Origin of the sequence: Buttiauxella izardii (assembly GCF_003601925.1) — a bacterium.
Taxonomy (GTDB): domain Bacteria; phylum Pseudomonadota; class Gammaproteobacteria; order Enterobacterales; family Enterobacteriaceae; genus Buttiauxella; species Buttiauxella izardii.
The window spans coordinates 1-86,521 of the sequence record NZ_QZWH01000034.1 but is presented as its reverse complement, the minus strand read 5'-3'; the positions used below and the strand labels follow the sequence as shown (position 1 = coordinate 86,521).

105 protein-coding genes are annotated in these 86,521 nt (G+C 50.8%); 27 read left to right on the top strand and 78 right to left on the bottom strand.

Annotation, left to right across the window (positions count from 1 at the left end):
- The first annotated feature begins 302 nt into the window (after positions 1-302).
- Positions 303-848, top strand: coding sequence for a gamma carbonic anhydrase family protein (locus D6029_RS15470; protein ID WP_147365240.1), 546 nt, complete (start codon positions 303-305; stop codon positions 846-848).
- Positions 849-854: 6 nt separating this feature from the next.
- Here D6029_RS15470 and aroE read toward each other — a convergent pair whose 3' ends face one another.
- Genes aroE through dprA form a run of 5 tightly spaced genes read right to left on the bottom strand, consistent with a single transcriptional unit; the run spans position 855 to position 4,392 of the window.
- Positions 855-1,673 (bottom strand): shikimate dehydrogenase, encoded by an 819-nt coding sequence (aroE, locus tag D6029_RS15465; protein WP_120065574.1) that lies wholly within the window; start codon positions 1,671-1,673, stop codon positions 855-857.
- Between the two features lie 3 nt (positions 1,674-1,676).
- Positions 1,677-2,249, bottom strand: a complete 573-nt coding sequence (tsaC, locus tag D6029_RS15460; RefSeq protein ID WP_120065573.1) for an L-threonylcarbamoyladenylate synthase type 1 TsaC — start codon at positions 2,247-2,249, stop codon at positions 1,677-1,679.
- Between the two features lie 6 nt (positions 2,250-2,255).
- Positions 2,256-2,798, bottom strand: a complete 543-nt coding sequence (locus D6029_RS15455; protein WP_120065572.1) for a DNA topoisomerase family protein — start codon at positions 2,796-2,798, stop codon at positions 2,256-2,258.
- A gap of 24 nt (positions 2,799-2,822) precedes the next feature.
- A complete protein-coding gene (gene smg / locus D6029_RS15450) occupies positions 2,823-3,296 on the bottom strand; it encodes a DUF494 family protein Smg (protein WP_034461751.1) in 474 nt (157 codons plus the stop codon).
- Positions 3,268-4,392: a DNA-protecting protein DprA gene (gene dprA, locus D6029_RS15445; RefSeq protein WP_120065571.1), complete on the bottom strand. Its 1,125-nt coding sequence runs from the start codon at positions 4,390-4,392 to the stop codon at positions 3,268-3,270. Before dprA ends, smg begins: the two co-directional genes overlap by 29 nt.
- 128 nt (positions 4,393-4,520) lie before the next feature.
- Here dprA and def point away from each other — a divergent pair, with 128 nt between their 5' ends.
- The 5 genes from def (at position 4,521) to mscL (ending at position 9,363) form a co-directional block, all read left to right on the top strand.
- A complete protein-coding gene (gene def / locus D6029_RS15440; RefSeq protein ID WP_120065570.1) occupies positions 4,521-5,030 on the top strand; it encodes a peptide deformylase in 510 nt (169 codons plus the stop codon).
- A 21-nt stretch (positions 5,031-5,051) separates the two neighbouring features.
- Positions 5,052-5,999, top strand: a complete 948-nt coding sequence (fmt, locus tag D6029_RS15435; protein ID WP_120065569.1) for a methionyl-tRNA formyltransferase — start codon at positions 5,052-5,054, stop codon at positions 5,997-5,999.
- A gap of 76 nt (positions 6,000-6,075) precedes the next feature.
- A complete protein-coding gene (gene rsmB / locus D6029_RS15430) occupies positions 6,076-7,365 on the top strand; it encodes a 16S rRNA (cytosine(967)-C(5))-methyltransferase RsmB (protein WP_120065568.1) in 1,290 nt (429 codons plus the stop codon).
- Between the two features lie 47 nt (positions 7,366-7,412).
- Complete coding sequence (trkA, locus tag D6029_RS15425) at positions 7,413-8,789, top strand: Trk system potassium transporter TrkA (RefSeq protein ID WP_034499005.1); 1,377 nt, start codon at positions 7,413-7,415, stop codon at positions 8,787-8,789.
- Between the two features lie 160 nt (positions 8,790-8,949).
- Positions 8,950-9,363 (top strand): large-conductance mechanosensitive channel protein MscL, encoded by a 414-nt coding sequence (gene mscL, locus D6029_RS15420; RefSeq protein ID WP_120065567.1) that lies wholly within the window; start codon positions 8,950-8,952, stop codon positions 9,361-9,363.
- Here mscL and D6029_RS15415 read toward each other — a convergent pair.
- From D6029_RS15415 to rpsJ, 30 genes are all read right to left on the bottom strand, one after another.
- A complete protein-coding gene (locus tag D6029_RS15415) occupies positions 9,338-9,580 on the bottom strand; it encodes an alternative ribosome-rescue factor A (protein WP_120065566.1) in 243 nt (80 codons plus the stop codon). The genes mscL and D6029_RS15415 overlap by 26 nt on opposite strands.
- Before the next feature lie 62 nt (positions 9,581-9,642).
- The gene (gene zntR / locus D6029_RS15410) at positions 9,643-10,062 is read right to left on the bottom strand and encodes a Zn(2+)-responsive transcriptional regulator (RefSeq protein WP_120065565.1); all 420 of its coding nucleotides are present in this window, start codon (positions 10,060-10,062) and stop codon (positions 9,643-9,645) included.
- Between the two features lie 144 nt (positions 10,063-10,206).
- Entirely contained in the window at positions 10,207-10,593 is a 387-nt protein-coding gene (gene rplQ, locus D6029_RS15405) for a 50S ribosomal protein L17 (protein WP_034461760.1), read from the bottom strand.
- A 40-nt stretch (positions 10,594-10,633) separates the two neighbouring features.
- Positions 10,634-11,623, bottom strand: coding sequence for a DNA-directed RNA polymerase subunit alpha (locus D6029_RS15400; RefSeq protein ID WP_034461761.1), 990 nt, complete (start codon positions 11,621-11,623; stop codon positions 10,634-10,636).
- A 25-nt stretch (positions 11,624-11,648) separates the two neighbouring features.
- Entirely contained in the window at positions 11,649-12,269 is a 621-nt protein-coding gene (gene rpsD / locus D6029_RS15395) for a 30S ribosomal protein S4 (protein ID WP_064514247.1), read from the bottom strand.
- A gap of 31 nt (positions 12,270-12,300) precedes the next feature.
- The gene (rpsK, locus tag D6029_RS15390) at positions 12,301-12,690 is read right to left on the bottom strand and encodes a 30S ribosomal protein S11 (RefSeq protein WP_004138423.1); all 390 of its coding nucleotides are present in this window, start codon (positions 12,688-12,690) and stop codon (positions 12,301-12,303) included.
- A 16-nt stretch (positions 12,691-12,706) separates the two neighbouring features.
- Positions 12,707-13,063 carry a 30S ribosomal protein S13 gene (gene rpsM, locus D6029_RS15385; RefSeq protein WP_034461763.1) on the bottom strand — a complete coding sequence of 119 codons (357 nt, stop codon included), beginning with the start codon at positions 13,061-13,063 and terminating at the stop codon, positions 12,707-12,709.
- Between the two features lie 146 nt (positions 13,064-13,209).
- Positions 13,210-13,326 carry a 50S ribosomal protein L36 gene (gene rpmJ / locus D6029_RS15380; RefSeq protein ID WP_000868187.1) on the bottom strand — a complete coding sequence of 39 codons (117 nt, stop codon included), beginning with the start codon at positions 13,324-13,326 and terminating at the stop codon, positions 13,210-13,212.
- 30 nt (positions 13,327-13,356) lie between these two features.
- Complete coding sequence (gene secY, locus D6029_RS15375; RefSeq protein ID WP_034499015.1) at positions 13,357-14,688, bottom strand: preprotein translocase subunit SecY; 1,332 nt, start codon at positions 14,686-14,688, stop codon at positions 13,357-13,359.
- 7 nt (positions 14,689-14,695) lie between these two features.
- A complete protein-coding gene (gene rplO / locus D6029_RS15370) occupies positions 14,696-15,130 on the bottom strand; it encodes a 50S ribosomal protein L15 (protein WP_034461765.1) in 435 nt (144 codons plus the stop codon).
- A gap of 3 nt (positions 15,131-15,133) precedes the next feature.
- The gene (rpmD, locus tag D6029_RS15365) at positions 15,134-15,313 is read right to left on the bottom strand and encodes a 50S ribosomal protein L30 (protein WP_004846568.1); all 180 of its coding nucleotides are present in this window, start codon (positions 15,311-15,313) and stop codon (positions 15,134-15,136) included.
- A gap of 6 nt (positions 15,314-15,319) precedes the next feature.
- Positions 15,320-15,820 (bottom strand): 30S ribosomal protein S5, encoded by a 501-nt coding sequence (rpsE, locus tag D6029_RS15360; protein WP_034461766.1) that lies wholly within the window; start codon positions 15,818-15,820, stop codon positions 15,320-15,322.
- Between the two features lie 14 nt (positions 15,821-15,834).
- Positions 15,835-16,188 carry a 50S ribosomal protein L18 gene (gene rplR, locus D6029_RS15355; protein WP_034461768.1) on the bottom strand — a complete coding sequence of 118 codons (354 nt, stop codon included), beginning with the start codon at positions 16,186-16,188 and terminating at the stop codon, positions 15,835-15,837.
- 9 nt (positions 16,189-16,197) lie between these two features.
- Positions 16,198-16,731 (bottom strand): 50S ribosomal protein L6, encoded by a 534-nt coding sequence (rplF, locus tag D6029_RS15350; RefSeq protein ID WP_034461769.1) that lies wholly within the window; start codon positions 16,729-16,731, stop codon positions 16,198-16,200.
- 13 nt (positions 16,732-16,744) lie between these two features.
- Entirely contained in the window at positions 16,745-17,137 is a 393-nt protein-coding gene (gene rpsH, locus D6029_RS15345; protein ID WP_034461770.1) for a 30S ribosomal protein S8, read from the bottom strand.
- Between the two features lie 30 nt (positions 17,138-17,167).
- Positions 17,168-17,473, bottom strand: coding sequence for a 30S ribosomal protein S14 (gene rpsN, locus D6029_RS15340; RefSeq protein ID WP_034499021.1), 306 nt, complete (start codon positions 17,471-17,473; stop codon positions 17,168-17,170).
- Between the two features lie 13 nt (positions 17,474-17,486).
- Positions 17,487-18,026, bottom strand: coding sequence for a 50S ribosomal protein L5 (gene rplE, locus D6029_RS15335; protein WP_034461772.1), 540 nt, complete (start codon positions 18,024-18,026; stop codon positions 17,487-17,489).
- 14 nt (positions 18,027-18,040) lie between these two features.
- Positions 18,041-18,355: a 50S ribosomal protein L24 gene (rplX, locus tag D6029_RS15330; RefSeq protein ID WP_034461774.1), complete on the bottom strand. Its 315-nt coding sequence runs from the start codon at positions 18,353-18,355 to the stop codon at positions 18,041-18,043.
- A 10-nt stretch (positions 18,356-18,365) separates the two neighbouring features.
- On the bottom strand, positions 18,366-18,737 hold the full coding sequence (gene rplN / locus D6029_RS15325; protein ID WP_002438705.1) for a 50S ribosomal protein L14: 372 nt from the start codon (positions 18,735-18,737) through the stop codon (positions 18,366-18,368).
- 166 nt (positions 18,738-18,903) lie between these two features.
- Entirely contained in the window at positions 18,904-19,158 is a 255-nt protein-coding gene (gene rpsQ, locus D6029_RS15320; RefSeq protein WP_120065564.1) for a 30S ribosomal protein S17, read from the bottom strand.
- Positions 19,158-19,349, bottom strand: coding sequence for a 50S ribosomal protein L29 (rpmC, locus tag D6029_RS15315; protein WP_120065563.1), 192 nt, complete (start codon positions 19,347-19,349; stop codon positions 19,158-19,160). Before rpmC ends, rpsQ begins: the two co-directional genes overlap by 1 nt.
- Positions 19,349-19,759 carry a 50S ribosomal protein L16 gene (rplP, locus tag D6029_RS15310; RefSeq protein WP_008927134.1) on the bottom strand — a complete coding sequence of 137 codons (411 nt, stop codon included), beginning with the start codon at positions 19,757-19,759 and terminating at the stop codon, positions 19,349-19,351. The genes rpmC and rplP overlap by 1 nt, the downstream gene beginning before the upstream one ends.
- Positions 19,760-19,771: 12 nt before the next feature.
- Complete coding sequence (gene rpsC / locus D6029_RS15305) at positions 19,772-20,473, bottom strand: 30S ribosomal protein S3 (RefSeq protein WP_000529945.1); 702 nt, start codon at positions 20,471-20,473, stop codon at positions 19,772-19,774.
- 17 nt (positions 20,474-20,490) lie between these two features.
- On the bottom strand, positions 20,491-20,823 hold the full coding sequence (gene rplV, locus D6029_RS15300) for a 50S ribosomal protein L22 (RefSeq protein ID WP_034461779.1): 333 nt from the start codon (positions 20,821-20,823) through the stop codon (positions 20,491-20,493).
- Positions 20,824-20,836: 13 nt separating this feature from the next.
- Positions 20,837-21,115, bottom strand: coding sequence for a 30S ribosomal protein S19 (rpsS, locus tag D6029_RS15295; RefSeq protein ID WP_001138115.1), 279 nt, complete (start codon positions 21,113-21,115; stop codon positions 20,837-20,839).
- Between the two features lie 16 nt (positions 21,116-21,131).
- Positions 21,132-21,953, bottom strand: coding sequence for a 50S ribosomal protein L2 (rplB, locus tag D6029_RS15290; protein WP_034461780.1), 822 nt, complete (start codon positions 21,951-21,953; stop codon positions 21,132-21,134).
- 17 nt (positions 21,954-21,970) lie between these two features.
- Complete coding sequence (gene rplW, locus D6029_RS15285) at positions 21,971-22,273, bottom strand: 50S ribosomal protein L23 (RefSeq protein WP_034461781.1); 303 nt, start codon at positions 22,271-22,273, stop codon at positions 21,971-21,973.
- Positions 22,270-22,875 (bottom strand): 50S ribosomal protein L4, encoded by a 606-nt coding sequence (gene rplD, locus D6029_RS15280; protein ID WP_034461782.1) that lies wholly within the window; start codon positions 22,873-22,875, stop codon positions 22,270-22,272. Before rplD ends, rplW begins: the two co-directional genes overlap by 4 nt.
- A 10-nt stretch (positions 22,876-22,885) precedes the next feature.
- A complete protein-coding gene (rplC, locus tag D6029_RS15275; RefSeq protein WP_034461783.1) occupies positions 22,886-23,515 on the bottom strand; it encodes a 50S ribosomal protein L3 in 630 nt (209 codons plus the stop codon).
- A 31-nt stretch (positions 23,516-23,546) separates the two neighbouring features.
- Entirely contained in the window at positions 23,547-23,858 is a 312-nt protein-coding gene (gene rpsJ / locus D6029_RS15270) for a 30S ribosomal protein S10 (protein ID WP_034461784.1), read from the bottom strand.
- Positions 23,859-24,244: 386 nt separating this feature from the next.
- On the opposite strand from rpsJ, the gene D6029_RS15265 reads away from it, so the two are divergent.
- Positions 24,245-24,757 carry a prepilin peptidase gene (locus D6029_RS15265; RefSeq protein ID WP_120065562.1) on the top strand — a complete coding sequence of 171 codons (513 nt, stop codon included), beginning with the start codon at positions 24,245-24,247 and terminating at the stop codon, positions 24,755-24,757.
- Here D6029_RS15265 and bfr read toward each other — a convergent pair.
- From bfr to fkpA, 11 genes are all read right to left on the bottom strand, one after another.
- Entirely contained in the window at positions 24,741-25,217 is a 477-nt protein-coding gene (bfr, locus tag D6029_RS15260; RefSeq protein ID WP_120065561.1) for a bacterioferritin, read from the bottom strand. The genes D6029_RS15265 and bfr overlap by 17 nt on opposite strands.
- Positions 25,218-25,289: 72 nt before the next feature.
- Positions 25,290-25,484, bottom strand: a complete 195-nt coding sequence (gene bfd / locus D6029_RS15255) for a bacterioferritin-associated ferredoxin (RefSeq protein WP_120065579.1) — start codon at positions 25,482-25,484, stop codon at positions 25,290-25,292.
- 149 nt (positions 25,485-25,633) lie between these two features.
- A complete protein-coding gene (gene tuf, locus D6029_RS15245) occupies positions 25,634-26,818 on the bottom strand; it encodes an elongation factor Tu (RefSeq protein ID WP_115627101.1) in 1,185 nt (394 codons plus the stop codon).
- 73 nt (positions 26,819-26,891) lie between these two features.
- Positions 26,892-29,006: an elongation factor G gene (fusA, locus tag D6029_RS15240; RefSeq protein ID WP_120065560.1), complete on the bottom strand. Its 2,115-nt coding sequence runs from the start codon at positions 29,004-29,006 to the stop codon at positions 26,892-26,894.
- Between the two features lie 93 nt (positions 29,007-29,099).
- Entirely contained in the window at positions 29,100-29,570 is a 471-nt protein-coding gene (gene rpsG, locus D6029_RS15235; RefSeq protein WP_034499040.1) for a 30S ribosomal protein S7, read from the bottom strand.
- A gap of 90 nt (positions 29,571-29,660) precedes the next feature.
- Complete coding sequence (rpsL, locus tag D6029_RS15230; protein ID WP_003023654.1) at positions 29,661-30,035, bottom strand: 30S ribosomal protein S12; 375 nt, start codon at positions 30,033-30,035, stop codon at positions 29,661-29,663.
- 126 nt (positions 30,036-30,161) lie between these two features.
- Positions 30,162-30,449: a sulfurtransferase complex subunit TusB gene (gene tusB / locus D6029_RS15225; protein WP_120065559.1), complete on the bottom strand. Its 288-nt coding sequence runs from the start codon at positions 30,447-30,449 to the stop codon at positions 30,162-30,164.
- Between the two features lie 6 nt (positions 30,450-30,455).
- A complete protein-coding gene (gene tusC, locus D6029_RS15220) occupies positions 30,456-30,815 on the bottom strand; it encodes a sulfurtransferase complex subunit TusC (protein WP_120065558.1) in 360 nt (119 codons plus the stop codon).
- Complete coding sequence (gene tusD / locus D6029_RS15215; protein WP_120065557.1) at positions 30,815-31,201, bottom strand: sulfurtransferase complex subunit TusD; 387 nt, start codon at positions 31,199-31,201, stop codon at positions 30,815-30,817. Before tusD ends, tusC begins: the two co-directional genes overlap by 1 nt.
- Complete coding sequence (locus tag D6029_RS15210; protein WP_034460202.1) at positions 31,201-31,923, bottom strand: helix-turn-helix transcriptional regulator; 723 nt, start codon at positions 31,921-31,923, stop codon at positions 31,201-31,203. The genes tusD and D6029_RS15210 overlap by 1 nt, the downstream gene beginning before the upstream one ends.
- Before the next feature lie 177 nt (positions 31,924-32,100).
- On the bottom strand, positions 32,101-32,940 hold the full coding sequence (gene fkpA, locus D6029_RS15205; protein ID WP_120065556.1) for an FKBP-type peptidyl-prolyl cis-trans isomerase: 840 nt from the start codon (positions 32,938-32,940) through the stop codon (positions 32,101-32,103).
- 227 nt (positions 32,941-33,167) lie between these two features.
- Here fkpA and D6029_RS15200 point away from each other — a divergent pair, with 227 nt between their 5' ends.
- On the top strand, positions 33,168-33,386 hold the full coding sequence (locus D6029_RS15200) for a protein SlyX (protein ID WP_120065555.1): 219 nt from the start codon (positions 33,168-33,170) through the stop codon (positions 33,384-33,386).
- A 65-nt stretch (positions 33,387-33,451) separates the two neighbouring features.
- Here D6029_RS15200 and slyD read toward each other — a convergent pair whose 3' ends face one another.
- The 4 genes from slyD to kefG all read right to left on the bottom strand — a co-directional run bounded on the left by slyD (position 33,452) and on the right by kefG (position 36,709).
- Positions 33,452-34,036, bottom strand: coding sequence for a peptidylprolyl isomerase (gene slyD, locus D6029_RS15195; protein WP_120065554.1), 585 nt, complete (start codon positions 34,034-34,036; stop codon positions 33,452-33,454).
- A gap of 98 nt (positions 34,037-34,134) precedes the next feature.
- The gene (locus D6029_RS15190; RefSeq protein ID WP_120065553.1) at positions 34,135-34,335 is read right to left on the bottom strand and encodes a YheV family putative zinc ribbon protein; all 201 of its coding nucleotides are present in this window, start codon (positions 34,333-34,335) and stop codon (positions 34,135-34,137) included.
- Positions 34,336-34,349: 14 nt separating this feature from the next.
- Positions 34,350-36,158, bottom strand: coding sequence for a glutathione-regulated potassium-efflux system protein KefB (kefB, locus tag D6029_RS15185; RefSeq protein ID WP_120065552.1), 1,809 nt, complete (start codon positions 36,156-36,158; stop codon positions 34,350-34,352).
- Positions 36,158-36,709: a glutathione-regulated potassium-efflux system ancillary protein KefG gene (kefG, locus tag D6029_RS15180; protein ID WP_167456012.1), complete on the bottom strand. Its 552-nt coding sequence runs from the start codon at positions 36,707-36,709 to the stop codon at positions 36,158-36,160. Before kefG ends, kefB begins: the two co-directional genes overlap by 1 nt.
- Positions 36,710-36,834: 125 nt before the next feature.
- On the opposite strand from kefG, the gene D6029_RS15175 reads away from it, so the two are divergent.
- Positions 36,835-38,739 (top strand): ABC transporter ATP-binding protein, encoded by a 1,905-nt coding sequence (locus tag D6029_RS15175; protein WP_120065550.1) that lies wholly within the window; start codon positions 36,835-36,837, stop codon positions 38,737-38,739.
- Between the two features lie 47 nt (positions 38,740-38,786).
- On the opposite strand, the gene D6029_RS15170 is transcribed toward D6029_RS15175, so the two are convergent.
- Positions 38,787-39,386: a LysE family translocator gene (locus D6029_RS15170; protein ID WP_064561125.1), complete on the bottom strand. Its 600-nt coding sequence runs from the start codon at positions 39,384-39,386 to the stop codon at positions 38,787-38,789.
- A 61-nt stretch (positions 39,387-39,447) separates the two neighbouring features.
- On the opposite strand from D6029_RS15170, the gene D6029_RS15165 reads away from it, so the two are divergent.
- From D6029_RS15165 to D6029_RS15155, 3 genes are all read left to right on the top strand, one after another.
- Positions 39,448-40,464: a hydrolase gene (locus D6029_RS15165; protein ID WP_120065549.1), complete on the top strand. Its 1,017-nt coding sequence runs from the start codon at positions 39,448-39,450 to the stop codon at positions 40,462-40,464.
- A gap of 1 nt (position 40,465) precedes the next feature.
- On the top strand, positions 40,466-40,684 hold the full coding sequence (locus D6029_RS15160) for a YheU family protein (protein WP_034460225.1): 219 nt from the start codon (positions 40,466-40,468) through the stop codon (positions 40,682-40,684).
- 72 nt (positions 40,685-40,756) lie between these two features.
- Positions 40,757-41,638 carry a phosphoribulokinase gene (locus tag D6029_RS15155; protein WP_120065548.1) on the top strand — a complete coding sequence of 294 codons (882 nt, stop codon included), beginning with the start codon at positions 40,757-40,759 and terminating at the stop codon, positions 41,636-41,638.
- Between the two features lie 20 nt (positions 41,639-41,658).
- Here D6029_RS15155 and D6029_RS15150 read toward each other — a convergent pair whose 3' ends face one another.
- On the bottom strand, positions 41,659-42,063 hold the full coding sequence (locus D6029_RS15150; protein ID WP_120065578.1) for an OsmC family protein: 405 nt from the start codon (positions 42,061-42,063) through the stop codon (positions 41,659-41,661).
- 314 nt (positions 42,064-42,377) lie between these two features.
- On the opposite strand from D6029_RS15150, the gene crp reads away from it, so the two are divergent.
- Both crp and D6029_RS15140 read left to right on the top strand, forming a co-directional pair.
- Complete coding sequence (gene crp, locus D6029_RS15145; protein WP_003852956.1) at positions 42,378-43,010, top strand: cAMP-activated global transcriptional regulator CRP; 633 nt, start codon at positions 42,378-42,380, stop codon at positions 43,008-43,010.
- Positions 43,011-43,104: 94 nt separating this feature from the next.
- Positions 43,105-45,189, top strand: a complete 2,085-nt coding sequence (locus D6029_RS15140; RefSeq protein WP_120065547.1) for a YccS/YhfK family putative transporter — start codon at positions 43,105-43,107, stop codon at positions 45,187-45,189.
- Positions 45,190-45,192: 3 nt separating this feature from the next.
- On the opposite strand, the gene argD is transcribed toward D6029_RS15140, so the two are convergent.
- From argD to ppiA, 4 genes are all read right to left on the bottom strand, one after another.
- A complete protein-coding gene (gene argD, locus D6029_RS15135; protein ID WP_120065546.1) occupies positions 45,193-46,413 on the bottom strand; it encodes a bifunctional acetylornithine/succinyldiaminopimelate transaminase in 1,221 nt (406 codons plus the stop codon).
- Between the two features lie 87 nt (positions 46,414-46,500).
- Entirely contained in the window at positions 46,501-47,064 is a 564-nt protein-coding gene (gene pabA, locus D6029_RS15130; RefSeq protein WP_120065545.1) for an aminodeoxychorismate synthase component 2, read from the bottom strand.
- A gap of 33 nt (positions 47,065-47,097) precedes the next feature.
- Entirely contained in the window at positions 47,098-47,700 is a 603-nt protein-coding gene (locus tag D6029_RS15125; RefSeq protein WP_120065544.1) for a putative adenosine monophosphate-protein transferase Fic, read from the bottom strand.
- 109 nt (positions 47,701-47,809) lie between these two features.
- Complete coding sequence (gene ppiA, locus D6029_RS15120) at positions 47,810-48,382, bottom strand: peptidylprolyl isomerase A (protein ID WP_120065543.1); 573 nt, start codon at positions 48,380-48,382, stop codon at positions 47,810-47,812.
- Positions 48,383-48,662: 280 nt separating this feature from the next.
- Between ppiA and tsgA the strand changes: the two genes are divergently transcribed.
- Positions 48,663-49,847 carry an MFS transporter TsgA gene (tsgA, locus tag D6029_RS15115; protein ID WP_120065542.1) on the top strand — a complete coding sequence of 395 codons (1,185 nt, stop codon included), beginning with the start codon at positions 48,663-48,665 and terminating at the stop codon, positions 49,845-49,847.
- A gap of 51 nt (positions 49,848-49,898) precedes the next feature.
- Here tsgA and D6029_RS15110 read toward each other — a convergent pair whose 3' ends face one another.
- Entirely contained in the window at positions 49,899-51,182 is a 1,284-nt protein-coding gene (locus tag D6029_RS15110) for a cytosine deaminase (RefSeq protein WP_120065541.1), read from the bottom strand.
- 227 nt (positions 51,183-51,409) lie between these two features.
- Between D6029_RS15110 and nirB the strand changes: the two genes are divergently transcribed.
- From nirB to D6029_RS15085, 5 genes are all read left to right on the top strand, one after another.
- Positions 51,410-53,962 carry a nitrite reductase large subunit NirB gene (nirB, locus tag D6029_RS15105; RefSeq protein ID WP_120065540.1) on the top strand — a complete coding sequence of 851 codons (2,553 nt, stop codon included), beginning with the start codon at positions 51,410-51,412 and terminating at the stop codon, positions 53,960-53,962.
- A complete protein-coding gene (nirD, locus tag D6029_RS15100) occupies positions 53,959-54,285 on the top strand; it encodes a nitrite reductase small subunit NirD (protein WP_120065539.1) in 327 nt (108 codons plus the stop codon). The genes nirB and nirD overlap by 4 nt, the downstream gene beginning before the upstream one ends.
- Positions 54,286-54,443: 158 nt before the next feature.
- Positions 54,444-55,250 carry a nitrite transporter NirC gene (nirC, locus tag D6029_RS15095; RefSeq protein WP_120065538.1) on the top strand — a complete coding sequence of 269 codons (807 nt, stop codon included), beginning with the start codon at positions 54,444-54,446 and terminating at the stop codon, positions 55,248-55,250.
- A 16-nt stretch (positions 55,251-55,266) separates the two neighbouring features.
- On the top strand, positions 55,267-56,640 hold the full coding sequence (gene cysG / locus D6029_RS15090) for a siroheme synthase CysG (protein WP_120065537.1): 1,374 nt from the start codon (positions 55,267-55,269) through the stop codon (positions 56,638-56,640).
- 127 nt (positions 56,641-56,767) lie between these two features.
- Positions 56,768-56,941 (top strand): YhfL family protein, encoded by a 174-nt coding sequence (locus tag D6029_RS15085; RefSeq protein WP_120065536.1) that lies wholly within the window; start codon positions 56,768-56,770, stop codon positions 56,939-56,941.
- A 46-nt stretch (positions 56,942-56,987) separates the two neighbouring features.
- Here D6029_RS15085 and D6029_RS15080 read toward each other — a convergent pair whose 3' ends face one another.
- The 20 genes from D6029_RS15080 to D6029_RS14985 all read right to left on the bottom strand — a co-directional run bounded on the left by D6029_RS15080 (position 56,988) and on the right by D6029_RS14985 (position 74,838).
- The gene (locus tag D6029_RS15080; RefSeq protein ID WP_120065535.1) at positions 56,988-58,073 is read right to left on the bottom strand and encodes an aminotransferase class V-fold PLP-dependent enzyme; all 1,086 of its coding nucleotides are present in this window, start codon (positions 58,071-58,073) and stop codon (positions 56,988-56,990) included.
- A 47-nt stretch (positions 58,074-58,120) separates the two neighbouring features.
- Entirely contained in the window at positions 58,121-59,425 is a 1,305-nt protein-coding gene (locus D6029_RS15075; RefSeq protein ID WP_120065534.1) for a YhfT family protein, read from the bottom strand.
- Between the two features lie 10 nt (positions 59,426-59,435).
- Positions 59,436-59,789: a DUF2620 domain-containing protein gene (locus D6029_RS15070; RefSeq protein ID WP_034499110.1), complete on the bottom strand. Its 354-nt coding sequence runs from the start codon at positions 59,787-59,789 to the stop codon at positions 59,436-59,438.
- A 9-nt stretch (positions 59,790-59,798) separates the two neighbouring features.
- Positions 59,799-60,689 carry a phosphotriesterase-related protein gene (locus tag D6029_RS15065; RefSeq protein ID WP_418230267.1) on the bottom strand — a complete coding sequence of 297 codons (891 nt, stop codon included), beginning with the start codon at positions 60,687-60,689 and terminating at the stop codon, positions 59,799-59,801.
- Entirely contained in the window at positions 60,682-61,917 is a 1,236-nt protein-coding gene (locus D6029_RS15060) for a phosphopentomutase (protein ID WP_120065533.1), read from the bottom strand. Before D6029_RS15060 ends, D6029_RS15065 begins: the two co-directional genes overlap by 8 nt.
- Positions 61,910-63,085 carry a YhfX family PLP-dependent enzyme gene (locus D6029_RS15055; protein WP_120065532.1) on the bottom strand — a complete coding sequence of 392 codons (1,176 nt, stop codon included), beginning with the start codon at positions 63,083-63,085 and terminating at the stop codon, positions 61,910-61,912. The genes D6029_RS15060 and D6029_RS15055 overlap by 8 nt, the downstream gene beginning before the upstream one ends.
- A gap of 90 nt (positions 63,086-63,175) precedes the next feature.
- Positions 63,176-63,532 carry a PRD domain-containing protein gene (locus D6029_RS15050; RefSeq protein WP_120065531.1) on the bottom strand — a complete coding sequence of 119 codons (357 nt, stop codon included), beginning with the start codon at positions 63,530-63,532 and terminating at the stop codon, positions 63,176-63,178.
- 25 nt (positions 63,533-63,557) lie between these two features.
- Entirely contained in the window at positions 63,558-64,460 is a 903-nt protein-coding gene (gene yhfZ, locus D6029_RS15045) for a GntR family transcriptional regulator YhfZ (protein ID WP_120065530.1), read from the bottom strand.
- A 255-nt stretch (positions 64,461-64,715) separates the two neighbouring features.
- The gene (gene trpS, locus D6029_RS15040; protein ID WP_120065529.1) at positions 64,716-65,720 is read right to left on the bottom strand and encodes a tryptophan--tRNA ligase; all 1,005 of its coding nucleotides are present in this window, start codon (positions 65,718-65,720) and stop codon (positions 64,716-64,718) included.
- Positions 65,713-66,426: a phosphoglycolate phosphatase gene (locus D6029_RS15035; protein ID WP_120065528.1), complete on the bottom strand. Its 714-nt coding sequence runs from the start codon at positions 66,424-66,426 to the stop codon at positions 65,713-65,715. Before D6029_RS15035 ends, trpS begins: the two co-directional genes overlap by 8 nt.
- The gene (rpe, locus tag D6029_RS15030) at positions 66,419-67,096 is read right to left on the bottom strand and encodes a ribulose-phosphate 3-epimerase (protein ID WP_034499126.1); all 678 of its coding nucleotides are present in this window, start codon (positions 67,094-67,096) and stop codon (positions 66,419-66,421) included. The genes D6029_RS15035 and rpe overlap by 8 nt, the downstream gene beginning before the upstream one ends.
- A gap of 45 nt (positions 67,097-67,141) precedes the next feature.
- Positions 67,142-67,960 carry an adenine-specific DNA-methyltransferase gene (dam, locus tag D6029_RS15025; RefSeq protein WP_120065527.1) on the bottom strand — a complete coding sequence of 273 codons (819 nt, stop codon included), beginning with the start codon at positions 67,958-67,960 and terminating at the stop codon, positions 67,142-67,144.
- A gap of 65 nt (positions 67,961-68,025) precedes the next feature.
- A complete protein-coding gene (damX, locus tag D6029_RS15020) occupies positions 68,026-69,363 on the bottom strand; it encodes a cell division protein DamX (protein WP_120065526.1) in 1,338 nt (445 codons plus the stop codon).
- A gap of 97 nt (positions 69,364-69,460) precedes the next feature.
- Entirely contained in the window at positions 69,461-70,549 is a 1,089-nt protein-coding gene (aroB, locus tag D6029_RS15015; protein ID WP_120065525.1) for a 3-dehydroquinate synthase, read from the bottom strand.
- Between the two features lie 60 nt (positions 70,550-70,609).
- Complete coding sequence (gene aroK / locus D6029_RS15010) at positions 70,610-71,131, bottom strand: shikimate kinase AroK (protein WP_034460280.1); 522 nt, start codon at positions 71,129-71,131, stop codon at positions 70,610-70,612.
- A 318-nt stretch (positions 71,132-71,449) separates the two neighbouring features.
- On the bottom strand, positions 71,450-72,697 hold the full coding sequence (gene pilQ / locus D6029_RS15000) for a type IV pilus secretin PilQ (RefSeq protein ID WP_167456011.1): 1,248 nt from the start codon (positions 72,695-72,697) through the stop codon (positions 71,450-71,452).
- The gene (locus tag D6029_RS14995; RefSeq protein ID WP_167456010.1) at positions 72,636-73,022 is read right to left on the bottom strand and encodes a HofP DNA utilization family protein; all 387 of its coding nucleotides are present in this window, start codon (positions 73,020-73,022) and stop codon (positions 72,636-72,638) included. The genes pilQ and D6029_RS14995 overlap by 62 nt, the downstream gene beginning before the upstream one ends.
- Entirely contained in the window at positions 73,012-73,479 is a 468-nt protein-coding gene (locus D6029_RS22530; protein WP_167456009.1) for a HofO family protein, read from the bottom strand. The genes D6029_RS14995 and D6029_RS22530 overlap by 11 nt, the downstream gene beginning before the upstream one ends.
- Positions 73,463-74,017 carry a PilN domain-containing protein gene (locus tag D6029_RS14990; protein WP_167456008.1) on the bottom strand — a complete coding sequence of 185 codons (555 nt, stop codon included), beginning with the start codon at positions 74,015-74,017 and terminating at the stop codon, positions 73,463-73,465. The genes D6029_RS22530 and D6029_RS14990 overlap by 17 nt, the downstream gene beginning before the upstream one ends.
- Positions 74,014-74,838 (bottom strand): type IV pilus biogenesis protein PilM, encoded by an 825-nt coding sequence (locus D6029_RS14985; protein ID WP_120065522.1) that lies wholly within the window; start codon positions 74,836-74,838, stop codon positions 74,014-74,016. Before D6029_RS14985 ends, D6029_RS14990 begins: the two co-directional genes overlap by 4 nt.
- Positions 74,839-74,957: 119 nt before the next feature.
- On the opposite strand from D6029_RS14985, the gene mrcA reads away from it, so the two are divergent.
- Positions 74,958-77,510, top strand: a complete 2,553-nt coding sequence (gene mrcA / locus D6029_RS14980) for a peptidoglycan glycosyltransferase/peptidoglycan DD-transpeptidase MrcA (RefSeq protein WP_120065521.1) — start codon at positions 74,958-74,960, stop codon at positions 77,508-77,510.
- A 47-nt stretch (positions 77,511-77,557) separates the two neighbouring features.
- On the opposite strand, the gene nudE is transcribed toward mrcA, so the two are convergent.
- Positions 77,558-78,118, bottom strand: a complete 561-nt coding sequence (nudE, locus tag D6029_RS14975) for an ADP compounds hydrolase NudE (protein ID WP_120065520.1) — start codon at positions 78,116-78,118, stop codon at positions 77,558-77,560.
- Positions 78,119-78,447: 329 nt separating this feature from the next.
- On the opposite strand from nudE, the gene D6029_RS14970 reads away from it, so the two are divergent.
- The 6 genes from D6029_RS14970 to D6029_RS14945 all read left to right on the top strand — a co-directional run.
- On the top strand, positions 78,448-80,586 hold the full coding sequence (locus D6029_RS14970; RefSeq protein WP_120065519.1) for an intracellular growth attenuator family protein: 2,139 nt from the start codon (positions 78,448-78,450) through the stop codon (positions 80,584-80,586).
- Positions 80,587-80,646: 60 nt separating this feature from the next.
- Positions 80,647-81,327, top strand: coding sequence for a GMP/IMP nucleotidase (yrfG, locus tag D6029_RS14965; protein ID WP_120065518.1), 681 nt, complete (start codon positions 80,647-80,649; stop codon positions 81,325-81,327).
- The gene (hslR, locus tag D6029_RS14960; protein ID WP_120065517.1) at positions 81,327-81,728 is read left to right on the top strand and encodes a ribosome-associated heat shock protein Hsp15; all 402 of its coding nucleotides are present in this window, start codon (positions 81,327-81,329) and stop codon (positions 81,726-81,728) included. Before yrfG ends, hslR begins: the two co-directional genes overlap by 1 nt.
- 28 nt (positions 81,729-81,756) lie before the next feature.
- Positions 81,757-82,635, top strand: a complete 879-nt coding sequence (gene hslO, locus D6029_RS14955; RefSeq protein ID WP_120065516.1) for an Hsp33 family molecular chaperone HslO — start codon at positions 81,757-81,759, stop codon at positions 82,633-82,635.
- Positions 82,636-82,966: 331 nt separating this feature from the next.
- Positions 82,967-84,586, top strand: coding sequence for a phosphoenolpyruvate carboxykinase (ATP) (gene pckA / locus D6029_RS14950; RefSeq protein WP_120065515.1), 1,620 nt, complete (start codon positions 82,967-82,969; stop codon positions 84,584-84,586).
- 370 nt (positions 84,587-84,956) lie between these two features.
- Positions 84,957-86,521 (top strand): DUF6531 domain-containing protein (locus D6029_RS14945; RefSeq protein WP_147365238.1); only part of this gene is annotated, 1,565 nt, incomplete at its 3' end.

Below are 86,521 nucleotides of genomic sequence, written 5' to 3'. Positions count from 1 at the left end.
CTCGAGGTGGCGTATATTACGCTTTCCTCTTTCAGAGTCAACCCTTAATTTCAGGATATTTGACTCTCATCGCCGCCGTTACTCTGTGATGTTGTTCACATGTTCCGTGTCGATGGAGGCGCATTATAGGGATCTCTTTTTATTGCACAACCCTTTTTTCGATCTTTTCCGCTGACTGATTAGTTTTCGCCCTTTTCGCTGCGATCATGTTCGATCTGCCCTGTTTTTGCCGCTTTACCTCCTTGCCATCGTTTAAGAAAGCAGCCAAAGTCTATCTACAAAGAGAACTCCCAGAGGTGTTTATGTCCGCAGTATTACGATCTTTTCAAAATACTTATCCTGAAATCGGTCAACGCGTGATGCTTGATAGTTCAAGTGTGGTGATTGGCGATGTGCGTCTTGCTGATGATGTGAGTATTTGGCCATTAGTTGCCATTCGCGGCGACGTTAACTATGTCGCTATTGGCGCTCGTAGCAATATTCAGGATGGCAGTGTGCTGCATGTCACGCATAAATCTTCTTATAACCCAGAAGGCAATCCGCTCATTATTGGTGAAGATGTGACGGTGGGTCACAAAGTCATGCTGCACGGCTGCACTGTTGGTAATCGTGTTCTGGTTGGTATGGGATCAATTTTGCTGGATGGTGTAGTAATAGAAGATGACGTAATGATCGGTGCGGGAAGTCTGGTGCCGCAGAACAAGCGACTTGAAAGTGGCTACCTTTATCTGGGTAGCCCGGTCAAACAGATTCGCCCTATCACGCCAGAAGAACGGGAAGGCTTAAAATATTCAGCCAATAATTATGTAAGATGGAAAGATGAGTATCTCGCTCAGGAAAGCAAATAGCCTGATTCACTCCGACAGCTCCTGTTTTAGCTTCTCTATTACCGGTGCAATTTCTGGTAAAACGCCGTGCCATAGGAAAAACGCATGGGCGGCTTGCCCCACCAGCATCCCCAAACCATCAGCATAATGTTGAACGCCGTGCTGTTTGCACCAGAGCAGGAAGGGGGTTTCACCCTTTTGGTAGAACATGTCGTAGCAATGAACGGTATGTGAAAGCAATGACGAAGGGATCGCAGGAATATCCCCGGCGATTCCACTCGAAGTCGCATTAATGATGAGGTCAAATTCATGACCATCAAGATCACACTGTTCCAGCGCCTTGATGCTCCCGGTATGGCTAAAGAGTTGCGCGAGTTCTTGGGCTCGAGAAAATGTTCGGTTGGTTATCGTCACCGCGCAATCAAGCGAAAGCAGTGGCAATAATACTCCTCTTGCTGCTCCACCAGCGCCTACCAATAAAATACGTTGCCTCGGTTTGATCAGAGACAAACGTTCCAGGTCGGTTAACAACCCGATACCGTCAGTGTTATCCCCCAACAGACGACCATCTTCCAGACGTTTGAGAGTATTCACCGCTCCCGCTAATGCGGCACGTTCAGTCAGTTCGTCTGCCCGAACGAATGCCTGCTCCTTAAAAGGAACGGTAATGTTGATACCTTTGCCACCAGCCTGGAAAAATTGCTCCAGTGTTTCAATAAAAGCATCAACAGGCGCTAACACTCGACCATATGGATGCTCGATGTTTAATTGTTCAGCAAACATCTTATGTATTTGCGGTGATTTGCTGTGCTGAATTGGGTTACCAAAAACGGCGAAGGTTTCCATAAATTACCCCTGGCGGAAAAGTTCGCCGGTCAAAGCGTCACGAATTTCAGAAGGATTCTGGCGGCCTCCGGTATCACCACGCAATACAGGGAAGTTATCGCCAAATTGCAGCAGGACTTCATCAGCAGTACGGCACGGAGGCAGGCCGGACAAGTTGGCACTGGTCGAAACCAAAGGTTTGCCAAACGCCTCACATAAATCGCGAACTAAAGGATGATCCGTGACTCTCACAGCCAAGGAATCAAATCGCCCCGTCAGCCAGCGTGGCGTTGAAGGAAGTGCAGGAAAGACAAAGGTCACAGGTCCGGGCCAGCAAGCAAACACATCTTCACGCTGCTTTTGCGAAAGTGTGGAGCTATCTATATAAGGAACAAGTTGCTCGAAATTCGCAGCAATCAGAATCAGACCTTTGTCGACAGGACGATGTTTTAATTCAAGTAAACGCGTGACGGCCAGTTCACTATCAGGATCACAGCCGACACCAAATACAGCTTCGGTTGGATAAGCGATGACTTGTTGTTCTTTTAAGGCGGCAACGATCTCGAAGAGTTGCTCTTTTTGCAGGTTTGTCTTCACAAGCTTTTATTCCGCCGTTACCGGCTTTCCACATTGTTTACTGGCACAGAAATGTTTTAAACCCTGTGCGGTTTTCTTTTCGATAAGTAAAGGATAGTGACATGCAGGGCATTCGCCCGCTACTGGTTTGCTATTAGTGACAAACTGACATGTCGGGTAGCTATCACAAGACCAAAACGTTTTACCAAACCGGGAACGGCGCTGGACTAATTTCCCTTGCTGGCATTGCGGGCAGCTAATTGCGGTTTCATCAGGTTTGTCGATAACTTCTGTATGTTCGCAGGCGGGATAATTGCTACAACCAATGAACATCCCAAAACGGCCCTGGCGCAAGACAAGGTTTTCCTGACATATCGGGCACAGCTGACCTTCCAGAACTTTCACCACATGGCCATCAGCCTGGCTTTTTAGCGGACGCACATAGTCACATTCCGGATAATGGGAACAGCCAAGAAACGGGCCGTGTTTACCAGAACGAATCACTAACCCTGCCCCACATTGGGGGCAGGGTTCATTTTTGGGCACAGTGAACAGTGCTGATTTGGTCATAACATCTCATGCTGCGACTTTAATTTAGTGCAGCATACCTTCATTTACCTCGAAGAGTAATTCTTCCATTTGTTGGTAAGCGTTTTCGCAGCCCGGGATGTTGAATAGCACCATCAGCACCACCCACTTTAAATCTTCAAGTTCGAACTCGGCGGTGTCTAACGCTAATACTCGTTCAATGACCATTTCACGGGTTTCGAGGTTCAGCACCTGAATCTGTTCCAGGAACAGTAAAAACCCCCGGCAAGTCGCATCAAGTCGCTGACATTCTTCTGCGGTATACATACGCATAGAAAGCGGGTCAGCGGCCAGTTGCATGGGTTCAGTCAGACCATCTTGATAGTCCGCCAGTTTTTCAAGCCATACAAGAGCGTTATAAATGTCTTCGTGATCAAAACCAGCGTCGGCGAGATCACGCGTCAATTTATCTTGATCTACTCGCATTTCCACTTCGTTGTGGATGTAGGTTTCAAATAAGTACATTAGTACGTCGAACATGGCATGCCCTCCTTAATCGGACATAGCCGCCGGGTACAGCTGCGATCCATCCTGCTAACTCCAGTTCGAGTAGCTGGGCTACCGTAACTGGCACAGGTTGGCCGGCACGTTCAGCGACGACGTCAACAGGTGTAACCTCATCTCCTACGTTAGCCAACAGCTCAGGAAATGGCAATGTACGATCCCCTTCGTTGTGTGAAAATATTAATGCTTTGTGAGCTGAAGGAAGCCATTGCAGTTCGTTTTCCAGATGCTCGAGAATATCTGCAGGATGGCTCACAAGAGTCGCGCCTTGCTTAATCAACCAGTGCGGCCCTTCGCTGCCCGGACTCCCGACAGCACCTGGTAACGCAAAAAGTTCGCGGCCTTGTTCTAGAGCATAACGTGCGGTGACCAACGAGCCGCTGCGCTCACTCGCCTCTACAACAAATACCGCCCGGCTCAATCCGCTGATAATTCGATTTCTGCGAGGGAAGTTTCCCGGATATGGTGAAGTGTTCAGAGGGAATTCAGAGATAATTGCGCCACCTTCAGCAATAATTTGCTCGCCCAGTTGTTTATGCCGTTTGGGATAGATTTGTGCCAGTCCGTTTCCCAAAACTGCCACTGTTTTTCCGTGAACGTTTAGCGCAGCTCGATGCGCGACAGCATCAATACCCAACGCCAGGCCACTGGTTATGGTTAATCCTGCGGTCGCCAGTGGTTCACAAAACATCTGGCACCAGCGCTCACCATAAAGTGAAAGGTTGCGATTCCCCACTACGGCCAGTTGATTACTGGAAAGAAGCGCCAAATCTCCCGCGACAAATAGCGCTGCCGGATAACAGTCTATCGCCCGAAGTTGCTCGGGATACTCCGGGTCATCTGCGGTCACGAGATGATGATAAGGTTGTTCAAGCCAACATAATGATGTTTCCAGATCTTTATCACTGACTGTCAGAAACTGAGATATCTGCGGGGCAGACAACCCCGCTTTCGCCAACGAAAGTGTCGAATACTCTAGTTCACTCAATAATAACTGGGCAATTTTTAATAGCTTATCGCCACTCAGGCTTTGAACAGCCATCAGACGCAACCAAACCTCTTTTGTCGGCATAACTTTCCCCTGCCATAAGCTATAAAAGCAATCCTTGCGATTGGTCACTGATGCTGTCAATCAGGCGGGGAAATGTCTAGAATAGAGGTAATAATCTTTCTATCAATTGAACACAGCTCTGGATATTTATGTCAGTTTTGCAGGTATTACATTTTCCGGACGAGCGCCTTCGCACAGTTGCGTCGCCGGTCAAAGAGGTTAATGCGGAGATTCAGCGGATTGTCGATGACATGTTCGAGACAATGTACGCAGAGGAAGGTATTGGCCTGGCAGCAACACAGGTGGATATCCATCAACGTATCATCGTGATTGATGTTTCTGAAAACCGCGATGAACGCCTGGTGTTGATTAACCCTGAACTGCTGGAAAAAAGCGGTGAAACGGGCATCGAAGAAGGCTGTCTGTCTATTCCTGAACAACGTGCGCTGGTTCCACGTGCGGAAAAAGTCAAAATTCGCGCGCTGGATCGTGAAGGTAAGCCCTACGAATTAGAAGCTGATGGCCTGCTGGCTATCTGCATTCAGCACGAGATGGACCATCTGGTTGGCAAACTTTTCGTCGATTACCTTTCGCCTTTGAAACGTCAGCGTATTCGTCAGAAACTGGAAAAAATGGCGCGCCTGAATAAGAGCGCCTAATCCATCACAAAAGGGAATAATGTGTCTGATTCACTGCGTATTATTTTCGCTGGCACTCCTGACTTTGCAGCGCGTCATCTCGACGCGCTGTTGTCTTCTCAGCACCAGGTAGTTGGCGTCTTTACTCAACCCGACAGGCCCGCTGGTCGTGGCAAAAAACTCATGCCAAGCCCGGTCAAAGTGCTAGCGACGGAAAAAAACATCCCTGTTTTTCAACCAGCGTCTTTGCGTCCTACTGAAAATCAGGCACTCGTTTCTAGCCTGAATGCAGATGTTATGGTGGTGGTGGCTTACGGTTTAATTCTACCGAAAGCAGTTCTCGATATGCCGCGCCTGGGTTGCATCAACGTTCATGGATCATTGCTGCCACGCTGGCGTGGTGCAGCGCCTATTCAGCGCTCTTTATGGGCTGGTGATGCTGAAACTGGCGTAACCATAATGCAGATGGATGTTGGCCTGGATACCGGTGATATGCTTGTTAAGCTCGCCTGCCCAATTGAAGCGACCGATACCAGCGCCACGTTGTACGACAAACTGGCAGACCTTGGCCCTCAGGGGTTACTGGAAACATTAGGTCTGTTGGCTACAGGTACTGCAAAACCTGAAGTTCAGAATGAAGAGCTGGTGACTTATGCTGAAAAGCTTAGCAAGGAAGAGGCACGGATTGACTGGTCACTTTCTGCAACACAGCTGGAACGCAACATCCGCGCATTTAACCCATGGCCGATGAGCTGGATGGAAATTGACGGGCAGCCCGTCAAAGTCTGGCAAGCATCTGTGATTAACCAGGCAGCTAAAGCCCCGCCAGGAACAATCATCGAAGCCAATAAGTCTGGTATTCAGGTAGCTACAGCTGAAGGGATTTTAAATCTGGAATCACTTCAGCCCGCAGGTAAAAAAGCGATGAGTGCTCAGGACCTGCTGAATTCTCGCAGCGAATGGTTTAAGCCAGGTACACTCCTCGCCTGAGAAAAGAAATTCTTTACGCCCAGGCCAAACACCTGGGCATTTTTGTTTTTAAGCGCCGGAAAACCAAAGCGTTGTTATGAAAAAAACACTAAATCTCCGTAGTATGGCTGCACAAACGATTGAACAAGTTGTGGAACAAGGTCAATCGCTCAGCAATGTACTGCCAGCAATGCAACAAAAAGTCTCTGATAAAGATAGAGCCTTGCTTCAGGAACTTTGCTTTGGCGTGATACGCACTTTGCCGCAGCTCGAATGGCTGATTGGCAAATTGATGTCCCGCCCAATGACTGGCAAGCAACGCACCATCCACTATCTGATTATGGTGGGTTTTTATCAGCTGCTTTATACCCGAATTCCAGCACATGCCGCTCTGGCAGAAACAGTTGAAGGGGCAGTTGCGATTAAGCGTCAATCGCTGAAAGGCCTGATAAATGGCGTACTGCGCCAGTTCCAGCGTCAGCAAGAAGAATTGATGGCGGAAGCGGCTAAACACGAAAGTCGTTTTTTGCATCCTTCCTGGCTGCTGCAACGTTTGAAAAAAGCTTACCCTAATCAATGGCAGTCCATCATTGAGGCTAACAACCAGCGTCCACCAATGTGGCTACGCGTGAATCGCCAGCATCAGACGCGTGAAGAGTGGATGGCATTACTGGCTGAAAAGGGTCTTGAAGGACATGTTCACCCGCAATATCGCGATGCTGTGCGTCTGGAATCTCCCGCTCCAGTACAAGCGCTGCCTGGCTTTGAAGAAGGTTGGGTCACCGTTCAGGATGCTTCAGCCCAGGGATGTGTTGATCTGCTTGATCCGCAAAACGGCGAGATGATCCTCGATTTATGTGCAGCACCGGGCGGGAAAACTACACATATTCTGGAAGCTGCTCCCAAAGCGCATGTAATGGCTGTCGACATTGATGAACTTCGCCTGAAACGAGTCCATGAAAACCTGCAACGTTTGGGCATGACCGCTGATGTTAAAGTTGGTGATGGTCGTTACCCGGAACAGTGGTGTGGCAATCAACAATTTGATCGCATTCTTCTTGATGCACCATGTTCAGCTACAGGGGTTATTCGACGCCACCCGGATATCAAATGGCTGCGTCGTGACCGTGACATTGCTGAATTAGCCGCGCTGCAAAAAGAGATTCTTGAAGCGATCTGGCCGAAGCTTAAATCAGGTGGAACAATGGTCTACGCGACCTGCTCTATTCTGCCGGAAGAGAATTTCCTGCAAGTCGCCGCATTCCTGGCTCAGCATCCTGAGGCAAAACTGGTTGAAACGGGTACAGCGGAAAAACCAGGAACCCAGAATCTACCTTCTCAAGAAGACGGTGATGGCTTCTTTTACGCTAAGCTAATAAAAAGCTGATTCAGTTTGCTGAGTCTTAGGTTTCATCACCCATGAAGCTATAAACAATGAAAATAATAATTCTCGGTGCGGGCCAGGTTGGCGGCACCCTTGCTGAAAACCTGGTCGGTGAAAACAACGATATTACCGTTGTTGATACTAATCAGGATCGCCTGCGTAGCTTGCAGGATAAGTTCGACTTACGCGTTGTGCAGGGCCACGGCTCACATCCTCGCGTTTTGCGTGAAGCCGGTGCAGATGATGCCGATATGCTAGTTGCAGTCACCAGCTCCGATGAAACGAATATGATTGCCTGCCAGGTGGCATACTCACTTTTTAATACGCCAAACCGAATCGCGCGAATTCGTGCACCTGATTACGTGCGCGATGCCGAGCGTTTGTTTAATGCTGAAGCGGTGCCAATTGACCATCTAATTGCTCCCGAACAATTAGTTATCGACAATATTTATCGCCTCATTGAGTACCCTGGTGCACTCCAGGTAGTGAATTTTGCTGAAGGAAAAGTGAGCCTTGCGGTGGTGAAAGCCTATTACGGCGGCCCACTAGTCGGTAATGCCCTTTCGACTATGCGTGAACATATGCCGCATATCGAAACGCGCGTCGCAGCAATTTTCCGCCATGATCGGCCTATTCGCCCACAAGGTTCAACCATCGTTGAAGCTGGGGATGAAGTCTTCTTTATTGCCGCCTCCCAACACATACGAGCGGTAATGAGTGAACTGCAACGCCTAGAAAAACCGTACAAGCGCATTATGCTCGTCGGGGGCGGTAACATCGGTGCGGGTCTGGCACAACGACTTGAAAAAGATTACAGCGTTAAGCTGATTGAACGCGATCCACAACGCGCTGCCGAACTTGCCGAAATGCTGCAAAACACCATTGTTTTCTATGGCGATGCTTCCGATCAGGAACTGTTGGCTGAAGAGCATATCGAACAGGTAGATTTGTTTATCGCCGTCACCAACGATGATGAAGCAAACATTATGTCCGCAATGCTGGCTAAACGGATGGGTGCCAAGAAGGTTATGGTACTGATTCAGCGCAAAGCTTACGTAGACCTGGTTCAGGGCAGTGTGATTGATATTGCCATTTCACCTCAACAAGCCACTATTTCAGCCTTGCTGGGACACGTGCGTAAAGCGGATATCGTTAGCGTTTCATCTTTGCGCCGTGGTGTAGCCGAAGCAATTGAAGCAGTTGCTCACGGTGACGAGAGTACTTCCCGTGTGGTGGGGCGTTCAATTGATGAGATAAAGCTGCCACCGGGAACAATCATCGGTGCAGTCGTTCGCGGCAATGACGTCATGATCGCTAATGACAACTTGCGCATCGAGCAGGGCGACCATGTCATTATGTTCCTGACAGATAAAAAGTTTGTCAGCGACGTAGAGCGTTTATTCCAGCCAAGTCCATTCTTCTTATAATCACTTTTGGGCAGAATGCTTTTCTGCCCATTTCTCTTCTAAACTCGATAAACCTTACTAATATTATTGAATTAGCGACAAATTCTTATTTCCTCATGTAATGGCAATCGAGTCATCATTTGTTAGACTTATTAACGTCAGCCGGAACAAGGAGAGAAAAATGAGCATGTTAAAAGAATTCCGCGAATTCGCGATGCGTGGAAATGTAGTCGATTTGGCAGTGGGTGTGATTATTGGTGCAGCATTCGGGAAAATTGTTTCATCCCTGGTTGCGGATATTATTATGCCGCCGTTAGGGTTATTAATTGGGGGCGTTGATTTTAAACAGTTTGCCATAACGCTAAGACCTGCAGCAGGAGATATTCCAGCAGTGGTCATGCATTACGGTATTTTTATTCAAAATATCTTTGATTTCGTGATTGTTGCCTTTGCTATCTTCATGGCAATTAAAGCGCTTAATCAACTAAACCGTAAGAAAAAAGAAGAACCTGCAGCACCGCCGGCACCAACCAAAGAAGAAGTTTTGCTCAGCGAAATCCGTGACCTGCTTAAACAGCAGAATGAGAAAATCTGATTGCGCTAGATAAAACAGGAAGGCCAGTGGTAAAAAAGCAATTTGCTTGTTTGCCACTGGCCTCCCAGTTACCTCGTTTACCATGCTTCGCAGTTCGTTGATAACTCCCTTTACCTTTCTTATTCTGCTCAACTCTTTGACGAAACAGCGGATCATGTAGCAAAGCCTCAATGGCATTATCTCTAATGACCCCTTTCTTATGCTGATATTTACTCATATAAACTCCAGATAGATTAAAATAACGGCGTAATTCTATGCCTGCCTATATCGGACTGCAATTTATTCTTTTCTCTGACTAGCCCCTTGCTCAAGCGCTTCAAGAATTGAACAATAAGCACTACTATGAGCGCTTCCACAACATGCATCGTTGAGCCTTTGTAACGACCTTCGCATATGCTGTAATTCTTTAATCTTTGACTCTACCTCCACCAATCTCGACTGCACAATGCTCTTTGATTCCTGGCATGTATGATGTTCGGGATCAACTCGGATAGACAAAAGCTCACGGATGCTTTCAAGTGTGAAGCCTAATTGTTTGGCGTAACGAATGAATTTCAGTCGCTGTAAATCACTTTCGCTATAAAGTCTGAACCCGCCTTCCGTCCTGACCTCGTGATCCATCATTTGCTGCTTTTCGTAATAACGAATGGTGTCCGGGGTAACGTCCGCGAGTTTGGCCAACTCTCCAATACGAAGCATGATTATTCCTCATCAATTTTATGAAGCAAATTGTGTCGTTATTGCTGATAAGAGATAAAACAAAGATACGATGAAATAATGCAGGAAGGGAAATTTCAGATATAAAAAAACCGGGCAAGCCCGGTTTTTTCACGTTACTACAGATTACTCTGCAGCAGCTTCTGTTTGAGATTCGGCGCGGTCAACCAGCTCGATGTAAGCCATCGGAGCGTTATCACCAGCACGGAAGCCACACTTAAGAATACGAGTGTAACCACCAGTACGCGCTGCAAAACGCGGACCCAATTCATTAAACAGTTTTGCCACGATCTCGTTATCACGAGTGCGGGCGAATGCCAGACGACGATTAGCAACGCTATCAGTCTTGGCAAGAGTAATCAGCGGCTCAACTACGCGACGCAGCTCTTTCGCTTTAGGCAGAGTCGTCTTGATGATCTCATGACGAACCAGTGAACCTGCCATGTTGCGGAACATAGCCTGGCGATGGCTGCTGTTGCGGTTCAGTTGACGACCACTCTTACGATGGCGCATGACCTTATCCTTCTCAGTAAAACCTTAACCTGTGATCCGGTTACTCGTCAGCGATGCTTGCCGGTGGCCAGTTTTCCAGGCGCATGCCCAGAGACAAACCACGGGAAGCCAGCACGTCTTTAATCTCAGTAAGAGATTTTTTACCCAAGTTAGGCGTTTTGAGCAGCTCAACTTCGGTACGCTGTACCAGATCACCGATATAGTGGATAGCTTCTGCCTTGAGGCAGTTAGCAGAGCGGACAGTCAATTCCAGATCGTCAACAGGGCGCAGCAGGATCGGATCGAACTCTGGTTTCTCTTCTTTAACTTCAGGCTGACGAACATCACGTAAGTCAACGAAAGCTTCAAGTTGTTCAGCCAGAATGGTTGCCGCACGACGAATCGCCTCTTCAGGATCGATTGTGCCATTGGTTTCCATTTCGATGACCAGCTTATCCAGGTCGGTACGCTGTTCTACACGCGCAGCTTCAACATTGTAGGCAATTCGCTCTACAGGGCTGTAGCAGGCGTCGACCAGCAAACGACCGATTGGGCGCTCATCTTCTTCCGAATGAATTCGGGCAGAGGCCGGCACATAACCGCGACCGCGCTGAACTTTGATACGCATACTAATAGATGCGTTTTCATCGGTCAGGTGGCAGATCACATGCTGCGGCTTGACGATTTCGACATCACCATCATGGGTGATGTCGGCTGCAGTCACAGGGCCAATGCCAGACTTATTCAGAGTAAGAATAACATCATCTTTACCTTGAACTCTTACCGCCAGCCCTTTCAGGTTGAGCAGGATCTCCAGGATATCTTCCTGAACGCCTTCTTTGGTGCTGTACTCATGTAGTACACCATCAATCTCAACCTCTGTCACCGCGCAACCCGGCATCGATGAGAGCAGAATACGGCGCAGTGCATTACCAAGAGTATGGCCAAAGCCACGCTCTAAAGGCTCAAGGGTCACCTTGGCGTGCGTCGAACTCACTTGCTCGATATCTACCAGGCGCGGTTTTAGAAACTCTGTCACAGAACCCTGCATTGTGTCCTCTCTTTGGTACTAAGCTTTACTTGGAGTAAAGCTCGACGATCAGGTGTTCGTTAATGTCCGCAGACAGATCAGTACGCTCAGGCTTACGCTTGAACACACCTTCCATCTTAGCAGCATCAACTTCCAGCCAGGTTGGCTTTTCACGCTGTTCAGCCAGCTCCAGAGCGGCCTTCACGCGAGATTGCTTTTTGGCTTTCTCACGGATGCTAACTACGTCATTCGGAGTTACCTGATAAGAAGCGATGTTAACAACGCGACCATTTACCATAACTGCTTTGTGGCTAACGAGCTGACGTGATTCTGCACGTGTAGCGCCGAAGCCCATACGGTAAACAACGTTGTCAAGACGACCTTCCAGCAGAACCAACAGGTTTTCACCGGTGTTGCCTTTCAGACGAGCTGCTTCTTTATAGTAGTTACGGAACTGACGCTCCAGAACACCGAACATACGGCGAACTTTTTGCTTTTCACGCAACTGCACACCATAGTCAGACAGACGCGGTTTACGCGCACCGTGCTGGCCAGGAGCTTGTTCAATTTTACACTTGGTATCGATCGCGCGAACACCAGACTTCAGGAACAGGTCTGTGCCCTCGCGACGGCTCAGCTTGAGCTTAGGACCCAAATATCTTGCCATTTTCTTTCTCCAACATTCCTAAAAACGTGCGTTATACGCGGCGTTTTTTCGGCGGACGACAACCGTTGTGAGGGATCGGAGTCACATCAGTAATATTAGTGATGCGGAAACCAGCGGCGTTCAGAGCACGAATGGTAGATTCGCGGCCTGGACCCGGTCCCTTAACCATAACTTCCAGGTTCTTGATACCGTATTCTTTCACGGCTTCTGCGCAACGCTCTGCTGCAACCTGAGCTGCAAACGGAGTGGATTTGCGAGAACCACGGAAACCGGAACCACCGGCAGTTGCCCAACCCAAAGCGTTACCCTGACGATCAGTAATAGTAACGATTGTGTTGTTGAAAGAAGCATGGACATGAGCCACGCCGTCAGAGACTTGTTTTCTTACACGCTTACGTGCACGAACTGGTGCCTTTGCCATTATTCAATCACCCCGATTATTTCTTGATCGGTTTGCGCGGACCCTTACGGGTACGTGCGTTGGTCTTCGTACGCTGACCGCGTACTGGCAGACCACGACGATGACGCAAACCGCGATAGCAACCAAGGTCCATCAGACGCTTGATGCTCATACTCACTTCACGGCGCAGATCACCTTCAACGACAAATTTGGCAACTTCGTCACGCAGCGTGTCGATTTGTTCTTCAGACAGCTCTCTGATCTTAACATCTTCAGCGATACCCGCCGCAGCACAAATGGCCTTTGAACGAGTCTTGCCTACACCGTAGATCGAAGTTAAAGCGATCACGGTATGTTTTTGATCAGGAATGTTAATGCCTGCTATACGGGCCACTATGCACTCCTACTATTTAGATTATGCGTCCCATACCGAAAAGCCCGTTTTCAGGATACTCAAATGGAAACGCATAGACATACAAAAGATTGGCTGGCTAATCTAGCCAGCTCAACCCAACTTTGCAAGAAAAATATGCGAGATAATCAGCCTTGACGCTGTTTATGCTTCGGCTCGGCGCTGCAAATCACGCGAATAACACCGTCACGCTTAACGATTTTGCAGTTACGACATAATTTCTTGACGGAAGCACGAACTTTCATTTTTACTCTCCGTAACTTCTCAAGCGACTATTAACGGCCGTAGCCTTTCAGATTCGCTTTCTTCAATGCAGACTCGTACTGACTAGACATCATCAGAGTTTGCACTTGAGCCATAAAGTCCATGATAACCACGACAACAATGAGCAGTGAGGTTCCACCGAAGTAGAAAGGCACTTTCATTGCGTCACGCATGAACTCCGGGATTAGGCAGATAAAGGTAATGTACAACGCACCAACCAAGGTCAGGCGGGTCATTACTTTATCAATATACTTCGCCGTTTGTTCTCCCGGACGAATTCCTGGTACAAATGCACCGGACTTCTTCAGGTTATCTGCTGTTTCACGTGGGTTGAAAACCAACGCTGTGTAGAAGAAACAGAAGAAGATGATTGCAGACGCATAGAGTAACACATAAAGCGGTTGCCCAGGCTGCAAATACAGCGAAATTGTAGTCAGCCAGTTCCAACCGGTACCGCCCCCGAACCACGATGCAATCGTCGCTGGGAACAGAATAATACTGGAAGCAAAGATTGCTGGAATAACACCAGCCATATTTACTTTCAGTGGTAAATGCGTGCTCTGAGCAGCATAGACACGACGACCTTGTTGACGTTTTGCGTAGTTTACCACAATGCGGCGTTGACCACGTTCAACAAAAACAACGAAGAAGGTCACTGCGAATACTAATACTGCAACCAACAGCAACAGAAGGAAGTGCAGGTCGCCTTGCCGTGCTTGTTCGATAGTATGGCCAACGGCCGGCGGCAAACCCGCAACAATACCAGCGAAGATTATGATTGAGATACCGTTGCCGATACCACGCTCAGTAATCTGTTCGCCCAGCCACATAAGGAACATTGTCCCTGTGACAAGACTCACAACAGCGGTGAAATAGAATGCAAAGCCTGGGTTTAACACCAGGCCCTGCATACCAGGCATATTCGGTAAACCGGTAGCAATACCGATTGACTGGAATATTGCCAGCACCAGAGTTCCGTAGCGGGTGTACTGGCTGATCTTACGACGACCAGACTCCCCTTCTTTCTTCAGCTCTGCTAACGCTGGATGAACCACCGTCAGCAGCTGGATAATAATCGATGCCGAAATATACGGCATGATACCCAATGCAAAGATTGAAGCACGGCTTAGAGCACCACCAGAGAACATGTTAAACATTTCAATGATAGTGCCCCGCTGTTGCTCAAGCAGTTTGGCAAGTACAGCGGCATCAATACCAGGGATCGGAATAAAAGAGCCAATGCGGAACACAATCAGCGCACCGATAACAAACATCAGTCTGCGTTTCAGCTCGCCAAGCCCACCTTTAGCACTTTGAAAATCTAATCCCGGTTGCTTTGCCATCTGCTACTTATTCCTCGATTTTACCGCCAGCAGCTTCGATAGCAGCACGAGCGCCTTTAGTAACACGCAGGCCGCGAACAGTTACCGGACGAGAAACCTCGCCAGACAGAATCACTTTCGCGAATTCAATCTGAATACCGATAATGTTTGCTGCTTTCAGCGTGTTCAGGTCAACTACGTCGCCTTCAACTTTCGCCAGATCAGAGAGACGAATCTCACCAGTGATCATTGCTTTGCGAGAGGTGAAACCAAACTTCGGCAGACGACGGTACAACGGCATCTGACCACCTTCAAAACCGCGACGTACGCCACCGCCAGAACGAGAGTTCTGACCTTTGTGACCACGACCACCGGTTTTGCCGAGACCAGAACCGATACCACGACCCAGACGCTTGGAAGCGTGCTTAGACCCTTCGGCCGGAGACAGAGTATTTAAACGCATCTCTTACTCCTCAACTTTAACCATGTAGGAAACCGCGTTGACCATACCACGTACAGCAGGAGTATCCTCGCGCTCTACGGTGTGGCCAATACGACGCAGACCCAGGCCAAGCAGCGTTGCCTTGTGTTTCGGCAGACGACCGATTGCACTGCGGGTTTGTGTAATTTTAATAGTCTTTGCCATGGTCAATTACCCCAGAATTTCTTCAACGGATTTACCACGCTTGGCAGCGACCATTTCCGGAGACTTCATATTCGCCAGGCCATCAATAGTTGCACGAACCACGTTAATCGGGTTGGTGGAACCATATGCTTTAGCCAAAACGTTATGAACTCCAGCGACTTCCAGAACGGCGCGCATTGCACCACCGGCAATAATACCGGTACCCTGGGAAGCCGGCTGCATGAACACACGAGATCCTGTGTGCACACCTTTAACAGGGTGCTGCAGGGTGCCGTGGTTCAGCGCGACGTTAATCATGTTGCGACGGGCTTTTTCCATCGCTTTCTGGATAGCTGCTGGAACTTCACGCGCTTTTCCGTAACCAAAACCAATGCGACCGTTACCATCGCCAACCACTGTCAGAGCAGTGAAGGAGAAAATACGACCACCTTTAACGGTTTTAGATACGCGATTTACCGCGATCAGCTTTTCCTGCAGTTCGCCAGCTTGTTTTTCGATGTGAGCCATCTTACACCTCTACCTTAGAACTGAAGGCCAGCATCACGGGCAGCATCTGCCAGTGCCTGGACACGACCATGATATTGGAAACCAGCACGGTCAAAGGATACTTTCGTAATACCTTTTTCCAGTGCGCGCTCTGCAACAGCTTTACCCACAGCTGTAGCGGCGTCTTTATTTCCAGTGTACTTCAGTTGCTCAGCGATAGCTTTCTCTACAGTAGATGCAGCTACCAGGACTTCTGAACCGTTCGGTGCGATTACCTGTGCATAAATATGACGAGGCGTGCGGTGAATCACCAGACGAGTCGCACCCAGTTCTTTGAGCTTGTGACGTGCGCGGGTCGCACGACGGATACGAGCAGATTTCTTATCCATAGTGTTACCTTACTTCTTCTTAGCCTCTTTGGTACGCACGACTTCGTCGGCGTAACGAACACCCTTGCCTTTATAAGGCTCAGGACGACGGTAGGCGCGCAGATCAGCAGCCACTTGTCCAATCATCTGCTTATCAGCGCCTTTCAGCACGATTTCAGTTTGAGTTGGACATTCAGCAGTGATTCCCGCTGGCAGAGCATGTTCAACAGGATGAGAGAAGCCCAGGGCCAAACTCACCGCATTGCCTTTAACTGCTGCACGATAACCTACACCAACCAGCTGCAGCTTCTTAGTGAAGCCTTCGGTAACACCGATAACCATTGCATTTAACAGCGCACGAGTGGTACCCGCTTGGGCCCACGCGTTAGCAAAACCTTCGCGTGGAGCGAAAGTCAGTGCATTATCAGCGTGTTTAACTTCAACAGCATCGTTGATTGTACGAGTCAGCTCGCCGTTCTTACCTTTGATCGAAATAACCTGACCGTTGAGTTTTACCTCTACGCCAGCAGGAATAACGACCGGTGCTTTAGCAACACGAGACATTTTATTCCTCCAATTAGGCTACGTAGCAGATAATTTCGCCACCAAGACCAGCTTGGCGCGCTGCACGATCAGTCATAACACCTTTAGAGGTAGAAACGACAGCAATACCCATACCGGCCATAACTTTAGGCAGCTCATCTTTTTTCTTATAGATGCGCAGACCTGGGCGGCTGACTCGCTGAATGCTCTCTACCACAGCCTTGCCCTGGAAATACTTAAGAGTCAGTTCCAGTTCAGGCTTGATGTCGCCTTCAATTTTAAAATCTTCAATATAGCCTTCTTCTTTCAGCACGTTGGCAATTGCCAATTTCAGCTTGGAGGAAGGCATGGTGACCGCAACTTTATTCGCGGCTTGACCGTTACGGATACGGGTCAGCATATCCGCGATCGGATCTTGCATGCTCATCTGTCTTTACTCCCGTGATTCAATTGGATATTACCAGCTAGCCTTCTTCAAGCCAGGTACTTCACCGCGCATAGCGGCTTCACGAAGCTTGATACGGCTCAACCCGAATTTGCCCACATAACCATGCGGACGACCAGTTTGGCGGCAGCGGTTACGCTGACGGGACGGGCTGGAATCACGCGGCAGAGACTGCAGCTTAAGAACAGCATCCCAACGATCTTCGTCGGATGAGTTCACACCAGAGATGATAGCTTTCAATTCCTCGCGTTTAGCGCGGTATTTGTCGGCCAGTTTCACGCGAACGACTTCGCGTGCTTTCATCGATTGCTTAGCCATTAGTAACCCTACCTTACTTACGGAATGGGAAGTTAAAGGCTGCCAGCAGAGCACGGCCTTCATCATCAGATTTCGCAGTAGTGGTAATGGTAATATCCAAACCACGAACGCGATCGACTTTGTCATAGTCGATTTCTGGGAAGATGATCTGCTCACGGACACCCATGCTGTAGTTACCACGACCATCGAATGACTTAGCGGACAAGCCACGGAAGTCACGGATACGTGGTACAGCAATGGTGATCAGGCGCTCAAGAAACTCCCACATGCGTTCGCCACGCAGAGTTACTTTACAGCCGATCGGATAGCCCTGACGGATTTTGAAGCCTGCAACTGATTTGCGTGCTTTGGTGATCAACGGCTTTTGACCGGAGATTGCTGTCAAGTCAGCTGCTGCATTATCCAGCAGTTTCTTGTCAGCGATCGCTTCACCCACACCCATGTTCAGGGTGATCTTCTCGACCCGAGGGACTTGCATGACAGAATTGTAGTTAAACTCAGTCATGAGTTTTGTAACTACTTCGTCTTTGTAGTAATCATGCAGTTTCGCCATCGTACTACTCCAAATTACTTGATAGTTTCGCTGTTAGACTTGAAGAAACGGACTTTTTTGCCCTCTTCGAATCTAAAGCCTACACGGTCAGCCTTGCCGGTTGCCGCATTGAAGAGTGCAACGTTAGAAACTTGAATAGCAGCTTCTTTTTCAACGATGCCACCTGGTTGGTTCAGGGCCGGAACCGGCTTCTGATGTTTCTTAACCAGGTTAATACCTTCAACAATGAGCTTGCCGGAAGACAAGACATTCTTAACTTTACCGCGCTTACCTTTATCTTTACCGGTTAACACGATAACTTCGTCATCACGACGGATTTTAGCTGCCATGATTCGCTCCTTAGAGTACTTCTGGTGCCAGAGAGATAATTTTCATGAACTTTTCATTACGTAGTTCACGAGTTACCGGCCCAAAAATACGCGTGCCGATTGGTTGCTCGCTGTTATTGTTTAAAATAACGCATGCATTACCATCGAAGCGAATGACAGAACCGTCCGGGCGACGAACACCCTTCCTGGTGCGCACCACTACCGCTTTCAGGACATCGCCTTTCTTCACCTTACCACGAGGAATTGCTTCCTTGATGGTAATTTTGATGATGTCGCCGACGCCTGCGTAGCGACGGTGCGAGCCACCCAGAACCTTGATACACATTACGCGACGCGCGCCGGAGTTGTCGGCTACGGTCAGCATAGTCTGTTCTTGGATCATTTCAGTGCTCCGCTAATGTCAACTACTACTTCGGGACCCATAATTAGGTCGTTAAAAAGCCCCATAAACGAGGGCGCGGCATTATAACACCGGTTCCTGAATATGGGTAGAAAAAATAAACGGCTCATTTACTGAGCCGTTTATTCGTTAGACAAAGCTCACTGTATTACAGAACAGCTTTATCTACAACGCGAACAAGCGTCCAGGACTTAGTCTTGGACAGTGGACGGCATTCGCGGATTTCAACCACGTCACCGATACCACATTCATTGTTCTCGTCATGTACGTGCAGTTTGGTCGTACGCTTGATGAATTTACCGTAAATCGGGTGTTTCACCACACGTTCGATAGCAACAACCATGGATTTCTCCATTTTGTTACTAATAACGCGACCTTGCAGAGTACGGATTTTATCGGTCATTACGCACCCGCCTTCTGAGTCAATAAAGTCTTAACACGAGCAACATCACGACGCACTTGCTTCAGCGAGTGAGTCTGTTGCAGCTGGCCACTTGCCGCTTGCATACGCAGGTTGAACTGCTCACGCAGCAGGTTCAGCAGCTCAGTGTTCAGCTCTTCAACACTCTTTTCACGCAGCTCTTTTGCTTTCATTACATCACCGTCTTAGTTACAAAGGTGGTTTTGATCGGCAGTTTCGCTGCTGCCAGCTTGAATGCTTCACGGGCCAGCTCTTCTGGTACGCCGTCCATTTCATACAGGACTTTGCCAGGCTGAATGAGGGCAACCCAATACTCTACGTTGCCTTTACCTTTACCCATACGCACTTCAAGTGGCTTTTCGGTGATCGGTTTGTCCGGGAATACACGGATCCAGATCTTACCCTGACGCTTAACTGCACGGGTCATTGCACGACGTGCTGCTTCGATCTGACGTGCAGTCAGACGACCACGGCCAACAGCTTTCAGACCGAAAGTGCCGAAGCTAACATCCGTACCAGCAGCCAGACCACGGTTGCGGCCTTTGTGCACTTTACGGAATTTTGTACGCTTTGGTTGTAACATCAGCGACTCTCCTTACTTACGGCCTTTACGCTGCTGCTTTTTAGGTTGAGCAGCCGGTTTTTCCGGTTGTTCAACAGCAGCCATCCCACCCAGGATCTCACCTTTAAAGATCCACACTTTAACGCCAATTACACCATAAGTGGTGTGCGCTTCAGAGGTGTTGTAGTCAATGTCAGCACGCAGTGTGTGCAATGGCACGCGACCTTCACGATACCATTCGGTACGTGCGATCTCAGCGCCACCCAGACGGCCGCTAACTTCAACTTTGATACCTTTAGCGCCCAGACGCATTGCGTTCTGTACAGCACGCTTCATAGCACGACGGAACATAACACGACGTTCCAGCTGTGAAGTGATGCTATCAGCAACCAATTTTGCGTCCAGTTCAGGCTTACGAACTTCGGCGATATTGATCTGTGCAGGAACGCCAGCGATATCCGCTACGACCTTGCGCAGTTTTTCTACGTCTTCGCCTTTCTTACCGATTACGATGCCAGGGCGAGCAGTGTGAATAGTCACACGGATGCTCTTAGCTGGACGCTCGATAACGATACGAGATACAGACGCCTTCGCCAGTTCCTTAGTCAGGTACTGACGAACTTTAAAATCGCTGTCCAGGTTGTCAGCGAATTCTTTGGTGTTCGCAAACCAAGTAGAGTTCCAAGGTTTTACAATACCCAGGCGAATACCATTAGGATGTACTTTCTGACCCATTGCTAGTCTCCAGAGTCTCAGCGATCGGACACAACCACAGTAATGTGGCTGGTGCGCTTCAGGATGCGATCTGCACGACCTTTCGCACGCGGCATAATGCGCTTCATGCTTGGGCCTGCGTCGACGAAGATTTTCGCGACTTTCAGATCGTCAATGTCAGCGCCATCGTTGTGTTCAGCGTTAGCAATGGCAGATTCCAGAACTTTCTTGACCAATACAGCCGCTTTCTTGTTGGTGAAGGTCAAAATTTCCAGTGCCTGCGACACTTTCTTACCGCGAATAAGGTCTGCAACAAGGCGTACCTTTTGAGCAGAAGAACGAGCGTGGCGATGTTGAGCTAAAGTTTCCATCTCTTCCTCCTACTTATTTCTTCTTGGCTTTTTTATCAGCAGCGTGGCCGCGATAAGTACGTGTCGGTGCAAATTCACCCAGTTTGTGACCGACCATTTCGTCGGAAACAAATACCGGAACATGCTGACGACCATTATGGACAGCGATGGTCAAACCGATCATGTTAGGAAAGATCGTTGAACGACGGGACCAAGTGCGCAGGGGCTTCTTGTCACCGCTTTCCACCGCTTTCTCTACCTTCTTCAGCAAGTGCAGGTCAATAAAAGGACCTTTCTTGAGAGAACGTGGCATGGCTTATCCTCTAAAATTATTTGCTACGGCGACGTACGATGAATTTATCAGTACGCTTGTTGCTGCGGGTCTTCTTACCTTTGGTCTGAACGCCCCACGGAGTTACCGGGTGCTTACCAAAGTTACGACCTTCACCACCACCGTGTGGGTGGTCGACTGGGTTCATCGCAGTACCGCGAACGGTAGGACGAACACCACGCCAGCGAGCAGCACCTGCTTTACCCAGAACGCGGAGCATATGCTCAGAGTTACCGACTTCGCCCATGGTTGCACGGCAGTCAGCTTCGACTTTACGCATTTCACCAGAACGCAGACGCAGGGTAACGTAAGCACCATCACGTGCAACGATCTGCACATAGGTACCAGCAGAACGTGCAAGCTGACCGCCTTTACCTGGTTTCATTTCTACGTTATGAACAGTAGAACCAACCGGGATATTGCGCATCGGCAGGGTGTTACCTGCTTTGATTGCAGCATCAACGCCAGATTGAATCTGGTCGCCAGCTTTCAGGCCTTTAGGGGCCAGGATGTAACGGCGTTCGCCATCTTTGTACAGAACCAATGCGATATTCGCAGAACGGTTCGGATCGTACTCAAGACGTTCAACAACTGCTGGGATACCGTCTTTGTTGCGTTTAAAGTCAACAATACGATAAGCCTGCTTGTGACCACCACCGATGTGACGAGTAGTGATACGACCATTGTTGTTACGGCCACCGGATTTGCTGTTTTTTTCAACCAGCGGAGCAAATGGTTTGCCCTTATGCAGCTCAGGGTTGACCACTTTAACTACGTGGCGACGACCCGGAGATGTCGGTTTACATTTAACAACTGCCATTGTTTTTCTCCTCCGACTTACTCAGCGCCGCCGACGAAGTCCAGATTCTGGCCTTCCTTCAGGGTGACGTAAGCTTTTTTCCAGTCGCTACGACGACCGATACGCTGTCCATGACGCTTAGTTTTACCTTTAACCAACAAGGTATTAACGCCTTTAACTTCAACTTCGAACAGTTTCTCAACAGCAGCAACGATCTCTGCTTTGGTCGCGTCTTTTGCAACTTTGAGAACGATGGTATTAGTTTTTTCCATCGCCATAGATGCTTTTTCAGATACGTGCGGCGCGCGCAGTACTTTCAGCAGACGTTCTTCACGGATCATGCCAGCATCTCCTCAACTTGCTTAACTGCATCAGCAGTCATAACGACTTTGTCGAAGGCGATCAGGCTAACTGGATCGATTGTTGCTGCATCGCGCACGTCAACCTTATGCAGGTTACGCGCAGCCAGGAACAGATTCTCATCCAGTTCGCCAGTTACGATCAGCACATCTTCCAGGGCCATGTCTTTCAGTTTCTGAGCAAGCAGCTTAGTTTTAGGCGCTTCAACAGAGAACTGTTCGACAACGATCAGACGATCCTGACGTACCAGTTCGGACAGAATGCTTTTCAGCGCTCCGCGGTACATCTTTTTGTTAACTTTTTGACTGTGGTCCTGCGGGCGAGCAGCGAAGGTTACGCCACCGGAACGCCAGATCGGGCTCTTGATAGAACCTGAACGCGCACGGCCGGTACCTTTCTGGCGCCACGGCTTTTTGCCGGAACCAGTTACTTCAGCACGGGTCTTCTGAGCACGAGTACCTTGACGGGCACCAGCTGCATAAGCAACTACAACCTGGTGTACCAGCGCTTCGTTGAAATCACGACCGAAGGTAGTTTCGGAAACAGTCAGCGCGCTTTGCGCGTCTTTCAATACTAATTCCATTGCTATCTCCTCACGCCTTCACAGCTGGTTTAACAATAAGGTCGCTACCGGTTGCACCCGGAACTGCACCCTTAACCAGCAGCAGGTTGCGCTCAGCGTCAACGCGTACTACATCCAGACTCTGAACAGTTACACGTTCGTTGCCCAGTTGGCCTGCCATTTTCTTGCCTTTGAACACTTTGCCCGGAGTCTGGTTCTGACCGATAGAACCCGGAACGCGGTGAGACAAGGAGTTACCGTGTGTAGCATCCTGGGTACGGAAGTTCCAGCGCTTAACGGTACCTGCGAAACCTTTACCTTTAGAGGTGCCAGTTACGTCAACTTTTTTAACTTCAGCAAACAGCTCAACGCTAATGTCTTGACCTACAGTGAACTCTTCGCCTTCTGCAAGACGGAATTCCCAAAGGCCACGGCCAGCTTCTACGCCAGCTTTAGCGAAGTGACCAGCTTCCGGCTTAGTTACACGGCTAGCTTTTTTAGCGCCAGTGGTAACTTGAACAGCACGGTAGCCGTCGTTAGCCAGGTCTTTAACCTGAGTAACACGGTTTGCTTCTACTTCGATCACGGTTACTGGGATAGAAACGCCGTCTTCTGTGAAGATACGGGTCATACCCACTTTTTTACCGACTAAACCAATCATTGTTTCAACCTCTCAATCGTCAATGACCTGATTAACCCAGGCTGATCTGCACGTCAACACCAGCAGCCAGATCCAGACGCATCAGAGCATCAACGGTTTTCTCAGTTGGCTCAACGATGTCAACCAGACGCTTGTGAGTGCGAATTTCGTACTGATCACGCGCGTCTTTGTTGACGTGCGGGGAGATCAGAACGGTAAAGCGCTCTTTGCGGGTCGGCAGCGGGATCGGACCACGTACTTGCGCACCAGTGCGCTTAGCAGTCTCGACGATTTCCGCAGTTGATTGATCGATCAGACGATGATCAAACGCTTTAAGGCGGATACGGATTCTTTGGCTCTGCATGAGACCATAGCTCCAATTATTTTATAGACGAAAAAAATCACTACTCACACCCATTACGATTGATGGGGGAGTGTAATCGTTCATACATAGTTCCCCAATTGGGAACATTGTCGACAGTAGATTCACTGCCGGGCTCTTATCGAACCCGCCGTCAATTAAGACAGGCCCGCGCATTATACGTAAATCGGCCTGTTAAGCAAGCTATGGATACGAATTAAACAATCTTTTGTGTGGGAATACGATAAGCCTGCCAGAGCTAATGTCTTCGCTGAAAATTGAGTTAACTTTTCAGGAAGGTCCTTCGTAAGCTAGCAATTACCATTTTGAGTTTAGTAAGGCCTTCAATTAGCGTAGAAAACCACCTAATTTATGAGTCGGTACAGACAATGCATCCCTCCCCTTCTCTGGCTTTTATACTGTTTATTGGCCTGCACATTCTGCTTTTGATACGCCTGGCCTGGATTGATTACCGACTCATGTTGCTCCCGGACAGACTGAACTACCCCCTGTTATGGTCTGGTTTGCTATTTCAAATCTGTTTTGCTCCTGAACAGCTATCCGACTGTGTCCTCGGAGCTATTATCGGATATACGAGCTTATGGTTACTTTATTGGATTTACTATTATTGGCGTGGCTGTGAAGGAATCGGCTACGGAGATATGAAATTGCTGGCAGCTTTGGGGGCGTGGCATGGGTGGCGGAGTTTAGGATGGATAACATTAGCGGCGGCAACATCTGGATTGATATGTGCCTTGGTAGCGAAAATATTACTTAAGAGTCGTCTTTCACTGACTACCACTCCGCTACCTTTCGGACCGAACCTCGCGATAGCGGGTGGTTCTGTAGGTTGGATATATTCCTCCTTCCCACAGCTTCAAGAACTCAATTTCCTTCTTTGATTTGCGACTGAATATAATTCTGCAAACCAATTTTGGATATGAGGTCCAACTCCGTTTCTAACCAATCGATATGGTGTTCCTCTTCGGTAAGGATTTGGATCAGCATATCTCTACTGACGTAGTCGTGAATGGTATCTGCATAGGCAATCGCTTCACGCAAATCCTTCGCGCCATCCAATTCTAGTTTGAGGTCGGACTGAAGCATTTCTTCGACATCCTCGCCAATATGGAGTTTGCCTAAGTCTTGCAGGTTAGGAATGCCTTCGAGGAACAAAATACGTTCGATATATTTATCGGCGTGTTTCATCTCATCAATGGATTCGTGATATTCAACTTCGTTGAGGCGCATTAAGCCCCAGTTTTTGAACATTCTCGCATGGAGAAAATACTGATTGATCGCGACAAGCTCGTTTCCCAATAATTTATTGAGATAATTTATTATCTTAGTATCACCTTTCATTTTTTACTCCCTCCGCTTCCACTACATGAAGCGTAGATGTAGCACGGAGTAAGTCAAAAAAAAGTGACTGACTTAGGCAATCTCTTTAAATTCTGGGATCTGCATGAGCTCTTCTTGCATGATTTCGCGAGCCGCACGAACACACTTACCGCATTGGTTGCCGACTGGAACAAACTTGCGAAGCTGCTGAAAAGATTGTGGGTGGTATTGGCGAACTGCCTGCCGAATTTTTTTATCACTTACACCATTACACAGACAAACGTACATAAGCACTCCCGTTCAAATTACGCGCAAAGTGTAAATGAGAATAATTATGATTACAATAGCACAAGGATCTGCGTTCATGTTCAAGCGGTAAAAAATGCACAAAAAAAAGAGCGCCTAAGCGCTCTTTTTTCATACAAAGGTATCAGCGATTAAGCGATAACTTTAGCAACAACACCAGCGCCTACAGTACGGCCGCCTTCACGGATTGCGAAACGCAGACCGTCGTCCATTGCGATTGGGTGGATCAGGGTAACAACCATCTGAATGTTGTCGCCCGGCATTACCATCTCAACGCCTTCTGGCAGTTCGATGGTACCAGTCACGTCAGTTGTACGGAAGTAGAACTGTGGACGGTAGCCTTTGAAGAACGGAGTATGACGGCCGCCTTCATCTTTGGACAGGATATAAACTTCTGATTCGAACTGAGTGTGCGGCTTGATAGAGCCTGGCTTAGCCAGAACCTGACCACGTTCGATATCTTCACGTTTGATACCACGCAGCAGAACACCAACGTTCTCACCAGCACGGCCTTCGTCCAGCAGTTTGCGGAACATTTCAACGCCAGTACAGGTAGATTTCACGGTATCTTTGATACCAACGATTTCTACTTCCTCACCAACTTTAACGATACCACGCTCTACACGACCGGTAACAACAGTACCACGGCCAGAGATAGAGAATACGTCTTCGATTGGCAGCAGGAATGGCTTGTCGATAGCACGCTCTGGTTCTGGGATGTAGTTATCCAGGTGACCAGCCAGCTCGATGATTTTAGCTTCCCACTCTGCTTCGCCTTCCAGCGCTTTCAGAGCTGAACCACGAACAACTGGGATGTCGTCGCCTGGGAAATCATAAGCAGACAGAAGTTCACGAACTTCCATTTCTACCAGTTCCAGCAGCTCTTCGTCATCAACCATGTCGCATTTGTTCATGAACACGATCATGAATGGAACGCCAACCTGGCGACCCAGCAGGATGTGCTCACGAGTCTGTGGCATTGGGCCATCAGTCGCAGCAACAACCAGGATAGCGCCGTCCATCTGAGCAGCACCGGTGATCATGTTTTTAACGTAGTCGGCGTGCCCTGGGCAGTCAACGTGCGCGTAGTGGCGAGTCGGGGTGTCATATTCAACGTGAGAAGTGTTGATGGTGATACCACGAGCTTTTTCTTCTGGTGCGTTATCGATCTGGTCGAAAGCACGAGCAGAACCACCGTAGGTTTTAGCCAGAACGGTAGTGATTGCTGCAGTCAGAGTGGTTTTACCATGGTCAACGTGGCCGATAGTACCGACGTTGACGTGCGGTTTTGTACGTTCAAATTTTTCTTTAGACACGGCTATATTCCTTACTGTTGCGCTCCCCCCTCAAGGAGAGAGCGCGGGATCAATGTTTTTTAAAACCCGGGGCTTATTTACCGCGAGCTTCGATTACGGCCTGAGCAACGTTGTTTGGTGCGTCATCATACTTCAGGAATTCCATGGAGTAAGATGCACGACCTTTAGTCAGTGAACGCAGTTGAGTTGCGTAACCGAACATTTCTGACAACGGAACTTCAGCGTGAATCTGAACGCCAGTAGCGTTAGATTCTTGACCTTTCAGCTGACCACGACGACGGCTAAGGTCACCGATAACGTCACCGGTGTTCTCTTCCGGAGTTTCAACTTCAACCTTCATGATAGGCTCAAGCAGAACTGGTTTTGCTTTCTTAAAGCCATCTTTGAAGGCGATAGAAGCGGCCAGTTTAAACGCCAGTTCGGAGGAGTCAACGTCGTGGTAAGAACCGAAGTGCAGACGCACGCCGAGATCTACTACTGGGTAACCCGCCAGAGGACCAGACTTCAGCTGCTCCTGGATGCCTTTATCAACAGCTGGGATGTATTCCGTTGGGATCACACCACCTTTGATGTCGTTGATGAACTCGTAACCTTTCGGATTCGAGCCCGGCTCCAGTGGGTACATGTCGATAACAACATGACCGTACTGACCACGACCACCAGACTGCTTAGCGTGTTTACCTTCAACATCGGTAACTTTCGCGCGAATCGCTTCACGGTAAGCAACCTGAGGTTTACCAACGTTAGCTTCAACGTTGAATTCACGCTTCATACGGTCAACGATGATGTCGAGGTGAAGTTCACCCATACCAGCGATGATAGTCTGGTTGGTTTCTTCATCAGTCCATACGCGGAATGATGGATCTTCTTTAGCCAGACGACCCAGAGCCAGACCCATTTTTTCCTGGTCAGCTTTGGTTTTTGGTTCAACAGCGATAGAAATTACCGGTTCAGGGAATTCCATGCGCTCCAGAATGATCACGTTGTCTTGATCACACAGGGTATCACCAGTGGTCACTTCTTTCAGACCGATAGCTGCAGCGATGTCGCCCGCGCGAACTTCTTTGATCTCTTCACGTTTGTTAGCGTGCATCTGTACGATACGGCCCAGACGCTCACGTGCTGATTTCACCGGGTTGAACACGGTGTCGCCAGAGTTAACAACGCCAGAGTAAACGCGGAAGAAGGTCAGGTTACCAACAAACGGGTCAGTTGCGATTTTGAACGCCAGAGCAGCAAACGGCTCGTTGTCGTCAGAGTGACGAACAGCCGGAGTGTCTTTACCGTCGTCCAGCATACCGTTAATCGCAGTAACGTCAGTTGGAGCTGGCAGGTATTCAACAACCGCATCCAGCATCGCCTGAACACCTTTGTTCTTAAATGCAGAACCACAGGTAACCAAGATAATTTCGTTGTTCAGTACGCGCTTACGCAGAGAAGTTTTGATCTCTTCTTCAGTCAGCTCTTCGCCACCAAAGAATTTCTCCATCAGTTCGTCAGAACCTTCAGCAGCGGCTTCAACCAGTTTCTGGCGCCATTCTTCGGCCAGTTCCTGCATATCAGCTGGGATCTCTTCGTATTCGAAGGTCACGCCCTGATCGGCTTCGTTCCAGTTGATGGCTTTCATTTTCACCAGGTCAACAACACCGGTGAATTTCTCTTCCGCGCCGATTGCCAATTGTAGTGGCACCGGAGTTGCGCCCAGACGTTTTTCAATCTGATCAACAACTTTCAGGAAGTTAGCACCCATACGGTCCATTTTGTTAACGAACGCGATACGTGGAACTTTATATTTGTTTGCCTGACGCCATACGGTTTCAGACTGTGGCTGAACACCACCAACAGCACAGTAAACCATTACCGCACCATCAAGAACACGCATTGAACGTTCAACTTCGATGGTGAAGTCAACGTGCCCTGGGGTGTCGATGATGTTGATGTGGTGTGGTTCGAACTGTTTAGCCATACCTGACCAGAAACAGGTGGTCGCAGCGGACGTGATGGTAATACCACGTTCCTGCTCCTGCTCCATCCAGTCCATGGTGGCTGCGCCATCATGAACTTCACCGATTTTGTGGTTTACACCGGTGTAGAACAGAACACGTTCGGTAGTAGTAGTCTTACCGGCGTCGATGTGAGCACTGATACCAATGTTACGGTAACGCTCAATGGGTGTTTTACGAGCCATTTGATTCCTCTATATCCTGGGACGTTCATTTAAGTAACCCAAAGCGGGCAGCTCACATGAAGCGCCCGCTTGGTGACTAACACTCCGAAGGGATTACCAACGGTAGTGAGCGAACGCCTTGTTGGCTTCAGCCATACGGTGAACGTCTTCACGTTTCTTAACTGCAGTACCTTTGTTCTCTGCAGCATCAGAAAGTTCGTTCGCCAGGCGAAGAGCCATGGATTTATCACCGCGTTTACGAGCAGCTTCTACGATCCAACGCATTGCCAGAGCATTACGACGAACCGGACGTACTTCTACTGGAACCTGATAAGTAGAACCACCAACACGGCGGGACTTAACTTCGACAGTCGGACGAACGTTGTCCAGAGCGACTTCGAAAGCTTCCAGAGCTTGTTTACCAGAACGCTGAGCCAGGGTCTCCAGCGCGGTATACACGATAGATTCAGCAGTAGATTTCTTACCATCTACCATCAGAATGTTTACAAATTTGGCCAGCAACTCTGATCCGAACTTAGGATCTGGAAGAATTTTACGTTGACCAATGACGCGACGACGTGGCATGGGAATACTCCGTTGTTAATTCAGGGTTGTCCAAAACTCTATTGAGTTTGACATTTATTTAAAACGTTTGGCCTTACTTAACGGAAACCATTAAGCCTTAGGACGTTTCACGCCATACTTGGAACGAGATTGCTTACGGTCTTTAACGCCGGAGCAGTCAAGTGCACCACGAACGGTGTGGTAACGAACACCTGGCAAGTCTTTTACACGACCACCACGGATCAGGATCACTGAGTGTTCCTGCAGGTTGTGACCTTCACCACCGATGTAGGAGGTAACTTCAAAACCGTTAGTCAAACGCACACGGCATACTTTACGCAGTGCGGAGTTTGGTTTCTTAGGAGTGGTAGTATATACACGAGTACATACGCCACGTTTCTGCGGGCAGGCTTCCAGCGCAGGCACGTTGCTTTTTGCAACTTTGCGAGCGCGTGGTTTGCGTACCAGCTGGTTAACTGTTGCCATTAAATAGCTCCTGGTTTTAGCTTTTGCTTCGTAAACACGTAATAAAACGGCCTCATATAATATGAGGACGCAGAATTTTAGGGCTGAGCCGAAAAGGTGTCAAGAAATATACAACAATCCTGGATTTTACCAGGTAATCTGCTGTTCGTGTTTAACTGTCAATCCGACGAAATCAGTATAGCTGACCTTAACTATGCCGGTCGAAATTTGAGCAACTAAGCCGCGAGCCTCGATATCTTCGTGCAGAGCGTAAATAGAAATGGGGGCGGCGAGCAGTAAATCAAGGGCTTTGGTCCCTGATAACGCAGCGATGACCGCATCTTGTAGCAATAAAAGATCGTCGCCTGGCTTCACACAGCGCAGCAACGATTCAAGATCTGTTTGAAAAGGTGAGTGTTGTAAAATATGCAGCATATCGCCTCAGAAAGTCAGAACCACATCAAAGTGATGCAGCATTTCGCTCAGCGCCTCTGATTCCAGAGGTTTTACATCAAGCACCCAGGCACTTTCTGGCGACAATCCCCTTTCGCGGATGGAGTCTGCGCAAATATAACATTGTTCAATGTCATACAGTGGCAGCACGCGAAATGTTGCGATGTAATCTCTTGCGAGGATAAGTCCTGGCTGTTGGCCAGGAATTAATTGTAAAACACCGTCACCAATGAAAAATACACCAATGTCTTCGCTTAACGCCGACGTCGCCAGCAATGCATCTAGCCCTTCGCGCCCAGCAGCACTTCCGTGAGGCGATGATTTAAATATAAAAGCCACACGCTTCATCAGAATTGCACCGTTCGATCACAGGTCAGCGATGCTTGCGCCAACGCACCCAGCCCACTTAGCGTGAAACCCGGTTGCAAGTTATGGCAAGGTAAACCCAGTTGAGTCGCTTGTTCTTCGTCCGTAACGCCACGACGCAATGCAGCGGCAACACAAATATGTAGCTCAACGTTGTGTTGTTGATGCAGTTGTTGCCAGGCGCGGACCAAATCAAATTCATCGTTCGCAGGAGATGTCAGTTGGTTAGCGTTATAAACGCCTTCACGGTAGAAGAACACGCTTTCAAGCGTGTGCCCTTGTGCAATAACAGCCTGAGAAAACTGCAATGCGCTACTCGCCTGCTGCGTACCATAAGCCGGGCCTGTCACCAGGATGGCAAAACGCATTACTTATCCTGCCCCTGGAAATCACCGTTTTTGAATTGACGGATATACAGGTACACCGTGTGCTTAGAAATATTCAAACGGTCGGCAACCTGGTTGATAGCATCTTTAATATCAAAAATGCCTTTCTCATAGAGGTTCAGGACAATCTGTCGATTCTTGGCATTGTTAGACACATTACGATCGGCATTCACTTCTTCAATCGTGAATTCCAGCGCTTGCATGACCAAATCTTCTACCGAGGAAGCAAAGTTCACAGAAGAAGCGACTTCTGGCGTTTCTGGCGGAATAAAGGTCGACATAATTTGCGAGAACGGCACATCGAGGTTGATGTTGATGCACAGTAGACCAATAACACGTTCATCACGATTGCGAATGGCGATAGTCTCTGATTTCATAAGCACGCCACTTTTTGCTCGGGTGAAATAGCATTTGGAAACGCTACTGTCCGCACCAGTCATATCATGCAGCATACGTAACGCGAGGTCGGTAATTGGCGAGCCAATTTTGCGGCCGGTATGTTCGCCATTTGCGATACGGATGGCGGAACATTTCAAATCTTGCAGCGAGTGCAACACAATTTCACAATGAGAACCAATCAGCATCGCTAACCCGTCCACTACCGCTTCGTAGGATTTTAATATTTCAAAGTCGGTTTGTTCAAAAGGACGCTGGTCCAGTAAGTCAAGCTCACTGGTTTCATTGGTTAAAAGCGAATTGGACATTTAAAGATACCACCCTCTACAGAGAGCCTGTCGCGCTTAAATGGTGTCAGGGCAGACTCATACTCGTTGTTGCGCAGTCTGCTAAGGTAATACAGCGTAAGATGCGCTTTCCAGCTTTTATTATACCCTGCCTCAAATAAAAAACCGCCGCCCTTGTGGGCGGCGGCTAATCATACCTTACTTGCTCTTAGCTGCTTCAGCTTCAGTAGCAGGTGCGGCATCTGGTTTTGCGTCAGCTTTCGGTGCTGGCTTGATATCCAGCAGTTCAACGTCAAATACCAGCGTGGAGTTAGCAGGGATCCCTGGAACGCCAGTTTTGCCGTATGCTAATTCCGGTGGAATAACCAGTTTGATTTTCCCGCCTTTCTTCAGGTTTTTCAGGCCTTCAGTCCAACCTGGGATAACACCGTCAAGACGGAAAGAAAGCGGCTCGCCACGAGTATAAGAGTTATCGAACTCTTTACCGTCAATCAGCGTACCTTTGTAGTTAACAACAACAGTATCGCTGTCGGTTGGTGCTTCACCCGTACCGGCTTTGTCGATTTTGTACATCAGGCCAGTTGGAGAAGTTTTAACACCTTTCTCTTTTGCGAAAGTATCACGGAAGGCTTTGCCTTTATCCGCGTTTTCTTTAGCGTCTTTTTCCATTTTTGCCTGAGCGGAAGACTTCACGCGCGCTTCGAAAGCTTGCAGAGTCTGCTCAATTTCCTGGTCGGATAATTTGCTCTTATCAGCAAATGCATCCTGAACACCGGCAATCAGCTGGTTCTTATCCAGAGTGATTCCCAGCTTCTCTTGTTCTTTCAGAGAGTTTTCCATGTAACGGCCCAGCGAAGCACCTAATGCGTACGCAGATTTCTGGTCGTCATTCTTAAATGCCGCATTGCTAGCTGCTGGGGTCGCAGGAGCCGCAGCATCTTTAGCAGCAGCCGGTGTAGCCGGGGCAGCGAACGCCGGAGCGCTCAGGGCAACGGCCATCGTGGTCGCCAGTAGCGTTACTTTAAACAGTGATTTCATCCATTTCTCCAGGGCCGGGGCCTCTAACCCCAAGGTTATTATCAACTAAGAGACGTACTATAACGTCGTGGAAGAAATCTACACAATCTCTCCGCGTCTTATCGAGACAAATTCAGACTCTTTTTGTTTAAAGAAGTTTCGTCCTACGCAAAACAGCACTGTAACGAGTGGGATTTTTCAGTAGAATCGCCGGAAATTGTCCATCCGCAGGCCAGGAGTCATTAGCCATGCATCAAAAATCGACCGAACAACGACTGGAAGAACTTGAGAGTCGTCTCGCTTTCCAGGAGATTACAATAGAAGAGTTAAATCAGACGGTAACGGCACACGAATTGGAGATGGTCAAACTGCGCGAGCATTTCCGTTTGTTGGTTGAAAAACTCAAAGCCAGCCAACCTTCGATGGTAGCTTCAGAAGCCGAAGAAACTCCGCCCCCGCATTACTAATTTTACAAAAAGAAAAGGCGTGTCATCGACACGCCTTTTTTATTCTTAACGGTATCCTTTACGGATTAGTGGCAACCGCAACCGCCATTACCGCCGCAACCACCTTTACCATGTTCATGGTCGCCGTGGTCATGGCCGTGACCGCCGCAGCAGCCGCCTTCACCATGGTCGTGGTGATGGTCGTGCTCGCCGTGAACGTGGCCATGAGCCAGTTCTTCAGCAGTGGCTTCACGAATAGCGATAACTTCTACGTTGAAGCTCAGGTTCTGGCCTGCCAGCATGTGGTTGCCATCGACAACAACGTGCTCATCTTCAACTGCGGTAATTTCAACCGGCACTGGGCCCTGGTCGGTATCAGCCATAAAGCGCATACCCACTTCCAGCTCGTCAACGCCCATGAAGACGTCTTTCGGTACGCGCTGAACCAGGTTTTCGTCGTATTGGCCGTAAGCGTCATTTGCGCCAACGTTAACGTCGAAACGATCACCAACAACGTGACCTTCCAGAGCGGTTTCCAGACCAGAAATCAGGGAGCCGTGACCATGCAGATAGTCCAGCGGCGCACTCACCGGAGACTCATCAACCAACACACCGTCTTCTGTACGTACCTGGTAAGCCAGGCTGACCACCAGGTCTTTTGCTACTTTCATGATATCTCCTGAGCGAGCGTGAGAAAAAAACTGGCGCCGATTGTAGCGGAATTTAGCGCCGGTGTACTCCTAAGCTTAAAAAAAGCTGGCGCATCTCGCTAGTCCGGATGAAAAATCCCAATCACTTGCTCTTCTTTGCGAACATGCTCGCGCGCTTGCTTATCGGCCTCACGCATCTGGTGGCCGCACTTAACACACTCAACAATATCGACATTATTCTCACGCCACATCGCGAGGGAATCTCGCGTCTGGCATTCAGGGCAAACTGCCCCGGCAATAAAACGTTTACGCACCGGCATTGGCTTCACCTTATTTATTCAAAATCGTCCCAACCATCGAACTGCCGACGCTCTTGCTGCATCTCACGTTCGAAGATTTCTTCTAACTCACGACGCGCTTCCCGCACCCTGGAGATTTGCGCGTTATCGGTATGAATCGGCATTAACTCACGCAGCATGCTCATATCCAAACGTCGGAAATGAAGCTGCGCGCGATGCGCCTGATGCGGATGCATTCCCAACGTCATCAGCGCTTTACGCCCTAACTCCAGGGCACTGGAAAACGTCTCGCGTGAGAACTGCGTAACGCCAGCTTGCAACAATTCGTGAGCTTCTACACGGCCCCTGGCGCGCGCAAGAATCGCCAGATGTGGAAAGTGTTGTTGACACAAATGAACCACTTTCATTGTGTCTTCGGGTTCGTTACAGGTAATTACAATCGACTTCGCGGTTTCAGCGCCCGCCGAACGTAACAACTCCAGTTCGGTCGCGTCACCGTAATAAACCTTGTAACCGTACTTACGCATCAGGCTGACGGAGCTGATATCTCTCTCCAGCACCGTGATACGCATTTTATTCGCCATCAGTAAGCGCCCAATCACCTGCCCGAAACGCCCAAATCCAACAATAATGACCTGCGGCTGATCGTCTTCCACAAATGGCTTTTCATCGTTTTCATCATCGGCAACGTTAAAGCGTCGAGCAAGAATCGCATCAACACCTTTCATCAGCAGCGGCGTTGTCATCATAGACAGCGTAACGGTCACCAGCAGCAGCGGCATTTGGTCACCGCTGAACAGCTTTTGCGATGAAGCAGTTGAGAACAACACGAATGCAAATTCTCCGCCCTGGCTAAGCACGCCAGAAAACTGCAAACGCTCGGAGCTACGCAAGCCGAAGAACCACGACAATCCATACAGCACACCCGCTTTGACGGCCACCAGCACCACAACGGCCAGGATAACCAGGAAAATATGGGTATAAAGCACGCCCAAATTTAGTGCCATGCCCACCGAGATAAAGAACAGGCCGAGCAATAATCCTTTAAACGGATCGATAGCGATTTCCAGTTCATGCCGGTATTCGCTTTCGGCCAACAACACGCCTGCGATAAACGTCCCGAGCGCCATTGAGAAACCCAGCGCATCCATAAATAGCGCCGAACCTAATACCAATAACAAAGCCGCCGCAGTAAAGACTTCACGCACGCCGGAACCTGCAATAAAGCGGAACAGGGGTTTCAGCAAATAACGCCCGCCAATCAACATGCCTGCGAATGCCAGAACTTTGAAACCGATTTTTATCCAGTCTGTATGGCCATCGTCATTGCCTGCCAGCAGCGGCACCAGAGCAATTGCCGGGATAACCGCTAAATCCTGGAACAGCAGCACTGAGAAACCAAGCTGGCCAGACTCATTGCGGTTCATGCCTTTATCGCGCATCAGCTGCAACGCCATCGCGGTGGATGACATTGCAAGTCCTATGCCGCCAATCACTGCCGCCTGCCAGGAAAACTTCGTCAACATCAGCAGCCCGGCCAACACCACGGCGCTGAGTAATACCTGCGCGGCACCGACACCAAAAATAGAACGCCGGAGCTGCCAGAGTTTGGATGGGTTCAGCTCAAGCCCGATGATAAACATCAGGAAGACAACGCCCATTTCAGAGAAGTGGAGAATTTCATCTACGTCACTGATAAAACCCAGCCCCCACGGCCCGATGGCGATTCCCGCCAGCAAATAGCCGAGTACCGCGCCAATCCCTAAACGGGCAGCAATCGGCACGGCAACCACTGCCGCAAACAAAAACAGCACTCCCGCCAGCAATACATCAGAACCTTCCATCAGCGTCCTCCTGGCAGGGTTGGGGAAGCCAACCATTCACCGTACGCTTTCGCGTGGCTGGCAAGCTCTTGCGGCGACTGGCGGCGAGCCCAGTAAACAATCATCGGGTTCATCCAGTGCATGCGGCACATTGCGGCAGTAAGTTCGAAGGGACGTAAAATATCGGTCAGCGGAAAACGATTAAAACCATCGTGGCGATAAGCACCTTCCGGCTCGCCAGTGGTAATCACACTACGCCAGTACTTTCCCGCCAGAGCGTTTCCTCCCACACCGCTTGCAAAGCCACGGCTCAGCACACGATCCAGCCACTCTTTGAGTAACGCCGGGCAGCTATAGGTATAAAGAGGGTGTTGAAAGACGATGACATCGTGCTCTTGCAGCAGTGCCTGTTCGCGATAAATATCAATAAAAAAGTCAGGATAGTGCGCATAAAGATCATGCACAGTGACATTAGCAAGCTTCTGCGCAGGCTGGAGTAAGACGCGGTTTGCGACCGAGTCTTGTGACTCCGGATGGGCATATAGCAGCAAAACTTTCGGCGGCTGCGACATCATTACCCTCCAGGGCGTCGTCATAGTCTCTAAATTGGGCTACCATGCAGCCCGACGCGGTGCCGTTGGCATCACGTTACCTTTATATAATGACAATTTAACATACTCTGAACATACGGCGCTTTATGATTGTTTTCTCCTCGTTACAAATTCGTCGCGGCACACGCGTTCTGCTGGATAACGCCACCGCTACCATCAATCCAGGCCAAAAAGTGGGTCTGGTGGGTAAAAACGGCTGCGGTAAATCCACGCTGCTGGCGCTTCTGAAGAACGAGATCAGCGCCGATGGTGGCAGCATGACCTATCCTGGTAACTGGGCGCTGGCCTGGGTAAATCAGGAAACGCCTGCCCTGGCGATGCCAGCCATTGAATATGTTATTGATGGCGATCGCGAGTTCCGCCAGCTCGAAACGGAACTGGCAAAAGCCAACGAACGCGACGATGGCCACGCTATCGCGCTGGTTCACGGCAAGCTTGATGCCGTCGATGCCTGGACGATTCGCTCACGCGCCTCAAGCCTGCTGCACGGTTTAGGCTTCAGCAACGAACAACTCGAACGCCCGGTGAGTGATTTCTCCGGTGGCTGGCGTATGCGACTGAACCTGGCACAAGCGCTGATTTGCCGCTCCGATTTGCTGCTGCTCGATGAACCCACAAACCACCTGGACTTAGACGCCGTCATCTGGCTCGAGCGCTGGCTGAAAAGTTATCAGGGCACCTTGATTCTGATTTCCCACGACCGCGACTTCCTCGACCCGGTGGTGAGTAAAATTATTCACATCGAACAAGAATCGATGTTTGAGTACACCGGCAACTATTCTTCGTTCGAGGGCCAACGTGCGACGCGCCTGGCTCAGCAGCAGTCGATGTTCGAAAGCCAGCAGGAGCGTGTCGCGCATCTGCAAAGTTTCATCGACCGCTTTAAAGCGAAAGCCAGCAAAGCGAAGCAAGCGCAAAGCCGCGTGAAAATGCTAGAGCGCATGGAGCTGATTGCCCCGGCGCACGTCGATAACCCGTTCCATTTCAGTTTCCGCGCGCCTGAAAGCCTGCCGAATCCGTTACTGCGCATGGAAAAAGTGAGCGCCGGTTACGGCGACCGTGTGATCCTCGACTCGATTAAACTGAATCTGGTTCCCGGCTCGCGCATTGGCTTGCTGGGCCGCAACGGTGCGGGTAAATCAACGCTGATTAAATTGCTGGCGGAAGAAATCAAACCGTTGCAAGGCGATATCGGCCTGGCGAAAGGCATCAAACTCGGATACTTCGCTCAGCATCAGCTCGAATATTTGCGCGCAGACGAATCCCCGCTGCAACACCTGGCGCGTATCGCACCGAAAGAACTTGAACAGCAACTGCGAGATTACCTGGGCGGCTTTGGTTTCCGGGGCGATAAAGTCACCGAGCAAACCGCGCGTTTCTCCGGTGGCGAAAAAGCACGCCTGGTACTGGCTCTGGTGGTCTGGCAGCGCCCAAACCTGCTACTGCTAGATGAACCGACCAACCACCTGGATCTCGACATGCGCCAGGCATTGACCGAAGCTTTGATTGATTTCGAAGGCGCGCTGGTTGTGGTTTCGCACGACCGTCACTTACTGCGCTCAACCACCGACGATTTGTACCTGGTGCACGACGGTAAAGTCGAAGCGTTTGATGGTGACCTGGAAGATTATCAGCAGTGGCTTGTTGACCTGCAAAAGCAGGAAAACCAGCCGGTTGATTCGACAAAAGATAACGCCAACAGCGCGCAGTCACGTAAAGATCAGAAACGCCGTGAAGCCGAGTTACGCACCATAACTCAACCGCTGCGTAAGCAAATCACTCAGCTCGAAAAGCAAATGGAAAAGCTCAACGCGCAACTTGCGGAAGTTGAAGAAAAGCTGGCTGACAGCGCTATCTACGACCAAAGTCGTAAAGCAGAAATGACCGAATGCCTGCAAACTCAGGTAAAAGTGAAGTCAGCGCTGGAAGAGTGTGAGATGGAATGGCTGGATGCGCATGATCAGCTAGAGCAAATGATGCAGGCTGAATAATCTTGTGGCCTCACTCTTCTCGAAAAGTAAGCGTGAGGCCCACAAACTTAATGCCAAATCAGCAACACACACGCCGCCGTCAGCAGTCCCATAAAGACATTGAAGATTGTCCAGGCGCGGCGGCTGCGTAGCAGTTTGCCAATCATGCTGCCGAACGCAATCCAGATAATGCCCGCAACGATGTTAACCAGCGCAATACCAATACTGATTAACACCACCGAATGCAGGTACTGAGAACCGGCAAGGCTAAAACTGGCCACTGCACCGAGTGCCATCAACCAGGCTTTTGGGTTGATAACCTGTAGCAAACCGCCCTGCCAGAATGGAATGGGAGCCGGTGGCGGCGCATCCGTTTCCAGTTTTTCATAGGTCGCGGTGCCGATTTTCCAGGCTAGCCATAAAAGGTAAGCACTCCCGGCTATCTTCAGGATAAGGTGCAAAGCAGGATACAAAAGGATTAAGCTACCGACGCCAAAGGCCACCAGCAACAGGATGCACTGCATCCCAAGCATGATTCCAATCATCAACGGAATGGTGCGCATAAAGCCGTAATTGGCGCCGGAAGAAGTCAGTAACATGTTATTTGGGCCGGGTGTAATCGCCGCAACCCAAAGAAAACCAAGCATCGAAAAGAAAAGCGTTTCCATGAAATGGGTGTTCCACACCCGATAAGTTAATTAGCAAACTCAATGAAACTAACAGTGTGATATGGCTACGACAAGTCCCGCAGTATTGAATTTTAATCACGAAGAAGATGAGCAATTTCGTCCGTTGAAGGGTGTGAGTAATCCGCACCTGCAAACCATGCTTCCGCGTTTGATTCGCCGTCGCTTAAATTTCAAACCTCACTGGCAGCGTCTGGACATGCCGGATGGGGATTTTGTCGATCTTGCCTGGAGCGAAGACCCACGCCAGGCAATGCATAAACCACGGTTAGTCGTTTTTCATGGACTCGAAGGCAGCCTGCACAGCCCATACGCCCACGGTTTAATTGAAGCCGCCAGCAAGCAAGGGTGGTTGGGCGTGGTGATGCATTTTCGCGGATGCAGCGGCGTGCCTAATCGCATGAAGCGCATTTATCACTCCGGCGAAACCGAAGATGGCACTTTCTTCTTAAACTGGCTCAGTACGCGTTATGGCAAAGTGCCAACGGCTGCGGTTGGGTTCTCGCTCGGCGGGAACATGCTCGCCTGTTTGATGGCGAAACAAGGTGCTGATTGCACGCTTCAGGCCGGGGTTATTGTTTCTGCACCTTTAATGCTGGAGCATTGCAGCGCGCATATCGAAAAAGGTTTCTCCCGCGTCTACCAGCACTATCTTTTGAATTTATTGAAGAAAAATGCCGCGCGTAAGCTCAGAAGTTATCCGGGAACGCTGCCTGTTGATCTGCGCCAGCTTAAAGGAATGCGCCGCCTGCGTGAATTTGATGATTTGATCACTTCAAAGATTCACGGCTTTGCTGATGCTCTCGACTACTATCGTCAGTGCAGCGCGATGCCGTTGTTGCCGCAAATCAAAACGCCGACGCTTATCATTCACGCGAAAGATGACCCGTTTATGGACCATCATGTCATCCCGGATAAAGCGATTTTACCGGCGAATATCGAGTATCAACTGACGCGCTACGGTGGTCACGTTGGGTTTGTAGGCGGCACGCTGCGCCGTCCTGAAATGTGGCTCGAACAGCGTATACCGCAGTGGCTGTCTCAATTTTTGGACCAGTAATATGATGATTCCCTGGCAAGATCTACCTCCCGAAACGCTTGATAATCTGATTGAATCCTTTGTATTACGCGAAGGCACCGATTATGGTGAACAAGAGCGCTCACTTGAGCAAAAGGTGGCTGATGTTAAGCGCCAACTGCAAAGTGGTGAGGCGGTGCTGGTATGGTCAGAACTTCATGAAACGGTGAATATCATGGCTCGCGGGCAATTTCGCGGCTAAGCCTGCCTATACTGCATAATACAACGGCCCTCACCCCACCAAACTTGCTATCACCCATGGAGTTGTTGCCTTATGTCAGCCAAACATCCGGTTATTGCCGTAACAGGTTCCAGCGGCGCGGGAACGACCACCACCAGCATCGCCTTCCGTAAAATCTTCCAGCAACTCAACCTTCGCGCTGCGGAAGTTGAAGGCGACAGTTTTCATCGTTTCACCCGCCCTGAAATGGATATGGCGATTCGTAAAGCGCGCGACCTGGGTCGTCATATCAGCTACTTCGGCCCGGAAGCCAACGACTTCGGCTTGCTCGAACAAACGTTTATTGAATACGGGAAAACCGGCCAGGGTAAATCACGCAAGTATCTTCACACCTATGATGAAGCCGTACCCTGGAACCAAATTCCCGGCACCTTTACTCCGTGGCAGCCCTTGCCAGAACCGACTGACGTTTTATTCTATGAAGGTTTGCACGGTGGCGTGGTCACTCCGCAGCACGACGTCGCGAATGCCGTCGATTTGCTGGTTGGCGTAGTGCCGATTGTCAACCTGGAATGGATTCAAAAACTGGTGCGCGACACCAGCGAGCGCGGGCATTCCCGTGAGGCAGTGATGGATTCGGTTGTGCGTTCGATGGACGATTACATCAACTACATCACGCCGCAATTTTCCCGCACGCATATCAACTTCCAACGCGTTCCAACGGTGGATACTTCTAACCCGTTCGCGGCTCGCGGTATTCCGTCTTTAGATGAAAGCTTTGTGGTGATTCATTTTCGCGGGCTGGATAACATCGACTTCCCGTATTTGCTCGCCATGCTGCAAGGGTCATTCATTTCCCACATCAATACATTAGTGGTGCCGGGCGGCAAAATGGGACTGGCAATGGAATTGATCATGACGCCGTTAGTGAAACGCCTGGCGGAAGGTCGGAATATCAATAATCTGGGCGGCTAATCACCGCCCTTTGTCACTCATTAAGCTTCGATAACTTCATAGCTGTGGGTGATGTTGACGGCTTTTTCCAGCATCAATGCCACGGAGCAGTACTTCTCAGCTGACAAGTCTACCGCACGAGAAACCGCGCTATCTTTTAGCTCTTTGCCCGTCACGATGAAATGCAGATTGATATGCGTGAACAAACGCGGTGCTTCTTCACGGCGCTCGGAGGTCAATTTGACTTCACAATCCGTCACGTTGTAGCGACCTTTTTGCAAAATAGAAACCACATCAATTGCGCTACAACCGCCAGCGGACATCAGAACCATTTCCATCGGACTAGGTGCTTTATCGCCAGAATTACCGTCCATCAAAATCTGGTGTCCAGATGCGGACTCCCCAAGGAAAGTTAACCCTTCAACCCACTTCACTCGTGCCTGCATGTTGCTTCTCCCATTGAAAAATTTGCCTTTCAGAGTACGCAGATTCAGCAATTCTGGCAATGGAAGGCGACCTGCGTCATGCTGAAACGAGACAATAGGAGACACTTGTCAAAAGCTATGCTAAAACAATCCAGATGCTACATCCATACATTGACGTCATGCATGTATGCAGAGGACATCACTAATTACAGGCAGCAAGAATGACTTGCATGCCATCTCCCCAAGGTGGGGAATATTCTAATACTTGCAACGCCAGACAGGATGTTTAGCGTCCTGTCGTTGGTAGCCAGTTATAAAACAGAGGATAACCGCGCATGGTGCTTGGCAAACCGCAAACAGACCCGACTCTCGAATGGTTCTTGTCCCATTGCCACATTCATAAGTATCCATCGAAGAGCACACTGATTCACCAGGGTGAAAAAGCTGAGACGCTGTATTACATCGTCAAGGGTTCTGTGGCTGTTCTGATCAAAGATGAAGAGGGCAAGGAAATGATCCTCTCTTATCTGAATCAGGGCGATTTCATTGGCGAGTTAGGGCTGTTCGAAGAAGGCCAGGAACGTAGTGCCTGGGTTCGTGCTAAGAGTGCCTGTGAAGTGGCTGAAATTTCATATAAAAAATTCCGCCAACTGATTCAGGTTAACCCAGACATTCTGATGCGCCTGTCTTCACAGATGGCTCGCCGTCTGCAAGTGACGTCTGAGAAAGTCGGTAACCTGGCATTCCTGGACGTTACCGGTCGTATCGCGCAGACACTGCTGAACCTGGCTAAACAACCTGATGCAATGACCCACCCGGACGGTATGCAGATTAAAATTACCCGTCAGGAAATCGGTCAGATCGTGGGTTGCTCTCGCGAAACTGTTGGTCGTATCTTGAAAATGCTGGAAGATCAAAACCTGATCTCTGCTCACGGTAAAACGATCGTCGTATACGGCACTCGTTAATCTCCGTCTCAAAAAATGGCGTGTTGCTTCATTAACACGCCTTTTTTGTCTCTAAAATCTGAACCCTGCTTTAAATAGGCATCAAATAAGACATATGTGGCGAAGAGTTATCTACCATCCAGAGGTCAACTACGCACTGCGGCAAACGCTGGTGCTGTGTCTTCCCGTGGCGGTAGGTTTACTCTTCGGCAATCTCCAGATTGGCCTGCTTTTCTCGTTAGTCCCTGCTTGTTGCAACATTGCGGGTCTTGATACTCCGCACAGACGTTTCTTCAAACGCCTGATTGTTGGTGGCTGTCTGTTTGCTGCCAGCAGTTTGATCATGCAACTTTTGCTGCTTTACACCACCGTGCCGCTGCCGGTTATTCTGGTTGTGATGGCGCTATTGCTGGGCGTGACGGCCGAGATCAGTTCCTTACACGCTCGCCTGCTTCCCGCTTCACTAATTGCCGCCATCTTTACGCTGAGCATGGCGGGGAACATGCCTATCTGGAAGCCGATGCTGTTGTATGTCTGCGGCACGATTTGGTATGGCGTGTTTAACTGGTTTTGGTTCTGGATGTGGCGCGAGCAGCCGCTGCGCGAATCATTAAGCCTGCTTTATCGCCAACTTGCGGATTACTGCGAAGCCAAATATGGCATGCTGACCCAGCATACCGACCCTGAAAAAGCTCTGCCCCCGCTGCTGGCGCGTCAACAAAAAGCCGTTGATTTAATCACTATTTGCTACCAGCAATTACACATGCTGGCGGCGAATCAGCAAAACGGCTACAAGCGCTTACTGCGCGCGTTTCAGGTCGCTCTGGATTTACAAGAGCACATTTCCGTCAGTCTTCACCAACCCGCCGAAGTGCAAAAACTGGTGGAGAAAAGCCACGCTGAAGCCGTCATTCGTTGGAATGCTCAAACCATTGCGGCGCGTCTGCGCGTACTGGCAGACGACATTCTTTACCATCGTTTTCCACAGCGTTTTACGATGGAAAAACAGATTGAAGCGCTGGAGAAAATCGCCCGCCAGAATCCCGATAACCCGGTCGGGCAATTTTGCCATTACCACTTCAGCCGCATTGGCCGCGTGCTGCGTACTCAGCGCCCGCTGTATGTCCGAGATTTGATGGAAGACCGGCAGCGCCGTTTGCCTTTGTGGGCGGCGCTGAAAAGCTATTTGTCTTTGAAATCCGCAGCACTGCGTAACGCCGCAAGACTGGGAGTTATGCTCACCATCGCCAGCCTTTTGGGCGCGTTTTTACATCTGCCCAAACCCTACTGGATTTTAATGACGGTAATGTTTGTCACGCAAAACGGCTACGGCGCTACGCGTGTGCGTATTCTTCACCGTTCGGCGGGAACCATAGCTGGCCTCGCCATTGCGGGCATCGCGTTGCACTTCCACTTCCCGCAAGATATTGCGTTGGGCGCCATGTTACTGATTACGCTGGTCAGTTATTTGTTCATCCGCAAAAGTTACGGTTGGGCGACGATTGGCTTTACCGTCACAGCGGTTTACACCCTGCAACTGATCACGCTCAGCGCCGAGCAGTACATCGTCCCGCGTTTGATTGACACCCTTCTCGGCTGCCTGATCGCCTTTGGCGGAATGGTGTGGTTGTGGCCACAATGGCAAAGTGGTTTGCTACGCCAGAATGCTCATGACGCACTGGAAAGAGATCAGGACGCGATTCGCCTGATTCTCAGTGATGACCCGGAGCCGACGCCGCTTGCGTATTCGCGCATGAAGGTCAATCAGGCACACAATGCCCTGTTTAACTCACTGAACCAGGCGATGCAGGAACCGGGCTTTAACTCGCATTATCTGGCGGACATGAAACTGTGGGTGACGCACAGCCAGTTTATCGTCGAGCATATTAATGCCATGACGACCCTCGCCCGCGAGCACAACATGCTGACGCCGGATCTCGCCCAGCGTTATTTGCAGTCGTGCGAAATCGCGCTACAACGATGCCAGCAGCGGCTTCAATATGACGGGCCAGGGGAAACCAACGATGCGAATATTCTCGACCCGCTGGAAGGGCTTCCGAGCGGGCCGTTAAGTACTATGGAACAGCATTTACAGCGGATACTGGCGCACCTCAGCACGATGCACACCATTTCCTCGGTGGCATGGCGTCAGCGGCCACATCACGGTATCTGGCTGAACCGTTTGCGGCGGTCCAGCTAACGATTAGCCTTTAACGACTTTTGCGACCGCTTTCGCAAAGCGCGTCATACCGTCTTCAATATCGGCGTCTTCGACGATTAACGCGGGAGCAAAACGCATCACATCCGGCCCGGCGTTCAACACCATCACGCCTGCTTGCGCTGCGGCGTAAAGGAATTCGCGAGCGCGGCCTTTATATAGCGGTTTCAACTCGGCCCCAATCAACAAGCCCATGCCGCGAATGTCGCTGAATACGTCAAACTGCTCGTCGATTTGCTGCAAATGTTTGACGAAAAGCTGGCGCTTCGCTGCCACACCTTTCAGCACTTCCGGCGTATTAATCACATCAAACGCCGCGCCAGCAACCGCGCATGCCAGCGGGTTTCCGCCGTAAGTCGAACCGTGAGTGCCAACGTGGAACGCCGAAGCGATTTCTTGTGTTGTGAGCATCACGCTCACCGGGAAGCCGCCGCCGAGCGCTTTAGCACTGGTCAGAATGTCTGGCGTCACGCCGTAATGCATATACGCGAACAGCTCGCCGATGCGCCCCATTCCACACTGCACTTCATCAAACACCAACAAGGCTTTGTGTTCGTCGCACAGATCGCGCAAGCCTTGCAAAAATTCTGGAGTCGCCGCCGTTACGCCGCCCTCGCCCTGAATCGGCTCGACTACAATCGCGCAAGTGTGGTCATCCATCACGGCTTTTACCGCGTGCAGATCGTTAAATGGCACATGGATAATATCGGCGGGTTTCGGGCCAAAGCCATCGGAATACTTCGGCTGCCCACCAACAGAAACGGTAAACAGCGAACGGCCATGGAAAGCGTTATGGAAGGCAATAATTTTGGTTTTATACGGGCTATGGCGAGTAGAAGCGTAGTAACGCGCCAGTTTGAAAGCGGTTTCGTTGGCTTCGGTGCCGGAGTTCATAAACAGCACGCGTTCGGCAAAAGTGGCATCAATCAGCTTGCGACCAAGGCGTAACGCAGGTTCATTAGTGAAAACGTTGCTGGTATGCCACAGCGTTTCGCCCTGAGTTTTCAGCGCGTCGACTAACGCCGGATGGCAGTGGCCTAACGCGGTGACCGCAATCCCGCCCGCAAAATCAACATACTCTTTACCTTGTTGATCCCACACTCGGCTGCCTTTGCCTTTAACCGGGATAAACTCCGCCGGTGCATAAATCGGCAAAATCACTTCATCGAAAGTCGCTCGGGTAATTGCTGATTGTTCAGTTGCCATTAATTGCCATCCCATTTTTACGCAAGAACAGACATGAAAATATAATCATGAAATATGCATAAAAAATCATTATCTGGCAATAAAAAATCAACGATTAAGGAAATTGGCTAACAGCTGATGCCCCTGTTCGCTGAGAATACTTTCCGGGTGAAATTGCACTCCTTCCAGATCAATTTCGCGGTGACGGATACCCATAATTTCCTGCTGATCTGTCCATGCGGTCACTTCAAAGCAGTCAGGTAATGTCGCGGGATCGATAACCAGCGAGTGGTAACGTGTCACCGTCAGAGGATTATTCAGGCCGCTAAAAACGCCGGAATGATTATGCGAGATAGCCGAGGTTTTACCGTGCATCACTTTTTGCGCACGAACAATGGTCGCGCCGAATGCCTGTGCAATCGCCTGGTGCCCGAGGCAAACGCCAAGAATCGGTAACTGCCCGGCGAAGTGAGTAATCGCCGCAAGGGAAATGCCCGCTTCAGTGGGCGTGCAAGGGCCGGGAGAGATCACCAGCTTTTCTGGTGCCAACGCACTGATATCAGAAAGGGTCAGTTCATCGTTACGCTTTACAATCACTTCTGCACCCAGCTCGCAAAAGTACTGATAGAGGTTCCAGGTGAACGAGTCGTAATTGTCGATAAGCAGTAGCATCGCGGCTCCGGGGTAAATAAGAACCGCGCTATTCTATTCGCTTTCGCGCGCTTCACTCACCACTTTAGTGAAAATCTCGGTCAGCTGCGTCAAATCACCCAGCACGCCAGCCTGATTCGCCGCCTGCCATTCACCGGGATCGACATCGCTCCAGTCCAGAACATAACCTGCATGAATGGCAAGTTGCTCGAAGAACACACGTTGGGCGCGACCGCTGCCAACAAAGAACGGATGAAGGACGTTAATTTCACAATAGTAATGTGCCAGGCGGTTAACGAACTCGGTTTTGCCAAGCCCAACCAGATAATGCTCGTCTTCCAGTTCCTGCATCAGGTCGTTGCCTTCATTTTCGATGTACTCGAAATGGCAGAAACGTGTCTCCCCTTTGGAAATATCCACATCGCGCAGTTCGCCAGCCCAGTCGAAAACATCCTGAAAAAGCTGCTGATGGATGACACACAACCAGGGTAAACCGCGATGCAGCGGGCCAAGTTCGATTGTTTCTACATGCTGCGCGATAGTCTCGTCTTGTGCGTGAGGCTCAAGAATATCCAGCCGACTGCTGGCCTGAAATGAACGGCTGCGCAGTTGCTGCCAAAGGCGGGACTTTTGTTTGTCGGTCAGTTTCTTTGCCATGATGCCTCCCTAAATGACGACCCGGTGTTGCCACAAGTATAAGCAGCAATCGGTGGAAGTGCAGGAAGCGGGAGATTGCGCGAGTACGAGATACTCGCGCAGGAATTTTTTACGGCAGGACTTTCGCGGAAAGGATAACTACAGGTTTTGACGGAACATTTTGGTATGGGCCGACATCATGAGTCTGAACCTGGGAGATCTTATCCGCCACTTCCATCCCTTTCACAACTTTACCAAATACCGCATAACCGAAGTCGCGTTGGCCGTGATCCAGGAAGGCATTGTCTGCCACGTTCAGGAAGAACTGGCTGGTTGCGCTGTCTTTATCTGCGGTACGCGCCATAGAAATGGTGCCGCGCGTGTTACGCAAGCCGTTGTCGGCTTCGTTTTTGATTGGCGGGTTTGGCTGCTTCTGATTCATATCTTCAGTAAAGCCGCCGCCCTGAAGCATAAAGCCTGGGATCACACGATGGAAAATAGTGTTGTTGTAGAAGCCACTATTGACGTAATCCACAAAGTTTTTTACAGAAACCGGGGCTTTTTGACTGTTTAACTCAAGCTCAATTTCACCCGCTGAAGTCGTCAGCAGGACGTGTGGGTCACCTTTAGCAGCGAGTGCCGCAGGAGAGAGAGCGGAAAGAGCAAACACAGTTGCTACGGCCGCCAGAGTCGATTTGAGCATGAAGAATTCCTTACGAATGCGGTGAATGAGGCAAGTTGCTAGATTGTAAAGAGGTGCTCAACTCTACGCCAGCCATTTACGGTTTTTTACTTTCACACAAATCAATAAGTTAAGTGAATGAATTAATGAATCATGCCAATTTGTGTGATTCATATCACTTTAAATCCAATGTATTGCAGCCAATGATTCATAAAATGTATGAATGGGTCACATTTTTGTCTAAAATCCATCCTTCTCGAGTGCTGTCAAAGCACTTTACATTTCTATTCACAGGCTCGTCATGACTAACAGCAACCGCATTAAGCTCACATGGATCAGCTTCTTCTCCTACGCCCTCACTGGCGCGTTGGTAATTGTCACCGGGATGGTGATGGGCAATATCGCCGAATACTTCCACGTTCCCGTTTCCAGCATGAGTAATACCTTTACTTTCCTGAATGCGGGCATCCTGATTTCTATCTTCCTGAACGCCTGGTTAATGGAAATCGTCCCGCTCAAAACGCAGCTGCGCTTTGGTTTTATCTTGATGATTCTGGCGGTGGCCGGGCTAGTCTTTGGCGATAACCTGACTATTTTCTCCGTCGCAATGTTTGTGCTCGGCCTGGTCAGCGGTATCACCATGTCGATTGGTACGTTCCTGATTACCCACATGTATGAAGGCCGTCAGCGCGGTTCGCGCCTGCTGTTTACCGATTCCTTCTTCAGCATGGCGGGGATGATTTTCCCGATGGTGGCGGCGATTTTGCTGGCGCGCAGCATCAACTGGTATTGGGTTTACGTCTGCATCGGCCTGGTTTATGTCGCGATCTTTATTCTGACGCTCGGTTGTGACTTCCCGGCGCTGGGCAAACACGCACCGAAAACTGAAAAAGTCGCTGAGAAAGAAAAATGGGGCGTCGGCGTGCTGTTCCTGTCCGTTGCCGCGCTTTGCTACATCCTCGGTCAACTGGGCTTCATCTCCTGGGTGCCGGAATACGCAAAAAGTCTGGGCATGAACCTGAATGATGCCGGCCAGTTGGTCAGCGATTTCTGGATGTCTTATATGTTCGGGATGTGGGCGTTCAGCTTCATTCTGCGTTTCTTCGATCTGCAACGCATTCTGACCGTACTGGCAGCGGCCGCAACCGTGTTGATGTACCTGTTCAATAAGAGCGAACCGGCACATCTGGCGTGGTTTATTATGGCGCTCGGCTTCTTCTCCAGCGCGATTTACACCTCGGTTATTACGCTCGGTTCATTGCAGACCAAAATCGCTTCGCCAAAACTGGTTAACTTCGTACTGACCTGCGGCACCATCGGCACCATGTTGACCTTCGTGGTCACCGGCCCGATTGTGGCTCACAGCGGCCCACACGCGGCGCTGCAAACCGCCAATGCACTGTACGCCGTGGTGTTTATCATGTGCCTGATTCTGGGCCTGGTGAGCAAGCACCGTCAGCATAACGCGGCGGTAACGACGCACTAATCGCGTCGGATAACCCTACTGTACGACCAACGAAAAGCTAACGGCGGGTGTTTACCCGCCGTAATTTATCTCTTCTACTTCATCCAGCATCACCCAGGTTTGTGACAACTGCGTGGTCGCAATCACCTTCCCAGCGCGAATAGACCAACGCACCGGCACCTGACGGCGCACAGCATCAAAGCCGTTTTCCGCAGGAAGAATAATCAGGTTCGCCGCATTCCCCTCAGCAATACCGTAATCTTTCACGCCAAAAGTGCGCGCGCTGTTATCGGTAATCAGCTTCAAACCTTCATCAATTCGCTGATAACCCATCATCTGACACACATGCAGCCCCATATGCAGCACCTGCAACATATTGGCTGTTCCGAGCGGATACCACGGGTCAAACACATCGTCATGACCAAAACAGACGTTAACTCCCGCTTCGAGCAACTCTTTCACGCGAGTGACTCCCCGGCGTTTCGGGTAGTCGTCAAAACGCCCTTGCAGATGAATATTCACCAGCGGATTGGCGACAAAGTTAATGCCAGACATTTTCAACAAGCGGAATAAACGCGAGGTATAAGCACCATTATATGAGTGCATCGCAGTGGTGTGGCTGGCGGTAACACGTTCGCCAATGCCGTCGCGCAGCGCCAGCGCAGCCACCGTTTCGACAAAGCGCGATTGTTCATCATCGATTTCATCGCAGTGAATATCTAACGGGCGGTCATATTTCTGCGCCAGAGCAAAGGCTTTGTGCAGCGATTCCACGCCGTATTCCCGGGTAAACTCAAAATGCGGGATTCCCCCAACGACGTCTGCACCCAGGCGCAGCGCCTCTTCGAGCAAAGCTTCTCCATTGGGATAAGAGAGAATCCCCTCCTGCGGGAACGCCACGATCTGCACGTCAATCCACGGCGCGGCTTCATGCTTCACTTCCAGCATCGCTTTGAGCGCCGTCAACGTCGGGTCTGAAACATCAACGTGGGTACGCACATACTGAATGCCGTTGGCGATTTGCCATTTCAGAGTTTGCCAGGCGCGTTGTTTGACGTCTTCGTGCGTCAGCAGCGCTTTGCGCTCGGCCCAGCGTTCAATGCCTTCAAACAGCGTACCCGACTGATTCCAGTTAGGTTGCCCGGCAGTTTGCGTGGTATCGAGGTGAATATGTGGCTCAATAAATGGCGGGATCGCCAGCCCCCCTCGCCCGTCAAGCACCTGCTGGCTTTCGATCTGGGTTTCACTCGTCGGTTCAATGGTCTTGATGCGCCCATTTTCGATAGTTAATTGCCACAAACCTTCACGCCCGACGAGACGCACATTCTGAATTAACTCCAACGCCAACTTGCTCATACCCACTCCTTGTTGATTAACCCCTCCTATTTGATAGCACACCACGCAAAATGAGGACATTTATTGTCTTCCCGTGAATAGCTAAACAATTCCACAACTTAGAAAATCCCACTAAAATCAGTAATATACCTATTAAGAGGTATATAAAGGTGTATTTGATTTGTATCAATAATCGCCATTGCTGAATCGTTAAGGTAGGCAGTAATAGAAAAGAAATTGAGGCAATTATGAGCAAAGTCAAAATCGCAATCATCGGTAATGGCATGGTCGGCCATCGCTTTATCGAAGACTTACTTGATAAAGCCCAGCCAGGCCAATTCGATATCACCGTTTTTTGTGAAGAGCCACGCAAAGCCTACGACCGCGTGCATTTATCTTCCTATTTCTCCCATCATACCGCTGAAGAATTATCCCTGGTTCGTGACGGTTTCTACGAGAAACACGGTGTCAAAGTGCTGGTTGGCGAACGCGCCATCACCATTAACCGCCAGGAAAAAGTGATTCACTCGAATACGGGTCGTACCGTGTATTACGACAAACTGGTCATGGCGACCGGTTCTTATCCGTGGATCCCGCCGATTAAAGGCTCCGAAACCCAAGACTGTTTTGTCTATCGCACCATTGAAGATTTGAACGCTATCGAAGCCTGTGCCCGTCGCAGCAAGCGCGGCGCGGTGGTCGGTGGTGGTTTGCTCGGCCTTGAAGCCGCAGGCGCTCTGAAAAACCTCGGCGTCGAAACTCACGTTATTGAATTTGCGCCAATGCTGATGGCAGAGCAACTCGACCGCATGGGCGGCGAGCAACTGCGCAATAAAATCGAAAGCATGGGCGTGCGCGTTCATACCAGCAAAAACACCCTGGAAATCGTTCAGGAAGGGACGCAAGCGCGCAAAACCATGCGCTTTGCCGACGGCTCCGACCTGGAAGTAGACTTCATCGTCTTCTCCACCGGTATCCGCCCGCGCGACAAACTGGCAACCCAATGCGGCCTGGAAACCGGGCAACGCGGCGGCATCGCAGTGAACGACACCTGCCAGACTTCTGATCCAGATATCTACGCTATCGGCGAATGCGCAAGCTGGAACAACCGCACTTTCGGCCTGGTCGCCCCTGGCTACAAAATGGCGCAGGTTACTGCTGATCATTTGCTCGGCTCAGAAAATGCGTTTGAAGGCGCAGACATGAGCGCCAAACTGAAACTGCTCGGCGTGGATGTTGGCGGGATTGGTGATGCGCACGGTCGCACGCCAGAGTGCCGCAGCTATGTTTATCTCGACGAAAGCAAAGAAGTTTATAAACGCCTGATTGTTAGCGCGGACAACAAAACCCTGCTCGGCGCGGTTCTGGTGGGCGACACCAGCGATTACGGCAACCTGCTGCAACTGGTTCTGAATAATATCGAACTGCCAGAAAATCCGGACGCGCTGATTTTGCCTGCGCATGCCAGCTCCGGTAAGCCAGCGATTGGCGTCGACAAACTGCCAGACAGCGCGCAAATCTGTTCCTGCTTTGATGTCACCAAAGGGCATCTGGTTAAAGCCATCAACAACGGCTGCCACACTGTTGCCGCGCTGAAAGCCGAAACCAAAGCCGGTACTGGCTGCGGCGGCTGTATTCCGTTGATCACGCAAGTATTGAATGCCGAACTGAGCAAGCAAGGCATCGAAGTGAATCACAACCTGTGCGAACACTTCGCGTTTTCTCGCCAGGAGCTGTATCACCTGATTCGCGTTGAAGGGATTAAATCCTTCGACGAGTTGCTGGAAAAATACGGCAAAGGCTACGGCTGTGAAGTCTGTAAACCGACCGTCGGTTCCCTGCTGGCGTCTTGCTGGAACGACTACGTGCTGGCACCGAAGCACACCCCGCTTCAGGACACCAACGACAACTTCCTCGGCAACATCCAGAAAGACGGGACTTATTCTGTCATTCCACGTTCTGCCGGTGGCGAAATCACGCCGGAAGGCTTGATGGAAGTGGGCCGTATCGCTCGCGAATTTAATCTGTACACCAAAATTACCGGTTCCCAGCGTATCGGCCTGTTTGGCGCGCAGAAAGACGATTTGCCAGAAATCTGGCGTCAGCTGATTGAAGCCGGTTTTGAAACTGGTCACGCGTATGCGAAAGCGCTGCGTATGGCCAAAACCTGCGTCGGCAGCACCTGGTGTCGTTACGGCGTCGGCGACAGCGTCGGCTTCGGCGTAGAGCTGGAAAACCGTTACAAAGGCATTCGTACTCCACACAAAATGAAGTTCGGTGTCTCTGGCTGTACCCGTGAATGTGCGGAAGCACAGGGCAAAGACGTGGGGATTATCGCCACTGAAAAAGGCTGGAACTTATACGTATGCGGCAACGGCGGCATGAAACCTCGCCACGCCGATTTACTGGCCGCTGATTTAGACCGCGAAACGCTGATCAAATATCTCGACCGTTTCATGATGTTCTATATCCGCACCGCGGACAAACTGACCCGTACCGCGCCGTGGCTCGATAGCCTGGAAGGCGGAATCGAGTACCTGAAACAAGTCATCATCGAAGACAAACTGGGCCTGAACGATCAGCTTGAAGCCGAGCTGGAACGTCTGCGCGAGAAAGTGATTTGCGAGTGGACTGAAACGGTGAATACCCCGGAAGCTCAGGTTCGCTTCAAGCACTTCATCAACAGCCCGGTGCGCGACCCGAACGTGCAAATCGTGCCTGAACGTGAGCAACATCGCCCGGCGACACCTTACGAGCGTATCCCGGTCACCCTGGTCGAAGAAGTGGAGGAAAATGTATGAGCCAGTGGACTACCGTTTGCCAGTTAAACGACATCCTGCCTGCTACCGGTGTTTGTGCATTAGTCGGCGGTGAGCAAATCGCCATTTTCCGCCCGCGCAATGATGACCAGGTTTTCGCCATCAGCAACATTGACCCGTTCTTCGAAGCGAGCGTGTTGTCGCGCGGCCTGATTGCCGAGCACCAGAATGAACTTTGGGTTGCCAGCCCGTTGAAAAAGCAGCGTTTCAGACTGCGTGACGGACTGTGCATGGAAGATGAGAGCCGCTCGATTGCGCACTATGCGGCGCGCGTTCAGGACGGCCAGGTTCAGATTAAAGCATAAATATTGCCCTCACCCCGGCCCTCTCCCCCAGGAGAGGGAGAAAGTCAGAAGGCTTCTCCGGTCAATCCCCTCTCCCTCAGGGAGAGGGTTAGGGTGAGGGTTGTTTCACCAAATTCTTTTAAATTTTACTTTTCTTTCAATTTGTTGGGATAACAAAAATGTTCACCGATACCATTAATAAATGTGCGGCGAATGCCGCTCGCATTGCCCGATTGTCAAAAATCAACCCGCTGGGTTTCTGGATTAGCTCCGCCATGGCGGGCGCTTATGTCGGCCTCGGCATCATCCTGATTTTCACCCTCGGTAACCTGGTTGACCCGGCACTGCGCCCACTTGTTATGGGTGCAACGTTCGGTATCGCCCTGACGTTAGTCATCATCGCAGGCTCGGAACTATTCACCGGACACACTATGTTCCTGACGTTTGGTGTGAAAGCGGGCACTATTTCCCACGGTCAAATGTGGGGCATTTTGCCGCAAACCTGGCTGGGTAACCTGGTGGGTTCGGTGTTTGTTGCCCTGCTGTACAAATGGGGTGGCGGTAGCCTGCTGCCGTTAGATACCAGCCTGGTTCATACGGCTGCGCTCGCAAAAACTTCTGCTCCAGCTATGGTGCTGTTCTTCAAAGGCGCACTATGTAACTGGTTGGTTTGCCTTGCAATCTGGATGGCTGTGCGTACCGAAGGTGCGGCGAAATTCATCGCAATCTGGTGGTGTTTGCTGGCGTTTATCGCGTCCGGTTACGAGCACTCTATCGCCAACATGACGCTGTTTGCGCTGTCCTGGTTTGGTCATCATAGCGACGCGTACACCATGGCTGGCATTGGTCATAACCTGCTGTGGGTGACGCTGGGGAATACCCTTTCTGGTGTAGTATTCATGGGTCTGGGTTATTGGTATGCTACGCCGAAAGCCGAGCGTCCACAGCCTGAGCGAATCGCCACGCCGGAGACTGCACGTCATTAATTTTTGAGGATTAGCCGTGGATCACCTGCCTATATTTTGTCAATTGCAAGGTCGTGCCTGTTTACTTGTTGGTGGCGGCGACGTTGCAGAACGTAAAGCACGTTTGTTGATGGAGGCAGGTGCGCAAGTCACGGTAAATGCCCTGGACTTCTCCCCGCAATTTCTTGTGTGGGCGGAACAGGGCATGATTTCCCTGGTTAAGGGGGAATTTGACCCAACACTGCTTGATGTTTGTTGGCTGGCGATTGCCGCAACAGACAATGACGCCGTCAATCAGCAAGTCAGCGATGCCGCTGAATCCCGCCGTATTTTCTGTAACGTGGTCGATGCACCAAAGCAAGCCAGCTTCATCATGCCGTCGATTATCGACCGTTCGCCACTGATGGTGGCGGTTTCCTCCGGTGGAACCTCCCCCGTTCTGGCTCGTCTGCTGCGTGAAAAACTCGAATCAATTCTGCCGCTGCATCTGGGGAAAATCGCCTCTTATGCCGGAACGCTGCGTGGCCGTGTAAAAGCCAATTTCAAAACCATGGGCGAGCGTCGTCGCTTCTGGGAAAAGTTCTTTACCAACGACCGTCTGGCGCAGTATCTGGCGAATGAAGACCAGCAAGCCATCGACAAAGAAACCGAATCCATGTTCTCCACACCGCTGGATCACCGTGGCGAAGTGGTGCTGGTTGGTGCCGGGCCTGGCGATGCAGGTTTGTTGACGCTTAAAGGGCTGCAGCAAATCCAACAGGCCGATGTGGTGGTCTATGACCGCCTGGTTTCCGACGACATCATGAACCTGGTACGCCGTGATGCTGACCGTGTGTTTGTCGGCAAACGCGCCGGTTACCACTGTGTGCCGCAAGAAGAAATTAACCAGATTCTGCTGCGTGAAGCGCAAAGCGGTAAACGTGTGGTGCGCCTGAAAGGCGGCGATCCGTTTATCTTTGGCCGTGGTGGTGAAGAGTTAGAAACCCTGTGCGAAGGCGGCATTCCGTTCTCTGTCGTGCCGGGGATTACCGCAGCATCGGGTTGTTCCGCATATTCCGGCATTCCATTAACTCACCGCGATTACGCGCAAAGCGTGCGTTTAGTTACCGGCCACCTGAAAACCGGCGGCGAGCTGGACTGGGAAAACCTGGCGGCAGAAAAACAGACGCTGGTGTTTTATATGGGCCTGAATCAGGCTCCGGCCATTCAGGAAAAACTGATTGAGCATGGCATGTCAGCGGATATGTCCGTCGCACTGGTTGAAAACGGTACGGCGGTTAAACAGCGCGTTGTCAGCGGCGTGTTAAGTGAACTCGGTGAATTATCAACCCAGGTTCAAAGCCCGGCATTAATTATTGTCGGTAGAGTCGTCGCATTGCGTGACAAATTAAACTGGTTCTCGAATCACTAATAAGCAAGGTTAATTACGCTTATTTCCTGTCGGATTCCGGACTTAGCAATAATAAAGGCTTCTCATATACTGAGCAGCCTTTTTTATATGTCCAAAAAGTCCAATCCAATAATGATAGGGAATATCAATGATTAAGCTTGTGAAATTTACCGCATTGCTCGCCGTTATCTCTACTCTGACCGCATGTAGCGGCCACATTGAAAACAAAAGCAAAAACTGTGGTTATGATTATCTTCTTCACCCAGCAATTTCTATCTCAAGAATTATCGGCGGCTGTGGCCCTGCGGATGAATCAAAATAAACAAGCGACATTAAATATGTGACACCCTCTTTATGAGGGTGTTTTTTTATAGGCCTTCACAACTCTCACGCAATATTCTCAATACGGTTTCTTCACCACTACGATTTGGATTAATACGAATCATACGCTGTTCAAGCGTTGGGTCAGACTCACGGAAAGTACCGGATACCCGGTAAAAAAGCGGCGGGATTTCGTATTTTGACTCAGCACCCACCGGATAAGGCAATGCCCCAAGCTGTTGCGCTCTCGCCAGAACTATTTCCGCAATCGGTTGATGAAACTCCACTAACAAAACTTTCGACTGAGCATTGGCAATAAACGCCTGTTTAACCTGCGCGATATCTCCGGCATTGAGCTGTTCGACCAGGCTATCGTTGACCTGAGCCTGCACCGCATGCATCACCGGGGCGAACACTAATCCGCGCAACGCTTCCATGGCCTGGAAACCCTGCACCTGGCTGCCGCCTGAATACATACTGCGACGCACCGCATTCACCGCTTTTTCTTTCCCCACCACCACGCCAATTCCCGGCGGGCCGAAGAGTTTGAAGCACGAGAACGTCGAAAGCGTGGCGTCACATTCACAACCGATTTTGGCCACTTTCATCACCGCATAGTTATCGTCAGTCAGCGACGGTAAATCGAACTGATTAAAACAGGCAATAACCTCCTGTAAACCATATGAATCATCTATTTTCTGGCGGGTATGCTGAATAAGCGCGGCTTGTGGATGGTGCTCTGCAATCGCTTTTTTCACTTCATCAAGCTGGTTAAAATCGGCGCGAATAAGCTGCAAGCCCATTTGCTCAGCTATCACGGCGGTGGTCGGATATAGCGGCGCATCATGGATAAGCAGTTTCTCACCGGCTTTCAACAAAGCCGCTAAACCGCTGCGAATCGCGCCGGTTCCTGCGCCTTGCACCAGTGCCGCTGAGGGAGCGCCAAAGAAATCCGCCAGAACCGCTTCAACACGCTGAGTCATCTGCGGCTGATTCAGGCCAGGCACTAAACCCAAATCTCCGGCGCTAAGAAAATCGCTGCCGGGAAAATGGCGGCAAATAATATCCACCAGTTGGAACTGCTTACGCTGCGCCTGTTCCATCGTCAGGCTCTGCAAAGGCCAGGTTTTCACTTTGATTGACTCCGTGAGGCCTGCGCTGGCAGGCCAATAACGAAAAATCAGGCCGGAACAAACAGGCCGCAGTAATAGAGAATATTCAGCAAGATACCGGTAATCAGCACCGCGACGACTGGCGAAGCCATTTTCTGCACCGGGCGACCCAGCGATTCGTTGAGGAAGTAAATCGCCGCCGCAATGGTAAAGCCGGTGTAACCCGCCATTTTGATAGCCGCAAAAATAGAGCCGACCAGCAGCGCCATTTCCATCAACATATTCATGGCGTTACGAATGTTGTCCGACGCATTACGCACTGACGGATAACGCCCGAGCCATTTACCGATCGAGCGCAGCAACAGCACTTCTACGGAAATCACCACCGCGCCTACCGCAAACGCCAGTAACGGGTTAGAAATCAAATACCCGGCGGCGTAAACAAAGGTGAAACCCGCTACCGCATACACGCCCGTCGCCAGCGCCGTGGTGGCAATCAACGGCACAAAGCCCAGCCCGCGCATAAATTCGGCGAGCGCCGCCTGATGCATCAGCGTCTGCGACTCTTCAGGTGTGATGCCTGCGGAATATGCCTTCTCCAGCGTAAAGATCGACACTTCCGAACCGGCGAAGATCTTCATGCTCGCGACAACCGCAATCAAACCGCCAACAATAGCGATATACGGCAGGTGCTTGATAATGCGTGATGTTCGCTCCTCAAAGACCGACAACCCTCCGTCGTCCTGTTCTCGGGCATCGCGAGTGCGGTGATCTTGAGTAATCGCGATACCCAGCAGCATAATCATGCCGACGAAGATCTCGATGGATTCAGGATTGAGAAGCGGGAAGAAACGCACGATCAGTACGCGTGTCATCAACACCACAAAAGCCGCGAGCAGGCTGCTCTTCCAGCCAAACTGGTAGAAAATTGCCACCAGTGGGAACAGGGCAAACGCGGAAACCACCGGGGAACTTAACTCGCCAAGCGAACCGAGCACATCCACCGGAAGCGCCGTCAGTAAATGGTTTACCGGGATCAGGCAAGTCAGGATCAACACGCCCCACACCGCGCCCAAACCAAATGCCAGCAGGCTGTTAGCCGCTAATACGCCGAGAATATCCGTCGGCAAGAACAGCAACCATGCGTTGAGCAAACCGGTTTTGAGCGTGAAGGAAATCCCCACCGACGCCACAAAACCAATACTCAGACCGAAGGCGATACTCCCCGCCTCGCGGCGATTCATATTGCCTTCTATAAGCTGAGGCAAAATCGGGCGAATACCATCGTGGAACACCGCCGCTGACTTGTGCGCCAGCAGAGCCGTCATCCCGGTCAGGCAAGCTACAACCACTATTTGAATGTAGAAATCCATAGCGCGGCCTTTATTTTAAGTGGGCGATGAGCATCGGGATCGCATGTTCGATATGCTCAACCGACAGGCCAAAAGCGACTTTTCCATCCGCCACCATTTTGGCAACCTGCTCTTCTTTTGCCTTAATGCCAGGTTTGGCGATGGTGCAGCTTTTGTTGTAACCAATCACTGCGATGGCAATCGACAACGCCGCTCCTGCACCGGTATTACAGGCACCGATGTAATAATCGAGCTGGCCTGACTTCACTTTCATCGCCGCTTCCATATCGTTGTAAATAAACACTTCAAAGCAGTCAGGTGCGGACGTTTCGATAGTTTTTTTAATAAGTTCGCGCTGTAAGCCAGCAACACCGATCTTTTTCATGGGAAATCCTTATTTAAAGAAGACAGAGGGGTTGTCACGTAACATCAAATCAACGTCGGCCTGAGAGAAGCCAGCCTCCTGCAACAAAGGCACGAACGTTGTCAGCAAATAATCGAAACCGAGGCCACCGTTGGCTTTTAAATGCGAGCGGCGGGTAATATCCATGGAGAGCATGACGTGGTCGAGCAAGCCGCGGCGGGCGATTTCTTGCAGCATCGCCACGCGTTTTGCATCCGGGTAATAGTTGTTTTTGCCGATGGTATCGAACTGCACGTAAGCGCCCAGTTCAATCATGCGCAGAATGTTGTCGAGGTTATCTTTCAGGTCACAATGACCGACCACCACGCGAGAAAGATCAACGCCGTGGTTTTTCAGCAGCGCCAGTTGTTCCAGCCCCATGGTGCTAAAAGAGGTATGTGTCGAAATTGGACGCCCGGTTTCCCGATGCGCCATCGCGGCGGCGGCAAACACTTTAGCTTCATCCGGCGTGATCAGATCCACGCTCGAACCGATTTCTGCAATAATTCCCGCTTTCAGCTCGGTGCCATCAATGCCGATTTCGATTTCATCGATCATCTCCCGCGCCAGCTTTTCAACGCTCGTTGTCGCGACGTGTGCCGGGAAAAAATCATGCTGGTAATAACCGGTGCAGGCCACCACGTTCATGCCGCTATCACGCATAATATCGAGCATAAACTGCGGGTTACGCCCCATATAACGATTGGTCATTTCAATGATGTTGCGCACGCCCAGTGCGTAGAGCGTTTTCATTTCGGCACAAATCAAATCGTATTGATCCAGACGGCAATCAATGTTGTTTTTGAATGACGACAGGTCGATATGCAAATGCTCGTGAGCATAGGTATAACCCGACGCGTCAATTCGCAGCGGTTCAGCCATGATTGCCTCCGGTATTGGAAGTATTGAGAAGTGACAGAAAAGAAGTGCCGTTTTGTGGCACGCTGGCGGCGAAAAATTCGCAGACAGTCGCACCGACATCAGACAGCGTTTTTCTGGCACCAAGATATGAACGGGAAATTCCCGGCTGCCAGACTAATAGCGGGACGTTTTCACGCGTGTGTTTGCTGTGGCCGATAGTCGGGTCGTTGCCGTGATCGGCCATGACCACCAGGCAATCACCAGGTTCCATTGCTTCCATCAGCCGGGCGAGATTTTTATCGACCACTTCCAGCCGTTCGGCATAACGCGCCACATCCTGAGCATGCCCGGCGAGATCGGTTTCCTGAATGTTGGTGCAGATAAACGCATCGCCCGGTTTTTGCAATTCATCAAGTGTGATGTCCAGAATCTGCTGGGTATCGACGAGGTTCTGATAACTGACACCGTGCGGGTTTATCGCGATATCCGCGACCTTACCGACCAACACCGTTTTGACGCCGCTTTCATGCAGCTTTTGCGGCACCTGAACGCTGGCATCTACGCCAAATCCCATATGCACCACCTGGAATCCATGCTGATAAACACCCGAGCGCGGCGCATTAATGCCAATATAAATGCCCTGTTTTTCTTCGGCAGCATCCAGAAGCTGTTGGCTGCTTTCAAGCTCACCGCCAAAAGCAATCACCCGCCCGACCTGCACGCAGTGGCGCACGATGCTGCCGATGGCGCGAACTTCGTCGAAGGAAATTGCGTTTAAATTGGCGCTGATGTTAAACACCTGGCCGAGGTCGGCTTCGAGATTATCGCCAATCGCCACCGCCTGGTTCACCCATAAAAATTGCAGCTCATCACCGATGCGCTCGACTTCCCAACAATCGGCTTTTAATGCCCGTTCCACTTCGTCGATAACGTCCGAAAAAGGCATGCGCAGCGGTGCTTGCGGGCGAGTGCCGAGAATTTCCTGGTGGCCCATAAACGTATCACCACCTTCATGTTGCAGCGCGGCCGTGCCGTACGCCGCATCGCGTGAGGGGCACATAACCCCTTCGCTAAAGCCCAGCGCATTCATCAGGCCGAGCTTTTCCAGCACCGGTAAACGCAATTGCGGGAAGTGCCGCAAAATATGCCCGCAGGTGTTCGCGCCAACATCTTCCGGGCGAACCTGCGGCACATCGTCCATTGCACCCACGCCAAAACTGTCGATCACTATCACCACAAACTTACTCACGTCGACCTCCACAAATGGGGTTACCGAGGCTGTCATACAGCGCTTCGAGCACTGGGTTTCCGTGACTGATTCCAGAAACCAGGGCCACATCACTGCGCGTGACAAAAACCTGCGTGCGAAAACACATCACCACCGGGGAGCCTGGTGGGAATTTTCCCGCCAGCCCAATGTGGTAATCGATGCTGCTGTCATCCATGGGTAAGACGCTAGCCGCAGCCACATCACCACCGTCTGCCGCATAAACCAGGGCATTTTGTGCATGGCCGCGACGATAATAGCCGCCGCCAAAGCAGTAACTATTGCCCTGAAATTGATGCGAAACTTCGGTGAGATACAGCATGGCGATGCGTTCTGGCTGGTCGCCATACTGGTTCGCAGGAATGGTGCCGGTTAGCGCGTGGCCCGGTTCGGCATGTGTCACGCCATGTTCGGCAAGAAGCGACAATGTGCTGCAACTTGAAGCTGACGGCGCATTCAGTTGGGCGACTTCAATGCCCAAATCGCGAAGCTGGTCGCGGGCCTGCAACAGAGTGTGCAGGTTCGGTGTTGGCAGCGTTTGCTGTAATTCGTCATCCCAAAGCAGGCAAGGGAAATGGGTCAGCCCGGAGATATTCACACCTGGCATATTGCGGATGGCGGCGACTATTTCCATCAGCTCAGACAATGCGAATCCGGCTTCCTGGCCTGGATAAAGTTTGTCTTTTTCATCGAAAATTTTCAGCATGATGGGCTGGATAATCCCAAGGCTCTGCGCCGAGTTTGAGATTTCCTGTGCTTTCTCCAGCGAGAACACCGTGATCATTTCCGTCGGAGCCGCCACATTTTCCGTGACCAGGCTGGTTGGCACCTGCACCAAATGCCCGACGTGAGAAACAGGGATACCAGCATTTCGCAGCGTGCGGGCTTCTTTGAAATCCACCGCCACGGCACCGTGAAAACCCAGCTCAATCAGTCGTTTTGCCATCCACGGGTTACGCCCGATTTGTTTGGTCATCAAATACAGCGTGATGCCGTGGCGTTGCGCGATGTCCAGCAGACGGCGTCCGTTTGCTAAGACCTGGTCAACGTCGATAACGCAGGTATCCGGCAGGATTTCGCCCTGACGCCATAACTTGATTGCGGCCTCAATCAGTGCCGGATTTTGTGCCTTGAGTGCTTCAATAAACATGCCCTTGCCTCTCGACTCCATGCTGCAAAAAATTTTAAATAATCATTTTTTTGAATATTTAAAGCGAAGCTGTTTGCTGGAAAAAAGGTTTTAGCCTTTGCTGACCATCCACAGGCTAAACAGGTTAGCCAGCAGATAGCCTTCTTCGTTGGGATGGAGCGTGACGTCAAATGGCGCAAGCATCGCCCGATGAATCGGCAGCAGTTCTGCGTAAGCCTGCGACATCACAATTTCTTCCAGCAATTCCTCGTCAAGCGGGCCGATTTCCTCACCGTGGCGGCTGCGCATCAGCGCGTTGGCCATATGCGTGATCGCCATTTCGCCTTGTTCATTGCGCACCGGAATTGCCCAGACATTTTCAAGCTGGTCGACGACACCGAGCATGCCGTCACAAATATCCCGGTCGATGACACCCGCCTCACACAATAGATTCAGCCGCTCTTCCATCCCGCATCACCCCTTGATGAATTACTTAATAGCTTGGCTCTTGCTCGCCCAATAAAACCTTTTGTTGATGGGAAAGCAGGGCATTTTTGTTCACTACCGTGCGCAACAGTTGCTGGATTGGCGCATCGTCGGCGCGCGTTAACACTACGGCTTCAGAGGCTTGCACATAACGTGCGTCACCATTTAAGGGTTGTGCCTCCAGGCCGAGCAATTCCAAATCAGCTTCGCCACCCACGTTCCAGATAACGGCGTCAATTTCACCTTTGGCGGTGCGGTTAAGACACTCGTGGTAAGGCACATCGAGGATCTCAACCGGCTGACCGGCGAAATAGATGTCGGTCATAATGCGCTGGTCGGCTGAACGCGGGTCCAACCCAACGCGCTTGATTTCTGGATTCCCGGCGCGACAAATCAGTTTGTGTTCGCCGACGTAGGTATGCGGGCCGAGTTCCAGCGCCATGCAGACGTCGGTGTTATCCAGATAACTTTGCGCTGCCAGACGTGAAACCACCGCCAGGTCATACACGCCATTCAGCAAGCATTCGACACGAACATCCGAGCCGCGCATATGCGCGTAGTAAAACGGGATGCCGTCGAACTGGGCTTTCAACCCGCTGGCTAAACCTTCGTACAATCGGGTGTAAGGCAACGGCATCGCACACACTACATTGCCAATATCGGCAAAAGCCAATAAGGCTTTGTTATCCATACTGACCAGATAGCTTCCGTTGCGCCCGCGTCGTTCGACTGTTACCGCACCTGCTTTTTCAAGAGTCTTTAATGCCGCTTGCATCAAGCCAACTGAGAACCGGCATTCAGTCGCAAGTTCATCAATAGTTTTCAGTCGGTTGCCGCTTTTCTCGCCCAGCAGATAACGCGCCAGACTGGCCTGGGCAAGCCCTTCTTTCTTGATAAAGCTACGTCTCATAATTAATCTTCATTTTATTGAATAGTTATATCTTCATTAAAATGAATATAAATGGCAAACGTGAAATATGCAAAAAGAGAATGGGGTCACAAAAGATATTTAGCGGGGGAATGGATGAGAGGAACGCCCTCACCCCGACCCTCTCCCCCAGGAGAGGGAGAAAGGCAGTCAGTCCCCTCACCTGGGGGAGAGGGAGAAAATCAGTCAGTCCCCTCTCCTTCAAGGAGAGGGTTAGGGTGAGGATGGTTTTAGAAATTAAGGCTGTGCAACAAATCCAATCACTTCATAGACTTTCTTCAGCGTCGCGCTGGCGTGTGCACGCGCTTTCGCTGAACCGTCTTTCATCACTTGCTGCAAATAGGCTTCGTCATTACGGAAACGGTGGAAGCGTTCCTGCAATTCAGTCAGCATGCCAGACACCGCTTCAGCCACTTCGCCTTTCAGGTGACCATACATTTTGCCTTCGAAGTGCTGCTCAAGCTCGGTGATAGACTTACCCGTCACGCCAGCCAGAATATCCAACATGTTGGAAACACCCGCTTTATTGGCAGTATCGTAGCGCACGACAGGCGGCTCATCGGAGTCGGTTACTGCGCGTTTGATTTTCTTCACCACGGCTTTCGGGTCTTCCAGCAGGCCGATAACGTTATTACGGTTATCGTCTGATTTAGACATTTTCTTGGTCGGCTCAAGTAAAGACATCACGCGTGCGCCGGATTTCGGGATAAACGGCTCTGGCACTTTGAACACATCGCCATACAGCGCGTTGAAACGTGCAGCGATATCGCGGCTCAGCTCCAGATGCTGTTTCTGATCTTCACCCACTGGCACCAGATTGGTCTGGTACAGCAGAATATCGGCGGCCATCAGCACCGGATAATCAAACAGGCCAGCGTTAATGTTCTCAGAGTAGCGAGAAGACTTATCTTTAAACTGAGTCATGCGGCTCAGTTCGCCGAAATAGGTGTAGCAGTTCAGCACCCAGCCCAACTGTGCATGTTCCGGCACGTGGGACTGTACAAAGATGGTGCTTTTCGCCGGGTCGATACCGCAAGCCAGATACAACGCCAGCGTGTCGAGAGTACGGCTACGCAGTTGCTCAGCATCCTGACGCGCGGTAATCGCATGCTGATCGACGATGCAGTAAATGCACTCGTAATCATCTTGCATATGGACCCACTGACGCAGCGCACCCATGTAGTTACCGATGGTCAATTCACCTGATGGCTGTGCGCCACTAAAGACAATGGGTTTACTCATGTTCTGATTCCTGATGTTCTTTGTTAGAGAGCCCTAACGCGGGCAATAAATCGTCGAAATGGTCAAATACAAAATCGGGCTGGCTTAACTCGATGGATTCACCGTAGTTATAACCATAAGTCAGGCCAATAGATGGGCAGCCAGCCGCTTGTGCCGCAAGAATATCGTTGCGAGAATCGCCGACAAATAACAGCTCATCCGCGCTGAGATTCAGCTGTTCCATCACTTTGTGCAGCGCTTCCGGATGTGGCTTTTTATTTTCCACGTCGTCGCCGCCAATAATGACTTTGAAATACTGCGCGATACCTAAGCGTTCCAGCATTGGCAGCACGAATGGCGTCGGTTTGTTGGTGACCAGGCCCATCGGCAGGCCTTTTTCCGCCAGAACAGCCAATGTGTTAGCCACTTCCGGGAACAAGAAACTGCCCTCTTCTGCCGTTTCGGCATAGTAGGTATCAAACAGTTTGCGGGCGATACGGCACTTGTCAGCTTCTGGCTCTTCGCCTTTTAATGCCCAGGTCAGCGCACGCTGAACCAGCACATCGGCACCATTCCCAATCCACTTTTCAACTTTATCTTCACCCGCTGTCGGCAACTCCAGCGCGTAAAGCGCCTGATCCATTGCCTGCGCCAGACCGAGTGCAGTGTCTACCAGCGTACCGTCTAAATCGAAGGCGATACCGCGAATTTTGCTTAACTTATTCATGACTTACCTTTGCCAACTCGCTACGCATACTATCAATAACGGCTTTGTAATTCGGCTGATTGAAGATTGCAGAACCTGCAACAAACATATCCGCGCCAGCCGCAGCAATTTCGGCAATGTTGTCGACCTTCACGCCGCCGTCAACTTCCAGACGAATGTCATAGCCGGAAGCATCAATGCGTTCACGCACCTGACGCAGCTTTTCCAGCGTATGAGGAATAAATGACTGGCCGCCAAAGCCTGGGTTTACGGACATCAGCAAAATGACATCCAGTTTATCCATTACGTGATCAAGCCAACTCAGAGAGGTTGCCGGGTTGAACACCAGGCCGGCTTTGCAGCCGTGTTCTTTGATGAGTTGCAGGGAACGGTCAACGTGTTCTGAGGCTTCCGGGTGGAAAGTGATGATGTTGGCACCAGCAGCGGCGAAATCCGGAATGATACGGTCAACGGGTTTCACCATCAGATGCACATCAACTGGAGCAGTAATACCGTAATCACGCAGGGACTTTAACACCATCGGGCCGATGGTGAGATTCGGTACATAGTGGTTATCCATAACATCGAAATGGACGACATCCGCACCAGCAGCCAGCACCGCAGCCGTGTCTTCACCCAGACGGGCAAAATCGGCCGAGAGGATTGAGGGGGCAATCAAAAACTGTTTCATCCGCTTCTCCAATAGCAAATCATAAACGTCTGCGGACGAAACGGCTCAGGCACCGACTTTATACAGCGCCAGCAGTTCGTCCACCTTGTTACGCGTTCCACCGTTTCGGCTAATGCTGCGACGCACTTGTACAACGTGCAGTTTTGCCTGGTGATACCACAACCGAGTGAGTTCCGTATCGTGATTGGAAATCAGGACGGGAATACGATTTCCCCGCAAACTTTCCGCAAGCTCAGCCAAATGCTGCTGTTGCACAGCGTTAAAGCTATCGGTGTGATACGCAGTAAAATTAGCTGTTGCCGACAATGGCGCATACGGCGGGTCGCAATAGACCACGGACCCGGCACTCACATCCGACATACTGACATCGTACGACTGACACAGAAATATCGCGTTTTGTGCTCGTTCGGCAAAATGATACAACTCTTCTTCCGGGAAGTAAGGTTTGATGTAACGGCCAAACGGGACATTGAATTCACCACGTAGGTTATAACGACACAGGCCGTTGTAACAATGGCGGTTCAGATATAAAAACAGCAGCGCACGACGAAACTCATCTTTGCACTGATTAAATTCGGCACGATTGAGATAGAACGCCTGCTCATTGTTTTGTTCAGCCGTAAAAAGCTTACGGGATTCCTGAACGTACTCATCCGTGCGGGTTTTGACGATGTTGTAGAGGTTAATCAGATCGCTATTAATATCTGCGAGGATATAGCGGGAGTAATCAGTATTCAGAAAGACTGAGCCGGCGCCGACGAACGGCTCAATCAGACAATCACCTTTCGGTAGATACTTTTTGATGTCTTCGAGCAGGGGGTATTTCCCCCCCGCCCATTTCAGAAAAGCGCGATTTTTTTTCATGCTGCCTAACTATTTACACCTTTTCCTGCTGTGGAAAGGTTCCAACAGCGGCTGCGCTTTGTTCATCACTTCAGATCAGACTGAACCTGATGGATAGGTTTTGCCCACGGGTTCTTAGCCTGAACATCAGCTGGCAATGTTGCAACGGCACGCTTTGCCTCGTCTTTGTTGGCATAGATACCGCTAACCAAAACATACCATGGCTGGCCATTACGCACCGTCTGGTAAACCATATAGTGTTGCAGATTCTCTTTCTTCGCCCAGGCATTCAGATTTGCTGAGTTAGAAGAAGAGCTAAGCTGCAAGGTGTAATGACTACCCGGCGCGCCTTTGATTGCGCCAGCATCACCGGCTACAGCACCTGTTGCAGCGGTTGCAGCGGTTGCTGGAGCAGTTGCGGCGGCTTTCGGTGCCGGAGCTGCTGCTGTTGCCGCTGTAGATGTGGTAGTCGTCGCTTTCGGTGCAGTTGCAGTAACCGGAGCCTTAACTGGTGCGGTCGCTGTTGGTGCAGGAGCCGTGACAGGTTCGCTATGTTTAGCCGTCGCTACCGGTTTTGGTTCCGCTTTCACTGCAGGCTGTTTAACTGGCTGAGCTTTATGCTGCGGCTCAATCACTGCGGTTTTGCGTTCCTGGCGAGGTGCAGCCGGCTTCGCTGGCTCTGCTTTCGCAACAGGACGTGGCGCAGTCGTCGCACCATTACTACCCGCTACCGCAGCAACAGTCGCCGGAGCGGTTGGTAATGTCGAGCTGTTCACCGCGTTATCAATCTGACCAGATTGTTGAGTCAGTGCGTTATTCAAGTCACCCGGAACTTCCACACGCTGCTGGCCCTGTGGGGCTGGCTGAGTTTGTGCATCAGTCGGTGTTGAAGAAATGGCAGGAAGCGTCACTTCTTGTGGGTTACCTGCGTTTTCTGTCTGATTGGTGACAGAAGTATTACCTGGCTGTGGCTGCGCACCATTAGCCTGATCGGCTGGGCTGCCATTATTGCCAGATAAATCAATATTTTTCTCCGCACCCGGCTGCTGGTTTGCCGTTTCGGTGTCGGTAGAAGGAGCTTTTAGCGCCGACCCAATTCCAATGATCAGCAGCAAAAGCACAAGAATGCCAATGCCCATCATCAAATGCTGGCGGGATACCGGAACTTTAGGTTTAGCGGATTTCTTACGGGTACGCGCCGGGCGACGTTCTTCTGCTTCAACTTGCAGGTCTTCATCGCTCTCATACTCTTCTTCTTCACGAGTACGGCGGGAACGCGCTGGACGAGGTTCGTCGGCGTCTAACTCAACATCATCGACATTGATTTGCGGTTCACTTTCACGCTCATCAGCTCTGCGGGTACGGCCTGAACGGCGATCGCTAGGATCGGGTTTCAGTTCGTCTTCCGGTTTAAACTCATCCATTTAACACCCCACTCAAAGGCTCATGCCAGCAATTCAAACTCAGCACTTCACCCGAAGTTAAAAATCGCCTGACTACAGCGACCGAAATTTCTAATAATTAAGCCTGCTGACAATCAGCAATGGCGGACAAAACGACATCGTGTGGCACTCCGCCACGCATTTCACTCTTCCCGATTGCCAGTGGCAGCACTAAGCGCAGCTCACCAGCCAAAACTTTCTTGTCACGCATCATGTGGGGCATATACGCGTCGGCTGACATTTCTTTCGGCCCGGTAACTGGCAGCCCTGCACGTTGCAGCAACGTAATGATTCGCTGCACATCGGCTTCGCTGAAGTTCCCAAGACGCTGAGCTGTACGCGCCGCCATTACCATACCTGCAGCAACAGCTTCACCATGCAGCCAATTGCCATAGCCCATTTCAGCTTCTATAGCGTGACCAAAGGTGTGGCCCAAATTCAGTAAAGCACGTAAGCCGCTTTCGCGCTCGTCAGCGGCAACAACTTCCGCTTTAAGCTCACAACAACGGCGGATACACCAGGCCAAAGCTTTACCATCAAGCGCCAGCAAGGCATCCAGGTTTTCTTCAAGCCAGTTGAAGAATTCACCGTCGAGGATAATTCCATACTTAATCACTTCAGCCAGGCCAGAGGCCAACTCCCGCGCAGGTAAAGTATTCAGACAGTCGAGATCCACCACCACCGAAGCCGGTTGGTAGAACGCGCCAATCATATTTTTACCGAGGGGATGGTTAACGGCTGTTTTACCGCCAACAGAAGAGTCCACTTGCGAAAGCAAAGTGGTTGGAACTTGAATAAAACGCACGCCGCGTTGATAGCTCGCCGCAGCAAAGCCAGTCAGGTCACCCACGACACCACCGCCAAGGGCTATTAGTGTCGTGTCACGACCATGTGGCTTTTCAAGCAACGCAGTAAAGACGGTGTCTAATACAGCGAGGCTTTTAAATTGTTCGCCATCCGGAAGGATGACGGAATCGACTTTAACGCCCGCCTGCTCAAGCACGCCACGCACCTTATCCAGGTAGAGCGGCGCCAGGGTTTCATTGGTCACCAGCATCGTCTGGTCGCCAGCTTTCAGCGGCCCAAAAGATGCCGAGTCACTAAATAACCCAGCAGCAATGGTGATAGGGTAACTACGTTCCCCGAGAGTGACTGTTAACCTCTCCATAACGCGAAGTCCACCTTGATGTTGCTTAGCCCGCAGGCGTTTTTATCGATTAAGCCAGAATCAGTTGCTTTCCAACATATTAATAATCTGGTTAGCAACCACTTTGGCACTTTGGTCGTCAGTGCGAATCGTCACATCAGCAATCTCTTCATAAAGAGGATTGCGTTCTTGAGCTAAGGCTTCAAGAACTTCACGCGGTGGAGTCTCAACTTGCAGTAACGGGCGCTTTTTATCACGCTGAGTACGGGCAAGCTGTTTTTCGATTGTGGTTTCAAGATACACCACAACTCCACGGGCGGAGAGACGGTTACGGGTCTCACGAGACTTCACAGAGCCGCCGCCAGTTGCCAGCACAATGCCCTGTTTTTCAGTGAGTTCGTTGATGATTTTTTCTTCGCGATCGCGGAAGCCGTCTTCGCCTTCAACGTCGAATACCCAGCCCACATCAGCTCCGGTACGTTTCTCAATCTCTTGATCAGAATCGAAAAATTCCATATTGAGTTGCTGAGCTAACTGACGCCCAATAGTGCTTTTGCCGGCACCCATAGGCCCAACCAGAAAGATATTGCGTTTCTCTGCCATTTTTTCGGTACTACTAAGACAATTCGTTGATGATAAACCCGCCCTGTTAAAACCAGGTGCAGCGGGACATGAACTGAAACCTCATAAGCGATAGTGCGAGAGTCAGACTGAAAATTATCTCAATACTCAAGGTGGTTTGGCAACCGATTATATTCCCCAGCGTTCTCGTGAAGGAGAAAATACATAAATCAGGGTTATCTGTCACAAACTTGAGCGTCTAGCCTCTCGAAACGGTACACCTTGTAAGCTAATTCCTCTCTGCCGTCAAACACCTGGGCATCGTTTCATAGAAAAACTCAGCGATGGTGAAAGAAAACGCTAAGGAATAGAGATAAGTCGTGGCGTAATAAACACCACTAATTCGCGACGCTGGAGGTTTTTGGCATCGTGGCGAAACAGACTCCCGACCAGTGGTATTGATCCCAGTAGGGGAACACTATCGCGACTGTCTTTGTTGTGTTGCTGGAAAATCCCACCCAATGCGAGAGTTTCACCATTCTTCACCGCCACCACCGTTTCTATCTCTTGCTTATCAATTGCCAGCACTTCGCCATCAGCTTGCTGAATACTTCGCCCTGGCATGTTTTGGCTGATGCGCAGTTTTAAGCGAATGTTTCCGTGGGGTTGGATCGTCGGCGTCACTTCCATACCCAGAACAGCTTCCTTAAATTCTATCGATGTCGCCCCGCTCTCGCCGCTGGAAACCTGATACGGAATTTCAGTGCCTTGTTTGATGCTTGCGGGTTGCTGATGAGCCGCCATCAAACGTGGGCTGGCGATAATTTCTAATTGCTGTTGTTGTTCAAGTGCTGATAACTCAAGCGCCAGCAAGCGTCCGTCAATGCGGGCAATATTAAACCCCACGTTCGTGGTCGCATTGCTCACGGAAAGATTTGCCGATATCCCCGTCGGCTGGTAGAGTTTGCTTTCCCCCGTTTGCTCTGCGGCAGACCATTTCACACCCAGTTCGCGAAGCTTATCCTGATTGATCGTGACGATATGGGCTTCAATTTCGACTTGCCCTATCGGTAAGTCCATTTCATTTACCCAATCCGCCATTTGCTTCAGCACCGTTTTGTTGTCCCGAATAATCAGCCGATTCGTTCGCTTATCAACGGTGACATTGCCCTGCGGGCTGAGGATTTTATCGCCTGATGATTTTAATGCCGCCCAGAGATCCTCAACATCAGCATGGTGAGGAGCAAAGACCTGATAGAGCATAGGCTGCTCAAGCACTTGTTGCTTGCGCAATTCCACCGCCAACGCTTGCTGCTCACGTTGGCGAGCTTTTGGCATCACCTGAATCACATTTCCGGCGCGCTGCTGGCTTAACTCCGCATTATTCAGAACGAGTTCAAAAGCCTGTTTCCAGGGGACGTTAACCAGGTTAAGCGACAACACCCCTTCCACACCCGGCGCAATCAGCAGGTTAATGTTTTGGGTTTCAGCCAGCGCCTGCAAAACCTGCGTGACCGGGGCGTTGTCCAACACCAGAGAAACACCTTTATCGGCCTGGCTTGTGAATGGCAGTAGCAGCGCCAGCAGCAGTACTCGTATCCATGGCATTCGTTTTTCCTTTTATTTCCCAACGATAGGTAGCGGGCTGGCAACCAGAGTCAATCTTTGCCAGAACACCGGTTTCATCCACACTTTCAATTTGCACACCCGGAACGAGTTCGCTTTCGACTTTGATTCGACGCCAGTTGCCTTGAGGGCTAAGCATCAACGCCGTGTTTGTCTGTTTTGCGCGAATCACGCCTTGCAACGCCCAGCCTGCAAGCTGCGCTGTTAATTTTTCACAGGGAGAAACCTGTGGCAGAAAAGGGTTAGCGGGAAAAGCATGCGCGGACGACATCACAATAAATAACCCTGACAACACGCTACGGTTCATCAGCAAACTCCATTGCCAGAACGAGTTTGAGCAATTCCCCTTGCGGCATGATGGTGAATGAGTGACACGCCACGACACGATATTCAGCGAGCTGGGCAAACGAATCCGGTAACTTTTCCCATGGCAGCAGCATTTCCAGCGTTCCCTGTTTTTCATCAGGCTGCCATTTCAAAAGTTGCCCCTGGGCTTGCCCGACAAACTCCGCGACGGAAAAAAATGGGGCAATTGAGGATATTTGCGGCGTAGCAAGCGGGGCCAATTGACGTATTTTCAGGTGCACTTCGGCGATTTGCTGGGCCGCTAACCGATTACCCGTTTGTAATTGCTGCATTACAGAATTTTGTGGGCGAATCAGGCATGCCCACGCAACAAGCGTGACCAATGTCGTTATGGCAATAAGTGAAATGATGCGCACCCAAACGGGTCCGTTCACCCAACGCTCAATGAGCCAAAGCATTCGCCACCTCAACTAGCGTTAAGGTGAAATTAAAGTTTAAGCCACCTTGCGGTTCGTGTTGAACTGCGCCGGTACGAACCGTTGCAACGCCCTCAAGCTGGGTCAGCTCCTTTTCCAGCGTCTGTACCTCTTCCAGAAGCCCGGCATGCCCTTTGATCACAAATTGATTTTTTTGCTGAGTTAAAGCAGACAACCACACGCCGGGAGGTAAAAAACCGGCCAACTGAATTAATCGCTCTCCCCAGACCTGAATGGCGCGCTGTTGCTGTTCTCGCGTTTGCTGCAACTGCAGCAATTTCTGATTTTGCTCCTGCATCACGAGGCGCTTCTGGTAGAAGTTTTTTAATGCGGGCAAGGTGCTGTCCAGATGCTCTTTATGCGCTCGCTGTTGGTTAATTTCCCATGTTGAAAGCTGCCGTGCACTCGCGATAAGTAACGGCACAATAGCTAAAACCAGACCCAGTAATATTCCCCAGCGCCTGGTGCGTTGTTGGCGCTGCTTCTGGCGCCAGGGCAGTAGGTTAATGAGCGGTTTCATCGGCATAACCCACCAATTGCCAGCCCTATTGCCACCGTAAATGCGCCTCCATGGCGTGGTAATGGCGGCTGTAAACGTGACAACGCTTGCCAGGCATCCATAACCAATGCGCCCGGTGGGAGCGGTTCAGGTTGCGCATGACTTAATGCGACAAGTGTGGGTTCAGTGTTGAGTTGCTGGCACAAATCGAAAATCGTCGGTGCGACAACGGTATCGACCCATCCCCAACGTGGTGTGGACTCCGTTGATGCCCAAAGCCAATGGTTAGCTTCACGGTGAATCAGATATTGGCACTTCTCGAGATGACACGGTGAAATGAGCACCGGTAAAGCGCCAGCCCCAGGGGTCAGCGTTGCAGGGAACAGACGTAACTGCGCTAAGCTCTTAAGCAATAAAGTGACATCTGTCTGGCGCGCAGCGACGATCAAATGCGAGTCTGCAACATCTTGTGACGCTAAATAATCCCAGCACAACTGGGCTGGCGACATTTGCAATTGGCGGGCAGTTGCGGATGCGATGTACGCTTCACTTGCGGGTTCGCCCAGGCGTTTATCGGGTACCGGAACCGGGCGCTGCAATGTTCGCTGTGTTGGAAAAGAGACGCGTAATTGATGGCGCAGCGGCAACTCTTTTCGCCACGCTGACAAGACGTTAGTCAGGGCTTCAGAATTAATTAACAATCCGTCACGAAATGTGCCTTCGGGTAGCGAAAATTGCCACCAGTGTCGGAGCTGCCACCCTTGTCGTTGGCGCTGCACCGCCACAGCACGAATGCTTTCATGTTGAATATCCAGGCCAATTTGCCAGGTTGTGAACACCATGTTTACGATCTCCTTATCGCCGGTTACGGAAAATGCCATACCAATGCCACTGGCTTGCCTTTATACTACCGCGCGGTTGTTTATAAACTGCCCAATGGAAACGTAATGGGAAATTTAAGGTGAAGTTCGTAAAGTATTTATTCATCCTTGCAGTGTGTTGCATTCTGCTGGGAGCAGGCTCGATCTTCGGGCTCTACAAATTTATTGAGCCACAGTTGCCTGATGTCGCCACGCTTAAAGATGTGCGACTCCAGATTCCAATGCAGGTTTATAGCGCTGATGGCGAGCTAATCGCTCAATACGGTGAGAAACGTCGTATTCCGGTAACGCTCGAACAAATTCCACCGGTGATGGTGAAAGCGTTCATTGCCACCGAAGACAGCCGTTTCTACGAACACCATGGCGTTGACCCGGTCGGGATTTTCCGCGCCGCCAGTGTGGCTCTTTTCTCCGGTCATGCTTCGCAGGGCGCAAGTACCATCACGCAACAGCTGGCACGTAACTTCTTCTTAAGCCCTGAACGCACGCTGATGCGTAAGATTAAAGAAGTGTTCCTGGCGATTCGTATTGAACAGCTCCTGACCAAAGATGAAATCCTCGAGCTATACCTCAACAAGATTTATCTCGGATACCGCGCCTATGGCGTGGGTGCCGCAGCACAAGTCTATTTTGGTAAGTCGGTTGATCAGTTAACGCTGAGCGAAATGGCGGTGATTGCCGGTTTGCCAAAAGCACCGTCAACATTCAACCCGCTGTATTCGATGGACCGCGCCACATCCCGTCGTAATGTTGTGTTATCGCGCATGCTGAGTGAAAACTACATTACTCAGACGCAGTATGACGAAGCGCGTAATCAGCCGATTGACGCCAACTACCACGCGCCAGAAATTGCGTTTTCTGCACCTTATCTCTCCGAATTAGTGCGCCAGGATATGGTCGCGAAATACGGTGAGAAAGCCTACGAAGATGGTTACAAGGTTTACACCACCATCACTCGTAAAACGCAGCAAGCCGCACAACAAGCCGTGCGTAACAACGTGATGGCTTACGACATGCGCCACGGTTATCGTGGCCCATCAAACGTGTTGTGGAAAGTCGGCGAAACGGCGTGGGACAAAACCAAAATTGTCGATTCATTAAAGAACCTGCCAACTTATGGCCCGCTTTTCCCGGCTGTGATTACGCAGTGTTCACCAACGGAAGCGACAGCTCTGATGGCCGATGGCAGCGCTGTTGCCCTGAATATGGATGGCATGCGCTGGGCTCGCCCTTACCGTTCTGACACCGCGCAAGGCCCGACCCCAAGTAAAGTGACGGACGTGGTGCAAGCGGGTCAGCAAGTTTGGGTGCGCAAAGTTGACGAAAGTTGGTGGCTGGGGCAAATCCCCGACGTGAACTCGGCCCTGGTTTCTCTTAACCCGCATGACGGTGCCGTTGTGGCGTTGGTCGGTGGTTTTGATTTCAACCAGAGCAAATTCAACCGTGCCACTCAGGCACTGCGCCAGGTCGGCTCCAACATCAAACCATTCCTTTATACCGCTGCGATGGATAAAGGTTTGACGCTGGCGAGCGTGCTGAACGATGTGCCAATTTCCCGCTGGGATGCCGGTGCCGGTTCTGACTGGCGTCCGAAAAACTCACCGCCAGAATACGCAGGCCCAATCCGATTACGTCAGGGTCTTGGCCAGTCGAAAAACGTGGTGATGGTACGTGCGATGCGTGCGATGGGCGTTGATTACGCAGCGGAATACCTGCAACGCTTTGGTTTCCCTGCACAAAATATCGTGCATACCGAATCATTAGCGTTAGGTTCAGCCTCATTCACACCATTGCAGGTCGCGCGTGGTTACTCGGTGATGGCTAACGGCGGCTATCTGGTTGACCCTTATTACATCTCAAAAATTGAGAATGAAATCGGCGGCACCATCTTTGAAGCGAAGCCGAAAATAGCCTGTGCAGAGTGTGATATCCCAGTGATTTATGGGGAAACGCAGAAGTCTAACGTTCTGGAAAATAAGGATGTTGAAGACGTCGCGCAGTCTCAGGAAACGCAAAATGTCAGCGTTCCGATGCCGAAACTGGAACAAGCTAACAGCGAACTGGTTGCCCAAAGCAGCCCGCCGGATTACGCGCCCCATGTCATCAACACGCCGCTGGCGTTCCTGATTAAAAGTGCGCTTAACTCGAATATCTACGGTGAACCGGGTTGGCAAGGCACCGGCTGGCGTGCTGGCCGTGACCTGAAACGTAACGATATTGGCGGGAAAACCGGCACAACCAACAGCTCGAAAGATGCCTGGTTCTCGGGTTACGGGCCTGGTGTGGTGACATCCGTGTGGATTGGTTTTGACGATCACCGCCGTGACCTTGGGCGCACCTCTGCATCTGGCGCGATTAAAGATCAGATTTCAGGTTACGAAGGCGGCGCGAAGAGTGCTCAACCGGCGTGGGACGATTTTATGAAAGCCGCGCTGGACGGAGTGCCGGAAGAGCCATTGACCCCACCACCGGGCATCGTCACGGTGAATATCGACCGTTACACCGGGCAGTTAGCGAATGGCGGAAGCAGTCGTCCTGAGTTCTTTATCGAAGGCACGCAACCGACGCAGCAGGCTGTGCATGAAGTGGGAACGACGATAATTGATAATGGCGAAAGCCACGAGTTGTTCTAAGACTTGATGTCACCCGTCTCACTGGAGGCGGGTGACAGTAAAAGGATTTACAAACGTCCCTGCTCTTTCAGCCATTCCCGCACCAGGAAAAGCGCGCTCACATTTCGCGCCTCGCTAAAATCCTCTTCATTCAGCAAATCCAACAGTGAGTCCAACGGCCAGCGCACTTGTGGCAATTCTTCTGGCTCGTCACCTTCCAGAGATTCTGGATAGAGATCTTCCGCAATCACGATATTCATTTTGCTCGAGAAATAGGACGGTGCCATGGTCAGCTTTTTCAGGAAAGTTAACTGATTCGCCCCAAAACCGACTTCTTCTTTCAGCTCGCGATTGGCCGCCTCAAAAACAGTCTCGCCCGGATCGATTAATCCTTTGGAAAAACCGAGCTCATAAGATTCCGTTCCAACCGCGTATTCGCGGATCAAAATCAAATGATTATCAACGATAGGGACTATCATGACCGCTTCCCGCGCGGAGGGACGCATGCGCTCATAAACACGGCGCACACCGTTGCTGAACTCCAGGTCCACCGTTTCGACATTAAACAGCCGTGAACGGGCCACGGTTTCAACATGTAAAATGGTCGGTTTTTGTAATGGTTTGCTCATCGTGGCTGGGCTAACAGTAAATGCAGGTGCACCATTGTGCGTTATGCCACATATCTCACGCAACGGACATCGGTTATTATTTACATTTTTGCAACTTTAAGTGATTTTTTTAGACCTGTGTTACATGTCAATAGTCGACAAATGAAATAGGAATTTACTGATATTTCTCGCAAAGTCGCTTTGCTAACATTATGTTACAGCAGCCTATAAACATAAAAATGTCTCAAGTTTGAGGCAAGGTATGCCGATAATGATCATTACGCCCGTCTGTTGGAAGGGGTGCAACTTGCTGCGTTTTAATAAGAAAACGAGTGTTTGATGGGGAAGGCATGAGCACCTTATTACTTCTTTTAGCTGCTATGCTGGCCTGCATCTTAATTGCGGGGTGGCTTATCTGGCGCAGCCTGCGGTTACGCGCTCGTTTATCACAAGCCCAATCGTTTAGCGGGGCAACTTCACGTAAGTTGACCGCAGATGAACGCGCAGCCGTTGAAAACTATATTGCCTCCCTAGACACGCAAAATATCGTGGGGCCTTCTGGTGCCAGCGCGGCGCCCGCAAAGCTGGTGCTTAATTCCCTCAGTAACACAGCGCTTTCCCTTACCCGCTCCATCACCCGTTATGGTTTATCCACTGACGACCCTAACAAGTGGCGCTATTACCTTGATTCTGTAGAAGTTCACCTGCCACCATTCTGGGAGCAGTACATCACCAACGATAACTACGTTGAGTTGATTCGTACTGAAACCATGCCGCTGGTGATTTCCCTGAACGGCCATACGCTTATCGACTACAGCAGCGAAAACCGTGGTTTCGCGCTGGAACAAGATCCCCATACTCAGGCCTCGATTCGCGGTGAAGAAAGCGAACAGATTGAGCTGCTGAATATCCGCCAGGAAACGCCCGAAGAGTACGCACTCAGCCGCCCCGATGGCTTACGTGAAGCGATACTGATTTGCGTGGCCTTTATCATGCTGTTTTTGTGTCTGGTCACGCCTCCGGTGGTTTTACCCTGGTTAGTCGGCGGCGCGTTTATGCTGCTGGCCGCAAGTCTGTGGGGCTTATTTGCACCTCCCGCCAAAAATGCGCTGCGTGAAGTCCACTGTTTACGCGGCACGCCTAAGCGCTGGGGGCTGTTTGGCGAGTCAAATCAGGATCAAATCAATAATATTTCTTTAGGTATAATCGACCTGATTTACCCCGCTCACTGGCAGCAGTATGTGGCTCAGGACCTGGGGCAGAAAACAGACATCGATATTTATCTTGATAGGCATGTGATTCGCCAGGGCCGCTTCCTGTCGCTACATGACGAAGTGCGCAATTTCCCGATTCAACATTGGGTGCGTAACCTGGTCATTGCGGTCGGAAGTTTAGTTGTCCTGCTGATGCTGACAATCTGGGTGCCGCTGGAAATGCCGTTAAAACTGAGCATGTCATGGTTGAAAGGCGCTCAAACCATTGAAGCAACGACTGTCGCGGATCTGGATAAAACACCTCTGCGCGTTGGCGACACGCTGAAAGTAAACGGCACCGGCATGTGCAACATCCATACACCAGGCAACTACATCACGCGGCAAACATATCCGTTCACGCCGTTCGATTGCTCGCAAATCATCTGGAATACCGCGCAATCGTTGCCAGTGCCTGAATCCGATATCATGGATAAAGCCACCGCGCTGACACAAGCCGTCAGTGGGCAGATTCATCCGCAAACCAGCGAAGATTCAAAGGTGAACCCGCAATTACGCAGTGCGATTCAGAAATCAGGCATGGTGTTATTAGATGATTTTGCCGGGATTGTGTTGAAAACACAGGCGCTTTGTACCGCTGAAGACGAATGTGTCCGCCTGAAGAATGCGCTGGTAAACCTGGGTAACACCAAAGACTGGGATGCCCTCACCAAAAAGGCTGATTCAGGGAAACTCACTGGCGTGAACGTTCTGCTGCGTCCGGTCAGCGCTGAGTCGCTCGATAACCTGGTCACCACATCTACGGCACCTTTCTTTATCCGTGAAACGGCTCGCTCGGCACAGGCGCTGAACAGCCCAGCCCCAGGCGGATATGTCATTATTAATGACGAAGGTAGCGACCTGGTTGACCAACCATTGCCGCCGGTTCCGCTGTACGACATTCCTGCACAAGAACAATGGGGCGAGTTCCAGCGCCTGGCCGAAATGCTGCTTAAAACGCCATTTAGCGCCGAAGGGATAATTACTGGCATTCGTCAGGATGCGAACGGAACACAGCACATCACGCTGCACAAAATCCCGGACAGCAGCAGCCTGTGGCGTTATATCAGCACCACATTGCTGCTCATCGCGATGATTGCTTGCCTGCTGATCAACGGAGTTCTGGCGATCCGCCGCTTCCGCCGTAGCCGCAACCGTCTGGCGCAAATCCAGCAGTACTACGACAACTGCATGAATCCCACGTTAACGACGATCTCCGCTGTCCGCCCGCTGTTCTAAACTTCACGCGACAGGTTGTGCTAACCTGTCGCGCAGTTTCCTCTAATCAGGCTCGAACCTATGCATATTGATATTGCCTGGCAGGACGTCGATACCGTATTGCTCGATATGGACGGCACCTTGCTGGATCTCGCGTTTGATAATCACTTCTGGCAGAAACTGGTGCCTGAAACGGTCAGTGAACTCAGAGATATTCCGCTCGATGAAGCGCATCAGTTGATTCGCCAGGAATATCACGCCGTGCAACATACGCTAAACTGGTACTGTCTGGATTACTGGAGCGAGCGTCTGGGTTTGGATATTTGTGCGATGACCACAGCTCAGGGAGCGAACGCGGTGTTACGTGAAGATACCGTCCCGTTCCTCGACGCCCTGAAAGCCTGCGGTAAACGGCGCATTTTGCTGACCAACGCGCACCCGCATAATCTGGCGGTCAAACTTGAACACACCGGTTTGGCTCAGCACCTTGATTTATTACTTTCCACCCACACATTTGGTTATCCGAAAGAAGATCAGCGGTTGTGGCAGGCTGTTGCCGAACATACCGGGCTGGAACCGGCCAGGACGCTATTCATTGATGATAGCGAACCGATTCTGGATTCCGCCGCGAAGTTTGGCATTCGTTATTGCCTGGGCGTGACCAATCCCGACTCAGGACAGATCGACAAAACCTATCAACGCCATCCGGCATTGAACGACTATCGCCGACTACTCCCGAAGTTGATGTTTAAGGAGTCGTGATGAAAGAAAAAGCGTCTGAAGGTGTCCGTCTCGACAAATGGCTGTGGGCCGCGCGTTTTTATAAAACACGTGCCATTGCCCGGGAAATGGTTGAAGGCGGCAAAGTGCATTACAACGGGCAGCGCAGCAAGCCGAGTAAGCTCGTTGAGCTGAACGCCATGTTGACGCTGCGCCAGGGCAATGACGAAAAAACCGTCAAAGTTCTGGCAGTGACTGAGCAACGACGCCCGGCCACAGATGCCTCGCAGCTTTATGAAGAGACGGCGGAAAGTATCGCTAAGCGGGAAAAAGTAGCGCTGGCGCGCAAAATGAATGCGCTGACAATGCCCCACCCCGACCGTCGCCCTGATAAAAAAGAGCGACGTGATTTGATGAAATTTAAACACGGTGGCAACGAATAAATCCCTGCCACCTGAATGAGAGAAAATTATGGCTCAACACGACCAACTGCACCGTTATTTGTTTGAAAACTTCGCCGTACGCGGTGAACTGGTCACGGTTTCCGAAACCTGGAAACAGATCATGGAAAACCATGACTATCCGACACCGGTGAAAACTATTCTCGGTGAATTGCTGGTCGCAACCAGCCTGCTGACCGCCACTCTTAAGTTTGATGGCGATATTACCGTGCAATTACAAGGCGATGGCCCAATGAGCCTCGCGGTAATTAACGGCAACAACAACCAGCAAATGCGTGGCGTCGCACGTTTTAAAGGTGAAATCCTTGCCGATGCCGATCTGAAAGCGCTGGTAGGCAATGGCTACCTGGTGATCACGATTACGCCAGCCGAAGGCGAACGTTATCAAGGTGTTGTAGGTCTTGAGGGCGATACGCTCGCCGCTTGCCTGGAAGATTACTTCTTACGCTCTGAGCAGTTGCCAACGCGCCTGTTCATCCGTACTGGCGACGTAGATGGCCAGCCAGCAGCGGGCGGCATGTTGCTGCAAGTTCTGCCAGCACAAGATGCGCAGGCTGATGATTTTAATCACCTGGCGGCATTAACTGAAACCATCAAGGCTGAAGAACTGCTGACCTTACCGGCCAATGAAGTGCTGTGGCGTTTGTATCACGAAGAAGAAGTGACGCTTTACGATCCGCAAAACGTGGAATTTAAGTGCACCTGTTCCCGTGAACGTTGTGCCGATGCGCTAAGAACGCTGCCTGATGAAGAAGTGAACAGCATCATTGCAGAAGAAGGCGAAATCGACATGAACTGCGATTACTGCGGCAATCACTACGTGTTCAACGCCATGGACATCGCAGAAATCCGCAACAACGCCTCTCCGGCTGATCCACAAGTTCATTAATATTCTTTCCCTTACTTTCGCTTTCTCCCTCTCCTCGGGGAGAGGGCTGGGGTGAGGGCATTTTGAAAAAGATAAATTTCACGGTTTGCATACGAATGCGCTCTCGCTCACACACCGTCCGTTAATCGCACTATTTTTTAACATATTCAGAATATTTTCCCTGCCTCGTTAGCATTTCCTGCCATACTCTCACCCCGTTGTGACTCGCTTCACAGCGTTTTCCGCTATATGGATTCGAGTGGATGCTCAAATCTATGATAGGTGTCGCGGTTAACAACCAATAAACAACCCTACAATCTCAAGCAGTACAAATTGGCTAAGGAGCAGTGAAATGCGAGTTAAAGGCATAACAGCGCAAGATCTCAAGGCTTATGGAATTCATGACGCAAGTGAAGTGATTTACAACCCCGATTACGACACCTTGTACCGTGAAGAACTCAACCCCAATCTGGAAGGTTTTGAGCGCGGCGTAGAAACAAACCTCGGTGCCATTGCTGTTGATACCGGCATCTTTACCGGCCGTTCCCCAAAAGATAAATACATCGTTCGCGACGACACAACCCGCGATACGCTGTGGTGGGCAGATAATGGCAAAGGCAAAAACGACAATAAACCGCTGAGTGAAGAAACCTGGCAACACCTGAAAGGGCTCGTCACCCACCAACTCTCTGGCAAACGCCTCTTTATTATTGATGCTTTCTGCGGCGCGAATGCTGATACCCGTCTCTCCGTGCGTTTTATTACCGAAGTGGCCTGGCAGGCTCATTTCGTTAAGAACATGTTCATCCGTCCAACAGACGAAGAGCTGGAAACATTCGAAGCTGACTTTGTGGTGATGAACGGCGCGAAATGCACCAACCCACAATGGAAAGAGCAGGGTCTGAACTCTGAAAACTTCATCGCCTTTAACCTGACCGAGCGCGTGCAATTAATTGGCGGCACCTGGTACGGCGGCGAAATGAAGAAAGGCATGTTCTCAATCATGAACTACCTGCTGCCGCTCAGAGGCATTGCTTCGATGCACTGTTCGGCAAACGTCGGCGAAAAAGACGATGTCGCGGTATTCTTTGGTTTGTCTGGCACTGGCAAAACCACGCTTTCAACCGATCCTAAGCGCCGCCTGATTGGCGATGATGAACACGGCTGGGACGACGATGGCGTGTTTAACTTTGAAGGCGGTTGCTACGCAAAAACCATTCGTTTATCCCAGGAAGCCGAGCCGGAAATCTTTAATGCGATTCGCCGTGACGCGCTACTGGAAAACGTCACCGTTCGCGCCGATGGCTCTATCGACTTTGATGACGGTTCGAAAACCGAAAACACCCGTGTTTCCTACCCGATTTACCATATCGAAAACATCGTTAAACCGGTTTCTAAAGCGGGCCACGCCAACAAAGTTATCTTCCTGACCGCCGATGCTTTCGGTGTTCTACCACCAGTTTCACGCCTGACGGCAAACCAAACGCAGTACCACTTCCTGTCTGGCTTTACCGCCAAACTTGCAGGTACCGAGCGTGGTATTACCGAACCGACGCCAACTTTCTCTTCTTGTTTTGGTGCGGCATTCTTGTCTCTGCACCCGACGCAATACGCAGAAGTGCTGGTGAAACGCATGCAGGCAGCAGGCGCTCAGGCATATCTGGTTAACACTGGCTGGAACGGCACCGGCAAACGTATCTCCATTAAAGACACGCGTGCGATTATTGATGCGATTCTGGATGGTTCTCTGGACGATACCGAAACCTTCACGCTGCCTATCTTTGGCCTTGCTGTTCCTACAGCGCTGGCGGGCGTTGATGAAAGCATTCTGGATCCACGTAAAACCTACGCGACACCAGAACAATGGCAGGAAAAGTCAGAGCAACTGGCTAAGTTGTTTATCGAGAACTTCGAGAAATATACCGATACCCCAGCGGGTGCAGCGCTGGTGAGCGCCGGGCCGAAGATCTAGGTAGCTACTGGCACCTCAAAATCCCTGGCAAAATGCCGGGGATTTTTTTGTCATTTTTTGAATCAATAGCCTTCGAATCCAGCCTGTATTCATATTCACTTTGTCCTTTTCCCTATTTCTTTTTATGTGACATCCGTCACGGTCACTCTTCCACGCCAGCCTTATCTTTCACACCCATTATCACATTGATTTTATTATATTTATCTGCGTGATGGTTGTGCTCCAACCATACGTTCTGGTCAATAACTCCACGGCAAGGAAATGGCCCTCAGTGTGGGTGAGCGTAAAACGGAAAGTGTGGGATGACCATTTCACGATGGCAGTTCACAAGACAACCCATTGATAAACTATTAATTAAAAGGACTTAACCATGCCAGGAATGCCTGCTGCGCGTCAGGGTGACGCAACCTTAATCGGCGGCCCGATTGTTCAGGGCTCCCTCGGGGTGATGATTGGTGCCCCCACTGGCGTGGCCTGCTCAGTCTGCCCCGGTGGTGTGGCGGTGGGCAATCCGGTCAACCCGGTGCTCGGCGCAAAAGTCCTGCCCGGTGAAACCGATATCGCCCTGCCGGCATTACTCCCTTTCGTGCTCACCCGCAGCTACAGCAGCTACCGCACCGACACGCCTGCCCCGGTCGGCACCTTCGGCCCCGGCTGGCAGTCGGCGACAGATATTCGCCTGCAGATACGTGCCGATGAGCTCATTCTTAACGATAACGGCGGGCGCAGTATTCATTTTGACCTGCTGGCTCCGGGTACCATTGCCTACAGTCAGTCCGAAAAACTCTGGCTGGCACGGGGCGGCGTGGATACGCAGCCCGAAAGCCATCGCCTGAGCCGCCTGTGGCAGGCGCTGCCCGCTGATGTACGCCTCAGTCCGCATACCTGTTTTGTTGCAAACGATGCCACCGGGCCGTGGTGGATTCTGGAGTCTTTTCAGCTACCGGTTTCACCGGAAGACGTGCTGCCGCGCCCGTTGCCGCCGTCCCGCGTGCTTTCCGGTCTGGTGGACCGCTTTGGTAATCAGTTGCGCTATCACCGTGATGCTGACGGGGAGTTTGCCGGGCAGGTGACCGGCGTCACCGACAGCAGCGGCCGCCGTTTTCGGCTCGAGCTTGTCACGCTGCCCGCTGGCATCCGTCTTGCCGCCGTCTGGCTGGTGCGCGATGTGGCTTTTCCGGATTTGCCGTCACTCCCGCTCGCCCGTTATGACTACAGCCCGCGCGGCGAGCTGGCGGCGGTGTATGACCAGGCCGGGGTGAAAACGCGTCACTTCGAATGGCACCCGCAACATGCCGGCCTGATGGTCGCCCACCAGTACACCGGGCGGCCTACCACCCGCTATACCTATGATGAAAATAATAAAGTTATTTCACAGAGCAACCCCGGCGGGCTGAGCTATCAGTTTGTTTACACCGACCAGAAAACAGTGGTCACTGACAGCCTTGAGCGGACAACCGTTTACCATTTTTCCGGTGAACGCGGCCTGAAGCGGGTCGTCAGACTGGAGCAGCCCGACGGCAGTGACATCCACAGTGAGTTTGACGGCAGCGGGCGGCTGACCGCACAGACCGATGCCGCCGGGCGCAAAACCGAATTCCAGCTCGATGTGGTGAGCGGCAACCTGCTGGCCCTCTGGCACCCGGACGGCAGCGTCAGCCGTTATGATTACAACGCCCGCAACCAGCTCACCAGCGCCACCGCACCCGATGGCAGCCGTACGGACAGGGAATATGACGAATACGGGCGGCTGACCGCGCAAACCGATGCGCTGCGCCACACCCGCCGTTACCACTACGCGGACGAAAACAGCGCTCAGCCGTCGGAAACCGAAGACGAAGCCGGGGGCCGTCAGACACTGGACTGGAATGCGCACGGGCTGCTGCAGAGTTACACCGACTGTTCAGGTTACAGAACGCAGTACCGCTATAACCG

Bases quoted from the DNA above. Each gene is read 5' to 3' on its own strand.
- D6029_RS15470 (WP_147365240.1), top strand. From the start codon at position 303: ATGTCCGCAGTATTACGATCTTTTCAAAATACTTATCCTGAAATCGGT.
- aroE (WP_120065574.1), bottom strand. From the start codon at position 1,673: ATGGAAACCTTCGCCGTTTTTGGTAACCCAATTCAGCACAGCAAATCA.
- D6029_RS15455 (WP_120065572.1), bottom strand. From the start codon at position 2,798: ATGACCAAATCAGCACTGTTCACTGTGCCCAAAAATGAACCCTGCCCC.
- smg (WP_034461751.1), bottom strand. From the start codon at position 3,296: ATGTTCGACGTACTAATGTACTTATTTGAAACCTACATCCACAACGAA.
- dprA (WP_120065571.1), bottom strand. From the start codon at position 4,392: ATGCCGACAAAAGAGGTTTGGTTGCGTCTGATGGCTGTTCAAAGCCTG.
- def (WP_120065570.1), top strand. From the start codon at position 4,521: ATGTCAGTTTTGCAGGTATTACATTTTCCGGACGAGCGCCTTCGCACA.
- rsmB (WP_120065568.1), top strand. From the start codon at position 6,076: ATGAAAAAAACACTAAATCTCCGTAGTATGGCTGCACAAACGATTGAA.
- trkA (WP_034499005.1), top strand. From the start codon at position 7,413: ATGAAAATAATAATTCTCGGTGCGGGCCAGGTTGGCGGCACCCTTGCT.
- mscL (WP_120065567.1), top strand. From the start codon at position 8,950: ATGAGCATGTTAAAAGAATTCCGCGAATTCGCGATGCGTGGAAATGTA.
- D6029_RS15415 (WP_120065566.1), bottom strand. From the start codon at position 9,580: ATGAGTAAATATCAGCATAAGAAAGGGGTCATTAGAGATAATGCCATT.
- zntR (WP_120065565.1), bottom strand. From the start codon at position 10,062: ATGCTTCGTATTGGAGAGTTGGCCAAACTCGCGGACGTTACCCCGGAC.
- rplQ (WP_034461760.1), bottom strand. From the start codon at position 10,593: ATGCGCCATCGTAAGAGTGGTCGTCAACTGAACCGCAACAGCAGCCAT.
- D6029_RS15400 (WP_034461761.1), bottom strand. From the start codon at position 11,623: ATGCAGGGTTCTGTGACAGAGTTTCTAAAACCGCGCCTGGTAGATATC.
- rpsD (WP_064514247.1), bottom strand. From the start codon at position 12,269: ATGGCAAGATATTTGGGTCCTAAGCTCAAGCTGAGCCGTCGCGAGGGC.
- rpsK (WP_004138423.1), bottom strand. From the start codon at position 12,690: ATGGCAAAGGCACCAGTTCGTGCACGTAAGCGTGTAAGAAAACAAGTC.
- rpmJ (WP_000868187.1), bottom strand. From the start codon at position 13,326: ATGAAAGTTCGTGCTTCCGTCAAGAAATTATGTCGTAACTGCAAAATC.
- secY (WP_034499015.1), bottom strand. From the start codon at position 14,688: ATGGCAAAGCAACCGGGATTAGATTTTCAAAGTGCTAAAGGTGGGCTT.
- rplO (WP_034461765.1), bottom strand. From the start codon at position 15,130: ATGCGTTTAAATACTCTGTCTCCGGCCGAAGGGTCTAAGCACGCTTCC.
- rpmD (WP_004846568.1), bottom strand. From the start codon at position 15,313: ATGGCAAAGACTATTAAAATTACACAAACCCGCAGTGCAATCGGTCGT.
- rpsE (WP_034461766.1), bottom strand. From the start codon at position 15,820: ATGGCTCACATCGAAAAACAAGCTGGCGAACTGCAGGAAAAGCTGATC.
- rplR (WP_034461768.1), bottom strand. From the start codon at position 16,188: ATGGATAAGAAATCTGCTCGTATCCGTCGTGCGACCCGCGCACGTCAC.
- rplF (WP_034461769.1), bottom strand. From the start codon at position 16,731: ATGTCTCGTGTTGCTAAAGCACCGGTCGTTATTCCTGCTGGCGTAGAG.
- rpsH (WP_034461770.1), bottom strand. From the start codon at position 17,137: ATGAGCATGCAAGATCCGATCGCGGATATGCTGACCCGTATCCGTAAC.
- rpsN (WP_034499021.1), bottom strand. From the start codon at position 17,473: ATGGCTAAGCAATCGATGAAAGCACGCGAAGTCGTTCGCGTGAAACTG.
- rplE (WP_034461772.1), bottom strand. From the start codon at position 18,026: ATGGCGAAACTGCATGATTACTACAAAGACGAAGTAGTTACAAAACTC.
- rplX (WP_034461774.1), bottom strand. From the start codon at position 18,355: ATGGCAGCTAAAATCCGTCGTGATGACGAAGTTATCGTGTTAACCGGT.
- rplN (WP_002438705.1), bottom strand. From the start codon at position 18,737: ATGATCCAAGAACAGACTATGCTGACCGTAGCCGACAACTCCGGCGCG.
- rpsQ (WP_120065564.1), bottom strand. From the start codon at position 19,158: ATGACCGATAAAATCCGTACTCTGCAAGGTCGCGTTATTAGTAACAAA.
- rpmC (WP_120065563.1), bottom strand. From the start codon at position 19,349: ATGAAAGCAAAAGAGCTGCGTGAAAAGAGTGTTGAAGAGCTGAACACT.
- rplP (WP_008927134.1), bottom strand. From the start codon at position 19,759: ATGTTACAACCAAAGCGTACAAAATTCCGTAAAGTGCACAAAGGCCGC.
- rpsC (WP_000529945.1), bottom strand. From the start codon at position 20,473: ATGGGTCAGAAAGTACATCCTAATGGTATTCGCCTGGGTATTGTAAAA.
- rplV (WP_034461779.1), bottom strand. From the start codon at position 20,823: ATGGAAACTTTAGCTCAACATCGCCACGCTCGTTCTTCTGCTCAAAAG.
- rpsS (WP_001138115.1), bottom strand. From the start codon at position 21,115: ATGCCACGTTCTCTCAAGAAAGGTCCTTTTATTGACCTGCACTTGCTG.
- rplB (WP_034461780.1), bottom strand. From the start codon at position 21,953: ATGGCAGTTGTTAAATGTAAACCGACATCTCCGGGTCGTCGCCACGTA.
- rplW (WP_034461781.1), bottom strand. From the start codon at position 22,273: ATGATCCGTGAAGAACGTCTGCTGAAAGTACTGCGCGCGCCGCACGTA.
- rplD (WP_034461782.1), bottom strand. From the start codon at position 22,875: ATGGAATTAGTATTGAAAGACGCGCAAAGCGCGCTGACTGTTTCCGAA.
- rplC (WP_034461783.1), bottom strand. From the start codon at position 23,515: ATGATTGGTTTAGTCGGTAAAAAAGTGGGTATGACCCGTATCTTCACA.
- rpsJ (WP_034461784.1), bottom strand. From the start codon at position 23,858: ATGCAGAGCCAAAGAATCCGTATCCGCCTTAAAGCGTTTGATCATCGT.
- D6029_RS15265 (WP_120065562.1), top strand. From the start codon at position 24,245: ATGCATCCCTCCCCTTCTCTGGCTTTTATACTGTTTATTGGCCTGCAC.
- bfr (WP_120065561.1), bottom strand. From the start codon at position 25,217: ATGAAAGGTGATACTAAGATAATAAATTATCTCAATAAATTATTGGGA.
- bfd (WP_120065579.1), bottom strand. From the start codon at position 25,484: ATGTACGTTTGTCTGTGTAATGGTGTAAGTGATAAAAAAATTCGGCAG.
- fusA (WP_120065560.1), bottom strand. From the start codon at position 29,006: ATGGCTCGTAAAACACCCATTGAGCGTTACCGTAACATTGGTATCAGT.
- rpsG (WP_034499040.1), bottom strand. From the start codon at position 29,570: ATGCCACGTCGTCGCGTCATTGGTCAACGTAAAATTCTTCCAGATCCT.
- rpsL (WP_003023654.1), bottom strand. From the start codon at position 30,035: ATGGCAACAGTTAACCAGCTGGTACGCAAACCACGCGCTCGCAAAGTT.
- tusB (WP_120065559.1), bottom strand. From the start codon at position 30,449: ATGCTGCATATTTTACAACACTCACCTTTTCAAACAGATCTTGAATCG.
- tusC (WP_120065558.1), bottom strand. From the start codon at position 30,815: ATGAAGCGTGTGGCTTTTATATTTAAATCATCGCCTCACGGAAGTGCT.
- tusD (WP_120065557.1), bottom strand. From the start codon at position 31,201: ATGCGTTTTGCCATCCTGGTGACAGGCCCGGCTTATGGTACGCAGCAG.
- D6029_RS15210 (WP_034460202.1), bottom strand. From the start codon at position 31,923: ATGTCCAATTCGCTTTTAACCAATGAAACCAGTGAGCTTGACTTACTG.
- fkpA (WP_120065556.1), bottom strand. From the start codon at position 32,940: ATGAAATCACTGTTTAAAGTAACGCTACTGGCGACCACGATGGCCGTT.
- D6029_RS15200 (WP_120065555.1), top strand. From the start codon at position 33,168: ATGCATCAAAAATCGACCGAACAACGACTGGAAGAACTTGAGAGTCGT.
- slyD (WP_120065554.1), bottom strand. From the start codon at position 34,036: ATGAAAGTAGCAAAAGACCTGGTGGTCAGCCTGGCTTACCAGGTACGT.
- D6029_RS15190 (WP_120065553.1), bottom strand. From the start codon at position 34,335: ATGCCGGTGCGTAAACGTTTTATTGCCGGGGCAGTTTGCCCTGAATGC.
- kefB (WP_120065552.1), bottom strand. From the start codon at position 36,158: ATGGAAGGTTCTGATGTATTGCTGGCGGGAGTGCTGTTTTTGTTTGCG.
- kefG (WP_167456012.1), bottom strand. From the start codon at position 36,709: ATGTCGCAGCCGCCGAAAGTTTTGCTGCTATATGCCCATCCGGAGTCA.
- D6029_RS15175 (WP_120065550.1), top strand. From the start codon at position 36,835: ATGATTGTTTTCTCCTCGTTACAAATTCGTCGCGGCACACGCGTTCTG.
- D6029_RS15170 (WP_064561125.1), bottom strand. From the start codon at position 39,386: ATGGAAACGCTTTTCTTTTCGATGCTTGGTTTTCTTTGGGTTGCGGCG.
- D6029_RS15165 (WP_120065549.1), top strand. From the start codon at position 39,448: ATGGCTACGACAAGTCCCGCAGTATTGAATTTTAATCACGAAGAAGAT.
- D6029_RS15160 (WP_034460225.1), top strand. From the start codon at position 40,466: ATGATGATTCCCTGGCAAGATCTACCTCCCGAAACGCTTGATAATCTG.
- D6029_RS15155 (WP_120065548.1), top strand. From the start codon at position 40,757: ATGTCAGCCAAACATCCGGTTATTGCCGTAACAGGTTCCAGCGGCGCG.
- D6029_RS15150 (WP_120065578.1), bottom strand. From the start codon at position 42,063: ATGCAGGCACGAGTGAAGTGGGTTGAAGGGTTAACTTTCCTTGGGGAG.
- crp (WP_003852956.1), top strand. From the start codon at position 42,378: ATGGTGCTTGGCAAACCGCAAACAGACCCGACTCTCGAATGGTTCTTG.
- D6029_RS15140 (WP_120065547.1), top strand. From the start codon at position 43,105: ATGTGGCGAAGAGTTATCTACCATCCAGAGGTCAACTACGCACTGCGG.
- argD (WP_120065546.1), bottom strand. From the start codon at position 46,413: ATGGCAACTGAACAATCAGCAATTACCCGAGCGACTTTCGATGAAGTG.
- pabA (WP_120065545.1), bottom strand. From the start codon at position 47,064: ATGCTACTGCTTATCGACAATTACGACTCGTTCACCTGGAACCTCTAT.
- D6029_RS15125 (WP_120065544.1), bottom strand. From the start codon at position 47,700: ATGGCAAAGAAACTGACCGACAAACAAAAGTCCCGCCTTTGGCAGCAA.
- ppiA (WP_120065543.1), bottom strand. From the start codon at position 48,382: ATGCTCAAATCGACTCTGGCGGCCGTAGCAACTGTGTTTGCTCTTTCC.
- tsgA (WP_120065542.1), top strand. From the start codon at position 48,663: ATGACTAACAGCAACCGCATTAAGCTCACATGGATCAGCTTCTTCTCC.
- D6029_RS15110 (WP_120065541.1), bottom strand. From the start codon at position 51,182: ATGAGCAAGTTGGCGTTGGAGTTAATTCAGAATGTGCGTCTCGTCGGG.
- nirB (WP_120065540.1), top strand. From the start codon at position 51,410: ATGAGCAAAGTCAAAATCGCAATCATCGGTAATGGCATGGTCGGCCAT.
- nirD (WP_120065539.1), top strand. From the start codon at position 53,959: ATGAGCCAGTGGACTACCGTTTGCCAGTTAAACGACATCCTGCCTGCT.
- nirC (WP_120065538.1), top strand. From the start codon at position 54,444: ATGTTCACCGATACCATTAATAAATGTGCGGCGAATGCCGCTCGCATT.
- D6029_RS15085 (WP_120065536.1), top strand. From the start codon at position 56,768: ATGATTAAGCTTGTGAAATTTACCGCATTGCTCGCCGTTATCTCTACT.
- D6029_RS15075 (WP_120065534.1), bottom strand. From the start codon at position 59,425: ATGGATTTCTACATTCAAATAGTGGTTGTAGCTTGCCTGACCGGGATG.
- D6029_RS15070 (WP_034499110.1), bottom strand. From the start codon at position 59,789: ATGAAAAAGATCGGTGTTGCTGGCTTACAGCGCGAACTTATTAAAAAA.
- D6029_RS15065 (WP_418230267.1), bottom strand. From the start codon at position 60,689: ATGGCTGAACCGCTGCGAATTGACGCGTCGGGTTATACCTATGCTCAC.
- D6029_RS15055 (WP_120065532.1), bottom strand. From the start codon at position 63,085: ATGTTTATTGAAGCACTCAAGGCACAAAATCCGGCACTGATTGAGGCC.
- D6029_RS15050 (WP_120065531.1), bottom strand. From the start codon at position 63,532: ATGGAAGAGCGGCTGAATCTATTGTGTGAGGCGGGTGTCATCGACCGG.
- yhfZ (WP_120065530.1), bottom strand. From the start codon at position 64,460: ATGAGACGTAGCTTTATCAAGAAAGAAGGGCTTGCCCAGGCCAGTCTG.
- trpS (WP_120065529.1), bottom strand. From the start codon at position 65,720: ATGAGTAAACCCATTGTCTTTAGTGGCGCACAGCCATCAGGTGAATTG.
- D6029_RS15035 (WP_120065528.1), bottom strand. From the start codon at position 66,426: ATGAATAAGTTAAGCAAAATTCGCGGTATCGCCTTCGATTTAGACGGT.
- rpe (WP_034499126.1), bottom strand. From the start codon at position 67,096: ATGAAACAGTTTTTGATTGCCCCCTCAATCCTCTCGGCCGATTTTGCC.
- dam (WP_120065527.1), bottom strand. From the start codon at position 67,960: ATGAAAAAAAATCGCGCTTTTCTGAAATGGGCGGGGGGGAAATACCCC.
- damX (WP_120065526.1), bottom strand. From the start codon at position 69,363: ATGGATGAGTTTAAACCGGAAGACGAACTGAAACCCGATCCTAGCGAT.
- aroB (WP_120065525.1), bottom strand. From the start codon at position 70,549: ATGGAGAGGTTAACAGTCACTCTCGGGGAACGTAGTTACCCTATCACC.
- aroK (WP_034460280.1), bottom strand. From the start codon at position 71,131: ATGGCAGAGAAACGCAATATCTTTCTGGTTGGGCCTATGGGTGCCGGC.
- pilQ (WP_167456011.1), bottom strand. From the start codon at position 72,697: ATGCCATGGATACGAGTACTGCTGCTGGCGCTGCTACTGCCATTCACA.
- D6029_RS14995 (WP_167456010.1), bottom strand. From the start codon at position 73,022: ATGAACCGTAGCGTGTTGTCAGGGTTATTTATTGTGATGTCGTCCGCG.
- D6029_RS22530 (WP_167456009.1), bottom strand. From the start codon at position 73,479: ATGCTTTGGCTCATTGAGCGTTGGGTGAACGGACCCGTTTGGGTGCGC.
- D6029_RS14990 (WP_167456008.1), bottom strand. From the start codon at position 74,017: ATGAAACCGCTCATTAACCTACTGCCCTGGCGCCAGAAGCAGCGCCAA.
- D6029_RS14985 (WP_120065522.1), bottom strand. From the start codon at position 74,838: ATGGTGTTCACAACCTGGCAAATTGGCCTGGATATTCAACATGAAAGC.
- nudE (WP_120065520.1), bottom strand. From the start codon at position 78,118: ATGAGCAAACCATTACAAAAACCGACCATTTTACATGTTGAAACCGTG.
- D6029_RS14970 (WP_120065519.1), top strand. From the start codon at position 78,448: ATGAGCACCTTATTACTTCTTTTAGCTGCTATGCTGGCCTGCATCTTA.
- yrfG (WP_120065518.1), top strand. From the start codon at position 80,647: ATGCATATTGATATTGCCTGGCAGGACGTCGATACCGTATTGCTCGAT.
- hslR (WP_120065517.1), top strand. From the start codon at position 81,327: ATGAAAGAAAAAGCGTCTGAAGGTGTCCGTCTCGACAAATGGCTGTGG.
- hslO (WP_120065516.1), top strand. From the start codon at position 81,757: ATGGCTCAACACGACCAACTGCACCGTTATTTGTTTGAAAACTTCGCC.
- pckA (WP_120065515.1), top strand. From the start codon at position 82,967: ATGCGAGTTAAAGGCATAACAGCGCAAGATCTCAAGGCTTATGGAATT.